Genomic DNA, 110,723 nt, shown 5'->3' with positions numbered 1-110,723 from the left:
CTGCCTGGATAAGCACCGCCTCGGCGTCGTAGATGAAGGTGTCACCCGCGTCGATCTCCACCAGGTCGTGGATGAGGAGCATCGCGACGACCCGTTCGAGATCGATGCCGGGTGGGGCGTGCTCGGCCATGACCAGGGCGAGCATGCACAACTGCCAGGAGTGCTCTGCGTCGTTCTCGCGGCGCGAACCGTCCAGAAGGGTGTTCCTCCGGATCACGCGCTTGAGCTTGTCAATCTCCTGCACGAATGCGACTTGGAGGTGGAGACGGTCCAGCAAAGGCACGGTAGTCACCTGAGCAAGCCTAGTGGTGATCAACTCCTTGACAAGGCTGGACCCGGTCGTGGGCGAAACCTTCCCGAGCGACGGCTCACGCCACCGGGTGATGGCGCGAGCCGTACTCGGGTCATGTCGCGCACGCGCCGGGGGCACGTGCCGCGGCCGTCAGGAGATGCCGAGCCCCTGGGCCACGCCCTGGCCGAGATCCTTGTGGATGTTGGTCCAGTAGTCGGCGACCCGGTGCTTCATCTCGGTCGTGACCTCCGGCGCGGAGGCGTGGCCGACGATGTTGCTCACCAGGTTGGCCCGGTCGGTGTCGGAGAGCACGTTCTCCCACAGGGCACGCGGCTGGACGTAGTCGTCGTCCTCGGCGTGCTTGGTGTAGGCGCTCCGCAGGATCTCGCCGGAGATGTGGTAGCCCTCCCCCTCGTAGAGCGAGGGGTCGGCCGCCGGGCCGCCCACGCTGTTCGGGGCGTAGACGGGGTCCGTGGAGTTCTTGTACCTCATCGCGCCGTCTTTGTTGTAGCTGTGGACGGGCACCTTCGGCGCGTTGACCGGAAGTTGCAGGTAGTTCGGGCCGATGCGGTAGCGGTGGGTGTCCGGGTAGGAGAACAGCCGCCCCTGGAGCATCTTGTCTGGAGACGGACCGATACCCGGCACCAGGTTGGCCGGCTCGAAACCGGCCTGCTCGACCTCGGCGAAGTAGTTCTCCGGGTTCCGGTTGAGCACGAACCGGCCGATCGTGATCTCCGGGTAGTCACTGTGCGGCCACACCTTGGTGAGGTCGAACGGGTTGAACCGGTAATCCGCCGCCGCCTCGAACGGCATGATCTGCACGTTGACCCGCCACGCCGGGTGGTCGCCGCGCTCGATGGCGGTGTGCAGGTCGCGGATGTGGAAGTCCGCGTCCTCGGCCGTCATCGCCTTGGCCTCGCCGGCGGTGAAGTTCTCGATGCCCTGCTCGGTCTTGAAGTGATACTTCACCCAGTACTTCTCTCCGGCCGCGTTGTACCAGAGGAAGGTGTGGGAGCCGAAGCCGTGCATATTGCGCCAGGTCTTCGGGGTGCCCCGGTCCGTCATCAGGAAGGTCACCTGGTGGGCAGACTCGGGGGACAGGGTCCAGAAGTCCCACTGCATGTTGTTGTCACGCGTGTGGGTGTCCGCCCTGCGCTTCTGCGAGTGGATGAAGTCGGAGAACTTCGAGGGATCGCGGATGAAGAAGATCGGCGTGTTGTTCCCGACGATGTCGTAGTTGCCGGCGTCGGTATAGAACTTGATGGCGAACCCGCGCGGGTCACGCGCAGTGTCGGCGCTGCCCAGCTCACCGGCCACCGTCGAGAAACGCAGGAAAAGCTCGGTCTCCTTGCCCTTGGTGAACAACGACGCCTTGGTGAACTGACTGACGTCCTCGGTGATCTGCAAGATGCCGTAGGCCCCACCGCCCTTGGCGTGCACGACACGTTCAGGGACACGTTCACGGTTGAACTGCGCCATTTTCTGGATCACATAGTGGTCCTGCATAAGCAGGGGGCCGTTGGGCCCGACGGACAACGAGAACTCATCACTCGGCGCGGGGATCCCCGAGTCCGTGGTGGTGATCGGCCTTTCGGTCATTGCGCGGTCCTCCAGATTCTCCGTTGAAAAGGAGTACGGCTTACGCCGACACGACTCCGTTAGTTCCCCTTGGTCTGGCATCTCGGACAGATGCCCCAAAAGGTGATGTCAGCCTCGTCTACCAGGTAGCCGCTGGTGTCGGTGGGATCGAGGCAGGGCGCCTGCCCCTTCACACAGTCCACATCGGTCACCGAGCCGCACGTCCGGCAGACGAGGTGGTGGTGGTTGTCGCCCACCCGCGCCTCGTAGCGTGCCGGGCTGCCCATCGGCTCGATCTTCCGGAGAAGACCGGCCTCGTGCAGCGCGCGCAGCGCGTCGTAGACGGCCTGCAGGGACACCTGGCCCACGTGCTCCCGCGTCCGGCGGTGGATGGAGTCCACGTCGAGGTGGCCCCCCTCCCGCACCGTTCGCAGTATCGCCAACCGCGCGGCGGTCACCCGTAGGCCCACTTGTCGCAAAACGTCGGCATCCCCCATGTATGCCACAGTATGTCGTTTTATTGAATGACTCAAGTAAAGGAACTATCCAAGTTGGACCCGGTCGGATCTCCCCTGGGCGAGTTGTCCCATCCGTGCCGCGGAGAGATGGCATGCTCAGTGCACGATGAACAGATTTCCCCATATAGACGCAGTGGCCCGAGATAGCACCATGGCCGCCCCACGCCGACGGCGCGCGCCACGAGCCGGCCGGCTCGCGGGCGTCGCCGCACTGACGGCGAGCGCACTGCTGGCCGCGGCCTGCTCGGCCGCCGAATCCGCCGGGGTGGCCAAGGAGCCCTCGACCTCGGCCAAGGCCAAGGCCAACACCAGTGCCCCGCAACCCGGTCATGCGACCGAGAACAAGCTTGAGCGCAAGCCGTACACCATCGCCTTCGGCGGAGACGTGCACTTCGAAGGGCTGCTCCGCCCGAGACTCAACAACCCGAAGACCGCTCTCGGCCCGATCGCCCCGGTCCTGCGCAAGGCGGATCTCGCGATGGTCAACCTGGAGACCGCGGTCACCACCGGCGGCACGCCCGCGCCCGGCAAGCAATATGTCTTCCGCGCGCCGCCGTCGTCCCTGACGGCGCTCCGGGCGGCCGGAGTGGACGTGGCCTCGCTCGCCAACAACCACGGCATGGACTTCATGGAGAGCGGCCTCAAGGACTCGCTCGCCAACGCCAGGCGCGCGAAGTTCCCGCTGATCGGAGTGGGCAACAACGCCGACCAGGCATATCGCCCCTTCCGCAGAACGGTCAACGGCAACCGGGTGGCCGTGATCGCGGCGACGCAGGTGCTCGACACGGAGTTCATCCAGGCGTGGACCGCCACCGACAGCAAGGGCGGGCTGGCCTCGGCGAAGAACGAGCAGCGGTTGCTTCAGGAGGTTCGTGCGGCCCGCCGCAACTCCGACACCGTCATCGTCTTCCTGCACTGGGGGGCCGAACTCGCCGCCTGCCCCACCGACGTGCAGCGGAGCCTGGCGAGAAAGCTCATCACCGCCGGCGCCGACGTGATCGTCGGTGGGCACGCGCACATCTTGCTCGGTAGCGGATATATGAGCGGACGCTATGTGAACTATGGCTTGGGGAACTTTGTCTTCTACAACTGGGGGCCACAGACCGGAAAGACCGGTGTGCTCACGTTGACGATCAATGGCAGAAAGGTGATTAAGGACCAGTGGACGCCTGCCACCATCCAGGGTGGAGTGCCGGTCCCGCTTCGGGGTCCGGCCCAGCGGCAGGCGGTGAACTCGTGGAAGAACCTGCGCACGTGTGCCGGACTTAACGCCACTCCGGGGGATGAATCGACCAGGTAGTCAGCTCGCGCACAGATAACCTCCCTAGATCATTATTCTCTTGGGAGGTCGTCCTTCCGCATCCGGCAGGCCCCTGGCATAGGCACGGCGCGGTGCCTGACCAGGTCAGACGGCGCGTTATCCGAGGCGGGGGCGGCCGAGAACGGAAAAGGTCCGCCTGAGGTATTGCTGGGTAAGAACTGACTCGGAACGCTCCAAGAGGGCAAGATATATGGAGTGTCCACCCTGCCTTGTGAGGATCGAGAGGGACAGGAGACCGCCCCCCTCCGTCGTCGTCCCACCCAGCGCCGCAGCGCGCGGCGAGTTGAGCGCATGCTCGACGCCTGTGCCGAATTGCTCGACGAAATCGGCTATGAAGCGCTGTCCACGACCCGGATCGCTGATCGCGCGGGCGTCGCGATCGGCTCGGTCTATCAGTTCTTCCCGGATAAGAAGGCCATCGCGGAGGCGCTGACCAGGCGCAACGTGGAGTTCTTCGTCACCCGGGTGGGCCGTCGCTTCGTGAGCGAGGACTATCTCAGTTGGTGGGCAGCGATCGACGCCATCATCGATGAATATGTCGACATGCATAGGAGCGTGCCAGGATTCCGCTCCCTCCATTTCAGCGACGTCGTCGACCTCAACCTCATCGATTCGACCTCCGACAACAACACGGTGATCGCGGGCCGGCTGCGCGGATTGTTGCTGAAGGAGTTCGGGCTCGCCGACAGCGAGGAACTCGATCTCGCCGTCCTCGTGGCCGTCGAGGCCGGTGACGCGGTGCTCAAGCTGGCGTTCCGCCGGGATCCCATGGGAGCGCCTGAGATCGTGGATGAGGCCAAGAAACTCGTGCGGGGCTACCTGAGGCAGGAGCTTGGCCCCAGCGCCTCCTAGAGGGGCTCACTCGCCGTCTGGGGCCAGGTCTTCCATGTCGGACTCGGGGGAGAGGTACGGCAGAGCCCCGCCGGGCCTGTGGGGCCGCGTCACGTGGTCTTCTGCGGATTCGGCGCGCCGTGCCGTACCCTCCGGCCGGCCGGACCCCGGGAACGGCCAGTTCCCGAGATCGGGATCGAGCTCGGGCAGGCGGGAGAGCTTCTCATCCTGTTTGCCGGGGAAGTGGTGCGGTGGGGCCTGACTGATCAGCAGGCTTTCCGTGAGTTCCCGCGTCACCTGGACGGGGGATCGTTTCCGCTCGGGGCGCGCCGGGCAGCGGGTCACGGGGATCGGGCCGGCCGCGGTGTTGCGCAGCTCTTTGTCTCTTTCGGAAAGCCGGCCGCGCCAGGCTTTGCGATCGGCGGCCAGCCGGGTCTCCAGGGTGCGGAGATCCCGCTCGGCACGCTCCACGACCTCAAGCCGTCCCGACAGATAACCGGCCGCTCCGGGGATCACTGCAGCGAGGATCAGAGCGCACATCACCGTGAAGGTCATCTGCTTGGACAGCCCCATCGCAGCCCCTTCCTCGGCGTCGTCACCCACCGGTCTTTGTCGGTTATGCCCGTTGACCAGGAAGGACACGCAAAGAGTAGGGAATCATATACGTAACGTTGCCGAACCTGTGTGATGGCCGCTGCGCGTATTGTCCCGGCAAAAAGGTCCGTCGCTAGGTACGCTCGCGGTGTGGCGCATGTGACACGTGAGCACCTTGATCGGCTGCTGGAACAGGCTCTGCTGGCTGACGACCACGCTTCTCTCGCGAGGAAACTCGACGATCTCGCGCAGTCGTACGACTCCGGCGAGGTCTCCAGAGCCGCGATCCTCATGCTCGCGGCCGAGGAATGGCGTCAAGCCGGGCAGGCCGTCCGGGCTCTGACCAGTTTTCAAAGTGCGATCGAAGACGGAGGCGAAGTGGCCGTCGATCCCCGAGCGGGCATCGCGGACACCTTGTTCGAACTCGACCGGGCAGACGAGGCCAGAGAGCTCATCGAGGTGATCCGCTGCGACGACGGTGTGAACACCGCGACCGTGCTGACCGTCGCCGAAACCCTCGTCGCGTATGGCGATCTGCCCGCGGCGCACGAATGGGCCACCAGAGGTGCCCTCTCCGGCCAGAAAGGCACGGGGGAGCACTCCGCCCTGTTGCGCACCCGCTATCGCATCCGCGTCGACCTCGGGCTTCCTGAGGACGAACTCGACGAACTCATCTCCTGAACGGCACGTCCCCCGGGACCGGGTCTCCTCGACAGGTCAGAGGAACATAGGAATGGGCCACGATCCTTGGATCGTGACCCATGTCATCGCACCTGGCGAGGTGTGGGCCCCGCCGTACCTCGGGTGGGGTCGAGTCGCCTCCGGCCGGGCATGGGCTCCGCCGTACTCGGGGTGGGGGCGGCCGGTTCGAGTCGCCTCCGGCCGGGCATGGGCTCCGCCGTACCCTCCCCGCAGTCGGCCTCCAGTCGGTGGAAGCGGACCTGACGGGTGGGGAGCGCGTTGTACGGCAGAGCCCTCGTGTCCTCGTGACCGGCGTGGCGCGGCGGCGTGACGATGTGCCCGCTGCCGTCGCCTGCGGTGGAGAGTCTCGCCCGCGAGACGAGACGTTCTGCCCGCCTTTCCTTATCCCAGCTTGTCCTTGAGTGAGGCGCCCGCGCCGCCCAGGGTGTCGGTGAGGGCGGCCCTGGCCGAGGCGGGGTCCGGGACCGCGTCCGGAGCCGGGATCGAGGCCGGAGCGGGCACTGAGAGCGGTGCGGGGACCGGGTGGGCCGCCGCGGGGGGAACCGCGACCGGATTCGAAAGCCCTGGGATGTCACCGGTCGTGAGCGCGAGCCCCGGCGCGTGTGCTTCACCGGGGCGGGGCAGCCACGCGGCCGGTGCGTCGGGAACGGCGGGCAGTCCGGGATAGTCGGGGACACCGGCTATCAGGGTGGGGTCGACGGCTCCTGTGCGGTCCATGTCTCCCGGCATGGACAGGGGCACCGGGGCGGGAGCCGGGCGGTCCGCGAGGATCGGCGCGGGCAGGGCGGGGAGGGCGGACAGCACGGACGCGCCCCAGGCCTCCTCCGGAGCCGCGGCGGCCAGGGGCACGGTGCGGGCGGCGCTCGGGATCGACGCCGCCTCGGGCAGGCCGTACAACCCCAGTGCCGACGCCACCCCCTCGATCGCCACCCACGGGGCCTGGCCCGCCGGGTTGAGCACTGTCGACACGCCCCGGGTCTCGCCGCAGACCGAGACGGCGGCGCCTGCCGAACCGAGTGTGCCCGTCGAACCGAGCGCGCCGACCGGGCTGAAGAGGTGCATGGGGTCGACCACTGTGCAAAGTGTGTCCGCTCCCGCCGGGCCGGGGCCCAGCCATTGGGCCGTGGTGAGCACGGCGGTGGCGGCGAGGATTGCTCGGACTTTCCGTGATGCGTTGAACATGCGCGTCCCCCTGATGGTGTTCGGTTGTCCGACGGACGCGAACGTAGCCACGGGAGAGACACCGGGCGGCGGGTTAGCCCAATGCCGAGGCCGGGATAACCCAATGGTGGGCAAGCCCTTACCTGCCTCGCTGGAGTGTTGGGTGGCCGTTGGCAGACACCGTAGACGGGCATCGCATCGATTTGATCTTGACCTCCGGGGCGATCGCCCGTGATCGGCCGGAATCTGCCCCCCGGCCCCCGCTGGCGGACGTGCGTCTCCGACCTGCGACATATCCGGGCCGCAGGGGACGTCGAAAGTCGCATTCCCCAACCGATCTTTCAGCCGAGGTCGAGCCGCGCCCGTTTCAGGAGCATGGACGCCATGTCAGCAACACCTCTGCGCGGCGTCTTGGCCACGGGCGTCGCCCTGCTCGCGTTCGCCGCGCCCGCCGCCGCCGTTCCCACCCCCGCGCCGTCCGCCTCCCCGCCGGCCTCCACCCCACGCCCCGCCCCCACCGACCCGGGAGTGACCCCCGTGCTGCCCCAGCCGACGGGCCCCCGCGCGGTGGGCACGACGACGCTGCATCTGGTGGACGACTCCCGCCCCGACCCCTGGGCGCCCGAGGAGAAGGCGCGGGAACTCATGGTCTCGCTGTGGTATCCCACGAAGGCCACGAGTGGCCCGCGGGCGACCTATATGACCACCGAGGAGGCGGAGATGATGCTGCAAGGGCAGAAACTCTTCCAGCTCTCCCCGGCGGCGGTCGGCAGGACCAGGACCCACGCGGTCGCCGACGCCCCACCGGCCGGCCGTAAACGATCGCTGCCTCTGGTCGTCCTGTCCCCGGGCTTCACGATGCCGCGCACCTCACTGACGAGCCTGGCGGAGGAACTCGCGAGTCGTGGCTACCTTGTGGCGGGAATCGACCACAAATACGAGTCATACGGTGCGAAGTTTCCGGGCGGACTGGCCACCTGCCTCGCCTGCGCGGAGCAGGAGCAGGACGCGCACAAGGCCGGTGACAAGATCACCAGGGGCCGGCAGGCCGACGTATCCTTCGTGCTCGACCGGCTGACCGGGCCGAACCCCGCCTGGAAACACAGCGCGCTGATCGACCGCACCAAGATCGCCATGGGGGGCCACTCCGTCGGCGGCAACAGCTCCGCGTGGACCATGGTCAAGGATTCGCGGGTGCGCGCCGGAGTCAACCTCGACGGGTGGTTCTTCGTGCCGCTGCCCGAGTCCGGCCTCTCCCGGCCGTTCATGGTGATCGGCGACGACCAGTTCAGCAAGCCGGGCGCCGGCAATGCGTCATGGGACCGCGACTTCACGCGTATGACCGGGTGGAAACGCTGGCTGACCCTGGCCGGCGGGCACCACGCGTCCTACACCGACTTTCCGCTCATCCTCAAACAGCTCGACTTCGACCTCGGGGTGCCGGTCTCCGGTGCCCGTTCGATGGAGATCACCCGCGCTTATGTCGGCGCCTTCTACGACCTGCACCTGCGCAAGCGACCCCAGCCGCTGCTCAACGGCCCCTCCAAGCGCTATCCCGAGGTGAAGTTCCACACCCGCTGACGCACCGGCGACGCGGCGCCCCGGCCGCCCACGCGGGTACGGCGAAGCCTTTCGGGGGCTTCGCCGTACTTCCCGTGGCCTTGAGGACCGAAGGCTCAGACCTTGCCCACCGACAGCGTGTCGCCGGCCTCGTCAAGCTCGACCAGCACCTCGTCGCCGTCGTGCACGGCGCCGGACAGCACCTCCCTGGCCAGTTTGTCGCCGATTGCCGACTGCACCAGACGGCGCAGCGGGCGGGCGCCGTACAACGGGTCGTAGCCCGTCAGAGCGAGCCAGTCGCGGGCCGCCGGTGTGACGGTCAGGGTCAGCCTGCGGTCGGCGAGGCGGGCCGCGAGGGAGGCGATCTGGAGGTCGACGATGCGGGTCAGCTCCTCGGAGCCGAGGGCGTCGAACAGGATCACGTCGTCGAGCCGGTTGAGGAACTCCGGCTTGAACGACTTGCGCACGGCCTCCATCACGGCGGTGCGTTTGGCGCCGTTTTCCATCAAGGGGTCGACGAGGTATTGCGACCCGATGTTGGAGGTGAGGATCAGGATGACGTTCCTGAAGTCGACGGTGCGTCCCTGCCCGTCGGTCAGACGGCCGTCGTCGAGCACCTGCAGCAGGATGTCGAAGACCTCGTGGTGGGCCTTCTCGACCTCGTCGAGCAGCACGACCGTGTAGGGCCGGCGCCGCACGGCCTCAGTGAGCTGGCCGCCCTCCTCGTAGCCGACATAGCCGGGAGGGGCACCGACGAGCCGCGCCACGGAGTGCTTCTCGGAATATTCGCTCATGTCGATGCGGGTCATCGCCCGCTCGTCGTCGAACAGGAACTCCGCGAGGGCCTTGGCCAGCTCGGTCTTGCCGACGCCGGTCGGGCCGAGGAAGAGGAAGGAGCCGGTCGGGCGGTCGGGGTCGGAGATGCCCGCGCGGGCGCGGCGCACCGCGTCGGACACCGCGCGCACCGCCGCGGCCTGCCCGATCAGCCGGCTGCCGATCTCGTCCTCCATGCGCAGCAGCTTGGCCGTCTCGCCTTCGAGCAGGCGGCCGGTAGGCACGCCGGTCCACGACGAGACGACTTCGGCGATGTCGTCGGGGCCGACCTCCTCCTTGACCATCGGCTTGGAGTCGGTCCCCTCGGCCGCCGCCGAGGCGTCGGCGAGCTCCTTCTCCAGGCGCGGCACATCGGCGTACATAATGCGGGAGGCGGCTTCGAAGTCGCCGTCGCGCTGGGCGCGCTCGGCCGCCGACCGGACCTCGTCGAGCTGCTTCTTCAGCTCGCCGACCCGGTTGAGCCCGGCCTTCTCCCGCTCCCACCTGCCGACGAGCGCGTTGAGCTCCTCCTGGCGGTCGGCGAGATCCTTGCGGATCTTCGACAGGCGCTGGCGGGCCGCCTCGTCGGTCTCCTTGGCGAGCGCGAGCTCCTCCATGCGCATGCGGTCGACAGAACGCTGCAGCTCGTCGATCTCCACCGGCCGTGAGTCGATCTCCATGCGCAGCCGCGAGGCCGCCTCGTCGACCAGGTCGATGGCCTTGTCCGGCAGGAACCTCGCGGTGATGTAGCGGTCGGACAGGGCGGCGGCGGCCACGAGCGCGCCGTCGGCGATCTGCACCTGGTGGTGGCCCTCGTAACGCCCCTTCAGCCCGCGCAGGATCGCGATCGTGTCCTCCACGCTCGGCTCACCGACGTAGACCTGCTGGAAGCGGCGCTCAAGCGCGGGGTCCTTCTCGATGCGCTCGCGGTATTCGTCGAGCGTCGTCGCGCCGATCATGCGCAGCTCGCCCCGGGCCAGCATGGGCTTCAGCATGTTGCCGGCGTCCATCGCGCCCTCGGCCGCGCCCGCGCCGACCATCGTGTGCAGCTCGTCGATGAACGTGACGATCTGGCCGTCGCTCTGCTTGATCTCGTTGAGGACGGCCTTCAGCCGCTCCTCGAACTCACCGCGGAACTTCGCACCCGCCACCATCGCGCTCAGGTCGAGGGCGACCAGGCGCTTGTTGCGCAGGCTCTCCGGCACGTCGCCCGCGACGATGCGCTGGGCGAGGCCCTCCACGACCGCGGTCTTGCCCACGCCGGGCTCGCCGATGAGCACCGGGTTGTTCTTCGTGCGGCGCGACAACACCTGCACGACGCGGCGGATCTCCGAGTCACGGCCGATCACCGGGTCGAGCCTGCCGGACCTCGCCCGCTCGGTGAGGTCGACGCCGTATTTCTCCAGTGCCTGATAAGTGGACTCAGGCGTCGCGCTCGTGACCCGCGCGTGGCCCCTGACCTTCTCAAACGCGTCGAGCAGCGCGTTCGGCGTCGCGCCCTGCCCCTTGAGCAGGTCGGCCACGGGGCCGCCGTCGGTCGCGAGCCCCACCAGCAGGTGCTCGGTCGAGACGTATTCGTCCTCCAGCTGCTTGGCGCGCTGCGCCGCCGTGTTGAGCACCGTGAGCAGCTGCCGCGAACTCGCCGGCGCGCTGACCGTCGCCCCCGACGCCTTGGGCAGCGCCGCGAGCGCCTCCTCGGCCTTGGAACGCAGCACCTTCCAGTCGGCGCCCACGGCTTCGAGCAGCGGAACGGCGGTGCCCTCGCTCTGCGCCAGCAGCGCGGCGAACAGATGGAAGGGCGAGACTTCGGGATTGCCCTCGGCTGCCGCCCTCCGGATCGCTGAGGAGAGCGCCTCCTGGCTCTTCTGGGTGAGCTTGTAGTCCATGCGTGATCCGCCTCGTTAGTTCATAACCCCGTGGTGATTGCGCGCCGTGCCACGCACGACCACACCTGAGTACGGCAGAGCCCGGCGGGCCGGTCGCCCCGGAGCCGGTGACGTGGTGGAACGTGGAGGGCGCCGCGAGATGCCGGCCGGACGCGTCAGGGGGGGAGCTCGTAGCGGATCAACGCGCGAATGGTCGCCATCTCAGCCCTCAGCCTCATGACCTCGTCGTGGAGGCGGAGGTTTTCACTCTCCAATTGGAGAATGCGTTTGATGCCCGCGAGGTTGATGCCCTCCTCCTGGGAGAGGCGCTGAACCTCGCGGAGCAACACGATGTCGCGAGTCGAGTAGAGACGCCCCCGGCCTGCCGTGCGACCTGGACTGACAAGCCCCATCCGGTCGTATTGCCGCAATGTCTGCGGGTGCAGCCCGGAAAGCTGGGCGGCCACCGAGATGACATAGACCGGTGTGTCGTCGGACAGATTGAAATAGTTGGCGTCCATCGGCTCACTCGCTTCTGGCCTGCTGGATCAAATCGGCACGAAGGTCGGGCCCGTTGACAGTGTCGCGGAACTCCTCGAGCACCGCGCGTGCCTTGTCGTTGAGCTCCTGCGGCACCGCGACCTCGACGGTGACGAGCAGGTCGCCCTTGGTGCCGTCCTTGCGGGTGGCGCCGCGGCCCCGCACCCGGAAGGTGCGGCCGTTGGGCGTGCCCTCGGGGATGCGCAGGGTCACCGGCATCGACTTGAGCGTGGGCACCTTGATCTCAGCGCCCAGCGCGGCTTCGGTGAACGTCACCGGGACGGTCAGGGTGAGGTTGTCGCCGGTGCGGCCGAAGACTGTGTGCGGTTTGACGTGAACCTGGACGTAAAGGTCGCCCGCCGGGCCGCCGTTCTCCCCCGGGGCGCCCTTGGCCTTGAGCCGGATGCGCTGCCCGTCGGCGACGCCGGCCGGGATGCGGGCCTGGATCGAGCGGGTGCTCTTGCCCCGGCCGCTGCCCTCGCACACCGGGCAGGGGTCGTCGACGAGCAGACCCCGGCCCCGGCAGTCGCGGCACGGCTCGGAGAAGGCGAAGGTGCCGAGGTTGCGGCTGGCCTGGCCGCTGCCCTCGCAGGTCGGGCAGACTCTAGGCGTCGTCCCGGCCTTGGCGCCGGTGCCGGTGCACGCCGCACACGCCGACGAGCTGGTCAGCCTGAGCGAGACGGTGGTGCCTTCCGCAGCCTCGGTGAACGAGAGGGACACCTCCGACTCGATGTCCTGGCCGCGGCGGGGCCGGCTGGTGGTGGTCGTGCGACCACCACCGCCCCGGTTGAACAATCCGCCGAAGATGTCGCCGATGCGCTCACCGGCTCCACCGGACCCGCCCGGCGCGCTGCCGCCGAACAGGTCGCCGAAGTCGAACGGGAATCCGCTGCCGCCTGGACGGCCCGCCCCGCTGCCCGCATAGCCGCCGAGCCCGGATCCGAACAGCGTGCGCGCCTCGTCGTATTCCTTGCGGCGCTTGGCGTCGGACAGGACGTCGTAGGCCTCCGAGACCTCTTTGAACTTCTTCTCGGTCTCGGTGCTGCCCTGATTGGCGTCAGGGTGGTATTTCCTGGCCAGCTTGCGGTAGGCCTTCTTGATCTCGTCCGCCGTGGCGGTCTTCGAGACACCAAGGACCGCGTAGTAGTCCTTCTCCAGGTAGTCCTTGGTGCTCATCTACGCGTCATCCTTCGCTTGTGGTGGGGGCCGTGTCAGTTGTCGTCGGAGAGGATGTCGCCGCCGGCGAGGCCGGCGCTCTGTGCCGAGTCATCGGGCTCGGCCACCGCCACCCTGGCCGGGCGCAGCACCCGGTCGCCGATGCGATAGCCAGGCTGGAGGATCTCCACGCAGGTCGGCTCGGTGACGTCGCTCGAGTAGCTGTGCATCAGCGCCTCGTGCACCATCGGGTCGAACGGGTCGCCCTTCGCGCCGAACGGCTCGAGCCCGAGCTTGGTCAGCGTGCCCTCCAGCGACTCGCCGACCTTGGCGAAGCCCCCGGTCAGCTCACCGTGGTCGCGCGCCCGGCCGATGTCGTCGAGCACCGGCAGCAGCTCGGTCAGCGCTCCCGCCACGGCCTGCTCACGCACTGCGACCCGATCGCGCTCCACCCTCTTGCGATAGTTGGAGTATTCGGCCTGCAGGCGCTGCAGGTCACCCGTGCGCTCGGCGAGCTGGGCGACCAGGTCGGCGTCGGCCCCCGACGCCGCCTCGGCGGGACCTGCGGACGGGGGGGCCGCGGGCGGCGCCGGCGTGTCCGCCGGTTTGCCCGAGGCGTCCCGAACCTGCCCGGTCTTCGGGTCGATCTTCCGATTGTCGCGGATCACCGGCTCCTCCTCGGGCCCGTTCTCACGCGTGTTCACGAGCGTGCTCCCCTCGCCGCGAAGGTCACTTGTCCTTCTTGGGCTCGTCGTCCACGATCTCGGCGTCGACGACGTCGTTGTCGGCGCCGCCGGCCGCCTGGTCACGGTCATCCGCCGAGGCGCTCTGGGCACCGTCGCCCGAGGCGGACTGCTGGGCGTAGATGGCCGAACCCATCTTCTGGCTGACGGTCGCGAGCGTCTCGGCCGCCGTGCGGATCGCCGGGACGTCGGTGCCCTCAAGGGCCTTCCTCAGATCGGCGAGGGCGGACTCGACCTCGGCCTTGACGTCGGACGGCACCTTCTCATCGTTTTCCCGGAGGAACTTGTCCGTCTGGTAGGCCAGCGCGTCCGCGTTGTTGCGGACCTCGGCCTCCTCGCGGCGTGACTTGTCCTCCTCGGCGTATTTCTCCGCCTCGCGCATCATGCGCTCGATGTCGTCCTTCTGCAGGGCGGAGCCGCCGGTGATCGTCATCGACTGCTCCTTGCCGGTGCCGAGGTCCTTGGCGGAGACGTTGACGATGCCGTTGGTGTCGATGTCGAAGGTGACCTCGATCTGCGGGATGCCGCGCGGCGCCGGCGCGATGCCGGTCAGCTCGAAGGTGGCGAGCTTCTTGTTGGCCGCGGCGATCTCACGCTCGCCCTGGTAGACCTGGATCTGCACCGACGGCTGGTTGTCCTCGGCCGTGGTGAAGACCTCGGAGCGCTTGGTCGGGATAGTGGTGTTGCGCTCGATGATCTTGGTGAAGATGCCGCCCTTGGTCTCGATGCCGAGGGACAGCGGGGTGACGTCGAGCAGCAGGACGTCCTTGACCTCGCCCTTGAGCACACCGGCCTGGAGCGCGGCGCCGATGGCCACGACCTCGTCCGGGTTGACGGTCTTGTTGGGCTCCTTGCCGCCGGTCAGCTCCTTGACGAGCTCGGTCACGGCGGGCATGCGGGTCGAGCCGCCGACGAGCACCACGTGCGCGATGTCCGCGACCTTGATGCCGGCGTCCTTGATCACCTGGTGGAAGGGGCCCTTGCAGCGGTCGAGCAGGTCCTGGGTGAGGCGCTGGAACTCGGCCCGGGTGAGCTTCTCGTCCAGGTGCAGCGGGCCCTCGGCCGATGCCGTGATGTAGGGCAGGTTGATGGAGGTCTCCGACTGGCTGGAGAGCTCGATCTTGGCCTTCTCCGAGGCCTCGCGCAGACGCTGGAGCGCCATCTTGTCCTTGGACAGGTCGACGCCGTGCGCGTTCTTGAACCGCTTGACCAGCTCGTCGACCACGCGCTGGTCCCAGTCGTCGCCGCCGAGGTGGTTGTCACCGCTGGTGGCCTTCACCTCGACGAAGCCGTGGCCGTCCTCGTCGGAGCCGACGTCGAGCAGCGAGACGTCGAAGGTGCCGCCGCCGAGGTCGAAGACCAGGACGGTCTCGTCCTTCTCCTTGTCCAGCCCGTAGGCGAGGGCGGCGGAGGTCGGCTCGTTGATGATGCGGAGCACGTTGAGGCCCGCGATCTGGCCGGCTTCCTTGGTGGCCTGACGCTGAGCGTCGTTGAAGTAGGCCGGAACGGTGATCACCGCGTCGGTGATCTTCTCACCGAGATAGGACTCGGCGTCCTGCTTCAGCTTCTGCAGGACGAACGAGCTGATCTGCTGGGGTGTGAACTTCTTGCCGTCGATCTCGACGGACCAGTTGGTGCCCATCTCCCGTTTGACCGAGCGGATCGTCCGGTCGACGTTGGTGACGGCCTGCCGCTTGGCGACCTCGCCCACGAGGACTTCGCCGTTCTTCGCGAAGGCGACCACGGACGGCGTGGTCCGGGAGCCCTGCGCGTTGGCGATGACGGTGGGCTCACCGCCCTCAAGGATAGAGACGACGGAGTTGGTCGTCCCCAGGTCGATTCCTACCGCACGTGCCATGAGTACGTCCTTGTAGTCAAAGTTGAGTCGGTCCGACTCAATGTTGGGGGAGCGCCTGACGTTTGTCAAACGACTTGAGTCTATAGGGCTCAACCTTCTGACGCGGGGCTTCATTCCCCTATGGATCACGGTCAAGCCCCTATGGATCACTGTCGAGCCGCCTCACCGGGCCGGGAGCGAACCCCCGGCCGTCTTACGGCCCCCAGATGTCTTACGGCGAAGGCCCGCTTTCCGTTCCCGGCCCCGCTCTCGCGATCACACACTTTTTTGGGGTGGCGTCCCGTGAGACACATCTCACGGCGCGGGGCGGGGATGCGCACCTCGGGGGGAAACCCTCGCGACCTGGTTCCCACGGTGTGGTCCGTACGGCGCAGCCCTCCCGGTGTCGCCGGCACAGTGTGGCCCCGCAGGCCGGCAGCCGGGCGGGGCTCGTCTCGCCGCGCGGCCGGGCGCCGCGCGCCCTGGTGCTCACCGGGCACGTAGCGCACTTCCGCGCATCTGATGGAGGCGGCCGCATCTCATGGAAAAGGCCGGTACGGCAGTGCCGTACCGGCCTTTCCCGGCCGCGCGGCCTGCGAGGGGGCCGCGCGGGCCGCCGGTCCGGCCGCCCGGGCCGGTGACCGGTGCGGACGGATCGCGGGGCCGCGGACGCGCCGCGGGCTCGGACGGTCCGAAGATCTCGACGGACCGCGAGATAAAAGCCGTCCGAAGATCTCGACGGACCGCGAGTGAAAGCTGTCCAAAGATCTCGACGGACCGCGGGCTCAGACCTGTCCGGGGTTCTCGGCGAACCGCCGGGTTCAGGTCTGTCTGAAGCTCTCTGCGGACGGCGGGCTCAGGCGCGTCCGAAGATCTCGTTGAAGCGGCCGAGCATCATGTCGGCTCCCTTGTACTGCGAGGCGGTCTCCGCCCCGACGACGCCGGCGCCGGGCATCTGCCCCGCGCCGCCGTTCGGGCCGAGGGGGAGGAGGATGAAGCCGCTGCTCGGCTCATATTCGGTCACGGCGGCCTCGCCGGCGATGAGCGCGCGGATGTTCTCGGCGATCACCTCGCCGTGGCGCATGGCCGAGCCCGCCCGCTTGGCCTCGGGCACGGTGGTGATGTCCCCGAGGGCGAACACCGAGTCGTGCCCGGCGACCTGCAGGGTGCCGCCCACCTGGATCCTGCCGTCCGCCTGCCTCGCGGACGACAGCGTGCCCGTGAGGTAGTCGGTGATCGGGAAGACGCCGTGGCAGCGGAACCAGATGTCCCCGTCGAAGGACTCTCCCGCCTCGGTGGTGACAGTGAAACCCCCGCGCACCCCGTCGAGCGACGGCGGCTCGGCGGCCGGGCTGCCGAGCGCCAGGCGCACGCCGAGGGCGTCGAGCTGGGACCGGATCTCGTCGCGCAACTCCCGGTCGTAGTCCGCGAGGATCTCGGCGGCGGGATCGATGAGCACGACCTGCTTGTCCGGCCACTCCGCCTTGATCTCCCCGGCGAACTCCAGCCCGACCGGTCCTGCGCCGAATAGCACCACCCGCTCGGCCGGCGCGAGCTGGTGGTACGCGGCGCGGTATCTGTCCTGGGCGGCGGCGGTGTCGTCGAGGTTGCTCTTCGCCGGGAACGGATAGCGGGAGCCGGTGGCCAGCACGATGTAGTCGGCGGCCACGGTCTCACCCGAGGCGAGCGTCACCTTCTCGGCGTCCACGCCGACAGCCCTGTCGCGCACGACCCGGCCGCGCGCGAGCAGGTTGTCGTAGGGATAGAAGATCTGCGGCATCCACTCGGGCCGCACGACCGCGCGCAGGGAACCGACGTTGTGGACGAAGGCGTCCCTGGGCTCGATAAGGATGACGTCGGCGACGTCGTCGAGGGCTTTGGCCGCGGCGGCTCCGCCGTACCCTCCTCCGATGATCGCAACGGTTGCGCTCATGGGTGTGTCCTCCTTGTGCGTGTCGCCTGGTGCCAGGCGTCACGTCTCAAGGTAGTTGACGTTTCAACTAACTGCCCAACGGGCCCCTCACCTCTTGAGACGGGCCCCGTCGACGATCTTGCGCTTGCCGATCGGGTGCTTGAGCTTCACCGTGGTCGTTTTCTGTATCGCCAGCTCAATGCACATGACCGAGGCGGCGTTCTTGGCCACGCCCTCATGCAGTGTCACGACGAGCCGCTTGGCGGTGCGCTTCACCGTGACCCGGTCGAGCACATGGCACGGCTCCACCCCCGACCACCACACGAGCTTGATCGCCTTGCCCTTGTACTTGCCCTTGGAGACGGGCTTGGCGCTGATCCACTGCACCGGGCGCGGGTTCAGGGCGTCGCCGGTGGGCTTGGTGGGCTGCGGCCCCTTGGGCCTGGGGGAGGCGGCGGGTCGGTCGTGTACGGCGGAAGCCCCGGAGTGTGAGGTGGGGGCCCCGGAGTGTACGGCGGAGGCCCTGGAGGCCGAGGCGGCGCCCAGCGCGGGCGCGGCCGCCGCCGTGCTCATGATCAGTGTGAGGCATCCGGTGACTGCTAGTCCCATTCGCATATCTATGCTCACGGATCTCGCGGCGAGGTGGTTCACGGGCGTGGTGCGGAGGTGGTCGTGCGGGGTGAGGTGGGCGGGCGCCGGTAGGCTGCGGGGTGGCTTCAGGCCACGGATCCACGCTTCCACCACCGCCAATCACATCGACTCCGCGAGGTGCGCCACATGATCGCGATTCTGGGCACGGGCAAGATGGGCGAGGCCCTCATGTCGGGGTTGCTGCGCGCGGGGTTCAAACCGGGGCAGATCATGGTGACGGCCCGCAGACCTGAGCGGGCTGCGGCGCTGCGTGAGAGTTACGGCGTGCAGGTGGTGTCCAATGTGGAGGCCGCCAAGTCCGCTGAAACGATCATCCTGACGGTCAAGCCGCAGGACATGGCGGGTCTGCTAGCGGAGATCGGCCCCTATGTGCCGGCCGGCCGCCTGGTGATCTCGGCTGCGGCCGGCATCACGACCGCCTTTGTGGAGTCCCGGCTCGGTGACGACGTGCCGGTGGTGCGCGTGATGTCCAACACGCCGGTGCTCGTGGACGAGGCGATGAGCGTGATCTCGGCGGGCGCGCACGCGGGGGAGGAGCACCTCCGCCACACCGAGGAGCTGCTCAACCCGGTGGGCAAGGTCCTGCGCATCCCCGAGTCGCAGCAGGACGCCGCTACCGCGCTGTCCGGCAGCGGCCCGGCCTACTTCTTCTACCTGGTCGAGGCCATGGTCGACGCGGGCATCCTGCTCGGCATGCCGCGCGCCGCGGCGCTCGACATGGTAACCCAGTCGATCGTGGGCGCGGCGATCATGCTGCGCGACTCGGGCGAGCACCCCGTCATCCTCCGCGAGGCCGTCACCTCGCCGGGCGGCACGACCATCGCCGCGATCGCCGAGCTGGAACGCCACAGCGTGCGCGCCGCCTTCCTCGCGGCCATCGAGGCCGCCCGCAACCGCGGCCGCGAACTCGCCTCCGGCTGACCTCGGCGCCGGTCCGCCTCCAGCCGGCGCTCGGCCGGCTCGGCTGCACCTCCGGTCGGCGGCTGGTCGGCTCCGCTCGGCGCCGACCGTGCTTCGCCGGTTGGCGGTCGGCGTTCGCCGCCGGCCGATGCTTCGCCGGCCAGGGTTCCCCGTCGCCGGCGGTCCGCCGACCTCGGTTCGTCTCTGGTTGGCGGTCGGCTGATTCGACCTCACCTCTGCCCGGCGCTCGGCCGGGTTCGCCGCCGGTCGGCCGGGTCGGCAGGGCGACTGGGGCTTCGGTACGGCGGTGCGCACCTATCGCGGCGACTACGGGCCCATCGGCCAGTTCGGCTGGGACGGCGGAGCCGGCACCTCGACGGTGTCACCCTCGGTTGGGGGCGGCCGAGTCGGGTTCGCCCCCGGTTGGCGGTCGGTTGGCGTCGGTTCTCCTTCGGCCTGTTCTCGCAGGTCCAGGTGTGTCCGTCTTCCTTCGAAGGGCTCTTGGCGGTCGCAGATGTGGCGGCAAAAGCATTAGGAAACCTTCTATTCAGAAGGCATCATTTCATCGGCGAATCTGGTGAAATGAGGTCGAAACGTGGCAGACGGGCCCTCGTTATGGTCCAGGGATTTCAGTCTCTTCTTCGTCGCCCGAACCATCTCCATGCTGGGCTACGGCATGTTGCCGGTGGCCACCGCCCTCGGTGTGCAGCGCGACTACGGACCGACCGGGGTGGGGCTCGCGCTCGCGGCCGGGATGGCGCCCATGGTGGCGCTCATTCTGTTCGGCGGGGTGTTCGGCGACCGGTTCACGCCACGTCGAATGATGGTGGGAGCCGACGTCGTGCGCACGTTGTCTCAGGGGGCTCTCGCCGTACTCTTCCTGACCGGCAGGCCCGCCCTATGGGAGATCGCGGCGCTCGCGGCGGTCAGCGGGGCGGCCACGGCGATGTATCTCCCCGGTGTGGCGAGCACCGTGCCGCGAGTGGCGCGTGACGTGCAGCGGGGCAACGCCGCGTTGCGGGTGTCCGAGTCGATGATGCAGCTCGTCGGTCCCGGCCTAGCGGGGGTGCTGGTGGCGGTCGCCGGGGTCGGGGTGGTTTTCGCGGTGGAGGCCGCGGGGTTCGCGCTCAGCGCGTTGTGCCTGGTCCTGATGCGGGTGAGGTTCGACCGCGAGGCGGTCGAGAAGACGTCGGTCCTCCGCGATCTGCGAGAGGGGTGGACCGAGTTCAGGTCTCGAACCTGGATGTGGAGCGTGATCCTGGTCTGGGTGGTTTTCGCCATCACGTTGTTCGGGCCGACGATTCCGCTGGTGACCTCCTTGGTTACCGCCGCCCACGGCGAGCCGGCGGTCGGCCTGGTGATGTCGTCCATGGGCGCCGGCACGATCGTCGGCGGGCTCATCGCGATGAGGGTGCGACCGGCGCGGCCCCTGCGTGCGGGGGCGACCGCGATGTTCGCGTTCGCGCTTCAACCGCTGACGCTCGCGCTCGGGGCTCCGCTGCCCGTCATCATGGCGGGGTTCGTGATGGCAGGAGTGGGGTGGGCGTTCTGGTCGGTGATGTGGGCGACGAGTGTGCAGACGCATGTCGAGCCCGCGGTGCTCAACCGTGTCAGCGCCTACGAGCTGGGCGGCTCCATGGTCGCGATGCCCTTCGGGCAGATGATCGCCGGACCGGCGGCGGGCCTGATCGGGGCCGAGACGGTGATGGCGGTCTCGGCGGGGGTCGCGGTCGCAGGCATGTCGACGCTGCTCATCGTGCCCGCCGTGCGGCGGCTGGAGCGCAGAGACCGCCGGGTGGAGGCGCTGTCCTCAGTTTCCCCTCAGCCATCGACTTAGCCTTCGGGGTGTCGGTGGCGGTGGGGGTGTTCTTCGGTCTGGCTCCTGCGCGAAGGGCGGGCCGGTTGGATCCGGTCGCCGCCCTCCGCGCGGAGTGAGCCGAGGCCCTTGAACGGGCCCGGCTCCCGCCCCCGCGAGCACACGCTGCGGCCGGTGCCGCGGGAGTCCGTCCCCGCCGGGGCCATGCCCCCGGCGGGCGTTCGTGTGGTGCGCGCCCTCCAAGGGCCGCGCGGGGTCGGTCAGGCGTCGCGGCGCTTGAGGAGCACCGCGCCGATCACCATGGCGGCCGCCGCCCACAGGGCGTAGACGCCGAAGCCTTGCCACGGGCCGAGCAGTCCCGCCTGTTCGCCGACGGAGGCGACCCGCTGGCCCGCGTTGGTGGTGAAGAACTTCACGATGAACTCGCCGATGGCGCCGGGCAGCATGTTCCCCATCATCGGGACGACCATCATGAGCGCCACGATCAAGACGATGGCGCCGGGCGTATGCCGGATGAACGTGCCGATGCCAAGCCCGAACAGCCCGCTCATGGTCAGGTAGAGCGCGGTGCCGAGCAGTGCGCGCAGCACCCCGGGATCGCCGGGCGAGGCCGCCGCGTTCTCCGTGCCGAGGAACGCCTGTCCGAGGAAGAAGGCCGCGAACGTGGAGAACAGCGCCACGAGCAGAGCCACGAGGGTGAACACCAGCACCTTGGAGGCCAGCAGCTTCAGCCGCTGCGGCACCGCGGTGAGGGAGGTCCTCATCATTCCGGTGCGATATTCCGAGGTGATCACCATGGCGCCGAGCGACGCGAAGATCAGCGCGGCGAAGGGGACCCCGGACAGGCTCGCCGCGACCGGTTCCATCTCGGCCGGCTCGTTCATCGCGACGAGGGCCGCGGGGATGCCGGCCCCGAATCCGATCATGGCGAGGACGCCGACGCCGAACGTCCACATCGTGGAGCGGACCGAGCGCAGCTTGGTCCACTCCGAACGCATCACGTCGATCATGCCGGCACCGTCTCTCCCGCGTATTCCACGCTGTCCTTGGTCAACTCCATGTACGCCGCCTCCAGCGTCGGCTCGACCACGGTCAGCTCGTGGAGTGCGATGCCGGCCCCCGCGGCGACATCGCCGATCTTCGAGGCTGGTAGGCCGATCACCCGCATGTGGTCGCCGTGCGCGGACAACTCGGCCCCGGTGAGGAGCGGCGCGAGCTGCGCCATCCGCGGTGAGCGCACCCGCACGTAGCTCTGCGAGCTGCGGGCGATGAAGTCCTGCACGCCGGTGTCGGCGATGAGCCTGCCCTTGCCGATGACGATGAGGTGGTCGGCGGTCTGCGCCATCTCGCTCATGAGGTGGCTCGACACGAACACCGTGCGGCCCTCGGCGGCGAGACCGCGCATGAGGGTGCGGATCCAGCGGATGCCCTCGGGGTCGAGGCCGTTCACCGGCTCGTCGAACATGAGGATCTCCGGGTCGCCCAGCAGAGCCGCCGCGATGCCGAGGCGCTGCCCCATGCCGAGCGAGAACCCGCCGACGCGGCGCTTGGCCACGGCGGTCAGGCCGACGGTCTCCATGACCTCCTCGACCCGGGCACGCCCGATGCCGTTGCTCTGCGCCAGGCACAACAGGTGGTTGCGGGCGGTCCTGCCGCCGTGCACCGCCTTGGCGTCGAGGAGCGCGCCGATGGTGCGCAGTGGGTGCCGCAGTTCGGAGTACGGCTTGCCGCCGACGCGGACACTGCCCCCGCTGGGCCGGTCCAGGCCCAGCATCATCCGCATGGTGGTGGACTTGCCCGCGCCGTTGGGCCCGAGGAAGCCGGTCACCCGGCCGGGCTCGATCGTGAAGGACAGGTCGTCCACCGCGAGTGTCGTGCCATACCGTTTGGTGAGGTTGATGGCCTGAATGGTGGTCATGACTCAAGCGTGTCAGCGGCTTGACGCGTGCCCCTCCGCCTCGGGAACCGTTTCCCCGCACTCCCTGAGTACTGTGACCCGGCGGTCCTAGTACTCCGTTCCTAATCCGGGAGTCACCACGCCCGTCTCATAGGCGATGATCACGGCCTGTGCGCGGTCCCTTACCCCGAGTTTGGCGAACATCTTCGTCACGTGGTTCTTGACCGTCGACGGCGACACCTGGAGCCCGGCGGCGATCTCCGCGTTGGACCTCCCCCTCGCGATGAGGGTGAGGATCTCGTGCTCGCGTTCGGTGAGCGCCGCGAGCGCGGGCGGCGCCTTTCCCGGCTTCGTGCGCGGGGCACGCACGAACGTGCCGATCAGCCGCGTGAGTAGCCGTGCGGCGACCGCCGACTCGCCCCGCCGCACCACGCGCACGGCCTCGACCAGTTCCTCGGGGGAGATGTCCTTCGGCAGGAAGCCCGAGGCCCCGGCCCGCAGCGCGTCCACCACGTGCTCGTCGAGGTCGAAGGTGCTGAGCACGAGCACCTTGGTGTCCGGGAGCTCGGCGACGATCCGCCGCGTCGCCTCGACGCCGTCGAGCACCGGCATATGCAGGTCCATGAGCACCACGTCCGGGCGTGTGCGCCGGGCGAGCTCCAGCCCGGCCTCGCCGTCGGCGGCCTCCCCGACCGCCGTCATGTCCGGCTGGGCGTCGACGATCATGCGGTATCCCGATCGTACGAGCGCGTGGTCGTCGACGAGCAGAATCGTGATCACGCTTCGCCATTCTGCAACACGGGCAGCGGGATCCGTGCCCGCACCCGGAACCCCCCGTCCGGGCGCGGCCCGGTCTGGAGTTCGCCGCCGCAGAGGGCGACGCGCTCGGCCATGCCGGACAGTCCGTACCCTCCGCCGCCCTCGGAGACGCCGATCCCGTCGTCGAGGACCTCGACCTCGACAGTGCCGTCCCCGTAGGCGAGCCGCACGCTGGCCCGCGCCCCGCCGCTGTGCTTGCGCGTGTTGGTCAGAGCCTCCTGCACGATGCGGTAGACCGCGTGGTCCACCGCGGTGGGGAGAGGCACGGACTCTCCCTCCAAGGTCAGTTCCGCTGGGAGCCCGGCCTGTCTGACCTGCTCGATGAGGGCGGGCAGTCCGGCCGTGCCGGCCGAGGTGGGGGTGTCGCCCTCGGCGTCGGACTGGTCGGATCCGTCGGCGCGCAGGACGTTCAGCAACTGCCGCATCTCGTTCAGCGCCTCGCGGGCGGTGCGTTCGGCGGTGGCCAGCGCCTCCTGGGCGTCGTCCGGGCGGGTGGTCATGATCGAGCGGCCCGCGCCGACCATCACGCTGATCACGCTGATGTGGTGGGCCACCACGTCGTGGAGTTCGCGGGCGATGCGGCGGCGCTCGGCGCGGACGGCGTTGTCGGCGGCCTCCTTGGCGGAGCGCCGCCGCAGCTCCACGCGCACGCGGACGAGCTGCCCGATAAGGGCGAACAGCACAGGCCCGATGACGTAGGTCGCATCGAAGAGCAGGCGGCCGGTTTTGATGTAGGTCGCGAGGGCGTAGAAGCTCAGGTAGAGCGCGCTGATGGCGGCGCATGTGATCCAGGAGGGCGTGGATCTCGCGTATCTGCCGAGGCTGTAGGTCGCGACCGACGGGCCGAAGCCGTACAACTGGACGTCGGGCCTGCCGCTGAACGCACGCAGCATGTCCAGGATCGCGATGATCCACATGACCTGTGTCGGGTGCGTGCGCCGTTTCAGCAGCGCGAGGGAGCCGAGGGTCGAGAGCAGGACGGCGGCGATCGCCGGGACGGGGCCTGCGCCGCTGAAGAGGGAAACGCTTGAGGGGCCGACCAGAGTAAAGACGGCCAGCACGTCCACCAGCCAGGCGACCACGGCCAGAAACACATCGACAGCGCGGGCCCGGCCGGTATCCCACGCCGGCCGGAAGCCCTGCAAGCGCATAGTCAGACATTATGCGGTGTGTCATGTAAAGGTGGACGTTCAAGGACTATCGGCGACTCGGTGGGCGGCTCTTTGCGTGGCGCAGGCCATGATCCGCAGGCTCTAGCCGTACGGTAACGTCGGCTGCCTTCACGCGTGAGGAGTGATGATGAGCCGGTCTGTGCGGGTCGTCTGGGATGACAAGCTCACCTCCTACGATTTCGGGCCGGGGCACCCACTGGCCCCGGTCCGGGTCGAGTTGACCATGGCGCTCGCCCGTGAGCTCGGGGTGCTCGACCGGGTCGAGCTGTCCGGGTGTGTCCCCGCGTCCGACGACGAGCTGGCGCTAGTGCACACGCGGGACTACATCGAGGCGGTCAAGCGGGTGTCGGCGACCGGCGAGCCCGACATGAGCGTCGGCCTCGGCCCTGGCGACACGCCTGCCTTCGCGGGGGTGCACGAGGCGTCGGCGCTCATCACCGGGGCGACGCTGGCGGCGGCCCGCGCCGTGTGGTCCGGCGAGGCCGAGCACGCGGTCAACGTCGCCGGCGGCCTCCACCACGCGATGGCCGGTTATGCGAGCGGCTTCTGCGTCTACAACGACCCCGGAGTGGCGATCGCCTGGCTGCTCGCCCAGGGCGCGCGGCGGGTGGCCTACGTCGACGTGGACGTGCACCACGGCGACGGGGTGCAGTCGATGTTCGCGCACGACCCCCGCGTGCTCACCATCAGCCTGCACGAGACGCCGAGGGTGCTCTTCCCTGGCACCGGCTTCCCCGAGGAGACCGGCGCCGACGGCACCGCCGTCAACGTCGCCCTGCCCGTCGGATGCGGCGACGCGGGGTGGCTGCGGGCCTTCCACGCGGTCGTGCCGCCGCTGCTGCGGGAGTTCGCCCCCGAGGTGCTGGTCACCCAGCACGGCTGCGACAGCCACGCCCTGGACCCGCTAGCCCACCTGATGCTGAGTGTGGACGGGCAGCGTAGGGCATATGCCGCGTTGCATGACCTGGCCCACGAGACCGCGGGCGGGCGCTGGCTCGTCACCGGAGGCGGCGGCTACGAGCTGGTCCGGGTGGTGCCGAGGGCGTGGACCCACCTGATCGCGGAGGTCGCCGGGCACCCGATCGACCCGGAGACGCCGACCCCGCCGGGATGGCGGGAGTTCGCCGCCGAGCGGACGGGAGAGGTGCCCCCGTTGACCATGTCCGACGGGCGAAGCCCGGAATTCCGTGATTTTCGGGAAGGTTACGATCCAGCAGACGACGTCGACCGGGCTATCGTGGCGACCCGGAAGGCGGTTTTTCCGCAACACGGACTTGACCCTCTCGATTGAGGGCCTGCCGGAGGTGACCTTGCCGAGCCGGGACGAACTACGCGACCACCTGATCCAGACACGGATAGCCGGAGAGGTGGCGACCAGCCGGGAGAACAACCTCGATCATTATGCGTCGCTGGCCAACCGCGAGCCTTACCTGATGCTCGGCCTCACGCTGTCGCAGGACTGGGCCTTTCCCGAGATCCTCGCCCTGATGGCCAAGGCGGCCGGGGTCGTGGCCGACCCCGAGCACCGCTTCGGACAGGACACGATCGACCCCGAGCGCACCATCGACGCCCTGGACATGATGGCGGGAGTGGTGGCGGGGGCTCTCGCCGTACCCGGGGCGCGTGTGCTGGTGGCCACCGGGCATCCGACGGGGCTGCTGACCGTGCACCTGGCGCTGGCGAGGCTCGCGGTCGAGCTGGGGGCGACACTGATCACGCCGGCGGAGGGCTGGAAGTACACGAACCACTACTTCGGGCGCACCCGGACGATCCGCTACCTCGACAGCGTGGCCATGGTGTCCGACAAGGGGGCCTTCACCCACTCGCACGACGCCGACCCCATGCGCGAGATGCTCGCCGAGCTGGGGGACGCGCCGCCTGACCTGGTGATCGCCGACCACGGGTGGGCGGGGGCGGCCGGGGAGGCGGGGGTTCTCACGGTGGGGTTCGCCGACAGCAACGACCCCGCGCTCTTCGTCGGGGAGGCGGAGGGCAAGCTGGCCGCGGTGGTGCCACTCGACGACAATGTGCTCCCGCGTCACTACGCACCGTTGACGGAATATCTCGTCACGCGAGTCACGCACGCCCTAGGAGCATGATTCGGCCCACCTTATACCTGCATTTCGCGCCTGCGTTCCCCGTCACTCGCCTACCGTTTGCAAACTTTTTGTGGATCCTGGGCGACTCTGATGGTGAGGGGGTTGGTTCGTTCCAACCCTGGGCCTAGATCACGTTCAGGTCACTGACCAGCTATTTCTATGGGTTCGTGGACGCTGGGGGTGGCCGGGCGGGGAAGTCAGGGGTTTGCTCACTCCCGGTCCGGACTTACGCTGACAGCAGTAGACGTGCGTGAGCAATGGCACCAGTGGGGATAACCCGGATACACGTGCGGAAGAGGCGTCCGATGGGTGCAGTCGAAAGACCTCTCAGTGAGGTGCAGTTCTTGACAGTGGCCGAAGTGGCCACCGTTATGCGGGTCTCCAAGATGACCGTGTACCGGCTCGTGCATTCGGGCGAGCTGCCGGCCATTCGCGTCGGCAGGTCGTTCCGCGTGCCGGAGAAGGCCGTGCACGACTATCTGCGAGACGCCTACATAGCGGCTGGATGAAGCCACGGTCCAGGCGGGCCGGACAGGTCGCCGAGGGGCCGGCGCTTCATGTGACGTAGCGGCGTGCGACGGTGCGCCGTGAGTGACTGATGCGCGGGGGTGTCCCCCAGGGACCGATCTACCGTGGATCGCCGGTAGTCTGTTGTGCCGGTGTGTGTTCGCGCACCGGTTTCGGCATCTACCGCTACCTGGGGGTCCCGTGGGCTCTGTTATCAAGAAGCGCCGCAAGCGCATGGCCAAGAAGAAGCACCGCAAGCTGCTGAAGAAGACACGCATCCAGCGGCGCAACAAGAAGTAGCAACGCGGACCTGCGAGGCGCCGATGACCCAAACTGTGCTTGTCACCGGGGTCTCACGCCACATCGGCGCCCGAGTGGCGAGCGTTCTCGCGTCCGACCCGGATGTCGCCAGCGTCATCGGAGTGGACACCTTGCCGCCCTGGGGTGAGGGCAGGTCGTATGACCCTTCGGGTCGTGCGCAGTTCGTCCGGGTCGACCTGCGCAGTTCCGACATCGCCGATGTGATGTCGGCTGCGGACATCGACACTGTTGTGCACTTGAGCCTGGTAAGCGCCCCCTCGCGTGGCGCCGGCCGGGTGTCCATGAAAGAGCACAACGTCATCGGCACCATGCAGTTGCTCGCCGCGTGCCAGAGGTCGGCGACCGTCCGCCGTGTCGTCGTCCGCTCCACCACGGCGGTCTACGGCTCCTCCGCTCACGCCCCCGCCGTGTTCACCGAAGACCTCGAACCCGCGGACACGCCCAGCCACGGCTACGGCAAGGACGCGACCGAGGTCGAGGGATATGTCCGGGGTTTCGCCCGGCGCCGTCCCGACATCACGGTGTCGCTGCTCCGGTTCGCCAACATGATGGGCCCGGGTGTCGAGTCGCCGCTCACGCGCTTCTTCACCCAGCCTGTCCTGCCGACCGTGCTCGGGTTCGACCCGCGCCTGCAGTTCGTCCACGAGGACGACGCGGTCGAGGTGCTGCGCCGCATGGCGATGGAGGACCACCCGGGCACGTTCAACGTGGCAGGCGACGGCGTGCTGCTGATGTCCCAGTGCGTCCGCCGCACCGGGCAGCCTTCCGTGCCGCTGCCCTCACCCGCGTTCCGCCTCCTCGGTGAGGCCGCACGCCGGGCCGGGCTCGTGGAGTTCTCCCCCGAGCAGCTCAGCCTGCTCAGCCACGGCCGGGCGGTCGACACCGGCAAGCTGGCGGCCGAGCTGGGCTGGAAACCGAAGTTTACGACCGCCGCGGCCTTCGACGACTTTCTCCGTGCCCGAGGCCTCCCGGGCGGACTCCCGCTCGCCGTGGTCGACGCGCTGTCCGAACTGGTGCGTCACCGGGCAGACCCACGAGGGTGATCCGATGCACCACTCAGCACACGACAACGCAGACGACGCCGAGGGGGCGAAGGTCATCCCGCTCGACGCGGCCCGGGCGTGGCGCGCCTCAGGCGTGGACGAGGAGCCCGCCGCCGACGGCGACTGCCTGTCGCGCCTGCTGTCCTTCCTGCGCAGGAGGGTCACCGGCGACTACGAAGTGGACGAGTTCGGCTTCGACCACGAGCTGACCGACACGGTCTTGCTCGAACTGGTCCGCCCGGTCTACCGGCACTGGTTCCGGGTGGACACCGTCGGGGTCGGCAACGTGCCCGACGAGGGAGGGGCGCTCGTCGTCGCCAACCACTCCGGCACTCTGCCCATCGACGCCCTGATGATGCAGGTCGCCATGCACGACGAGGTCGGGCGGCGCATCCGCCTGCTCGGCGCCGACCTGGTCTATCAGCTGCCCGTCCTCAGCCACCTGGCCCGCAAGACCGGCCACACCCTCGCCTGCCCCGAGGACGCCGACCGGCTGCTGCGCAAGGGCGAGGTCGTGGGGGTGTTCCCCGAGGGGTTCAAAGGCGTCGGCAAACGCTTCTCCGAGCGTTATCGGCTGCAGCGGTTCGGGCGGGGCGGGTTCGTGGCGTCGGCCATCCGCGCCGGCGTTCCCATCGTGCCGTGCGCGATCGTCGGGGCGGAGGAGATCTACCCCAAGCTCGGCGAGGTGCCGCTGCTGTCCCGCATGCTCGGCGTGCCCTACGTGCCGATCACCCCGCTGTTCCCGTGGTTCGGGCCGCTCGGGCTTGTGCCGCTGCCGTCCAAGTGGATGATCGAGTTCGGCGAGCCCATCCGCACCGACGAATACGGTCCGGCGGCGGCGGATGACCCGATGGTGGTCTTCAACACCACCGACCACGTGCGCGACGTCATCCAGCAGATCCTCAACGAGCTGCGCCTCCGGCGCGGGCACGCTTTTCCGCCGTTCTTCTAGAGCGTCCGGCCTTTTCGGGCTCCCGCCCTGGTCCTTAATGTTCGCTGCTTCCCGGGGGTTCCGCCCTCCCGGGCTTCGGCCCTTGCCCTGCTCCCGCTCTTCCCCCCGAGCGCCCGTTTGCCGGGGTCCTGTAGGGCCGTGAGCCGTTGCGGTGAGCGGCGGCATCGGTGCGGTGAGCGGTTGGGGGCCCTGTTGGTTCAGGGCCGCCTCAGCGCCCGTCCAGTGCCGGGCTAGTGGCGGGAGCGGTAGTGGCGGCGGAGGGCGGCTGCCGCGGCGACGGCACCGGCGATCGCGCCCACGCCCGCCGCGATCGGGAGGCCGATCATCGTGGCCTTGCGCCCGGTGCGGAAGTCCCGCACCTGCCAGCCGTTCCTCCGCGCGTGTTCGCGCAACTCCGAGTCCGGGTTGATCGCATAGGCGTTGCCCACCATCGACAACATCGGCAGGTCGTTCGCCGAGTCGCTGTAGGCCGTGCAGCGGCTGAGATCAAGCCCCTCGCGGCGGGCCAGCGCTCGTACGGCCTCCGCCTTGGCCGGGCCGTGGAGCAGGTCGCCCACGAGCCGTCCTGTGTAGACGCCGTCCTTGGTCTCCGACACCGTGCCGAGTGCCCCGGTGAGGCCGAGCCGCTGCGCGATCACCCGGGCGAGCTCGACCGGGGTGGCGGTCACGAGCCACACCCGCTGCCCGGCGTCCAGGTGGCTCTGGGCGAGTGCCCGCGTGCCGGCCCAGATGCGGTCGGCCATCGCCTCGTCGTAGATATCCTCGCCGAGCCGCACGACCTCGCTCACCTCGGTGCCCGCGACGAACGCCAGAGCGGTCTCCCGGGCCTCGGCGATGTGCTCGGGGTTCTCGCTGCCGCCGAGGCGGAACAGCGCCTGACCGAGGGCGAACTTGAACAGATCACGCGTGGTGAACAACCCGCGGGCCGCAAGGCCCCGGGCGAAGTGGTATATCGACGCGCCCCGCATCATCGTGTTGTCGACGTCGAAGAAGGCCGCCCCCGTCACGTCGGGCTCGGCCGTGGGCACGGTGACGACCGCGGCGGCGGCAGCCACCTCACCGGCCAATTCAGCTTCTGCCTCATGGCGCCGTCGCAGTAGCCGTCTCATAGCTGACGAGCTTAACTGTCGCGGCGAACAAATCCGCAGGAGCCGTATTAACGGCACGTTGAAAGGACCTTGAGATCGAGGCTCATGCCGTACGGCATTGCGATGAAATGCGTGGTGTGTGGTTGCTTGGGCGTTGTGAGGTTGAGCCGGGAGTGTCCGGAACCGGTTGTGCGAGGTCAGCCGGGCGAGGTGAGCCCGTCGATCAAATTCAGATAGCCGTTGGCCTGGCGCTGGGTCTCGGCATCCATCTGGGGCAACATCGGCTCGACCATGTTGCGCTGCTCCTTGGCGAACCTTTGGAGCTCGGTGTGTGGCCGCGCCCCGGGGTGCTTGACCCGGCTGAGGGTGGCGATCGCCAGGCGCGTGGTGTCCTCCATGTCCTTGAGGGTGGTCCCCACGAGCTCCTCCCGTTCGGGGGAGCCGAGCAGGGTCGCGACCTCCTCCGCGCGGGTGCGCGCTGAGGAGAGTTCGCGCTCGCCGCGCTGTACGTCGCTGGTGCTCAGGTTGACGAGGGTGTTCTCGGCCGCCCGTTTGACCGGATAGAGGACGTCCCCCGGCACCGAGCAGTACGTGGCGAATCCGGTCACCACCACCGCGCCGGTCAGCGCGATGGTGACGGCTTGAGGTAGCAGGCGGAATCTTCGTCTTCGAGAAGGCGCGGGCGCGGGATCGTCGGCCTCCTCGGTGCTCTTGTCCGCCTGAAGCGCATCCAGCTCCTCCCTGAGCCGGGCACGGAACTCAGGGCTGGGGCCTCCGCCCAGCCGTTTGTTCATCCCGGCCATGTGTTTCAGTAGGTGTGCCTGCGATCTCCGCGAAGCATTGGGCAGCCGCCGCCCGGGCCGCAACCTACGCATGAACGCTCCCTGCCGCCCCCGCACGATGATCCATCGGTGTTACTTGCCTAACGACGGGCCCGCCTGCAAGGTTACGCGGTAGGTGAACATTCAACGAAGTTCGGTCGAGAGAGCTCTCGCCAGTGCGCGGACCGCGCGGAACTGCAGCGCTTTGATCGCGCCGTTCTTCTTGCCCATGATGATTGCGGTCTCGGCCAGCGACATGCCGTGCAGGAAACGGAGGACCACACACTCCTGTTGTTCGGGGTTGAGATCGCGTACGGCGCGCAGCACTTTTTCGTATGTGATGGCGGTCACAACAGCGTTCTCTGGGATGTGCGGACCGTCGAGAGGCGTGTCGAGCACTTCTGCGGTGGACACCTCAAGACGGTAGCGGCCGGACTTGAAATGGTCCGTCACGAGATTGCGCGCGATGGTCACCAACCAGGCCGCGAAATCACGGCCCTGCCAGGTGAAATCCGTGATTCGCCGTAGCGCGCGGAGGAAGGTCTCGCTGGTCAGGTCTTCTGCTAAGGCGTGTGAGCCTACACGGAAGTAGATGTAGCGGTAGACCAGATCGAGATAGCGGTCATAGAGCGTGCCAAAAGCTTCAGCATCGCCGGTCTTGGCTCTCAGCACCAGCGTTTTCAGATCATCGCTCTTGGACGGTGCGAACTCCTCATGCACGGTGTAGTTGTTGTGGGGGGACTCTCGGCGCGCGGCGGAGTCCCGGTGCGCGCCATTGTGCACGGCGTCCTTGTGCACGGCGAGGTCGCTCGCCGTGGCGGGCTGCGCCACCCCTGCGGCGGCTGAAGGGAGTAGCCCGGCGAACGGCCATGTATCAGGCATCCGGTATCCCTGGGGAGAATGGGGGTGCGGCGTGCTCGAACACTCTAGAAATCAATTCGTAATTCCACAATCCACTTCGCAGTCTCTGGTTGTACGTATTCGGTGACTTCCGGGTGGAGCGATGCACTCACGTGCACTCCCGTGAGGGGACGGATCGGTGCGTCATCCACCACACCGGCTACCCGCACGGGGGCGATGTCCGGCAGCATTGGAGTCACCATGGAAGTCGTCGTCGCTGTCATCGCGTTCGCCGGAGCACTCCTCGCGGCCATCGCCACCGGAGCACTCATCGGCCGTCTGCGCGACGGCGCCAGCGGCTGGTTGATCGGCTGGAGCGTCGCCACCGCGTCCGTCTGCATGGCCCTCGGCGTGGTCGCCGCCGGGCATCTGATGGGTTTCGGGCCTGCCTTTTTCCGCATCCACCAGCTCGCGGGCTCGTTCCTCGCGCCGGTCTTTCTCGCGGCCGGGCTCGTGCAACTGCTGACCAAGAAGGTCCCGGTCAAGTTCGCGACCTGGTTGCTGAGCATCGCCTTCACGGTCCTGGCCGTCGGCGTGCTCATGTTCGACCCGCTGAACGCCCCGGACAAGTTCGGCGCGGCGCTGCCCGACGCCGACGCGCAGTGGAAGTGGCCCCCGGCCTACCTCCTGCTCGCGACACACATCACCGTCGCGCTGGTCCTCATCGGGATCCTCGTGATGGCCGTGATGCGCGGGCGGAGCGGCGACGACTACGACGCCGACAACATGCACGCCGCCGCCGTGCTCGTCCCCACCGGCCTCGCGCTCCTCGCCTCGGTCAGGTTCGCGCTGCCGGGACCGTTCGCGGTCATCCTGCTCGCCGCCACGGCGGCCGCGGTCTGGTATTCCGTGCTACGCCCCCTCGCGCCATACGAGGACGACGACGAAGAGGACGCTGAGATCGACTCCGACCGGTGGAAACGCTCCTCCCGCTCAGACGAGGGCCCCTCCCGCGCGGGTGAGGATGCTCCCCGCGCCGGCGCGCGGCCCGGCCCCGACCACGAACAGGCGCCCCGCGGCTCCCGCTCCCGTCAGGTCGGCCCCGCCACCAAGTCGGGCCTCGGCGACCTCGTCGCCGAATACCGCGCGGGCGAGTCCGAGCCGGGCCACGCCGCCCGCATGCACGCCGGTCCGGGACAGGACGACCCGTTCGCCGACTACTTCCGCGACGGCCCCAGCCGGTCGTCGCACTCCGGCGACTCCGGGGAGTACGGCAGGGGCCGGCCTCCCGGCCCTGGAAGACCCGGGGACCAGGGCTTCGGCGAACCCGGCTACGGGGACCAGAGTTTCGCCGAGCAAGGGCACGGCGGCCGGGGACGCGGTGGGCAGGGGCCCGGCGGGTATGGATCGGGTGCTCAGGGACCCGGTGGGTATGGATCGGGCGGACATGGGTCCGGTGCGCAGGGGCCCGGCGGTCAAGGTTTCGACGATCGCGGGCAGGGCGGCTACGGCAGGCACGGCGGGTCGCTCGACGATCCGTTCGGCGGGCCCGCGACCGGCCAGATCATGCCGGAGGACATCGAGGCGTACGGCCTGGCCGCGGGTGACAAGGGTTTCCGCCCGGACTACGGCTCCTCGCCCGGGGTCCCCGTCTACGGCAGCCCGACGCCCGACTATGACGGCAAGCACTCCTCCGGTGCGCACGCCCGGCCCCCCCAAGGTGGCCTCGACGACCCTGATATGCCCATGACCGGCATGTTCTCCGGCATCGACGTGGCGAACTACGGCAATCAGCCGGGCGGGCCCGCAGGCGCCGAGCTCGCCTCGCCCGACATGCCTATGACCGGCACGTTCTCCAGCCTCGACGTGGCGAACTACGGCAACCAGCCCGGTGGGCCCGCAGGCGTCGAGCCGGCGTCACCGGATATGCCCATGACCGGCATGTTCTCCAGCGTGGACGTCGCCAACTACGGCAACCAGCCGGGCACCCACGGCACTTATCCCGGCACTCACCCCGGCCACGCGGCTCCCGGCCATGGCGCGGGCCGCAGCGCTCCCACCGGTCACACCTCTCCCGGTGGCCACGGCACTTACGCCGCTCACGGTGCTCACAGCGGTCCCGGCACCGCCGACAGCGCCCGCTTCGGCCAGGGCGGCGGAGCCGCGCAGCCGGCGGGCGGCGGCTCGGGCCGCCCCGCGCCCGGCATCTTCGGCCTGCTGACGGTGTTCACCCTCATGGACGGCTCGGGCGACGCCTTCGACCGGCTCGCCGACGACACGGTGGAAGCCGTGTGCCGCAGCGAACCGGACACCTTGATCTTCGCCTGCCACAGCGTCAAGTCGGCTCCGCTTCAGCGCATCGTCTACGAGATCTACCGGGACGAGATCGCCTACCAGGACCACCAGCGCCAGCCACACGTCGAACGCTTCGTGACCGAGCGCCAGACACTGGTCCTCGCCACCAACGTCATCGAGATCAACGTCAACGCGGCCAAGGTCGTATCCCTGCCCACGGCGTACCAGCTCTAGCCGGCCCCGCCGAGGGCTCGGCGAGCGCAGGTAGATCGCTGCCCGAACTCGGGGTCGGCGCCATCGCCGAGGGGGCGACCTTGTCCTCGGCAACACGCTGGTGCGCAGACCGGGCCTCCTCGAGGAGATCCTGGCCAAGGTGACGTCCTCGGAGTGCAAGGGACCGCCCGGCAGGCCCCGGCCTACCGCGGCGGGCGCCCGCCGCCCGACCTGCCGGGGCGGGACTTCGTGGTGGTGGACGACGACCTGGCAACGTTCGAGGGCGTCGGCCTCGGAGCCGGCCCCGGCCCGGCGAGGGCGTTGGCTGACGCCCGGCTTGCGCCGTGCCGGGTTGCGCCGTGCCGGGTTGCGCCGTGCCGGGTTGGGCCGTGCCGGGTTGGGCCGTACACGCTTGTCGGCGCCGGGTGATTGGGGGTGCGGGTCGGGCCGCTGTGATCAGACTTGAGTGATCGTGTGTGCCACCCTGGCCGGGGCGTGGGGGTGGCCCTGCCGGCCGTGGGGCCGGTAGGGGGTGGGACCGGGGTGGTCTCCGGCGGGTCTCAGGCGTAGATTTCGAAGGGCGGGATCGGCCGTGCCGGCCCGCCGGTTCAGGCAGGCCGGTTCGAACAGGGGCCGGTCCGGCGGTTCAGGTGAGGGCGGCGCGGAGGCGGGCCTCGTTCACCCGCCAGAAGTCGTGCTGGACACCGTCGATGAGGGTGACGGGGATCATCTCCCAGTATTTCTCGTTGAGCTCGGGAGACTGGGTGATGTCCTGCTCCTCCCATGGCACGCCGAGGTCGCCGGCGACCCGCTCGATGATGGCGCGTGCCTCGTCGCAGAGGTGACAGCCGGGCTTGCCGAGGAGGGTGATGCGATGGTGAGCGTGGGCCATGTCGTTCACCGTAGCCGAGGTCCCCGGCCGGTCCGCCGGCCGGCTGAAAGTCTTTCACCTTTTCCGCAGGGCCTGGCCGGACGGGGTTTCCGCAGGTCGGAAGGCCGGCTGTGCGCGGGCTTGGCGGGAGCGCGGGATCAGGGAAGAGGGGCCGACTGTGTACAGCGACTTTGTGCGTCGGTTCACAAAGGGATTAACCTGGGGGAGCAGTGTTCTCACCTCGATGATTCCGTAATCCGTCGCATCCGTGCCAGCGGCAGGGCCGCGCCGGACGACCTGTCCCCCTGGAGCTCCGGCACGTGACCCGCCGACTGTCCCAAGCTCGCGAACGTGGCATCCCCGAGGCGACCGTCGCCCGGCTGCCGCTCTATCTGCGGGCGCTCAACGGGATGGCGGAGCGCGGGGTGTCGACGGTGAGCTCGGAGGATCTGGCTGTGGCGGCGGGGGTGAATTCGGCGAAGCTACGCAAGGACCTGTCCCACCTCGGGTCATACGGCACCCGCGGTGTCGGCTACGACGTCGAATACCTGATCTACCAGATCTCGCGCGAGCTCGGCCTGACCCAGGACTGGGCGGTCGCGATCATCGGCGTCGGCAACCTGGGCCGCGCCCTCGCCAACTACGGGGGATTCGTGTCGCGCGGGTTCAGGGTCGCCGCGCTCTTCGACGCCGACCCCGAGGTGGTGGGCGACCACATCGCGGGATTGAATGTGGAGCACATCGACGAACTGGAGGCCGTGATCCGGCGACGGGACGTGTCGATCGTGGTGATCGCGACTCCCGCCGCGGCGGCCCAGCAGGTCTGCGACCGAGTGATATCAGCGGGCGTCACGAGCATTTTGAACTTCGCCCCGGTCGTCTTGTCCGTGTCGGACGACGTTGATGTCCGTAAAGTTGATCTATCAATTGAACTGCAGATCCTCGCGTTTCACGAGCAGCGCAAAGCGGATCGTATGAGTGGGGGGCCGGTAATGGCCGAGGAGTGGCCCAAGTCGGTGGATCTTTCGATCTCTCCGGATGTCCTGGGCTCGCTGGGTTCGGTGCCGTCGGTTAGACCGACGGATGACGGGGAGGCGCGATGAGTGTCCTCGCCCTAGGCGTCAGCCACCGCACGGCGCCCGTCACGCTGCTCGAGAAGCTGTCGGTGTCGGGTGACGCCCTGGTCAAACTGCTGCACGATGCACACCAAGACACCTCCGTGGCCGAGGTCATGGTCATCTCGACCTGCAACCGCGTCGAGGTCTTCGCCGACGTGGACCGGTTCCACGGCGCGCTCAACGCGCTGACCCAGCTCCTCAGCGACCACTCCGGGGTGCCCGTCGAAGGGCTGACCCCGCACATGTACGTCCACTACGAGGACCGGGCCGTCGAGCACCTGTTCTCCGTCGCGTGCGGCCTCGACTCGATGGTGCTCGGCGAGGGGCAGATCCTCGGGCAGGTACGCCAGGCGCTCAAGCTCGCACAGGAATACGGCACGCTCGGCCCGACACTCAACGAGCTCGCACAGCAGGCGCTCCGGGTCGGCAAGCGGGCCCACACCGAGACCGGCATCGACCGCGCCGGCGCGTCGCTGGTCGGGGTCGGGCTCCTGCTGGCCGAGCGCGTGTTCGGCGAGGTGGCGGGCAAAAGCGCCCTGGTGGTCGGCGCGGGCTCGATGAGTGCCCTAACCGCGGCGACGCTGGTCCGTGAGGGCGTCACCGACATCGTGGTCGCCAACCGCACCTTCGAGCGCGGCCTGCGGCTCGCCGAGACGGTCGGCGGGCGCGCGGTGCGGCTGGACCAGGTGGCGGCCGAGCTGACCGAGGCCGATCTCGTGGTGTCGTGCACGGGAGCGGGCAACCTGGTGATCACCCCCGACATGATCGAGGCCCGCGACAGGCCGCTGGTCCTGCTCGACCTCGCGCTTCCCCACGACGTCGACCCTGCTGTGCGCGCCCTCGGCGGCGTCACGCTCATCGATCTTGAGACCATGCAGGAGTCCGGGCTCGGGGCGGGAGGCGGCGGACGCGACGAGGCGCTCGAAGCGGCCAAGCGCATCGTCTGCGCCGAGGTCGAGGCATATTTGGAAGGCGAGCGCGCGGCCCGGGTGACCCCGACCGTCGTGGCGCTGCGCAGCAAGGCGGCCGAGGTGGTGGCCGCCGAGCTCGGCAGGCTGGTCTCGCGGGTTCCCGAGATCGACGGCCGGGTGCGCGACGAGGTGACCCAGACCGTGCGCCGTGTGGTGGACAAGCTCCTGCACGAGCCCACTGTGCGTGTCAAACGGCTCGCCGCCTCCTCAGCAGGCGATCATTATGCGGAGGCCCTGCGTGAGCTGTTCGATCTGGATCCGAAGGTGCCCGAGGCCGTGAGACGGCCGGAGACGATCGACACGGAGGTGGACCGGTGACCGCTGCCCTGCGCCTCGGCACGCGACGCAGCCTGATGGCGACGACGCAGTCGCAGATGGTGGCCGACTGGCTCACCGCCGCGACGGGCCGGGCGGTGGAGCTCGTCGGTGTCACGACCTTCGGCGACGTGACCAAGGCCCACCTCGCCCAGCTCGGCGGCACGGGCGTCTTCGTGAGCGCGCTGCGCGACAAGCTGGTCGAAGGCGAGATCGACTTCGCGGTGCACTCGCTGAAGGACCTGCCGACCGCCCCCGACGAGCGGCTCACGCTCGCCGCGATCCCGGCCAGGCACGACCACCGCGACGCGCTCGTCGGCCCCTTGAAGCTCGCCGATCTCTGCTCCGGCGCGGTTGTCGGCACCGGCTCGCCGCGCCGCGTGGCCCAGCTCAAGATGCTGCGCCCCGACCTGACCTACGTCCCGATCCGCGGCAACGCCGACACACGCATCGCTAAGGTGCATTCCGGTGAGCTGGACGCGGTGGTGCTGGCCGCCGCCGGGCTCTTCAGGATCGGCCGCGACGACGAGATCGCCCAGACTTTCGAGGTCGAGGAGATGCTGCCGGCCCCCGGCCAGGGCGCCCTCGCCGTCGAGTGTCTCGCGGGCAGGACCGATCTGATCGAGCTGCTCGGCGTGCTCGACGACCCCAAGACCAGGGCGGCGGTGACGGCCGAGCGGGCCGTGCTCGCCGCTCTCGAAGCGGGGTGTGCCGCACCCGTGGGTGCGTTCGCCGTCGATGACGGGCACACTCTCAACCTGACCGCAACCGTCGTCGACGTCGACGGCAGACGCGCGGTCCGCAAGTCCACCGCCGGGACCTCTGCTTCGGCCATGGAGCTCGGGCGTGATCTCGCGTCCGCCATGATCGCGGAAGGGGCCGACACGTTGATGGGGGAGCAGTCCCATTGAGCTCCGCAAGTCCAACCTCTGAGCACCAGACCGGATTCGTCGCCTTTGTGGGCGCCGGGCCCGGTGACGAGCACCTGCTGACCCTGCGGGGTGCCGACCTGCTGGCGCGGGCCGACATCGTCGTCCTCGACCGTGAGACATACGGCGCCCAGCTGCGCCACTGCCGGGAAGGCGTCGAGATCGCCGAAGGGGAGCTCCCGTCGGCCGCCGTGCACGCGGCGAAGGACGGCAAGATCGTCGTCAGGCTGTGCGCGGGCGATCCGATGTTCTTCTCGTCGATCACCGAGGAGGTCGCGGCCTGTGTGAAAGCGGAGGTGGACTTCGAGATCGTGCCCGGTGTGCCGCCCGCCACTGCCGTGCTGACCTATGCCGGCATCCCCCCGGCGACCGCAGTCCCCGAGTTCAGGATCGTCGACGCGGCGCAGGAGCAGGACTGGTCGTCGCACGCCCACTGCCCCGGCACGCTGGTGATCTACAACGGTGTGGCGGAGGCGGTGCCGATCGCCAAGGCGCTGATCGCGGGCGGCCGGGCCGACACCACCCCGGTCGCGGTGAGCTGCGGCGGCACCACGACCGAGCAATACACGGTGGTGTCCTCGCTCGGACGGCTGCAGGCCGACCTCAAGCACGCCGGCATGACCGAGCCCGCCGTGATCGTGGTGGGCGACGCCGTCGGCATGCGGGAGCGCATGTCGTGGTTCGAGACCAAGCCGCTGTTCGGGTGGCGGGTGCTCGTGCCGCGCACCAAGGAGCAGTCCGCGGCGTTGTCGGAGCAGCTCAGCTCCTATGGCGCGGTGCCCGAGGAGGTGCCGACCATCTCGGTCGAGCCGCCCCGCACCCCGCAGCAGATGGACCGCGCGATCAAGGGGCTCGTCACCGGCCGCTACGAGTGGGTGGCCTTCACGAGCGCCAACGCGGTGAAGGCGGTCAGAGAGAAGTTCGAGGAATACGGCTTGGACGCCCGCGCGTTCGCCGGGCTCAAGGTGGCCTCCGTCGGGGACGCCACCTCGCGAGCCCTGATCGACTTCGGCGTCAAGCCCGACCTCGTGCCCACGGGTGAGCAGTCCTCCGAGGGCCTGCTCGCCGAGTGGCCACCGTACGACTCGATGCTCGACCCGATCAACCGGGTGCTGCTGCCCCGCGCGGACATCGCGACCGAGACCCTCGTGGCCGGGCTCACCGAGCTCGGCTGGGAGTGCGACGACGTCACGGCCTACCGCACGGTGCGGGCGGCGCCGCCGCCGGCGCCGATCCGGGAGGCGATCAAGGGCGGCGGGTTCGACGCGGTGCTGTTCACCTCGTCGAGCACGGTCCGCAACCTCGTGGGCATCGCCGGCAAGCCCCACCACGTCACCGTGATCGCGGTCATCGGGCCGCAGACCGCCAAGACGGCGGAGGAGTTCGGGCTGCGGGTCGACGTGATGGCCGACAAACCGTCCGCCGCCGCGCTCGCCGCCGCGCTGGCGGAGTTCGGTGCCAAGGGGCGTCAGGCGGCGCTTGAGGCGGGGGAGGTCCCGCGCAAGCCTTCGCAGATGCGCAGGGGGGCACGTCGGCGCATGCGCTGACCATGGAAGAAGGGCCGATTAGGAATAAGTCCTCCCGCAGATTGCGCCCTTTTACCCCTAGTTTCCACATACCGGTGAGACACTGCCCGTAGGCGGGACGAGAGTGGCTTACCCACCCGAGACAGGGGGATCCACCCATGAGCGCGGAGTTTCCCGTCGCCCGGCCGCGACGGTTGCGCAGAAGCGCGGCGATGCGCCGTCTGACGGCGGGCACCCGTCTGCACCCCGCCGATCTGGTGCTGCCGGTCTTCGTCAAAGAGGGCATCGACGAGCCCGCGCCGGTCGCCTCCATGCCGGGTGTCGTGCAGCACAGCCGTGACTCGCTCCGCAAGGCCGCCCGCGAGGCGGCCGAGGCGGGGGTGGGCGGCATGATCCTGTTCGGTGTGCCGCTGGTCAAGGACGCCGTCGGCTCAGCCGCCGACGACCCCGGCGGCATCGTGCAGCGTGCGATCGCCGACGTCGTGGCCGAGGTGGGGGACGCGCTCGTAGTGATGAGCGACACCTGCCTGGACGAGTTCACCGATCACGGGCACTGCGGCATCCTCACCGAGGACGGCGAGGTCGACAACGACGCGACCCTCGCGCGCTACGCCTCCGCCGCGATCGCCCAGGCCCGCGCGGGCTCCCAGGTCATCGCGCCAAGCGGCATGATGGACGGCCAGGTGGCCGCCATCCGCGCGGGGCTCGACGGGGCCGGGTTCGCCCACATCCCGATCCTGGCCTACTCCGTGAAATACGCCTCGGCCTTCTACGGGCCCTTCCGCGACGCGGCAGAGTGCGCACCGCAGTTCGGCGACCGCAGCTCCTACCAGCAGGACCCCGCGGGGCCGCTCGGCGAGGCGCTACGCGAGGTGCGCCTCGACCTCGCCGAGGGCGCCGACGCCGTGATGGTCAAGCCGGCGCTGGCCTATCTCGACATCCTCCGCCAGGTTCGCGACACCGTGGACGTGCCGGTGGCGGCCTATCAGGTCAGCGGGGAATACGCGATGGTCGAGGCTGCTGCGGCCAATGGGTGGATCGACCGCAACCGAGCGATCATGGAGTCACTTGTGGCGATTCGCCGGGCCGGAGCGGATCTGATCCTCACCTATTGGGCAACCGAGGTGGCACGCAGGCTCTGAACTGGGGGGTTTGCGTCTGCCTGATGGGGCTCGTGCGTTAGAGTGCGAGAACGAAGTGCTGGTGTGTCCCAGGTGGCGAAGTCCAGTGCTGCTTGTCGTGCAGCGTCCTGATTTGTGGGGAATGTCCCACTCGGGGTTGGGGGCTGAAGTCACGGGAGGCGGGGCCGCCCGATGTGCGCCCGGCATGGCCGGGGTCTGCTCACAGACGACGGAGGACACAATGGTGGGGGTACCGCTCGCTCGGCGTGGCAAGCGGCGCACGCGGCCGACCAAAATGATCGTTAACGTGCTCCAATATGCCTCGTTTGGCTGGGCCGCCTCCCCTGGGGCCCATCCGCTCGCCCGAGGAGCCCGAGCCTGCTCGTGCGACCGCGTCGGCTGTCCCGAGCCCGGCGGCCATCCTCTGTCCCCCGCCTGGCGCATCCAGGCCACCACCGACACCTCGCTGCTCACCCGCTGGTGGCAGCACGACCCCGAAGCCAACATCGTCCTTCCCACCGGCCGGGTGTTCGACGTCTTCGACGTCCCGCACGCCGCCGGAATGGCAGCCCTCCAGCGGATGGACGCCAAGGGGCAAACCACGGGCCCGGTCGCCGAGCAAGGCGATCGGGTCCTTTTCTTCGTCGCCACCCGAGGAGCCCCCGAAGACGACGACGAGTGGTGGTCCTGCGACCTCGACTGCGACCCCGCCACCATCGACGAGACCCCGGGCCTCCGCTGGCACTGCCGCGACAGCTACGTCCTCGCCCCGCCGTCCACGCTCCCCTCCGGCGGCACCGTCACCTGGCTCCGTCCCCCTTCCGGTCTCCCGCTGCCCGACCCCCTCGTCCTCCTCGCCGAACTCGCCGACGGCGACTGACGACAGCGTCGGGCCTCCGGGGCGCCGCCTCGTGGATGTCCTCGCCCGGTGGGCGTCAGGGCAGGGGCGGGCTCTGCCGTACCGGAAGGTCCGCGAACCCCCGGACTCAGCGGTCGGGCAGGCCGGAGCGGTGGGCCAGCACGGCCAGGGCCGTGCGGTCGCGGGCGTCGAGTTTGGTGAGCAGGCGGCTGATGTAGGTGCGCGCCGTGGCCGGGCTGATGAAGAGGGCCTCTGCGATCTCCTCGTTGCTCTCGCCCAGGGAGACGCGGTGGAGCACGGCGAGCTCACGGGGCGTGAGAGTGGCCAGACGGGGGTCGGGCGGCTCGGGGCGGGGAGCGCGGGCGAGGTTCATGACGCGCCGGGTGATGGAGGGCGTGAGGTAGTTGTCGCCCGCGGCGACAGTGTGGACGGCGCGGCGGAGGTCGTCGGCGGGGATGTCCTTGAGGATGTAACCCGCCGCGCCGATGCGCACGGCCTCGGCGATGTCCTCGTCGTCGTCGAAGGTGGTCAGGATGAGGACCCGGGTGTGCCTCAGGTTTTCGTCCCCGGTGATGAGGGCTGTGGCCTCCAGGCCGCTCATGTCGGGCATGCGGATGTCCATGAGCACCACGTCGGGTTTCAACTCGCGGGTGAGTGACAGTCCGGTACGGCCGGAGCCCGCCTCACCGGCGATCGTGATCCCGGGGTCGTTGCCGAGGAGGGCACGCAGTCCGGCGCGGACGAGTTCCTGGTCTTCGACGAGCACGACGCGGATCATGGGCGGGTCTCCACGGGGAGGCGGGCGTGGACGGTGAACCCGGTCGGTTCGCGGCGGGTGGTGAGGGTGCCGCCGAGGGCGCGGGCACGTTCGGTCATTCCCGTGATGCCCTGGCCCGTGGGGGTGGCAGGGGGTCTCGCCCTGCCGTTGTCGGCGACGGTGAGCGTGAGGGTGCCGTCGGCGATCGTGGTCTCGATGTGCACTTGAGAGGCGCCTGAGTGCCGGACGACGTTGGTGACGGCTTCCTGCGCGATGCGGTAGGCGGCGGCGTCGACCATGGAGGGAAGGCCGGCCACCGCGGGGTCGATGCGGCTGACGACGTCGATGCCGGCTGAGCGTGCGGTGGCGAGCAGGGCGTCGACGTCACGCAGGGAGACCACGCGGCTCGCGCGTTCGCCGGGGGAGCGGAGGAGCGCGACGGTGGTGCGGAGTTCGCGCATGGTGGCGGATGTGGCCTCCTTTATCCGGACAAGGGCGGACACGGCGTCGCGATCGTCGCGGCCGATCGCCTCACGGGCGACGTCGGAGTGCAGGGAGATCACCGACAGCGTGTGCCCGATGGAGTCGTGAAGGTCGCGGGCGATGGACAGCCGCTCCTCGTGGACGCGGTGCTCCATCTCCTCGGCGTGCCGCATCGCGGTCAGCGCGGCGAGGTCGCGCTGGTGGGCACGCTGGGAGCGTCTCGCACGCAGGCTGTCGCCGAGCGCGACGGCCGCCACCATGAGCACGACGTGGGGGACGAGGTCGTAGCCCACCACGAACGCGGTGTCCTGCCCTTCGAGGAGCCGGAACACCAGGGAGACCGCGACGACCGTGACGGCGGTGAGGACGGAGGCGGCGAGGCGGCCGGCCTCGGCGGCGGAGAACAACGCGGCGGCGACCGGGACGGCGACGCCGATCGCCGGATATCCGGCCGCGTAGTAGGCGAACAGGCCGAGCGCCGTGACGACCAGCACGGCACGCGGGTGCCGCCGCCGCGCGAGCATGAGCGCGCCGAGCCCCGCCGCCCACAGGTAGGCCACGAGGTCCGCACGCTGGGACCCGCCGTGATTCGCCGAGATCACGGCGGTGAGCACCAGGGCGACGGTGACGCCGAGCACGACGTCGGCGACCCAGGCGGGCAGGTTCTTCACCGCTTCAGACTATGGACGTGAGGCAGGCGGGGCTTCCGCCATGACACGTAGTCCGCTGTCGCTTTTCGACGTATGGAGATCGAGCGTCGCTACGGATGTGCAATCGCAGACGGATTTCTACGGTTAAACCGTGAACACGAAGGACAAATCGCGTCTTGGCCTGCCCTTTCTCTGGATCGTCGGGCTGGCGCTGCTCGCCGTTCCCCGGGCGATCCTCCACGATCTTCATCTCATCGAGGGGGAGACGTTCGTCAACTTCCTGCTCGTCGTCGTGCCCCTCGCGGTGTGGATCGCCGTGGCGGTACGGGCACGCGTGCCGAGTCCCTTCCTCACGCTCCTGGTCGTCGGCGCGCTCTACGGCGTCCTCCTCGCCGGCGTGCATCAGGTGTTGTGGGAGACCGGCATGGACGGCGCCTCCCCGTCGCTCGGCGGCAACCTGGCCGGCCGGCTCTCGCCCGCCTCCGAGGGGCTGCTCCTACGGTCGTTCGCCGTCGTCAGCAGCCTGTTCACCGGCGTGCTTGCCGGCGCGATCACCGGCCTCATCGCCTGGGGCGGTCAGCGTGCGCTCGGCATGCGGGCCAGGTAGGACGACCTGCCACCGGCTCATTGCGGCGGGAGCCGGAGCAATAGGCTGGGCCCCGTGAGTCGTATCGAGATCTCCGAGTCCCTGTTCGAGCGTGCGCGCGCGGTGGTGCCGGGAGGTGTGAACTCGCCGGTTCGTGCGTTCGGCGCGGTCGGGGGCACGCCTCGGTTCATGGCCTCAGGGGAGGGGGCCTACATCGTGGACGCCGACGGCAACCGCTACGTCGACCTGGTCTGCTCGTGGGGTCCGATGATCCTCGGGCATCGCCACCCCGACGTGGTGGCGGCGCTCACCGAGGCGGTGGCGCGCGGCACCTCGTTCGGTACGGCGACGCCCGGAGAGGTGGAGCTGGCCGAGGAGATCGTGTCCCGGGTGGCGCCCGTGGAGAAGGTCCGGCTGGTGAGCTCGGGCACCGAGGCGACCATGTCGGCGGTACGGCTGGCGCGGGGGTTCACCGGGCGAAGCAAGGTGGTGAAGTTCGCCGGCTGCTACCACGGCCACGTGGACGCGCTGCTGGCGTCGGCCGGGTCGGGTGTGGTGACGTTCGGGCTGCCGGACACGCCGGGGGTCACCGGTGCGTCGGCGGCGGACACGGTGGTCTTGCCGTACAACTCGGTGGAGGCGGTCGAGGCGGCCTTCGCCGAGCTCGGGGCGGAGATCGCCTGCGTGATCACCGAGGCGTGCCCGGCGAACATGGGGGTGGTGCCGCCGCTGCCGGGATTCAACCGGCGGCTGCGGGAGTTGTGCACCGAGCACGGCGCACTGCTGATCATCGACGAGGTGCTGACGGGATTCCGGGTGTCACCCTCGGGGTGGTATGGCCTTGATCCGGTGGCAGCCGACCTGATGACCTTCGGCAAGGTCATGGGCGGCGGCCTGCCCGCCGCGGCCTTCGGCGGGCGCGCCGACGTGATGGCGGCCCTGGCCCCCGAGGGGCCGGTCTATCAGGCGGGCACGTTGTCGGGCAATCCGCTGGCCTGCGCCGCCGGGCTCGCCACGCTGCGGGCCGCAGGCGATGAGGTCTACGACAGGGTCGACGCCTCCGCGCTGCTGGTGAGCAGGATCGCGTCCGACGCGCTGACGGCGGCGGGGGTTCCCCACAGTCTGCAGCGCGCCGGCAACCTTTTCTCGATCTTCTTCGCCGAGGGGGCGGTGACCGACTTCGCCGGGGCTCAGCGGCAGGACACCGGTGCCTATCGCGCCTTCTTCCACGCGATGCTCAACGAGGGTGTCTATCTGCCGCCTTCGGCGTATGAAGCGTGGTTCCTCTCGGCGGCTCACGGCGATGAGGCGCTCACCCGGATCGCCGAGGCGCTTCCGATCGCGGCCAAGGCCGCGGCTTCGGCGTCTTAGCGCGTTTAGCGCGTTTAGCGCTCGGGGGCCGGCTCGGCGGCGGGGACGGCGTGGCGGCGGTTCTCGCGCGCCTGCTTGGCCTGCCGGGCGAGGGTCTCCAGATAGGAGCGGGTCTTCGGGGTCTCGGGCTCGGTGTTCGCTCGCGTTCTCATGTACCAATCATCGGATGTTTAACCGTTGAGCACAATCGAGATTTTCTTAGGAGCATCGTTTAGACTTGCTTATGTGTTGGACCTGAATCGCCTGAAGGCACTCCACGCAGTCTCGGTCTACGGTTCGGTCGGCGCCGCCGCCGAAGCGCTCATGGTGACGCCCTCGGCGATCTCCCAGCAGCTCGCCAAACTGGAGCGTGAGACCGGCGCCCCGCTTTTGGAGCGCAACGGGCGCGGCGTGAAGCTCACCGACGCCGCGGGCGTGCTGGCCGATCACGCCGAGCGCATCCTGGCACTGGTCGAGACGGCGGAGGCCGACTTCGAGGCGCTGCGCGGCACGGTGGTCGGCAAACTCGTCATGTCGGCGTTCCCCACGGCGGCCCGCGGCCTCGTGCCCGGCGCGCTCAAGGAGCTCGCCGATCGCCACCCCGACCTCAACGTGATCTTCCATGAGCGTGAGCCGGAGCGCCAGATCCGCGAGGTGGCCCGCGGCGAACTCGACCTCGTCGTGGTGCAGGACTGGCTCACCAGACCCATGGCCATTCCCGAGGGCCTGTCCCGGGCCGTGCTCATCGACGACGTCGTCGACGTGATCATCCCCGCCGATCACCCTCTGGCCGGCAAACCCGAGATCTCACTGGCCGAGCTGAAGGACGAGCGGTGGATCAGCTCCACGCCGGGCACGGTGTGCCACGACTGGCTGCTGTTCACCCTGCGCAGCGCCGAGCTGGAACCCGTGATCACATGCATGGCCGACGAATACCCGACGCAGCTCGCCCTGGTCTCGGCCCGGCAGGGGTGTGCGCTCATCCCGCGGCTCGGGCGCGACTTCGTGCCCGAGGGGGTGAGCGTGGTGCCGATCACGGCGAGTCCGACGCGGCGCCTCTACGCCCTGTGGCGCACCGAGAGCGCCCGGCGGCCGGCGATCAGAGCCGCCGTCGCCGCCCTGCGCGGCGTGGCCGCGAAGGTCGGCTGATTGTTGAGAGGACGGAGCCGGACACCCCGGGGGGAGTGCCTGTGAGGACAGCTCGACATATGGCGCCACGGGCGATACGGCGGGAGCCCGGCCGGCCGGTGCTCGGCCGGTCAAGGTGGCTTTCGCCGTACGCGAACCCGGCCGGGACCGGTCCCGGCGCGATGCGCAGGGCACGCCGCGGGACCTGCGCGGCCGGGTGGTCAGCGGTCACAGGGTGGGCCGATTTCAGCGGCTACCTACGGGTAGGCTGGCGACACCATGGCTGATACCACTGTCGTTCACCTGTTGCGCCACGGCGAGGTCGAGAATCCCGCCAACGTGCTCTACGGCAGGCTGCCCGGATACCACCTGTCGGAAACCGGCCGCCGGATGGCCGAGACGGTGGCGAAGGCGATGGCCGCGCGTGACATCGTCGAGGTGCGCAGTTCGCCGTTGGAACGCGCGATCGAGACGGCCACTCCGCTGGCGGAGGGGTTCGGGCTCGACGTCGTGCTCGACGACAGGCTGCTTGAGGCGGGCAACGTCTTCGAAGGGCACCCGATGGGTGAGGGAAGGGGGGTCTTTCGCAACGTGCGCAACTATCGCCACCTGTGGAACCCCTTTCGACCCTCCTGGGGCGAGCGTTATCTCGACGTCGTCGACCGCATGAAGGCGGCGATCGACGCCGCGCGGGGCGCGGCGCGGGGGCATGAGGCGATCCTGGTCTCCCACCAGTTGCCCATCTGGATCATCAGGGCCGCGGCGGAGGGCCGGCGGCTCTGGCACGATCCGCGTCAGCGGCAGTGCGGCCTCGCCAGCATGACGAGCCTCACCTTCGAGGGCGACCGGCTGATCAGCGTGGGTTACAGCGAGCCGGCCGGCTCGCTGGTGCGCCGCCCCAGTGTTCCGGGCGCCTGACCGCGCGGATAGAGTGACAGCTCTACCGGTTGTAGTACAAGGAGATCCTCTCCCGTGTCAGGCTCGTCGCCAGTGATGGGCGGGTGCCCGGAGTCTCTCGGCACCGTCCGTCCCCCGGATCGAAACCCCGTTCTCGTGCGCGGCGCGGCCGAACGCGGCCTCTCGCGGCCGCAGGCACGCGGGGTGGCCGGATGACGGGGCGCGCGGCGCGGGCGCTCGGCGTGGCGGTGGCCGCCGCGCTCGTCCTCACCGCCTGTGCCCCCGGAGCCGATTCCGGGCCGCAGGCCGGTGACACGAGGTTCGTGCCCGGCGACGGCAAGATGAGTGTGTTCCCCGCGGCCGAGCGCAAGCCCGCACCCGAGGTCACCGGGCCGACGCTGGACGACGGCACGGTGTCGCTGGCGGCGCTCAAGGGCAAGGTCGTGGTGTTGAACTTCTGGGCCTCCTGGTGCGCGCCCTGCCGCGCGGAGGCCCCCACGCTCAAGGACGTCGCGGGCCGCACGAAGGCCGCCGGGGTCGAGTTCGTCGGGGTCGCCTTCAAGGACGACAAGACGCGGGCGAAGGCCTTCGAGCGCAGCTACAAGATCGACTATCCGAGCCTCTTCGACCAGCCGGGCAAGATCGCGCTGGCATTCCAGGGCGTCATGCCGCCCGCCGCGATCCCCACCACTCTCATCATCGACCGCCAGGGCCGGGTGGCGGCCCGTGCTCTCGGCGCGGTCAAGTACAACGATCTGCTCGGCGCGGTCAACGGCGTCAGCGGGGAGAAGTGATCGCCGACCTCGCCGGGACGATCGCCGGCGGTTCGCTTCTCATCGCGATGCCCATCGCGGTGGCGGCGGGGCTCGTGTCCTTCGCCTCTCCCTGCGTGTTGCCGCTTGTGCCGGGATACCTGTCCTACGTGACGGGCATGAGCGACGACCCCCGTAAGAGCCGGCTGCTTCTCGGCAGCGTGCTGTTCGTCCTCGGATTCGCGGTGGTGTTCGTCTCCGCGGGCGCGGTCGTCGGCGGTCTCGGCAGCGCTCTGCTCACCAACGCCGACATCATCAAGCGCGTGATCGGCGGGCTGACGATCGTGATGGGGCTGGCCTTCCTCGGCCTCGTCCCCGGGCTCCAGCGGGACGTGCGGGTGCACCGCAGGCCCGCGGCGGGGCTCGCGGGGGCGCCGCTGCTCGGGGTGGTGTTCGGGCTCGGCTGGACCCCCTGCATCGGCCCGACGCTCGGCGTGGTGCTCAGCTTGGGGCTGACCGAGGGCAGCGCGGGCCGCGGAGCGGTCCTGGCGTTCGCCTACGCGCTCGGGCTCGGCCTGCCGTTCGTCCTGGCCGGGCTCGCCTACCGGCGGGCCCTCGGCGCGTTCAAGGCCCTCCGCCGCCACTCGCGGCTGATCACCCGCGTCGGCGGCGCCATGCTCGTCCTGGTCGGCCTCCTGCTCGTCACCGGACTGTGGGACCAGCTCATCGCGTCGATGCAGGGCTGGATCGGCGGATTCGAGCCGGTGCTCTGATGGCGGAGACGACGACCGACAGGAAACCCGGGATGACCGTGAAGCCGCCCGGGGGCGGCGGGCTTGGCGCCACCGGCTGGCTGCGCTGGGGATGGCGCACGCTCACCTCGATGCGCACGGCGCTCGTGCTGCTGTTCCTGTTCGCCATCGGCTCCATCCCCGGCTCGCTGATCCCGCAGCGCGGCGTCGCCGACGACATGGTCGCCAAGCACTTTAGGGACAATCCCGAGCTGTCAACGTGGCTCGACAGGCTCTGGCTCTACGACGTCTTCCAGGCGCCGTGGTTCGCGGCGATCTATCTGCTGCTCTTCCTGTCGCTCGTCGGCTGTGTCATCCCCCGCACCGGCGTGCACCTCAAGGAGCTGCGCCGCAAGCCGCCCGCCGCACCGCGCAACCTCGGCAGACTGCCGCACCACGCCTCCTTCACCGCCGCCACCTCGGTCGAGGAGGTGGCCTCGCGGCTGCGCAAGCGCAGGTTCCGGGTGGCGACCGGGCCGGGCTGGGTGGCGGGTGAGAAGGGTTTTCTGCGGGAGAGCGGCAACCTGCTCTTCCACATCTCGCTGCTCGGACTGCTGTTCGCCGTCGGCGCCGGATCGTTGTACGGCTACCGCGGCAATGTCCTGCTCGTCGAAGGCGACGGCTTCTCCAACACCGTCGCGGCCTACGACCGCTACCTCCCCGGTGTTCAGGTGTCGGCCGAGTCGCTCAGCCCCTTCTCGTTCACGTTGAAGGAGTTCCAGGCGACCTACATCGTCGAGGGCAGGCAGCGGGGGCAGGCGCTCGACTTCGAGGCGGATCTGCGGGTCACCGACGAGCCGGGCGGCCCGGAGCGCGACTTCAAGCTCAAGGTCAACGAGCCGCTGGACAGCGGCGGCACGATGACCTACCTCCTGGGCAACGGATACGCTCCGTCGTTCACCGTCACCGACGGCAAGGGCCAGGTCGCCTTCGACGGCCCGGTGCCCTGCCTCACGGCCGACAAGGCCACCTTCGCCTCCGAGTGCGTGATCAAGGTGCCGGACGCCGAGCCGGAGGACCTCGGCTTCCTCATCAGGTTCCTGCCGACCTCGGTGAAGATGAAGGACGGCACCTACGCCTCGGCCTTCCCCGCCCAGATCAACCCCGAGGTCGAGGTCTGGGCCTTCTCCGGCGATCTCGGGATGGACAACGGCACGCCGCAGTCGGTCTACGAGCTCAACTCCGACAAGCTCAAGCCGCTGCTCATGCAGGGCAAGCCGGTCGTGGGGCACGGCGTGGCACCCAAGTCGGTCGACGCCGCACCCAAGGCCCCCGCCGGGGAGCAGGCCGCGCCGCTGCAGGTGGGCCAGTCGCTGGACCTGCCGGGCGGAGCGGGCAAAATCACGTTCACCGGTGTGAAGGAGTGGGTCACCCTCCAGACCACCTACGACCCGGGCCGGCTGCCGGCGCTGATCGCGTCGGTCCTCGCCGTGGCCGGGCTCGTGCTCTCGTTGTCGATCCGCCGTCGCCGTGTGTGGGTGCGGCTGACGGAGGCGAAGGAGGGCGACGCTACCGTGGTCGAGGTGGGCGGACTGACGCGCACCGAAGGGGGCGACGCCGCATTCGCCGGCGAGTTCGACGACATCGTCCGGGCACTCGGTGCCCGACCCGCTGAAAACGCAGGAGACACAGATGCCCACGAGTGAGGTCGATTTCGGGCTCGCAGCGCTGAGTGACCAGTTGATTCTGGGCGCGGTGCTGCTTTACGTGCTGGCGATGATCGGCTACGCCCTTGAGCTGGCGTTCGCCACCCGCCGCGTCAACCAGGCCAAGCAGGGCAAACGCCGGGTGCTGGTCGGGGCGGGCGGCGCCGAGGACGAGAGCGTGGCGGCCGAGGCCGCGGGCGGCGAGGCCAAGCACGGATGGGCGCTGCGCGCCGGCACGGCGGGGCTTGTCGTCGGCTGGCTCGGCTGGGCGGCCAACCTGGCCGCCATCCTGACCCGGGGACTCGCGGTGGACCGCTGGCCCTGGGGCAACATGTACGAGTTCGTGGTGGCCATGTGCTTCGCGGCCGTCACGGCGTTCCTGATCATGCAGATCCGCTTCCCGGTGCGTTTCCTCGGGGCCTTCGTCTTCGTCGCGGCGATGCTCGGGCTGGGCTTCGCCGTACGCTATCTGCATGTTCAGGCCGGGCCTGTGGTGCCCGCGCTCGACACCTATTGGGTGGCGATCCACGTGTCGGCCGCCATTTTGGCCAGCGGGCTCTTCATCCTGGCCGGTGTCGCCGGGGTGCTCTTCCTGATCAGGAAGGACGGGCTTTCGCGGCTGCCCACGCGGGCGGAGCTTGAGCGGGTCGCGCACCGCGCGATCCTGGTGGCCTTCCCGGTGTGGACCTTCGCGATCATCGCGGGAGCGCTCTGGGCGGACAGGGCGTGGGGCCGCTACTGGGGCTGGGACCCCAAGGAGGTCTGGTCGTTCATCACGTGGATCGGTTACGCGGCCTACCTGCACGCCTGGACGACTGCCGGGTGGAAGGGGAAGAAGGCGACGATTGTGCAGCTCGTGGCCTTCGCAGCGCTCATGTTCAACCTGTTCGGCGTCAACATCTTCATCGGCGGCCTGCACTCCTACGCCGACGTCGGTTAGCGGAGGCCGGCCCCTCGGTCCGTGCGGAGGACCGGGGGCCGATCGTCTGGGAGCCCGGCTCCTCTCGCTCAGGCGGAGAGCCGGGCTTCGCCGTACGTCGGGCGTCTTCCGGCGTCGCAGGTCAGCCGCGGTCGTCGTCGCCGCGCATGCGGCGGTCGAGGTCCTTCAGGAAGTCGGGATCGTCGTCGGGACCCTTCGGCGCCTCCGGCCTCTTTTCGCGAGGGAGCGGCCTGGGCAGGACCTTTGGGCCGAGGGGGCGGCCGAGGAGAAGCCAGAACACACTGCCGACGGCGGGTAGCAGCACGACGACGAGGACCCACAGGATTTTGGGCAGCGACCGGACCTGGTCGTCGGGGGTGGTGATGACGTCGAAGAGGCAGTAGAGCCAGAAGGTGAGCAACGCCAGACCGATGAGCACGCTAGGCATGCCCGAACTGTAAGCCATCCCCCGGCCGATCGCGCTTTCGGCTCAGCCGCATTCATATGTCGTGAACCTCAACAAGAATCACATGACGCGAGAAGATCGACGTCGTACGGTGGAACACGGTGCACTCCCGAACCTCCGCGCCCCCGCGCGGAAACCATGAGCGAGAGAGGTGCCATGGCGCAATCCGGCGACAAGGGGCGCCATCGGCGGGGCAGCCGATGGTGGCAGCGCGTCACTTATGTTTCGCCGCACCGTCGGGGAAACGAGAGTAAACCCGACCGGTCCGCCGATCGTCCCGCGGATCGTCCCGCCGACCGCCTCACCGACCGGCCTTTCGATCGCCCGGTCGAGCGTCCCCACCCCGCTCCCTCCGTGGTCGACCGGCCGCAATACACCTGGCGGGACTTCGAGCTCTTCGACGAGAGGCCGAGGGCGCGGGCCCACGCGCCCGACAGCCCGGACGTCGGCGACGGCCTGCGCCACTGCGGTGTCCTTGAGCGCATCCTCCACCGGCAGTGGGATGCCAGGAACGGTCCGCCGTCGGCCGACGCCGTGCGGGCGGTCGACAGCCTGGCCCGGCTGCCCGACCGCTTGAAGGCCAAGCTGGCCGCCGGGCTGGAGGGCATCTACGTCGGTCCAGGCGGGGTGCCCGATCTGGACGACATGGGCTATCTGCGAGGCGCGCCGCTGCCGTCGGGCCGGGCGACCTGGGACATCTGCGCCGGGGCGTACGGCGACCGCAAGATCGTCGTGGGTGACAGGCCTTCGCCGACACCCGACGTGATGATGCACGAGGTCGGTCACGCACTGGACGACGTGGACTCGCCGCCGGGCGCGTGGGTGTCGGACTCCCCGGAGTTCGTCGCCCTGTATCGGCAGTGCGAGCCGCTGTTCATGTCCGCCTTCCACCGGCAGCCGGGCGGGCTCGGGCGCAAGGAGTTCTTCGCCGACGCCTTCGCCGCGATCGCCTCGCGGCAGCGTCCCGCCCTGGTCGACATGCTCGGCGGGGACACCAGGATGGCGCTCACCGTCATGTTGTTCTTCAACCGGCGCTACGGAATCTAGGTGGTTTTCATGTACGTCATCCGGTTAACGGACGGGACGCTGCGTGTGCCGCAGAGCCTGACCGCCCCGGACGGGCGTGTGATCGGCAACGCGTTCATCGAGTTGACGCCGGACGATCCCGACTACGAGCGCTGGCTTCCCGAGTCGCTCAGCGAGGCGGAGTTCGCCGAGACGCGCACGCGCTGGCAGGAGCAGAACGACGATCTTGAGCGGGAGTTCCTCGCGTTCAAGGCCGAGCAAGAGGAGACGTGAACCACGAGGCGGTCTTGACCTGCTGTCTTGATCTGCGGGTGATATGCGCCTGACAGGAGACTTCACTGTGACAGGAGAGTTCTCCGCGACGGAGGGAGCGTGTGCTCACAGATGATTTCGCTGCGACACCCGGCGGTTCCGGTTCGGGGCCGGGCGCGTTTACCGGTGGAGCGGGGTTTTTCCGGGGGAGAAGTCCAGGGTGACCCTGCGGTTTCGGGGTAGTTCCGCAGGATCACCGAGGCGACGAACTCGTCGTCAGACTCGCGGGGATTCGCCAGTCGGCCGGTCGGCCGTCAGGACGTCCTCGCCACGAAGAAGGGCGTGCACTTCCGATTCACGGAAGCGCCGGTGCCCTCCGGGGGTGCGGATGCTGCTGATGCGGCCTGCCGCGGCCCAGCGTGTCACCGTCTTTGGGTCAACCCGGAAGAGGGCGGCAACCTCTCCCGGGGTCAGCAGACGCTCGCTGCTACTCTCCACCAATCTCTCCCCCTCGCATCCCGCTTCCTGCCAGCGGGCGGACAGGTACTCCAGTGTGCCGAGCGAAGCCTGATATATCCGTGATTTTGAGCAAAGATCACGGGTTGTTATCGGCTGAACGCCCGATTGTTATATGATAGAGCCTCTTTGAGAGTCTCATGGGTGTTTCTTTACAAAAGGGCGCTCTTGGGCAGACTAGCAGCGGTCGTACCTGGTGCGAAGGAGTCGGCGCTGAGGGTGTGTCGTAACCTCAAGCTTGTGCATCCAGTTCTCGTATACACCGCGTCCCGCATCGCTCTGTTCGTCGTCGCTCTCGGAGTGTTGTATCTGTTGGGCCTTCGCGACCCGATGTTTCTTGTCGTGGCGGCCTTCGCGGTCAGTGGCCTCGCGAGCTATGTCTTGCTCTCCAAGCAGCGTGATGCCGTGAGTGCGCGCATCGGAAAGAAGAGCGCATCCCTCGGCAAGAGTGGCGATTGAGGGACTACGGCAACGGAAACATGCCGACTCGGGCATGGTACTCGTGACCGAGACGAGTTGTATCACTACCGACGAGTAGACCCTGACCGTGCGGGAGGAAAGCTTTGACGCCAATCCCGCGTTCGCGTCCGGGGTTCCATCTCAGCGCGTTGCCGCTGCGCGGATGTATGGCGCCAATGCCCTCGCGTTCCACTGCGCCGGGGCCCGCCGTATCTCTTCCGTAAGGGTTGTCCAGCCAGCGGAGATGTCCCCCGACATAGACGGCGGCACCGGTCACGGCAACGGAATAGAGCGAGTCGCCGCCGGTGTGGTTCATCCACGTCGGCCGGATGCGATCGCCCGTGGCGAACGTCTCGAATCTCGTCGTAGAGTCGCAGGCTTTGCGGGGTCCGCCGGCGCCACCTGTGGTGACGATCACGAAATATTTCCCGTCCGGTGAGAAGTCCACTCCGCGTACATACGAGGGGAAGACCGACTTGCACGCGACGGCAAACGTCGCCGTGCGCCAGTCGGCCACCTTTGCTCTGGCGCCGGTGATGTCGATCAGGCCGACCTGGGGGCGAGATCGATCGTCAAGAGTGGTGAATGCGCCGCCGATCAGTAGACGGTGGTCACTGAGCGCCATTCCGTAGATTCTTACTCTGCCGCCGAGAGGGCCTCCCGGTGTGACGGTGAACGCCGGATCCACCGCGCCGGTCGTCGCGTCCACTCTGGCGAGTGCGGTGCGGAGAGAACGGCCCACTTGGGTGAAGTCGCCGCCCACATAGAGATGGGAGCCGCGCCGGGCCAGGGTGGTGACGTCGCCGCCGAGAACGCGCGGGGCGAAGCGGGGGTCGGTGCCGCCGTCGGCCAGGCGGAATCTCGCGAGCCCGTCGGCCGGCCGGAATCCGGCGGCGGTGAAGGAGCCTCCGGCGTACACCGTGCCGCCGGGGCCGGCCGCGAGCGCGTGCACCGGGCCGTTGAGCTGCGGGGCGAAGCCCTCGATGATCCGGCCTGTGTGGAGGTCGAAGGCGAACAGGTGGGAGCGGGCGAGTTCCGGCGAGCCGCGGCCGGCCTCGCGCACCGAGGTGAAGGACCCGCCGACCACCACGGTGCGGCCGACGAGGGCGAGGGCGTTGACGATGCCGTCGAGCACGTGAGGCGTGTGGTTCACGGGGTCGTCCGACACGACTGTGGCCTGGCCGGTCGTCCCGGCCGCCGCCGCGGGAGCAGTCGGCAGAAGCGTGGCGGCGACCAGCACTGTCAAGAAACGGGCAATCATTTGCCAAGTCCTAGCAGACTGTCTGTGCTTGCGTGATTACTTTCCGTTGACGTGCCCGGCCGTCGCGGACCTCCGTACGGTGGGCCCTAGGCTTGTCGCCATGACGCGCGCATCGCTGGAGAAGCAGCCCCACGAAGTCGCCGCGATGTTCGATCGCACGGCCCGCCGCTACGACCTGGTCAACGACCTGCTCTCACTCGGGCAGGACCGGGTGTGGCGCAAGGTCACCGCCGAGGTCGTCGACGCGGGGCCGGGCGAGCTCGTGCTCGACCTCGCCGCGGGCACCGGCACGTCCAGCCTGACGTTCACCGAGCTCGGGGCGCGGGCGATCGCGTGTGACTTCTCCCTCGGCATGCTGCGCACGGGGGCCGAGCGCCTGGGCGCCCAGGGCGAGGTCAACTTCATCGCCGGCGACGGCCTGCGCCTGCCCTTCGCCGACGACAGCTTCGACGTCGTCACCATCTCCTTCGGCCTGCGCAACATGCACGACACCGTGGCGGCCCTGCGTGAGATGCACCGCGTGGCCAGGCCCGGCGGCAGGCTCGTCGTGGCCGAGTTCTCCCGCCCGACGATCAAGTCCTTCGACGTCGTTTACACGCAATATCTGATGCGCATGTTCCCGGCGGTCGCGCGCCTCGCGAGCTCCAACCCCGACTCCTACGCCTACCTCGCCGAGTCGATCAGGACCTGGCCCGACCAGGCCGCGCTGGCCCGTCTGGTGATCGAGGCGGGGTGGCACAAAGTCGCCTGGCGTAACTTGAGTCTCGGCATTGTCGCTCTTCACCGGGGGGTTAAGCCGCTCTCGGCCCGATAGAGCTACCCATCTGACATCCCGCGTTGGAAAAGCGTTAGACTGCGGAACCGACAAGTTTGTGAAGAGGTTCACAAAAGTACGAAGGCCCCATATCTCGTGGCCGTCGACGTGTAGGACAGGAACTGGTCCCGTGACCGACCCAGCTTCCCCACCAATCACCGCGCAGCGGAGACCCGCAGACGCGGATGCCGACGTCATCGTCGTCGGCGCCGGTCCAGCCGGCTCTGCCACCGCCTTCTACCTCGCGCAGGCGGGGCTCGACGTTCTGCTGCTGGAAAAAAGCACGTTCCCGAGGGAGAAGGTCTGCGGCGACGGGCTGACGCCGCGCGCGGTCAAGCAGCTCATCGACATGGGCATCGACATCGACGCCCCGGGCTGGGTGCGCAACAAGGGTCTGCGCGTGATCGGCGGCGGTCAGCGGTTCGAGCTGGACTGGCCCGAGCTGTCGAGCTTCCCCGACTTCGGTCTGGTGCGCACCCGCAAGGACTTCGACGAGATCTTCGCCGCGAACGCCGTGCGCGCCGGGGTGCGCATGGAGCAGGGCGTCAACGTCACAGGACCGATCCTTTCCGACCGCAGCGGTCACATCGTGGGCGTGACCGCGAAGCGGAACGGCGAGGAGATCGCCTACAGGTCCCGGCTGGTGGTCGCCGCCGACGGCAACTCGACCCGGCTGTCACTCGCGATGGGGCTGCACAAGCGCGAGGACCGTCCGGTCGCGGTGGCCGTCCGCACCTATTTCACCAGTCCGCGCCACGACGACGACTATCTTGAGTTGTGGCTGGAGCTGTGGGACGAAGAGCGACTGCTGCCCGGCTACGGCTGGGTGTTCGGGGTCGGCGACGGCACTAGCAACGTCGGGCTCGGCCTGCTCAACACCTCGGCGGCGTTCGACAAGGTCGACTATCGTGACCTGCTACGCAGGTGGGTCAAGAACATGCCGGCCGAGTGGGGCTTCGCCGAGGAGAACATGACCGCCCCGATCCGGGGGGCGGCCCTGCCGATGGCCTTCAACCGGCAACCGCACTACACGCGCGGGCTCGTCCTGGTGGGCGACTCGGGCGGAATGATCAACCCGTTCAACGGCGAGGGCATCGCCTACGCCATGGAAACCGGCAAGATCGCGGCCGAGTCCGTGGCTAAGGCGCTCTCGCTCGGCACACCCGCGAAGCGGGAGCGCGCTCTGAGGGCATATCCTCAGGTGCTCAAGGATGCTTACGGGGGTTACTTCACCCTTGGCAGGCTGTTCGTGGAGGCGATCGGCAGGCCGGGTGTGATGAACTTCGCGACGCGCCACGCGCTGCCGCACCCCGGGCTGATGAGGTTCACCATGAAGCTGCTCGCGAACCTCACCGACCGGAGGGGCGACGCGTCGGACCGCATCATCAACGCTCTCTCGAAGGTCGCCCCCTCGGCATGACCTCCGTGAACACCCCGCAGGACAAGGAAGGACCGGCTACGGCCCTCCCTAGACTTGCTCGTCACATCAACGTTCTGAACTGCGCGCCGGCGCGCGTGGAGATGGGAGAGGACGCGTAGCGATGGAGCTTTATGTGCCCATCCTGGTGCTCGCCGTTCTCGCGGGCGGGTTTGCGATCTTCTCGGTGTCGATCGCACCCTTCACCGGCCCCAAGCGCTGGAACCGCGCGAAGCTCGACGCCTACGAATGCGGGATCGACCCCACTCCCCAACCGGTGGGCGGCGGGCGGTTCCCGCTGAAGTACATGATCACGGCGATGCTGTTCATCGTGTTCGACATCGAGATCATCTTCCTCTACCCGTGGGCCGTCGCGTTCGACAAGCTCGGGCTCTTCGGGCTGGTGGAAATGGTGCTGTTCATCGTCACCGTCCTCGTCGCCTACGCCTATGTGTGGCGTCGCAAGGGCCTGGACTGGGACTGAGAGGCGAAGAGAGATGGGTCTCGAAGAGAAACTCCCAAGTGGGTTCATCCTCACCACTGTCGAGCAGGTCGCCGGATGGGCGCGTAAGAGCTCCGTCTGGCCGGCGACCTTCGGCCTCGCGTGCTGCGCGATCGAACTCATGGCCACCGGCGGCCCCAAGCACGACCTCGCGCGCTTCGGCATGGAGCGCGCATCGGCGTCCCCCCGCCAGGCCGACCTGATGATCGTGGCCGGCCGTGTGTCGCAGAAGATGGCACCGGTGCTGCGCCAGATCTACGACCAGATGGCCGAGCCCAGGTGGGTCATCGCGATGGGCGTCTGCGCGTCCAGTGGCGGCATGTTCAACAACTACGCCATCGTGCAGGGCGTCGACCACATCGTGCCCGTCGACGTCTACCTTCCGGGCTGCCCGCCGCGGCCGGAGATGCTGATCGACTCGATCGTCAAGCTGCACGACAAGATCCAGAACGTCAAGTTCGGCGCGCACCGCGCCAAGCAGATCGAGGAGCTCGAGCTGCAGGCGCGCAGGGCGCTGCCGCTGATCGACCAGGGGGCGGCCAAGTGAGCACGCAGGACAACCTCCCCGAGGTCCCGCGCGAGCCCGAGGTCCTGCGCGAGCCGGTCGTCCGCACCGGCATGTTCGGCGCCTCGGACACCGGCGACACCTCCGGTTACGGCGGCCTCGTCGTACGGCGTGCGCCCCGGCCGGTCACGCCCCGGCCCTACGGCGGTTACTTCGACGACATCGCCGACGGGCTCGAGCGTGTCTTCGGCGAGGAATACGCCGACGCGATCGAGCGGGTCGTGATCGTGGGCGACGAGATGACGATCCACGTGAAGCGTGAGCGGCTGGTCGAGGTGGCCAAGCACCTGCGCGACGACCCGGCGCTCCGCTTCGAGCTGTCGCTCGGCGTCTCCGGTGTGCACTACCCCGAGGACGCCGGCGCCGAGCTGCACTCGGTGATCCACCTGTGCTCGATCACCCACAACCGCCGCGTGCGGGTCGAGGTGAGCTGCCCCGACGCAGACCCGCACATCCCCTCGACGGTCGGCGTCTACCCGACGCACGACTACCACGAGCGGGAGGCCTACGACTTCTTCGGCATCGTCTACGACGGTCACCCCGCGCTGACCCGCATCGAGATGCCGGACGACTGGGAGGGGCACCCCCAGCGCAAGGACTACCCGCTCGGCGGCATCCCGGTCGAATACCGCGGCGCCGAGATTCCCTCGCCCGACCAGAGGAGGTCTTACGCGTGAGCGCGACATACGACGAGACCACCGAGGGCACGGTCTACACGGTCTCCGGCCAGGATTGGAACGAGCTCATCGAGGAGCTCGCCGGGGCCACCGACCAGCGCCTGGTCATCAACATGGGCCCGCAGCACCCCTCCACGCACGGCGTGCTCCGCCTGGTGCTGACGCTCGACGGCGAGACGGTCACCGAGGCCCGCACGGTGATCGGCTACCTCCACACCGGCATCGAGAAGAACATGGAGTTCCGGACGTGGACCCAGGGGGTCACGTTCGTCACTCGCATGGACTACCTCTCGCCGATCTTCAACGAGACGGCCTACTGCATGGCCGTGGAGAAGCTGCTCGGGATCACCGACCGCATCCCCGAGCGCGCCCAGGCCATCCGCGTGCTGATGATGGAGCTCAACCGCATCTCCTCGCACCTGATGGCGATCGGCACCTTCGGCATGGAGCTTGGCGCGACCACTCCGTTCCTGTTCGGCAACCGCGAGCGTGAGCTGATCCTCGACCTGTTCGAGTACATCACCGGCCTGCGCATGAACATGGCCTACGTGCGTCCGGGCGGCGTGAGCGTCGACCTCCCCGCCGGGGCCGTCGACAAGATCGGCGAGTTCCTCAAGATCATGCCACAGCGCATCAAGGAGATGCGCAAGCTGCTCGACGCCAACCCGGTCTACCTGGCGCGCACCAAGGACATCGCCTACCTCGACCTCACCGGCTGCATGGCCCTCGGGATCACCGGGCCGATGCTGCGCGCCGCCGGGCTCCCCTGGGACCTGCGCAAGTCGCAGCCCTACTGCGGCTACGAGACCTACGACTTCGACGTGCCGACCGCCACCTCCTGTGACGTCTACGGCCGCTACCTCGTGCGCGTGGCCGAGATGGAGGAGTCGCTCAAGATCGTGCAGCAGGCCCTCGACCGGCTGGCCGGAGCGGGGCTCAAGGGCAAGCCCGTCATGATCGAGGACAAGAAGATCGGCTGGCCCGCGCAGCTCGCGCTCGGCCCCGACGGCCTCGGCAACTCGCCCGACCACATCGCGCACATCATGAGCAGCTCCATGGAAGCCCTCATCCACCACTTCAAGCTGGTGACCGAGGGGTTCCGCGTGCCCGCGGGTCAGGCCTACGTCGGGATCGAGTCGCCCCGCGGCGAACTCGGCGCCCACGTGGTCAGCGACGGCGGCACCCGCCCCTACCGGGTGCACTTCCGCGACCCGTCCTTCACGAACCTGCAGGCCGTGCCGGCGACCTGCGAAGGCGGCATGATCGCCGACGTCATCTCGGCGGTCGCCTCGATCGATCCGGTCATGGGAGGTGTCGACAGGTGAGCGTCAACCCGAAGCGTGACGAGAGCAGCGTGGCGGCCGGCTACGCGCCGGACGTCCGCGAGCGCCTCGAACGCGACGCCAAGGAGATCATCGGCCGCTACCCCAAGACGCGGTCGGCCCTGCTGCCCCTGCTCCACCTGGTGCAGTCCGAGGACGGCTACGTCACCGACAGGGGGCAGGAGTTCTGCGCGGAGATGCTCGGGCTCTCCAAGGCCGAGGTGGTCGGCGTCTCGACCTTCTACACCATGTACAAGCGCAGGCCCATGGGCGAATACCACGTCGGCGTGTGCATCAACACGCTCTGCGCGGTCATGGGCGGCGACCAGATCTGGGACGAGCTGTCGGAGCACGTCGGCGTCGGCCACGACGAGACCACCTCCGACGGCCGCATCTCGCTTGAGCGCCTCGAATGCAACGCGGCCTGCGACTTCGCCCCCGTGATGATGGTCAACTGGGAGTTCTTCGACGACCAGACCCCCGCCTCCGCCAAGCAGCTCGTGGACGACCTGCGCGACGGCAAGGAAGTGCACCCGACCAGGGGCCCGAAGAAGCTCTGCACCTTCAAGGAGGCGTCGCGCATCCTGTCCGGCCTGCCCGACGGCCTGGCCGGCGACGGCCCCGCCGCCGCGGGAGCCTCGCTTGAGGGGCTCCGCATCGCCAAGGCCAGGGGTTGGACCGCGCCCGCGAAGGGGGAAACCCAGTGACCACGCTCACGCCGGTTCTCACCGAGAACTGGGACCGGCCCGACGCCTTCACCCTCGGCGGCTACGGCGAATACACCGCCGCGCGCAAGGCCCTGGCGATGGACCCCGACGCCATCATCCAGGCGGTCAAGGACTCCGGCCTGCGCGGCCGGGGCGGCGCCGGCTTCCCGACCGGGCTCAAGTGGGGCTTCATCCCGCAGGGCGACGGCAAGCCGCACTACCTCGTGGTCAACGCCGACGAGTCCGAGCCGGGCACCTGCAAAGACATCCCGCTCATGATGGCCAACCCGCACTCGCTCGTCGAGGGCATCATCATCACGTCGTTCGCCATCAGGGCCAACCAGGCGTTCATCTACGTGCGCGGTGAGGTGCTCCACGTCATCCGCCGGCTGCACGCCGCGGTGCGCGAGGCCTACGAGGCGGGCTATCTCGGCACGGACATCTTCGGCACGGGCTTCGACCTCGACCTCGTCGTGCACAGCGGCGCCGGGGCCTACATCTGCGGCGAGGAGACGGCTCTGCTCGACTCGCTCGAGGGCTATCGTGGCCAACCCCGCCTCAAGCCCCCCTTCCCTGCAGTCGCAGGACTTTACGCGTGCCCAACTGTTATCAACAACGTCGAATCGATCGCCAGTGTTCCTTCGATCATCGACAATGGCGCCGACTGGTTCGCCGGCATGGGCACGGAGAAGTCCAAGGGTTACGGCATCTTCTCGTTGTCCGGCCACGTGAAGCGGCCGGGGCAGTTCGAGGCCCCCCTCGGCATCACCCTGCGTGAGCTGCTCGACATGTCGGGCGGCATGCGCGACGGGCACCGGCTGAAGTTCTGGACGCCGGGCGGCTCCTCGACGCCCATCTTCACCGACGAGCACCTAGACGTTCCCCTCGACTTCGAGTCGGTCGGGGCGAAGGGCTCCATGCTCGGCACCCGGGCACTCCAGATCTTCGACGAGACGACCTGCGTGGTCCGCGCCGTCCTGCGCTGGACGGAGTTCTACGCGCACGAGTCGTGCGGCAAGTGCACCCCCTGCCGTGAGGGGACGTACTGGCTCAAGCAGGTGCTCAAGCGTCTGGAGAAGGGGCAGGGCACCGAGGAGGACCTGACCACGATCACCGACATCGCCGACAACATCCTGGGCCGCTCCTTCTGCGCCCTGGGCGACGGCGCGACGAGCCCCATCCACTCGTCGGTGAAGTACTTCCGCGATGAATACCTCAAACACTTCGAGATCGGCGGCTGCCCGTTCGATCCCGCGGCTTCCACTCTGTGGGGTGACGCATGACCGTACAGACGACCTCGGCGGGCCCGGTCGAGCAGCCCGTCGACCTGGTGACCGTCACCATCGACGGCTTCCAGGTCTCGGTGCCCAAGGGCACCCTGCTCATCAGGGCCGCCGAGCTGCTGGGCATCCAGATCCCGCGCTTCTGCGACCACCCCCTGCTCGACCCGGTCGGGGCGTGCCGCCAGTGCCTCGTCACGATCGAGGGCATGCCCAAGCCGGCCGCCTCCTGCACCATCACGTGCACCGAGGGCATGGTGGTGCAGACCCAGCTCACCTCCCCGGTGGCCGACAAGGCTCAGCGCGGCGTCATGGAGCTCCTGCTCATGAACCACCCGCTGGACTGCCCGGTCTGCGACAAGGGCGGCGAGTGCCCCCTGCAGAACCAGGCCATGTCCAACGGCCAGGGTGAGAGCCGCTTCGAGGAGAACAAGCGCACGTTCGAGAAGCCCATCGCGCTCTCCAGCCAGGTGCTGCTCGACCGTGAGCGCTGCATCCAGTGCGCCCGATGCATCCGCTTCTCCGATGAGATCGCCGGCGACCCGTTCATCGAGTTCTTCGAGCGCGGCGCCAAGGAGCAGGTCGGCGCGGCTCAAGGGGAGCCGTTCGAGTCCTACTTCTCCGGCAACACCATCCAGATCTGCCCGGTCGGCGCGCTCACCGGCGCCTCCTACCGCTTCCGGGCCCGCCCCTTCGACCTGGTCTCCACGCCGAGCGCCTGTGAGCATTGCGCGGGTGGCTGCGCCCTGCGCACCGACCACAGGCGCGGCAAGGTCACCCGCCGCCTCGCCGGCGACGACCCCCAGGTCAACGAGGAGTGGAACTGCGACAAGGGCCGCTGGGCGTTCACCTACGCCACGCAGCCCGACCGCCTCAAGAGCCCCCTCGTGCGCGACGAGGACGGCAGGCTGGTGCCCGCCTCCTGGCCCGAGGCCCTCGCCGTCGCCGCCGCCGGGCTCGCCAAGGCACGCGGCCGCACCGGCGTGCTGGTCGGCGGCCGGGCGACGGTCGAGGAGGCATACGCCTACTCGAAGTTCGCCCGCGTGGCCCTCGCCACCAACGACATCGACTTCCGGGCGCGGCCCCACTCGGCCGAGGAGGCCGAGTTCATCGCCCACGCCGTCGCGGGCAAGGGCATCGAGGTCTCCTACTCGGCGCTTGAGAAGGCTCCCGCCGTACTCCTCGTGGGTTTTGAGGCCGAAGAGGAGTCGGCCGCGGTCTTCCTGCGCCTGCGCAAGGCGTGGCGGAAGCGCGGTCTCGCCGTCTACTCCATCGCCCCCTACGCCACCAAGGGCCTGGACAAGATGGGCGGCACGCTTCTGCGCACCCGCCCCGGCGCCGAGGCCGAGGCCATCGGCGAGCTGATCTCCGGCTCCGGCGCGGCGGCCGAGGCCCTGCGCAAGCAGGGCGCGATCGTCCTCGCCGGCGAGCGCCTCGCCACCGTCCCCGGCGCGTTGTCCGCCGTGCTGCGGCTCACCGCCACCACCGGGGCCCAGCTCGCCTGGGTGCCCCGCCGGGCGGGTGAGCGCGGCGCGATCGAGGCCGGCGCACTGCCGAACCTTCTGCCGATCGGGCGCCCGGTCAACGACGCGGACGCCAGGGCCGAGGTGGCCAAGGCGTGGAACGTCGGCTCGCTGCCCGCGACGCCGGGCCGCGACACCTCAGGCATCCTCGCCGCCGCGCTCCGCGCGGAGCTCGACGCCCTCGTCGTGGCGGGTGTCGACCCCTACGACCTGCCCGACCCGCAGGCCGCGCTGACGGCGCTGGAGAACACCCCGTTCGTGGTGAGCCTGGAGCAGCGCGCCAGCGCCGTCACCGACCGGGCCGACGTGGTCCTGCCGGTGGCCGTGGTCGCCGAGAAGGCCGGCACGTTCGTCAACTGGGAGGGGCGCGGCCGCACCTTCGAGGTCGCCCTCGACGCCCCCGGCGTGATGAGCGACCTGCGGGTGATCGCCGCCATCGCGGACTACATGGACGTGCACCTCGGGCTGCCCGACCCGGCGTCGGCCCGCCGCGAGCTGGCCTCGCTCGGCGTGTGGCGCGGGTCGCGCCCCGGCGCGCCGAGCGTCTCAGGCGGCTCCGCGGTCGCGCCGCTGGCCGGCCAGGCGACGCTGGCCACCTGGCACCTCATGCTCGACGACGGCCGCCTCCAGGACGGCGAGCCCTACCTCGCGGGCACCGCACGCGCCGCCGAGGCGCTGCTGTCGGAGAGCACCGCGGCAGAGGCCGGTGTCGTGGACGGCGACACGCTGAACGTGTCGACGAAGTCTGGCACCATCAGCCTGCCGGTCCGCGTCGCCGACCTGCCCGACCGGGTGGTGTGGGTGCCGTCCAACTCCGCAGGCCGCTCGGTCACCCGCGACCTGCGCGCGGTGGCCGGTGACGTCGTCACCATCGGCCGCCCCTCCGCCGGCCAGGCGGCGGGCGGCGACGAGAACGAGGAGCGGTGAGTCCGATGAAGACCTTCCTGGCGCTCGCCGAGGGCCCGGACTACCCGACCCTCGCCGACTTCGGCAAGGATCCGATCTGGATCACGATCATCAAGGCCGTCGCGATCTTCGTGATGCTGATGCTCGGGGTGCTGTTCGCCGTGTGGTTCGAGCGCAAGCTCATCTCGCGCATGCAGCACCGCTACGGCCCCAACCGCGCGGGCAAGTTCGGCCTTTTGCAGACGCTGGCCGACGGTCTGAAGATGGGCCTTAAAGAGGACATCTCGCCCAACACCGTCGATAAGGTGATCTACTTCCTGGCCCCGGTGGTCATCGCGGTGCCGGCCTTCCTGGCCTTCTCGATCGTGCCGTTCGGGCCCATGGTCTCGATGTTCGGCGTGGAGACCCCGCTCCAGCTCACCGACCTGCCGGTCGCCGTGCTGCTGGTGCTGGCGCTGGCCTCGATCGGCGTCTACGGCATCGTCCTCGCCGGCTGGGCCTCCCGCTCGCCCTACGCCATGCTCGGCGGTCTGCGATCGGCGGCCCAGGTGGTCTCCTACGAGATCGCGATGGCGCTCTCGTTCGTGGCCGTCTTCCTGGTCGCGGGCACGCTGTCGACCTCGGGCATCGTCGAGGCGCAGTCGCGCACCGGCACGCTCACGCTGTTCGGGCTGGACATCCCGACGCCCTCGTGGTTCGTGATCCAGCTCATCCCGTCCTTCCTGATCTACGTGATCTGCATGCTGGGCGAGACCAACCGCGTGCCGTTCGACCTGCCGGAGGGCGAGGGCGAGCTGGTCGGTGGCTTCCACACCGAATACTCCTCGTCGCTGAAGTTCGCGCTGTTCATGCTGGCCGAATACGTGAACGTGTTCACGGTCTCCGCGCTGGCGATCACGCTGTTCTTCGGCGGCTGGCACGCGCCGTGGCCGATCTCGCTCTGGGACGGGGCCAACACCGGCTGGTGGCCGTTGCTCTGGTTCCTGCTCAAGATGGTGCTCGTCTTCTCCTTCTTCGTCTGGGTGCGGGCCTCGCTGCCGCGTGTGCGTTACGACCAGCTCATGGCCTTCGGCTGGAAGGTGCTGATCCCCCTCAACCTCGGGTGGATCCTGCTCTTCGCCACCTTCCGCGCCGTGCGCCTTGACGAGGCCAACCGAACCCTGATTCTGACCATGCTGGGTTTCGTGGTGCTGGCATGCTTCCTGATCTACCTGCGCTTCGACATCGTGGCGCAGCGCCGCAAGCGGGCGCAGGAGACAGAGGTCGCGCAGGAATACGAGGAGCTGAGGAGCTCCCCCGAAGCCGGTGGCTTCCCTGTGCCGCCGCTCGACCTGCCGCACTACCACGGGGTGCAGCGCAAGGAGGTTCCCAGTGGGACTCACTGATTGGCTGAACCCCGTCAAGGGCTTCGGCGTCACCTTTCACCACATGTTCAAGAAGCCGGTCACGGTGCAGTACCCCGAGGAGAAGCTCCCCACCGCGCCGCGCTTCCACGGGCGCCACCAGCTCAACCGGTGGCCCGACGGGCTGGAGAAGTGCGTCGGCTGCGAGCTGTGCGCCTGGGCCTGTCCCGCCGACGCGATCTACGTCGAGGGCGCGGACAACACCGAGGAGGAGCGGTTCTCTCCCGGTGAGCGCTACGGCCGCACCTACCAGATCAACTATCTGCGGTGCATCCTCTGCGGTCTGTGCATCGAGGCGTGCCCGACCCGCGCGCTGACCATGACAAATGAGTATGAGCTCGCCGACTACGGGCGAGAGCAGCTCATTTACACCAAGGAGATGCTCCTCGCCCCGCTCAGCCCCGGCATGGAGGAACCTCCGCACGCCATGCGCCTCGGGGAGACCGAAGAGGACTACTACCGGCTTGGACGAGAGCATGGGTGAGACGATCACATTCTGGGTGCTCGCGGTCGTGTCCGTGAGCGCCGCGCTGGGCCTCGTGTTCAGCCGGAAGGCGGTCTACTCCGCGCTCATGCTGGGCGCGGTGATGCTCTCGCTCGCCGTGCTCTATGCCGTGCAGGACGCGCCCTTCCTGGCGGCGGTGCAGATCATCGTCTACACCGGCGCCGTCATGATGCTCTTCCTGTTCGTGCTCATGCTGGTGGGCGTCGACTCCTCAGACTCCCTGGTCGAGACCATCAAGGGGCAGCGGTTCTGGGCGATGATCGCCGGGTTCGGCTTCGCCGCGCTGGTCGCCCTGGCGGTCGGCAACATCGCGTTGTCGCCCTCGGCCGGCCTCACCGAGGCCACCGCCCAGGCCGGCGGCAACGTGCCCGCCATCGCCGAGCTGATCTTCACGCGCCACGTGTTCGCCTTCGAGGTGGCCTCGGCGCTGCTGATCACCGCCGCGCTGGCCGCCATGGTGCTGGCCCACCGGGAGCGCACCCGTCCCAAGCCCACCCAGAAGGTGCTGGCCCGAGCCCGCTTCCTCGGCGACCACCCGTCGCCTCTGCCCGGCCCCGGCACCTACGCGCGCAACAACGCCGTCGACATGCCGGCGCTGCTGCCCGACGGCTCGGTGTCCGAGCTGTCGGTCAACCGGGTCATCGCGCGGCACGACGTCGAGGAAGACCGCCTTCCCGAGGACCCCAAACTGGCCGAGGCCATCCGGCAAGCGGTCGAGGAGGAGAGCAAGTGACCACGCACTACCTGGTCCTCTCCGTGCTGCTGTTCACCATCGGCGCGGTCGGCGTGCTGATACGACGCAATGCGATCGTGGCCTTCATGTGCGTCGAGCTGATGCTCAACGCCTGCAATCTCGCCCTTGTCACCTTCGCCCGTCAGCACGGCAACCTCGACGGCCAGATCATCGCGTTCTTCGTGATGGTCGTGGCCGCGGCTGAGGTCGTGGTCGGCCTGGCCATCATCGTGACGATCTTCCGAACCCGCAGGTCGGCGTCTATCGACGACGCGAACCTGCTGAAGTACTGAGGGGTGGCCAGTGGAAACCGCTGAGATCATCCAGAACACCGGTGGTGTCATCGGCGTCTCCTGGTTGATGATCGCGCTGCCCCTGCTCGGTGCCGTCGTGCTCCTCCTGGGCGGTCGCCGTACCAACGGGTGGGGACACCTGCTCGGTGTGGCGATGTCCGTGGCGTCGTTCGTGGTGGCCGTCGTGGCCTTCATCGAGATCCTCGGCCTCGCCGAGGATCAGCGCCGCCAGGCCGTGCCGCTCTACGACTTCATCCCGGGCCTCGCCAAGATGGGGCTGCTGATCGACCCGCTGTCGATCTGCTTCGCGCTGCTGATCACGGGTGTCGGATCTCTTATCCACATCTATTCGATCGGCTACATGTCCCACGACCCGGACAGGAGGCGTTTCTTCGCCTACCTGAACCTGTTCGTCGCGGCCATGCTGCTGCTGGTGCTCGCCGACAACTACGTCGGCCTCTACATCGGCTGGGAAGGCGTCGGTCTGGCGTCCTACCTGCTGATCGGCTTCTGGCAGCACAAGCCGTCGGCCGCCACCGCGGCCAAGAAGGCGTTCATCGTCAACCGGGTCGGCGACTTCGGCCTCGCGATCGGCATCTTCACCATCTGGACCACGTTCGGCTCGGTCGCCTACGGCCCGGTCTTCGAGGTCGCGGGCCAGGCCGACCAGGGTGTGCTCACCGCCATCGGCCTGCTGCTGCTCCTCGGCGCGTGCGGCAAGTCGGCGCAGCTCCCGCTCCAGTCGTGGCTGCTCGACGCGATGGAGGGCCCGACCCCGGTCTCGGCCCTCATCCACGCCGCCACCATGGTCACCGCCGGCGTCTACCTCGTGGTGCGCTCCGGCGCGATCTACTTCCACGCCGAGACCGCGCAGTTCGTCGTCACCATCGTCGGCGTCGCCACGCTGCTCGCCGGTGCGATCATCGGTTGCGCCAAGGACGACATCAAGAAGGCCCTGGCCGGCTCCACGATGTCGCAGATCGGCTACATGATGCTGGCGGCGGGCCTCGGCCCGGTCGGCTACGCCTTCGCCATCGCCCACCTCATCACCCACGGCTTCTTCAAGGCCAACATGTTCCTCGGCGCCGGATCGGTCATGCACGCCATGAACGACGAGGTCGACATGAGGAAATACGGTGGCCTGTGGCCGGTGATGAAGGTCACCGCGGTCACGTTCCTCACCGGTTATCTCGCGATCATCGGCTTCCCGCTGCTCTCCGGCTACTTCACCAAGGACGGCATCATCGAGGCCACGATGCACGTGAACCCGGTGCTCGGCTGGCTCGCCGTGGCCGGCGCCGGCATCACGGGCTTCTACATGTCGCGCGTGATGTTCATGACCTTCTTCGGCAAGCGCCGCTGGGCCGAGGACGCCCACCCGCACGAGTCGCCCGCCGTCATGACGATCCCGCTGATCATCCTGTCCGTCGGCTCGGTCTTCCTCGGTGCGTTCCTCATCCTGAGCAACCGCCTGACGCTGTTCCTGGCCCCCGCGGTGGGCCGCCCGAAGGATCTGCTCGAGTTCCACTGGAACAGCACCCCGGGTCTCGTCACCCTCGCCCTCGTCGCCGCCGGCGTGGCCCTGGCCTGGGTCAAATACGGCAGGGCCGAGGTGCCCCAGGTCGCCCCGCGCGGCTCGTTCCTCACCACGTTCGCCCGCCGTGACCTCTACGGCGACGCGCTCAACGAGTCGCTCTTCATGCGCCCCGGCCAGTGGCTCACCCGCATCGCGGTCTTCTTCGACAACCGCGGCGTGGACGGCCTGGTCAACGGCCTCGCGGCCGGCATCGGCGGCACATCGGGACGGTTGCGCCGCCTGCAGAACGGCTTCGTCCGCTCGTATGCGATGTCCATCCTCTTCGGTGCCGCAGTGGTTGTCGGTGCCCTGCTCTACGTTGGGACCATGTGATGCCCTGGCTTTCGATCCTGATAGCCGTGCCCGTCCTGGGCGCGGTGGGGGTGGCCCTCCTCCCCAAGGGCGCCGACAAGCTGGCCAAGCAGGTCACGCTGGCGGTCTCACTGATCGTGCTCGCACTCACGATCGTGATGGCCGTGCAGTTCTCGCCGGGCAGCTCAGACAGGTTCCAGTTCGTCGAGACCTACCCGTGGATCCCGAGCTTCGGGGTCAACTTCGGTGTCGGCGTCGACGGCATCGCGCTGGTGCTCATCGCCCTCTCGGCCATCCTGGTGCCGATCGTCGTCCTCGCCTCCTGGCACGACGCCGACGCGCCCAACGCCAAGCGGTCGGTCAAGGCGTACTTCTCGCTGCTGCTCCTCCTCGAAGCCATGATGGTCGGCGTCTTCGCCGCCACCGACGTGTTCCTGTTCTACGTCTTCTTCGAGGCCATGCTCATCCCGATGTACTTCATGATCGGGTCGTACGGCGGAGCCCAGCGGTCCTACGCCGCGGTCAAGTTCCTGCTCTACTCGCTGTTCGGCGGCCTGCTGATGCTGGTGGCCGTGATCGCGCTCTACGTGATCGCGGACAAGGGCACGTTCATGTTCCCCGAGCTGATCGGGGCCATCTCCGACCCGAACACGCAGAAGTGGCTGTTCCTCGGCTTCTTCATCGCCTTCGCCATCAAGGCTCCGCTCTGGCCGTTCCACACCTGGCTGCCCGACGCGGCGGCCCAGGCCCCGGCCGGCGCGGCGGTCCTGCTGGTGGGTGTGCTGGACAAGGTCGGCACCTACGGCATGCTCCGCTTCTGCCTGGAGCTGTTCCCGGACGCCGCCAAGTTCTTCACCCCGCTCGTGCTCGTGTTGTCGGTCGTCGGCATCGTCTACGGCGCCATCGTGGCCATCGGCCAGACCGACATGAAGCGCCTCATCGCCTACACCTCGATCTCGCACTTCGGCTTCATCGCCATGGGTGTGTTCGCGATGACGGCCAACTCCGCCGCGGGCGCGACGCTCTACATGGTCAACCACGGCTTCTCGACCGGCGCGCTGTTCCTGATCGCCGGATTCCTGATCTACCGCCGTGGTTCGCACCACATTCAGGACTACGGAGGGGTGCAGAAGGTCGCGCCGATCCTGGCGGGCACCTTCCTGGTCGCGGGCCTGTCCGGCCTGTCCCTGCCGGGCCTTTCGACCTTCGTCAGCGAGTTCATGGTGCTGATCGGCACCTACGAGCGCTATGTGGTCCCCGCCATCATCGCCACCTCGGGCGTGGTCCTGGCCGCCATTTACATCCTGTGGATGTACCAGCGGGTGGCCAACGGCCCCACGGCCGAAACGGTGCAGGGCATGCCCGACCTCGACAGGCGTGAGAAGTGGGTCATCGTCCCGCTGCTCGCGCTGATCGTCGCGCTCGGCTTCTTCCCCAAGCCGATCCTCGACGTGATCAACCCCGCGGTGGACAAGACGCTGGCCAACGTCTCGGTGACCGAGCACAAGCCTGCCGTCCCCGCCGTCGCCGAGCCGAAGGGAGCCGGTGAGTGAACGAGATCGCCGCGCCGACCATCGAATACGGGCAGCTCGCTCCGATGCTGCTCGTCTTCGGGGCGGCCATCCTTGGAGTTCTCGTCGAGGCGTTCGCCCCGCGCTACATGCGTAAGGCCATCCATGTTCCGTTGACGCTGCTCGCGCTGGTCGGCTCGTTCGCGCTGGTGCTTGTGCAGGTGTTCGTCAACGGCGTGCCGACCGCCCCCTCCGCCATGGGGGCGGTGGCGGTGGACGGGCCCACGCTGTTCCTGTGGGCCGTCATCGCGGTGCTGGCCTTCGTCAGCGTGCTCCTGATCAACGACGAGGACAACTTCGTCGCGCAGGCCTCCGCCGTCCCCGGAAGCATCGAGGAGGAGGACGCCGAGGTCGCGGGGATGTCCCAGACCGAGGTCTACCCGCTCGTGCTGTTCGCCGTGGGCGGCATGCTGCTCTTCGCCGCCTCGAACGACCTGCTGATCATGTTCGTGGCCCTTGAGGTCATGTCACTGCCGCTCTACCTCCTGTGCGGGCTGGCCCGCCGCCGGCGTCTCCTGTCCCAGGAGGCCGCGGTCAAGTACTTCCTGCTTGGGGCGTTCTCGTCGGCGTTCTTCCTGTTCGGCATGGCGTTCGTGTACGGCTACGCCGGGTCGGTCGACCTGTCCGCCATTCACCAGGCGCTGCCCAACGTCGGTGGCCAGGACACCCTGCTGGTCGTCGGCACGGCGCTTCTCGGTGTGGGTCTGCTGTTCAAGATCGGTGCTGCGCCGTTCCAGGCGTGGAAGCCGGATGTTTACCAGGGTGCGCCTACACCCATCACCGCCCTGATGGCCTCGGGCACCCTTGTTGCGGCCTTTGGGGCCGTTCTGCGGGTCTTCTGGGTGGCTCTGGGGGGCTTCGAGTGGGATTGGCGCCCTGTCATGTGGGGTGTGGCGATTCTCACGATGGTTGTGGGTGCGATCCTCGCCATCACGCAGACCGACATCAAGCGCATGCTGGCCTACTCGTCCATCGCGCACGCGGGTTTCCTGCTCACGGGCGTGATCGCGACCGGCGGGCCGGAGCAGAACCAGAACGCCCTGTCCGGGCTGCTGTTCTACCTCCTCGCATACGGCATCACCACGGTCGGCGCGTTCGCCATCGTCACGATGGTGCGCGACGCGGGTGGCGAGGCCGGGCACCTGTCCCGCTGGGCCGGCCTCGGCAAGCGGTCGCCGATGCTCGCCGGGATCTTCGCGTTCTTCCTGCTAGCCTTCGCCGGCATCCCGCTGACCAGCGGATTCTTCGGAAAGTACGCCGTGTTCTCGGCCGCCGTGGCGGGCGGGGTGCTGCCCCTGGTGATCGTCGGTGTCGTGACCTCGGCCATCGCCGCGTTCTTCTACGTGCGGGTCATCGTGCTGATGTTCTTCAGCGACCCGGCGGCGGACGGCCCGAGTGTCGCGGCCCCTACTATCGGCACCGCTACGGTGGTCGCCGTCGCGGCAGCGGCTACCGTAGTCCTTGGGGTGTTCCCAGAGCCCATGCTCGATCTGGCCAATAAGGCCGCAGCTACGTTGTTTGTTCGATAGGAGTTCCCTTGGCCGCGCCACCGGTTGTTGACCTGCCCTTCGTCGACGAACGGTTGGCGCGAGATGTGGCCACCGGGTTGGCCGCAGCGGAAAAACTCCTCAGGACATCGGTGGAGTGTGAGGACGCCTTCGTCACGGAGGCGTCCAAACACCTCATCGAAGCCGGCGGCAAACGTTTCCGGGCCATGCTCGTGTTGCTCGCCGCGCAGTTCGGCTCCGGCCCCGCCCCAGGCGTGGTGCCCGGAGCCGTTGTCATGGAGCTCACCCACGTCGCCACGCTCTACCACGACGACGTCATGGACGAGGCTCGCGTGCGCCGCGGCTCACCCACCGCCAACGCCCGGTGGGACAACACGGTGGCGATCCTCACCGGTGACTACCTGTTCGCCCAGGCGTCCGAGATCCTCGCCGACCTCGGCCCTGAGATGATCCGCATCCAGGCCCAGACCTTCTCCCGCCTGGTGCGCGGCCAGATCCGCGAGACCATCGGCCCCCGCGACGGCGAGGATCCCGTCAAGCACTACATCGAGGTGCTGGCCGACAAGACCGGCTCCCTCATCGCCACCTCAGGCCGCTTCGGCGCCATGCTGGCCGGGGCGGACAACGAGATCGTCGACCGGCTCACCCGCGTCTGCGAGGCCATCGGCGTCTCCTGGCAACTCGGCGACGATCTCATCGATGTCGCCGCCACCTCCGCGGAGTCCGGCAAACTCCCCGGCACAGACCTTAGAGAGGGCATCCGCACCCTCCCCGTGCTCCACGTGCTCGCCTCCACCGACCCCGCCGACGCCCGCCTGCGTGAGCTCCTCGCCGGCCCCGTCGCCGAGGTCGACATCGACGAGGCACTCACCCTGCTGCGCGCCCACCCCGCGATGGCGCTCGCCCGCGCCGAACTCCTCGCCTGGACCGACAGGGCCCGTCACGACATCGCCGCCCTGCCCGACATCCCGGCCAGAGCGGCGTTCATGGCCCTCTGCGACTACGTGCTAGAACGCTCCGGCTGAACCTGCGGCGGCGCCACGGTCTCCATGGCCAGCGCCGCACGGCGCGCCAGGCGGGCGGTGCGCAGACTGTCCCAGCTGAACACCGCCAGCCCCGCCCACACAATCGCGAACCCGATCCAGCGGCTCGCCGGCATGACCTCCTTGATGATCAGCACGCCGCAGAGGAACTGGAGCGTCGGCGCGATGTACTGCAGGAGCCCGATCACAGTGAGCGGCACCCTGATGGCCGCCGCCGTGAAGCACAACAGCGGCACCGCGGTCACGACCCCGGCCGCCGCCAGCAGCGCCGCGTGCAGCGGGCCGTTGTGGCCGAACGTGGCTGTGCCGTTCTGCTCCAGCATGATCAGGTAGGCGAGCGCGGGGGCCAGCAGCAGCAGCGTCTCCATGGTGAGACTCTCGGCGGCCCCCACATTGGCGGTCTTCTTCACCAGCCCGTAGACCGCGAAACTGAACGCCAGCACCAGCGCGATCCACGGCGGCCTGCCGTAGTCCACCGCCAGCACCAGGACGGCCACCGCCCCAAGGGCCACCGCCACCCACTGCCACCGCCGCAGCCGCTCACGCAGCACCATCACGCCGAAGAGCACGCTGACGAGGGGGTTGATGAAATAGCCGAGAGCCGCCTCGACGACGCGGCCGGTGTTGACGGCGTAGATATAGAGGCCCCAGTTGACGGAGATGACCACGGCGGCCACCACCAGGAGGGCGAGAATGCGGGGTTGGCGCATGATCTGCCGGAACCACGACCAGTGCCGGCGAATCGCGAGGATCGCCACGACTGCCACCAGGGACCATGCCATGCGGTGGGCGAGGATCTCGACGGGTGCTGAAGGCTTGACGAGCGGCCAGTAGAGGGGGAACAAGCCCCACATGGTGTAGGCGGCGATGCCGTATAGGACACCCTTGCGAGACTCAGGCATGTACCCCATTTTTACTGCTTACAGCATTTAACACAAATAAGTATCACTTGTCGGACAGTTAAGCACTGCTAACGGGAATCACGGCCGACCTACACTGGTTGAGGTCGATGGGCATGTTGAGTGAGCACTGCTTGGTTAAGTGGGCACTGCTTGAGTGGGCACTGCGCCGATTCGGAGGGTGAGATCATGGGTTGGCTGTTCGGCAACAAGACCACGATGGTCACACGAGAAGACGCCCTCCCCGGGCGCCCCACCCCCATCCCCGTGCCCCCACGCCACGCCGTCCTCGACGCCCCGCTCGCTCCGCCGTACCCCGCCGGGGTGGAGATCGCGGACTTCGGGCTGGGCTGTTTCTGGGGCGCGGAACGCAAGTTCTGGCAAACCCCCGGCGTGGTGACCACCGCCGTGGGTTATCAGGGCGGCTACACGGAGAACCCGACCTACGAAGAGACCTGCTCGGGCCGCACCGGCCACACCGAGGTCGTCCGCGTAGTGTTCGACCCCGCCAAGGTGAGCTACGAGGAGCTCCTCAAGGTCTTCTGGGAGGCCCACGACCCCACCCAGGGCATGCGCCAGGGCAACGACATCGGCACGCAATACCGCTCGGCGATCTACACCCACAGCCCCGAGCAGGAGAAGGCCGCCTTGGCCTCCCGCGACGCCTACCAGACCGTCCTCACCGCGAACGGCTACCCTGCCATCACCACGGAGATCGCCCCCGCCCCGGAGTTCTACTTCGCCGAGGACTATCACCAGCAATATCTTTTTAAGAACCCTGGTGGCTACTGCGGCATCGGGGGCACGGGTGTCTCCTGCCCGGTTGGCCTGACGTCCGGCGAGGCATGAAGAGCGCAGGGCCGCTCTGCTAATTGATCAAGAGCTTGCTCTCTGAGGCGGGCATGTGTCTTCTACACTCGGTGATATGAGCGTGATGCGCGAGGAACTCCATCACTTGGTGGATCGGCTGCCGGAGGAGAAGGTCGCCCCTCTGCTTCGCCTTGTCCGGGATCAACTCGGTGAGCCGCAACCAGTTCGTGACTTGCCGTTCATCGGCATGCTGGATGTGGAGCCGGATTTCGCGGAACGTGCCGAGGAGATCCTCCGTTCGGAGGACAATCACTCTTTGTGATCGTCCTAGACTCAGGTCCGTTGGTAGCCGCGATCAACAGCCGCGACAACCATCACAAGGCGTGTGCGAGCCTTCTGCCTAGTCATCCCGGCCCCTTGCTCGTCCCGCCTACGGTGATCACCGAGGTGTGCCAGCTCGCCGAAAGCAGGCAGGGCAGCAAGGCCGAGGCGGCCTTTCTGCAGTCCTTCGGGTCGGGTTTGACGCTGGTCGAGCTCACGGCAGAGGACTTGACTCGCATGAGTTCCTTGGTCGAGACGTACGCGAGTCTGCCTCATGGGGCGGTCGATGCTTCGGTGATCGCGATCGCTGAGCGATTGGACATCGCAGAGGTTGCCACGCTTGATCGCCGTCACTTCACTGTGGTCCGGCCCGCACACATGGGTTCGCTCGTTCTCCTCCCAGAGGAGCTGTGAATTGCTGCCTGGAGCGAACCGCTACCACCAGTACAAAACCCCGGCGGCTATTGCGGCATCGGGGGCACGGTGTCTCATGCGGTCACCGAGGCCGCGCAGCGAGGGGTGGCCCGTCTGGTGGCTGATGCGGAGCAGGGGGCGGATCTGGTGGTGACCCGTCGGCATCAGCCGGTTGCGGCGGTCGTGAGCATACGGCGCCTCAACGAGTTGGAAGAGGCCGCGGCCGATTTGCGGGATCTGGCGCTGGTTCTTGCGCGGGCGGCGACCGACAGCGGGCGACGGACGTCGATCGACGATGTCCTTTCCGCCTTCGGGCATACCCGTGAGTCGCTGGCCGCACTTTCGGATGACGACGAGTAGCGGCGTCCGACGTCGTATTCACCGTTCCGGCCGTTGATGATCTCCGCAGGATCGGTCCGGATGCAGTGCCCAAGGACTAGAAGCCCCAGTTGCCGTTCGGTGCGGGGTACTGCGAGATCGGCGGCTCGGGCGTCTTGTGCCCGACGGGCCTGGCGCCTACCGACTTCGCGGACATCGGCGTGCGGCTCACGCTCAGCTCCTGGGTGTGAGCTGTCCTGTTATCCGGCCCCGGTTCGAGGAGCGGTAGGGGGGTGCCGTTTTATGGGTGCTTCCAGAACGATGGCGTGGGCGCCTTCGGCGTCGATGAGGTGTTCTTCCACGGTGGGGCCGGTGATGGCCAGGTGGTGGCGGTGTAGCCAGTCGAACAGCTCCTGTCCGGCGCGGACCACGTCTGTGGAAGGCGGAATGACGGCTCGCACGACGGCACGGGCGGGCAGGGTGAGCTGCTCGCCGGCGCGGTCGGTGGTCACCGCCGCCGTGAACCCGCCGGTCGGCTGTCCGCGCAGCCAGGTCAGCAGGGTCGCCGGCGGTGCCGGGCACACGGCGGCGAGCTCGGACGGATGGTCGAGATGCAGCCGGCGTACGCGTAGGCGGCGCGGTCTCATGGCGGCCTGCTGCGGCAGGATCGACATCGGCGTGGCGAGGTGGTCCTCGGCATGAGCCGCGGTGGCGGCTAAAGCGGCGATGTCACGCTGGATGCCCGTCACGATCTCGGATAAGGCTTGTCGCAGCTGCGCCTCGGGAGCGTCCAGCAGATCGGCGATCTGGCGCAGCGGCAGGCCGAGACGTTGCAGGCCACGGATGCGTTCCAGCCGTGACAGCTCGGCCACGCCGTACCAGCGATAGCCGGTGCCCCGGTCCACTGCGGCGGGAGCCAGCAGTCCGATCTTGTCGTAATGGCGCAGGGTACGTTCGGACACGCCGACCATGTGCGCCAGTTGACCGATCCGCCACACCTTGGCTCCTCTCCGCGGCATGTTGACTTTGCCCCTGCGGCAAGGTTCTACCGTCACCGTCCATGACCGATTCGTACCCTCGGACCCGGCTTACCGGTGTCCTGCTGCTGACCTCGTTAGTGGCCATGATTGTCGCTGTGGCCATCGTGGTGCCATCGGGGTTGACCCTGAATTCGGCCGATCCTGCCGCCGCGCTGGCCGCGGTGGCTGAGCGGTCCGGACTGCATCTGACCGAGCTGGCATTGGACGTGCTGGGCTGGCTGGCACTGACCGCGGCCGGGCTCCTGATGTCTGCTCGCTCTGCCGAGGCACCCAAACCGCACCTGGAGAGGCTGGCCGGCGGGCTGCTGGCCGCCGCCGGGCTCGCGGGCCTGCTTCACGACGCCGGGAACCTGGCACTGACTCAGCTGGCCGCCGACCCCGCCGCCCCGGCGGCCACCACCGTGGCCTTGGCGGTGATGCTCACCGCCAAGTGGGGGGTCAACCTGGCCGGGCTGCTGTGGGTCGCAGCCACAGCCGCGGCAGCGGTCGCCATCCCGATGTCCAGCAGGCTCCGCATCGCCGGTGCGGTCGCCGCGATCTCAGGTTTGGCCGCGGTCGCCCTTCCGTGGACGACCGGGACCGCTGGGCCGACGGCGGCGCTGGAACAGCTCGGATACGCCCTCCATCTGCCGATCATGATCTGGTACGGGGTGCTGGGGTGGCGCTACCTGTCCGAGAAGCCGCAGGAGGCACTGCGCTAGCAGGTTTTCGTCTCGGGGGAGCAGTGCTTGACTTCGGGGTAGCGGGCCGACGGCTTGTCCAGCAGCGGTCGAGGCTTCTTGCGCAGGTGCAGGTCGAAGAAGGCCGCGACGTACCTGCGGGTGATGTCCGTGGTGCGGCTGCCGGCTATCTCGGCGCCGAGGTCGAGGCCGCGCTGGCCCCCTTGGCTCCGCCGTACCCTGCGGGCATAGAGAGCGCGGACTTGGGCCGGGGTGTTTCTGGGGGCCGAACCTTGCGGCCCGCCGCCCCTGGGGGCGGCGGTGGCTGGGGACGGTGCTCGCGGTAGGGCCGGCCGCAGGCCAGGAGTCAGCGGAACCGGTCTGCGTTCTCGATCGCCCAGTCGTCGTAGGTGCGCAGTGAGCGGCCGATGATCTCCTGTACGGAAGGCCGTTGATCGAGCGTCCATTGGGTGAGTTCGGCCAGTTGCGCGCCGTACTCCTCAAGGGCGTACAGCGTCACGTCGATGCCGCTGTCGGGCCAGCCACGACGGCGCCAGTTCGTGCGGCTGTCGGCGGGTGTCAGCTCGACGGCGTCGATGTCGCGGCCGATGGCCTTGGCAATGCTCCGCACGCGAGAAAGGGTGCTGAGCGGCAGGCCGACCGCCTCAAGGATGCCGCCGACGTACTCGTCGTCGCGCAGTGCCGACACTGCGACGGCAGCCAGGTCGTCTTCGTGGATGAACGGATAGTGGCCTTCGTCCAGGAATGCCTCCCGGACGACCAGTTCGCGTCGGATGGTGTCCGGCCAGTCCGATCCCGTGGCGGGATAGCTGCCTTCGAGCATGGACCCCATCACAGCCGATGGGCGGATGTGAGTCCACTCCATCCCTGAACGCTCGACGGCTCTTTCGATGGCCAGCCAGAACCACGTCTCCGGCGGATAGGACTCCTCGTATTCCGGCCCGTGCGAGGACAGCACCACGATACGCCGGACACCGGCGGCCAGCGCGAGCGCGAGCGCATCCTGAACCGTCGAGGGCTGGGCGCCGGCGAGAAAGACACCGTCAACGCCGTTGAAGACCTCGGCGCACTCCTCCGGCCGGGTGATGGAGCCCTCGACAAGTTCGACCGCATCAGGCCAGTCGGCCAACTGGTCGGACTCGGCGATCACGCGCACGCGATCGCCGACGGCGAGCAACTGCTGTGCCAGGCTCCGTCCGACGATCCCAGTCGGGCTGCTGCCGGCGTCCTTCCGCGCGCTGACCACGGTCAGCAGCCGCAGTTTTCCGGATTCCGGCGCACTCTTGATCTGCTTGATTTCACGCATGGCAAGACTCTCCTACTGTCAATGGAGATCTTGCGCCTTCCCCCACAGCTGGAGCACGTGCTTCAGCTTGGGCCCTCAAGACCATCGGGAGAAGGTTGCGGATCTGAGGTCGCCAACACTAACAGCAACCCAGCCTCACCCGGAGCGCACCACGGGATCGATCTCTGGCTCAGCGTGCAGACTCTCCACCAGCGTATCCATGAGTGCCGGCACACTGGCGGCATCAGGCCCCTTTGCCCGAGTCGTCGTAAAACTCCTCGTCGTCATCGTCGTACTCCGGGGGGAGGCCGTTGAACTCGATGCTCACCGGATAGGACGGCTGCCCGTCGTAGGAGTCGCGGTAGCGGACGGTCGCGGGTAGGGCGTGGATGACCTCCATCCCCAGGTCGCCGGCCTCTCTCGGTGGGGGTTGGTCGAGGACTGAAATGTGGCGCTCGCGGTGGGTGGGTATGCCGTTGGGGCCGGAGTCGTACACGCTGAGGCGTAGTCTTTCGGCCTGGGGGCCGAACTGTTTCACCTCCACGACGAACGACGTGAAGAACGGCCTGTCCGCACCGCGGGTCACCGCCAGTCTGGCCAATTCGGATACGGCGATCTCGGCGTAGTCGGCCAGGGGGTGGCCGTATGTCATGAATCGCACGAATGCTCGCGCCTGCCGTACCTGGTCCGCACGGCATGGGAACAGCCGCCGCCAGACCAGGCCGCCGGGCAGTAGGCGCACGACCGCCTGTTGCAACCGGGGGTCGTGCTCACCCGTTGGCGGGACGAACAGCCGGCCGCGGTTGTCCCGGAAGACCGGGTCTTGCACCTTGGATACGTCGCCTCCGCGCCTCTCCGGCGCTGCCGTGAATCCCATCAGGCGCCCGCCCAGTCGGGGATGGAGAGTTCGAACCACACACCGGTGCCGTGCTCGTCGAGGTAGTTGTGGGTCCTCGTGGACGAATGGGTTCTACGTCGACCGGTCGGCGGACAGACCGTAATGCTCGACCAGCTTGAGCACCTTCTGGCCATGACCGAACGGCCAAACATCCATATCCAGATCGTCCCCTACGACGCACCATGCACAGTGGGACTGTTGTCGGCCTTCACCATTGCCGAACTGCCTGAAGCAGCCACCACCGTTTCGGTGGATTCGGCGACCAAGACCGAGGTGTCGGCGGACCCTGAACTCGTGTCACTGATCTGGACGCGGTATGACAAACTGCGCTCAGAGGCTCACCGCCCCAGCGAGTCGCTCAGGATAATCAAGGAGACCAGGCAGCGATGGACCCAAGAGAGTTGACCACGGTGGACGTAGACCTCACGGCGGCTCAGTGGACGAAGAGTTCGTACAGCGGGGACAACGGCGGTCAGTGCGTTGAAGTCGCCCGCAACATTCCAGGGATTGTCGCTGTGCGTGACAGTAAAAACCCCGATGGACCGGCACTCGTCTTCTCGCCTGACGAATGGAAGGCATTCCTGGGGGGAGCCAAAGGCGGCGAGTTCGATCTGAGCTAGAGCCCGTAGCGTGGACGCAAGTGTTTCTTGCCCTGATCCTCTGGCCGTGCCGGAGGTTTTCCCCTGGGGGCGGCACCTGTCTCCGGACGAGCTGCGCGCCTTCACCTTGGAACTTGTTGCAGCGGCCGAGTCGGACCTCGATGCCACTACTCAGGAGGTCACACGGCCGGGGGCGAGGCTGACCCTGCGCGCTGTGCCGAGCACGCAAGCCTGCGAGCGGCGACTTCGGGCCAGTGCAGGTCTCGGCGTGAGCCCGAAGCGTGGAGAACCTCGGAGGCTACTGCGGCATGACAGCACGACACGCCATGGGACATCCGGGTAGGGCTCTTGTAGGCCAGGCTCATATTGAGTCGGCGCAGTGATCTTCGGCTGGAAAGATTCCCCTCCCCGGACGCCGAAGGAAATCGAGATGAGAAGGATCGCCGCCGGTCTTGTCGTAAGTCTCCTCCCGCTCACACTGCTGTCCATCCCTGCCGACGCGCCCGATCCGGTCAAGACGCTTCGCGCCCAGGTTGTGCCGGGTAGGGGCGTCACCATCTCCGTGGTCACCCGCGTGACGGCTGACGGGGAGCACTTCGCCACCTTACGGACCACGCGAGTAGCCGGGTTCCGTAAGGGAGGGCTGGTGGAGACAGAGGACAGCAATACGTCCGACTCCCCGGTTCGCTCCGAAATGCTGGACGAAGACGTTCTTAACCCGACGCGGCTTATCAAAGCCAAAGGCGCGTACTACTCCTCGGGCGGTGAGACGGCCCGCAAGCTGCCCAAGGGAAAGAAGTGGCTGCGCAGTCCATGGCCCGAGAACAGTCCCATGGACGTCACACTCGACCTCCTGGAACCTCGTACGCTGCAAGTGCTGCTTGCCACCGCCTCCTCCATCAGCCCGCGCGCGGCCAAGGGCACCATCTATACCTCTCAGATCCCTGGTCAGCCTTTAGGTGGGGAGTTTGAACGTGGGGAGAAGGTCCGCTGGGCGCTCTGGTTCGATGCCCGGGCCAGAGTCACCCGCCTGACCACGGCGGCCTCTCAGCAGACGAATGACGACTATGAGCTGGGACTCGCCTCCGACATGCGCTTCACCGGCTGGGGCGCCAAGGTAACCATCAAGCCCCCGCCCAAGGACCTGGTCGTCAACGCCGAGGACCTTCCCGAGACCTACGACTAGTTCAGGGAGCATCGCAGTTCCCCGGAAGGAATCCGGGCTTAGGACCGCACGGTGAAGCTGAGGACGCGGACGTGCTGGTCGGGCTGCAAATGATCATCTCAACCGGCCGGCACGCGGCGAACAGCACACTCTTCGGATCGCCGTGGTGGTCGAAGTCTGACCGGATCTTCATGTGAAGCCACATCGGGCAGGCAGGCTGACCGCTATAGCGATCTCTTGGACCTGGCTTCAGGGACTCATGTGGAGCCTCTGTGGGCAAGCCGGATCACGACTTGCGTTTATTTCGCTTGTTGCGGATACTGCGAAGAGGAGGTGTTGTGATGGCAGACGTGCAGGCCAAGCGAGTCCAGCCGGGGATGATCGATGCCGAGGTGGCCGGTCGCGCCGTGCGTCGGATCAAGGACTACCTCATGCGGTATCCCAATCAGGCCACCATCCAGGTCGCCGGCGAGCATGGCGGCGAAGATCCTTTGATCTTGCCCCGCGAAGCCGCGAGTCTCCTTGCTTTCATCCTCGCTCAGGCGGCTGAAGGCCGAGGAGTTACGGTTATACCGTCGCATGCCGAGCTGACGACTCAGCAGGCAGCGGATATGTTAAACGTCTCACGCCCCTATCTGATCAAGCTGCTGGAAGCTGGAGAGATCCCCTTCCGGTTGATCGGCAAGCATCGGCGAGTCACATACGAGGACCTTCAGGAGTACAAGCGTCGTGATGACGCGAAAAGGCGTACGGTTGCCGATGAACTTGCTGATCTGGGTCAGGAGCTGGGCATTTAGGTATGGGCTTTGTTGTGGTTTACGACGCAAACGTGCTTTATGGCAACACGCTTCGTGACCTGCTCATCCGTCTGGCCATGACAGGACGAATCCAGGCGAAGTGGACCAACGCTATCCTGGACGAGATGCAACGCAATGTTGTTGCCAACCGTCCTGACATTCCGGAGGAGAGGCTGGGCAAGCTGCGTTCCCTTATGAATTCAGCCGTCCGGGATTGCCTGGTCGAGGGACATGAGCCTCTGATTGAAGGCTTGAAACTTCCTGATCCGGGTGACCGGCACGTGCTCGCTGCGGCCATCAAGGTGAGAGCTCAAATCATCGTCTCATCCAACCTCAAGGACTTTCCCTCAGAACACCTCTCGCCATGGGACATCGAGGTGATGTCACCCGATGACTTCGTACTTGAGCAGATTGCCTTGGATGGACGTATTGTCTGGGCCTGCGTGCAGCAGATCGCGGACTCCCGGACCAACCCGCCAGAGACAGTGGATGACGTTCTTGATGCTTTGGAGAGAGCAGGCCTCGTGGAGTCGGTCGCTGCTCTACGAGCCGGCTGAATTGATCGATGCCATCAAGTCGCCGCCCGAGGGGCTGGTCATCGAGGCCAAGGGCCTTCCGTAGGCTGACGACTAGCTCGGGGAACCGCCAGTGACGATCGAAGCTGCCCGAATGGCAGTTAGCCCCATGAGCCATGAAGGCAGCTGTGCTAATCGGCCTGCAAGCAATCATCTCATCCGGCTGTCATGGGGTGAGTGGCACTCTCGTCAAACCTTCGGGCCCACACATCGCTTCTCACCGTCGTGTGCGGCGTGGCCACGATGCCGGTGGTGTGGTGAGCGCTCAGGGCGTGCGGGTCAGCGTCCGCATTTCGCTTCTCGAATTATGACGGTGTCCGACTTTTCCGCTTTCGTGTCTCCGGCGACCAGTGTGTCTCTCACTTGGGAGCCTGGCGTCAGCCTGCCGATGCGGCATACCTCGGGGGGATCCTCTTCCTGTCGGTAAAAGGGGTACATGGGGCATTGGTGGAATGAGATCATGCGGTGCCCCGAGACGAGGAGATGTACGGATGTCCAAGCTCACCGCGATGACCGCCATCAATCAGGCGTTGCAGAACACCCGTCTGCACACCGCCAAAATTTGGAATCCGTTCACCTCGATCGCGGAGGGGCCTACAGCCAATTTCAGCGCCCCTCCGGGCACCGATCACAAGGTGCCGCAGCTCATCGCGGACGCCAAGACGTTCGCGAACGCCACCCGCGGCGAGAAGATCAACTTCGCCGGCGCAGCCAAGAACCACGGTCTGCTCGACAAGGAGCTGGAGTGGAACGCTCTAACCAGCCCCATCTTCGAGCAACTCCGCGCACGTCTGAAGACCGGCTACCTCAAGCGTGGCGCCGAGTCGCTGGGGGAGTTCACCAGCAGTGTCTGCACGGGGTTCGCCTGTGCGGTCCTCGGTCATCTCGCTCTCCACAACGACCTTCTCGACCAGGGCTCGGTCGTGGAGCTGGTCAACTACGACGGTCTCCAGGGGGGCCATGCCTTCGTCGTGGTCAACCGGGCGGGGACGGCCAATGACGTCGATTCATGGGGCCCGCAGTGCTACACGATCGACCCCTGGTATGCCCGGCACCGGACCACCGCTCCCGGTTCGAACCCGGTCAAGGATATGACCCCGGGTAGTGCCTTCTCCGATCCGCAGTTCAACACGTTTCTGAAGGACGCCGACTCTCGCTCCGTCCAGGTCACCTTCACTCATGCGGATCTGATCCAGGCGTTCAGCTGATCGTCTCCGTCGATCTGGTGCGGCGGCGAATGAGTCAGACGCGTGCCATGGCCTGATGATTTGGGCGATCCGCCGTCGGTCTTTTCGTCGTTACCGATGATCTGCCGACCGTGAACCCGTTCGGACGGCTCCTACGCGTCGCCGTACCTCGGCTTCAACAGGGACGACATGACGAAGGTCGGCCACGTCATGACGTGGCCGACCTCCGTTGGCGTGGCTACTTGTTGACGTGCTTGTACAAGTAGACGGCCGACTTCTTGAGCTGGGCGGACGTGCCGTTGGCGGTCCGGTACCGCTCGGCGATGCCGATGGCCTTCTTCAGCGTGGTGCTGCCGTTGACCTTGCTGGAGCCGTTGTGGACGCCGTGGGCGTAGTTGAGCCAGGCGGCCAGCAGTTCACGGTCGAGCAGGGCCTTGGCGCTCTTGCTCTTGGTGCCGAGGACCTTGTAGGCCTTGCCGAGGGAGCCGGCGTCGGTCACCTCGGGGAAGACCTTGCTGCCGTTCTGTGCGAGCGTCAGATAGCAGACGAGGGTCTTGTCGCTCAGTTTGCCCTTACCGCGGAGCATCTCGGTCGCCCACTGCTTGGCGTTCAGCGGCTTGGTGCCGTTGCCCCGCTTGCACGTGTCTGGGACCGGGATCGGGTCGGTCACAATGCCGGGGTCGGTGGGCTCCTGGCTCTTCGTCGGGGTCGGGGTCGGCGAGGGGGCCGCTGTGGCGGTCGCGGTGGCCGTCGGGGTCGCGGTCGGGGTGGGGGACGCGGTCGGCATAGGCGGGAGAGCGGCGACGAGGTCGATCCGCGGGGTGGTCACGGGCTTCTCGGAGCTGCGGTACTCGATCTTCTTGCCGGTGGTCTGCAGCTTCTCGACCAGCTTCTCCGTGGGCGTGCTCGGGTACGCCTGCCGGAGCAGCGCCAGGGCGCCCGCGACGTGGGGGGCGGCCATGGAGGTGCCGCTAATGGGGCCGTAGGTGTTGCCGGTCAGGGCGGAGTTGATGGCCACGCCGGGCGCGAAGAGGTCGAGCAGGTGGCCGCGGTTGCCGAAGGCGGCCGGGGTGTCGTGGTCGTCGGTCGCGCCGACTGTGACCGCGGCTTCAATGCAGCCGGGGTTGACAACGCCGTCCTCGTGGCTGTTGTTGCCCGACGAGATGACCGTGCTCACGCCGAACTGCGTGAGCCAGACGATCTCCGGCTCAAGAGCCGCCCCGGTGCAGTGGACGGTGTACTTCGGGCCGCCGCCAAGGCTCATGTTGGCCGCGATGACGTTCAGACCCGCGTGGACCTCGTCGACATATTGCAGCGCGCGCTTCTGGTCGGAGATGAAGCTGAGGAAGCAGGGGGAGGCGACACCCTGCTGCGCGCAGACGGGGCCGTTGAACCGGCTGAACACCTGGATCGGCAGGATGCCCGCTTCCGGCGCGACGCCGTTGGCTGGAGCGTTCCCGGTCTTCTTCCCGGCGGCGATGCCCGCCACGTGGGTGCCGTGGTAGCACTTGCTCTCGCCGCCCACCATGCACTGCGCGGTTTCGGCGTCGGCCGCGCCGGGGCCGGTCTGGGCCTGCTCGCCGTTCGGGCACAGCGAGACGGCCTGCCATTCCGGGTCGTTGGTGGAGAAGCAGGCCTCACCCTTGATTCGTCCGGCGAAGAAGGGGTGGTCCCGGTCGATCCCCGTGTCGATGATCGCGATCGTGGAGCCCTTGCCGGTCCAGCCGGCCTTGTTGGCCCTGTCCGAACCGATCAGCTTGGTGCTGGCGTCGAGCGTCGGCTTGCTCAGTTCGTCCTTGTAGATGGCCTTCACACGGTCATCGGTCTTGAGTTCGGCGAGGGTCGCCTTGTCGACGGTGGCGACGATGAACCCGTCGGAGCCGGCCTGGCTGATGACGCTGGTCGCGCGTGAGGCGGATTCAGCGGACTTGGCCACGCCTGCAAGGCTCTGGCCGCGCTCGATCTCGATGATCGCGCGTACCTTCTCGCCCTTCTGCACTTCGGCTACGAGGTTCTTGGCCACAGTGGGGTCATCGGTGGTCGCTTGAGCTGGTGACCCGACGGCGAGTGCGGCCGTCCCGGCGATGGCGAGCACGCAGATGCTCGCCAGTAGAGACCGTAGTCTCACTGGTCCTCCGAGGGGAGCAAACCGTCCTGAGCTGGACGGTCTGAGGAAAGGGGAACTTTCGGGGGCGGAAGGGGGCTGAACTGCGGAAAAGCTCAGCTACTCGCCGTCGCCATCGCCGAAGTCCTGAAAAATCCTCATGTGCGGTAAATGTGAAGATCAAGACTAACGAATGATCCCCAAGGACAACGCATCTGAAGTCGTACCGTTACCCGACTTTTCGGATATGCCACGCCCTGACCTGGTTGGCAGGGGGCAAGGGGCTAAGGGGCCAAGACGGCGTGACCTCAGCTGCCCGTTACCGCCGGGTCACCGTACCCAGACCCCATGAAGGCGGTACGGCAAAGCCCGCGTGACGTGGCCCCGCGCCGGGTCACCGTACCCAGACCGGTCGGGAGTCACCGCGCACCGATGTGTCGGTGGACAGGGGATGGATCCCCGTGGCAATCACCGAAATCCAACCCGCCCGATTTCACAGGTGCGAGGCCAGGGCCGCCCGAGGGGACCTCACCCTCAGGCGGTGGGTAGCCAGAGCCAAGCCCCGCCCCGCGCCGGGGCTACCGGGCGTGAGGCCGGGGCCGCGCCTGAGGGGACCTCACCTCAGGCGGCGGTACATAGGGCTGAGCCCAACCCCATCGGGGTCAGTCGTCGATCGCCTGGTAGAGGGTGGTCCAGAAGTCGTGGATCACCCGTGCCGAATCCGGGGTGGTCATCCCAACCTGGGTGAGCACCATTCCGACGAGCTGGTTCTCCGGGTCGGCGTAGGTCGAGGTGCCGGCTCCGCCGTCCCAGCCGAACTGGCCGATGGGCGCGTAGTCGCCGCGGTAGGCGCGCACCGCCATCCCGAAGCCCCAGCCGCCGTGCTGCCCTTGGCCGTACGACACGTGGACGAATCTGCCGGCCAGGGTGATGCGGGCGGCTGTCTCCTCGGGCGTCATGCGGTTGGTGGTCATCAGCTCCACGGCGGGCCGGGAGAGGATCCGTTCGCCCCGGTGCATCCCGTGATTCAGCAGCATCCGGAAGTAGGCGTGGTAGTCGTCGACGGTGGAGTTCAGTCCACCGCCGCCGCCCTGGAACGCCGGGGGCCTGCTGTGGCGTCCCGTCCTGGGGTCGTCCCCCAGGATGAACTCGCCGGTCTGCGGGTCGGGGGCGTAGAGGGGCGGCAGCCGGTCGATCTGGCCTTCGGGCACGTGGAAACCGGTGTCCTTCATGCCCAGCGGGTCGAAGATGCGTTCGCGCAGGAACGCCTCGAACGACTGGCCCGTGACCCTGGCGACGAGCACGCCGAGTAGGTCGCTGCTGATGTGGTACTGCCAATGCTCTCCGGGGTGGTGCATCAGCGGAAGCGTGCCGAGACGGCGCATCCACTCGTCCGGCTCGGGCATCGGTTCGGGAAGATTGGGCGTGAGCCCCTGCTCGAAAACCGCGTTCATGATTGGAGTGCCGAGCGCCGTCATATCCATGCCTAGCCCGAACTTGGAGGTCAGCAGGTCCCGTACGATGATCGGCCGTCGCGCCGGCTCGGTGTCGTCCAGTGGGCCGTCGACCCGCTTCAGCACCCGCCGGTCGGCCAGTTCGGGCAGCCACGGCTCCACCGGATCGTCCAGCCGCAGTCGGCACTCGTCCAGCAGGACCATCGCGGCCGCGATCGAGACCGGCTTGGACGTGGAGGCCATCCGGAAGATCGTGTCCCGGCGCATCGGCGCGCCCCCGTCGTGTCGCATCGTCCCGATCGCTTCGACGTGTGTCTGACCGCCCCGGCCGATCAGAGCGACAAGCCCGGGAATCTTCCCGGACTCGACATGCCGTGTCAGCACCTCACGCACTCTGCGCAGCCCTCTTGCGGAGAAGCCGCTGTCGCCGGTTCCCATTATGAATCTCCTTACCTACGGTGTTTGATCTTGTGAGGCTCTGCTCGCGGGCTTCCATGAGCGGGAGGGGGTCGGTTCGCAGCCCCGATCGAGGCCGCAAGTGCCGGGCCGTTCGTGGCATGCGCCATCGCCAAACGCTCTTACGTCGGGCTGTTGCCGCCGGCAATGATGGTGGCGACCGCGGTCATCAGGGTCGGGCGCAGGCGTTGCCCGCCGCCCTCGGTGACGCCCCTGCAACGCGGCGGGAAGCAGCCGGCGGGGCATGTGCAGACCGCCGGTCGGCCCTGGGCACGATGAGTAGTAGGTCGACATCCTTGCCGACGGTCGCCACGCTGGGGTTCGGGGAGGCGCCGCGACCACCCCTCAAGCGGAGTCGAGGGGGTCGACTGGCCATGCCGGGACCGCTCCGGGTGGCTGAGGCTTCGGCTGGCCATGCCGGGGCAGGTCCGGGTGGCTGCGGGGATGGCAGCGATGACGGTCTGCCGGGCCTCTGCCGGATCCTGCTTCTTGAGCAGGGGGATGGCTGCCGTCAGGGCGGCGGCACGTGGCCGGCGAAGCCCGGCGATCGAATCTCCGGCGGGCTCACGCGGCCACTCGTCCGAGTGGCCCATGGGCTACCGGCTAGGCTTCAGGTTGGCAGTTCAACCGTGCTCTGCTGTAGCGGGCGCGGCCTCGGGAGGGTGTTGCAGCACCCTCTCGGGGGCCCGTCCGACCGGACGGCGCCTACTCGCAGAAGACACGTATCTTCGCATCGGGCTGATCGACCTCCACGGTCACCTCGTCGAGGTGCTCCACCAGCGCCTCAAGATGCTCGGGCTTCAGCTGCGTCAGGTCGAACGGCACGCCCGACTTGCTCAGCTCGGCGTTCGCCTGGCCCAGCGCCTGCGGCGGGATCAGCGCCGCCAGCTGCACACCTGCCCGCAGCAGCTGCAGCGGCACCCGCACGTCGATCCGCCCCGGCTCGCCCTCCTCAACGGTGTGCACCATGATCCGCAGATACTTCGGCCGGGTGCCGGGACCCGCCGCAGCCGGCGTCCGCTCCTGCTCCAGCGCGGCGAGGAGCCGCTCGGCCTCCTCCGCGGTGATCTTGCCCTCGGCCAGCATGCCGAGGACGTCCTTGCGCTGTTCGTTCATTCCACCCTCTCCTATCGGATTGCCACGAGCACGCCCGTGCGGCCGTACTCCATGTCGAACCGGGTGCCGGGCAACGCGGACACCACGCCCCCCGCGGCGCCCAGCGCCCGCACCACACTGATGCGGTAGACCATGCAGGCCACAACCCCCGCCAGAGCGGCCAGGACCAGCAGCGGTAAGAGCACGAGCACCGGGACCCAGACGCGGATGGTACGGCGGCCCGCGCGTTTGACCCGGACGGTCACCAGCCAGGGCATCATGTGCGGCCCTCCAGTTCGGCCAGTGCCTGCTGCGCGGTGATCTCGCCGCGGCGCAGCCGGTCGACGACGTCGGCGCTTGAGGGCGCCGGGTCGGTCTCGACGAAGTCGAGTGCCTGCGCGATCCGCTTCAGCCGGGCTTTGATCGTCGGGTAGCTCACCCCGAAGACGCGCTCCATCTCCTTGATGGAGCCGTGGCTCCGCACGAACGCCGTCACGAAGATCTGGTCCTCGACGCTGAGCTGAGCCAGTTGCGGGAGCTCGAACTCGCCCTCGATCGCGACGCCGCCTTCCAGCCGCACTCGCTCGACGAGGAACGGCCGGCCCTGGGTGAGGTTCGTGAGTTCCTGCCAGTCCATCGCCTGCTCTGCCATGTCTAAAGTTATACCCGATACATCCTTAATTTTCAAGAAGTTGATCTTAATTTTCTTGAACCTTCCGGTGTGCACCGCGCCCTCGTCCGCGTCATCGCCCTACTGCCCGGTCGTCTGATCGGTGGCGCAGGGAAGCCCTTCCGGCTCGGTGCACGACTTGCCGCACCGCCGCCGCGCCCGTCCTGCGAACCGCGCTGTCTCCGCATGGCGGTAGGACATGAAACCCGCCGCCATCGGTGCTGAACTGCGGAAACACCGGTCCTAAAGAATCTTGAAAAAGTTCCGGCCGATCTGTCGAAACAGCGTGATCCCATTCGAAGCGTAGTCAAAGGGCCGAGACGACCCCAGCCCCGGACTCACGAGGAGAAGGCCATGACCCCGCAGACGACGAAGACGACCTGTGACCCACGGATAAGCGTGACCAGGTCACTGCTCGGTTACGGAGTCATCGCCGGACCGCTGTACATCGCGGTGTCCCTCGCCCAAGCGCTGACCCGGGAGGGTTTCGACCTCTCCCGCCACGCCTGGAGCCTGCTCGCCAACGGCGACCTCGGCTGGATCCAGATCGCCAACTTCCTGGCCGCCGCGCTGACGACCCTCGCCTGCGCGGCGGGCCTGCGCCGGGCCCTCACCCCGGGACGCGGCACGACATGGGCACCCCGGCTCGTCGGTGTGTACGGCGTGAGCCTGGTCGGCGCGGGTGTCTTCCGAGCCGACCCGGCGATGGGCTTTCCTGCGGGTACACCTGAGGGCCCAGGAGCGGTCAGTTGGCATGGGATGCTCCACTTCGGCGTCGTAGGGTTTCTCTGCCTGATCGCGGCCTGCTTCGTCGTCGCCCACAGGTTCGCGGCGGCGGGCCGTACGGGATGGGCTGTCTACTCCCGGCTCGCCGGAGGGCTGTTCCTGGCGGGCTTCGTCGCCGTCGCGATCGGTGCCGGCGCGGCCTGGGGCACTCTCCTCTTCGTCGCCGGAGTCGTGATCGCCTGGACCTGGCTCTCCGCCCTGTCGCTCCACCTCTTTCAGCACGTCGCCCCCGAGACCCGCTAGACCTGCCCGACCACGCCATTCCACGACCGCAACCCAGGAGAAGCACCATGCGTTACGTCGTCCTTCTTAAGGTCGCCAACCAGCCCGCCACCCCGCCGCCGACCGAGTTGATGGAGGCCATCGCCGCATTGGGGGAGGAGGCCACCAAGGCCGGTGCCATGCTCGACAACGCCGGGTTGGCCGCGAGTGCCGAGGGTGCGCGGGTCGCGCTCACGGGAGGGAAGCTGAGCGTCACGGACGGCCCGTTCGCCGAGGCCAAGGAGCTGATCAGCTACGCCCTCTATCAGGTCAGGTCGAAGGAGGAGGCGGTCGAGTGGACCTCCCGCTTCCTGAAGATCCACCGAGACCACTGGGAGGGCTGGGAGGGCGAGGCCGACATTCTCCGTGTCTTCGGTCCTGAGGATTTCGCTTCGGCGTGACCAGTCCATGATCCGCGGCTCCGCCGTACCAACCCCCCGGGCGGGCCGCGGAAAGTGCTTGGATCGGTGAACATGACGGTTGGCGATCCTCATCGTGTGGTCGAGGCGGTGTGGCGGATCGAGTCCGCCCGGGTGATCTCCGGACTTGCCCGGATGGTGCACGATGTCGGCCTCGCAGAGGAACTCGCGCAGGATGCGCTGGTCATCGCGCTGGAGCAATGGCCCAAATCGGGTGTGCCCGACAACCCCGGCGCATGGCTCATGCTCACCGCCAAGCATCGAGCGGTCGACCTGCTGCGTCGCAGGACCCGATACGAGCCCTCGGCCCATACGGCTTGCAAGCCGCCATCGCCGCCTGCCACGCCCGCGCGTTGTCCGCCGAGAACACGGACTGGGCCCGGATGGCCGCACTTTACCGGGTGCTCGCCCACGTCGCCCCTTCTCCCGTCGTGGAGTTGAACCGCGCGGTCGCGGTGGGCATGGCGTACGGCCCCGCGAAGGGCCTGGAGATCGTGGACAAGCTTGTCACCGAGCCCGCACTCACGACATATCCGCAGCTGCCTGCCGTACGAGGCGATCTACTCGCGAAACTGGGCCGTCTCACCGAAGCCCGCGAGGCATTCGAACACGCCGCCACCCTCACCCGCAACGACCAAGAACGAGCCCTCTTCCTCACCCGCGCAACCACCCTCCACGAAACGAAAAGCTGATCGCCTCCAGGAAGGGGTACGGCAAAGCCCGCATCAGCGCGGTGCCCGCCCCGGGTCGAGATGATCAAACGATCCAGGCAACTTTGCCGGGCTGTTTTTTGCACAGTTTCCTATACAGTTGACATATGACTGTCCTGCATGACGCCACCGAGCTGAGCGTTACCGAGGCGGCCCAGCGCGGTGTGGCCCGTCTGGTGGCCGACGCGGAGCAAGGGGCCGACCTGGTGGTGACTCGGCGCCATCAACCCGTGGCTGCGGTGGTGAGCATCCGGCGGCTCAACGAGTTGGAGGAGGCCGCCGCCGATCTGCGAGATCTGGCGCTGGTGCTCGCGCGGGCCGTCACCGACACGGGGGAGCGGTTCGCACTCGATGACGTGCTCTCTGCTTTTGGGCATACCCGTGAGTCGCTGGCCGCGATTCCGGATGACGAATAGTCGTGTCCGAAGTCGTCTTCACGGCGCCGGCGATTGACGATCTGCGACGAATCGGCCCTGACGCGGCCCCCAAGGTGCTCAAAAAGGTCATGCTCCTGCTGGACAACCCCGAGGCCGGCTATCCACTCGGTGGAGAGCTGACGGGCTTTCGAAAGCTTGTGGTCGGCCGCAACACCTGGCGGGTCGTCTATCGCATCACCAAGGACAAATCCATCGAGATCTGCGAAGTATGGGCCGTTGGTGAGCGGGCAGATGCGGAAATGTATGCAGAGGCCACGTCCCGAGTTCGTGCCGCGAGCACCGATCGGCCGGAGGTTGTCCGGCTCGGCCAGGTCATCGAGCGTCTGGGCGCCCTGGCCGATCACATTCTGATCGACGAACCGCCTCCCAGAGAGCCGGTGCCGGACTGGCTCGCAGACCGGTTGATCTACACGGCCGGCATGTCCCGTGAGGACGTAGCGGCTCTTGATCTCCAGGAGGCGGTCGATCTGTGGGCTGAGTTTCGGTCGAAGCCACATTAGGTTCGACCACAGATAGTGGGGAAACTACCACTGGTAACACTTGGTCCATGCATCAGTAGTCGACTATTCGGTGTCCTTAGGGTGTCGAGGCGCGGCATAGATCAACCAGACGGTACGGATGGTGTCATCGATGACATAGCGCACACGCCCGCCACTCGTGACCTCGAATTCCCACTGCTCCAAATCCTTGCCATTGTGACGATGAATCGCGAGGTCGCCGCGTAGGCGATGCTGACGGTCGTGACTGGAGCGCGAACGGGGATCGACCCGCAGCACCTCGAAGCACCGGCGCGTATTGGCCAGGGCATGACGGCACAGCTCTTCCCAGCCTCTGACCGCATCGCTGGTAGCGAACCGAATGTCCCTTTCGTCATCCGGTGGCGGCACCGTAACTCGGTCTCCACGCTTCGGGCTCATGCGGAAACGTGTACCGGCCCGAAGTCACCGCTCGTGGGCTTGCGAGCCTCGGCGTAGTGCGAAGGGTCGGCCTTGATTCTGCGCCGCAGGGCTACCGGAGAGGGTGCCGAGCCGCCGGGCCCGATCGAGGCCGTGCAGGGCGAGGTCGACTCGGGTGTCGGCCTCATATCCGCCTCGGGCTTCGTATTGCGCGATCAGCTTGGCATGCGCATCCAGGTCGGTCAGGTCGCTCTCGGCCGCCCTATCCGTCTCTCCAGGTCGCGGATGTCGGCCGGCGCCTTGTCGACGGCGTCCGCCACGGTGGCGGTGCCGGGCAGTTCGAGAGTCTGGGCCAGATAATCGAGGCCGCCGGGCACGACCACGTTCACCTCGCCGTTGTCCGGTGTCACGACCCCGGCCAGGAGCTTGAGCAACGTGGATTTTCCGGAGCCGTTGTCACCCACCACGCCGATCTTCTCGTCCGGCTTGACGGTGAAGGAGACCCGGTTAAGTACGACACGGTCGTCATAGCGCTTGAATACGTCGTTTAGGGCTATTTGTGCGGTGTGCAAGAGCACGTCCCTAGTCTCGTCGGGATGATCCGTACGGCACGCACACGGCAGCGCGAAAAGGGCGCGAAAAGGGGAGGTGTGCGTGGTCGACGCGGCGGAGCGACGGCTCTACGCGGCGTCCCGCACGAGAATCACAGGGGAACCATGTCGGCGAACACATCCGGCGGCTGCCGAGGGATCAACCCTATTTGTACGGATGACCCCGGCAGCAGGGGGAAACGTCCAGGCCGACCCAAGCGGGGCCGGCCTGGACGTCGCGTGATCAGACCAGGTCGAACCGGTCGAGCATCATCACCTTGTCCCATGCCGCGACGAAGTCGTTCACGAACTTCTCCTTCGCGTCATCGCTCGCGTAGACCTCCGCGAGGGCGCGCAGCTCGGAGTTCGCCCCGAAGACCAGGTCGACGCGGCTGCCGGTCCACTTGACCTCGCCCGTGGCGGTGTCGCGGCCCTCGAAGGTGCTTGCGTCGTCGGACGTCGGCTTCCACGCCGTGCCCATGTCGAGCAGGTTGACGAAGAAGTCGTTGGTCAGCCGCCCAGGGGTCTCCGTGAGCACGCCGAGCGACGACCCCTGGTGGTTCGCGCCGAGGACGCGGAGGCCGCCGACGAGGACCGTCATCTCGGGCGCGCTCAGGTTGAGCAGGTTCGCCCGGTCGATCAGCAGGAATTCCGCCGGGAGCCGGTTGCCCTTCCCGATGTAGTTGCGGAACCCGTCGGCGACGGGCTCAAGCGCCTCGAACGACTCCACGTCGGTCTGCTCAAGCGAGGCGTCCACACGGCCCGCCGCGAAGGGAACCGTGACGTCGAAGCCGGCCTCCTTGGCGGCCTGCTCGACCCCCGCAGCGCCGGCGATCACGATCAGGTCGGCGAGCGAGACCTGCTTGCCACCGGTCTGGGCGGAGTTGAAGGCCTCCTGGATCCCCGTGAGGGTACGGAGCACGACCGCGAGCGCGTCCGGGTCGTTGACCTCCCATCCGCTCTGCGGCTGGAGACGGACACGCGCGCCGTTGGCGCCGCCGCGCTTGTCGCTGCCGCGGAAGGACGCGGCGGACGCCCACGCGGTGGAGACGAGCTGGGACACCGACAGGCCCGAGGCGAGGACCTGGCTCTTCAGGGAGGCGACGTCCCCGGCGTCGACGAGCTCGTGCGTCACCGCGGGCAGCGGGTCCTGCCACAGCAGCGTCTCGGCGGGGACCTCCGCGCCGAGGTAGCGCGTGATCGGGCCCATGTCACGGTGAGTCAGCTTGAACCACGCGCGAGCGAAGGCGTCCGCGAACTCGTCGGGGTTCTCAAGGAAGCGCCGCGAGATCTGCTCGTAGATCGGGTCGATGCGCAGCGCCAGGTCGGACGTGAGCATCGTCGGGGCGTGGCGCTTCGCCGGGTCGAAGGCGTCGGGGACGGTGTCCGCCCCGGCGCCCTCCTTCGGCCGCCACTGGTTGGCGCCCGCGGGGCTCTTGAACAGCTCCCACTCGTAGCCGAAGAGGATCTCGAAGAAGCTGTTGTCCCACGTCACCGGGGTGTCGGTCCAGATGCCCTCAAGGCCGCTGGTGATCGTGTCGCCACCCTTGCCCGTGCCGTACGAGCTCTTCCAGCCGAGGCCCTGGTCCTCGATCGACGCGGCCTCGGGGACGACGCCGACGTGGTCGGCGGCGGCCGCACCGTGGGTCTTGCCGAAGGTGTGGCCACCCGCGATCAGGGCGACGGTCTCCTCGTCGTTCATCGCCATCCGGCGGAACGTCTCACGGATGTCGCGGGCCGAGGCCAGCGGGTCCGGGTTGCCGTTCGGACCTTCCGGGTTGACGTAGATGAGGCCCATCTGGACCGCGGCGAGGGGGTTCTCCAGTTCGCGGTCGCCCGTGTAGCGCTCGTCGCCGAGCCAGGTGGACTCAGGGCCCCAGTAGACGTCCTCGTCGGGCTCCCAGACGTCCGCACGGCCGCCGGCGAAGCCGAAGGTCTTGAAGCCCATCGACTCCAGAGCGACGTTGCCTGCCAGGATCATGAGGTCGGCCCAGGAGAGTCTCTTGCCGTACTTCTTCTTGACCGGCCACAGGAGGCGGCGGGCCTTGTCGAGGTTCGCGTTGTCCGGCCAGCTGTTGAGCGGGGCGAAACGCTGCTGCCCGGCCCCTGCGCCGCCGCGGCCGTCGCTGATCCGGTAGGTGCCCGCGCTGTGCCACGCCATCCGGATCATGAACGGGCCGTAGTGGCCGAAGTCGGCCGGCCACCAGTCCTGCGAGGTCGTCAGCACCTCCGCGAGGTCCTTCTTCACCTCGGCGAGGTCGAGGCTCTTGAACGCCTCGGCGTAGTCGAACTCCTCACCAAAAGGGTTCGCCACGGCAGGGTTCTTGGCGAGGATCTTCAGGTTCAGCCGCTCCGGCCACCACTGGCGGTTTCCACCACCCTGAGTGGGGTGAGGGGCGCGCCCGTGAGCGACCGGGCAGCCACCTCCACCCTCCGTCTTCGCGTCTACGACGATTGCCTCTTGGTTCTCAGTCATGGGGATCCTTTCGGACTAAGCGGCCCACGGTGCTCACGACTTGCGGTGCTCACGACGTGCGGGCGGTGGTACAAGTGGGGCACAGGCCCCAATAAATGACCTCGGCCTCGTCGACAGCGAAGCCGTGGTCGTCCGAGGCGGTCAGGCAGGGAGCCTCCCCGACGGCACAGTCGACGTCGACGACGGCGCCGCACGACCGGCACACGAGATGGTGATGGTTGTCCCCGACGCGTCCCTCGTAGAGGGCCGGGCTGCCGGGCGGTTCGATGCGCCGCACGAGTCTCGCTGCGGTGAGCGCGTTGAGGGCCTCATAGACGGCTTGAAGGGATATATGGCCTACGCGATCACGCACCCCTGAGGCGATCGCCTCGACGGTGAGGTGGTCACCGTTCCGGACGGTCTCGAGCAGTGCGACGCGGGCGGCTGTCACCCGGAGGCCTGCGCCGCGTAGCTCCTCGACGGTGGTCGGGGTCTGGGATGCGGTCATGGCGCCAAAGCTACCCCCATACACCTGAATCGTACAAAATAATGAATCATCCAAGTATGGAGTGAGTTTTGGTGCGTGTTGTCCACACGGTGCCCTTGGGGTGAGGCCGCCGTCGTGCGGCTTCAGAGGCGGCGAACCACATCGCCGCGGTGGTGCCGCCGCCGTGGAACAGGATCAGCGGCGGACTCAAGGGTGCGCGGAAGCGGACCTCCTCGGGAAGTCCGCTTCGGCGTGCGGAATCACCAGGCGAGGCCGTGATGCAGGAGGTTCACCACCAGGGCCGCGACGGCCAGCGAGAAGAACACAGCCCAGGAGCCGAAATCGTAGTCGCGGGCCCGCAGGTGGGCGCCGAAGGCGACGATGAAATAGAGCACAAGCCCGGCCGCCGCGAGCGTGCCCAGCACCGGCACAACCAATCCGGCCAGCAATCCCAGAGCGCCCGCCCCCAGCAACAAGCCGAGAGGAAGCGTCCAGGAGCGCGGGATGCGCATCTTTTCCGCCTGAGCGATGGGATGTTTGTGCCCGGTGAGGTTGGCGATGGAGGCCATTCCGTTGACGGCCGAGGCGAGAACGGTGACCACGAGGTAGGCCGCGAACACGAGTATCTCCTTCGTCCCTGAGAACCGATTCGCCTCACGGACGAGAAAGCGGCCTCACACGTGACAGGCATCCCATGTGATGCAGGTCACAGTGCAACACCGGCCAGCTTCTCCGGATTGCTGACCACATGCACCTCCTCAATAGCCCCATCCAGCAGATGTACGGTGGCCGCCAGCACCGGCGTGTGCCCCGAGTAGACGACCATCCCCGGGCCGCCGTTGACCTGGCACACCTCGGCGCGTGAACCGTCGGGCCAGCGCCTGGACAGAACGACGATCGCACGGGCGACGCGATCGCGACCACGGATCAGCTTGCGCGGCGCAGCGGTGAAACCGCCGCCGTCGCTCACCATCGTGACGTCCGGCGCGAGCACCTCCATCAGCGCCTTCAGATCGCCGCCGGCGGAGGCGGCCAGGAACCGCTCGGCGGCCTGCCGCCTGGTCGCCTGATCGGTGTCGTAGCGCCGGCGCCGCGCCTCCACCGCCTTTCTGGCACGATGCGCGATCTGACGCACCGCTGTGTCGTTGCGTCCGACGACCCGCGCGATCTCCGCGTGGCTGTAGCCGAAGGCCTCGTTCAGCACGAAAACCGCACGCTCCATCGGGGAGAGCGTCTCAAGCACAAGCAACATCGCGGTCGACACCGAATCGGCCGTCACCGCGTCCTCGGCGACATCCGGGCTGGTGAGCAACGGCTCAGGCAACCACGGCCCGACATAGGACTCCCGCCGCACACGAGCACTGCGCAGCCGGTCGATCGCCAAACGGGTCACCACCCGCACCAGATAACCCTCGGCGTCCACAACGGTGTCCACATCCACGCGGCTCCAGCGCAGCCAGGTGTCCTGCACCACGTCCTCAGCCTCGGCGACACTCCCGAGCACCCGGTAGGCCACCGCGTGAAGCAGGCCGCGATGCTCGGCGAACCTCCGCTCAGCCGCAGAAGGGGACACCGCTCCCTCGCCACCGCCCACCACGGTCTCTCCCCTCCCGGAAACGCCAACGGTAGTGTTTGCGCGGCAGCCCCGGTAATCAACTCAGCGCCTCGGTATGACCCATAGTGCTTGGAGTGCCGATGCCCGTGGCGAAGCACGTCGCTCTCTCGGCGGCGCCGGCGTCTTGTGTCCGGTCGACATGACGCCCGCCGGGAACGGGCCGCCTTCACCGAGGTCTCGATCCTGTGGGCGGAGCACTGGAGCGCGACCTTCCCCGATGATCTGCGCGCAGTCGAGATCCACGGCGAGCCGGTGGTGTGGCTCGACTCCCTCCTCGCGGGCCCCTGACCGCTTATGTGGGGAGCCGCCGAGGGGTGCTCGACCCGGACAGCTCAGCATCGTCAGGAGGTGCGCCCGTGACCTGTCGGCACTTCTTCCGCGTCTCCACAGCGGGACGGGCAGGGATTATGTGAGGCGCCTGTGCCGGATCGCCGACTTGATTCGTTGAGGATATCGCCGCGGGACAACGGGTGTGGTGCGCGTCCGTGTAATCGCGGAGCGCGAGAGGGCAACGGCGATTTGTGGTGGCGGGGGAGTTTCTGGCGCTCTGCCCTTAGTCGAAGGTGATCATTAACAGTTCGGCGAGTCTTTGGCGGTAAACGCTGTGGGGTCTTCCCGGCACCCATGGGATCGGGCAGTGGCGCGCGGCGCACTGCCCGGATCGCTAATGGTGGGAAAGGATGTCGTTAGCGATAGTAACGGTAGTGGTACTTCGCGCTGGCGGTGATGTAGCGGTTGAAGTTGGCTTCGCCGTTCCTGTACTTCTGCCAGGCGCGGACGAGCTTAGAGCTGATGACGTAGCAGTTGCTGGTGCGGGAGTAGCCGCGCTTGATGGGGCCGATGTAGATCCGGCCGGTCCCCACGATCTTGCCGTTGACTCTGAGGGTGCACTTCCCACCCACCCAGTCGATGTTGTAACGGCTTCTGTTTCTGACCGTTACTTTCACCGTGCAGGTGGACTGGCACTTTCCGAAACGGAGGGTGAGTTTGACGGGAGCAGCGGCGGCCGTGCTTGTGGCGGTGGCCGCTGCCGGAGTGGCGATGAGGAGTGTGGTGCCGAAAACAAGTGCGCATGCTAAAGCGAATAGACGCCGCATTGGATCCCCCCGGGGTTAATACAGACTTCAGTGGTGAATGGTGGCACAGCCACCGACGAGCACAGTATGGCCTATTAGGCAGAGTTTGCAGTCTCAGTTAAGCGGCGGTGGCGCTCTCAGGGCGAGGAGGCCGCAGGTCGGCAGGGGTGCGGCGGGATTTGCGGATGGAGGGCTGTGCGGGACAATCGTGCAGGTCTGTGAGCTAGGAAGGATGGCGGCATGCGAGTTTTCGAGGATCTTACGGCGTTCACGGCGGCCAAGGGAGAGCACCTGGGCTACAGCGAGTGGCACCAGGTGACCCAGGAGCAGGTGAACCTGTTCGCGGACGCGACGGGGGATCACCAGTGGATCCACGTCGATGCGGAGCGCGCGGCCGAGGGGCCCTTCGGGCAGACGATCGCGCACGGGTTCCTGACGTTGTCGCTCCTTCCGGTCCTGATGCTGGAGATCTTCGAGGTCAAGGGCATCAAGATGGCGGTCAACGCGGGGCTCAACCGGGCGCGGTTCCCGAAGCCGGTGCCGGTGGGGGCGAAGGTGCGGGCGGGGGCGGAGCTCGTCGAGGTGCGCGGCACCCCGGCCGGCACGCTGACGACGCTGAGGATGAGCGTGCTGCCGGAGGGGGAGAAGCGGGGGGCGTGCATCGCGGACATGTTGCTGCTGCTGGTCCCCGAGGACGCGCAGTAGAAGGGGCACGACGGCTGCGCACGGCTAGGCCGTGAGGTAAAGATTGATCTAACCTCGGGGTGTGGACAGCGCCAGTCAGGGAGCGGCCGATCTGCTTATGGGGCTCGGTCGGGCCGCCGTGCGGTTCGGCGAGATGGGGCAGGTCGTTTACCAGGCTCACGCGCCGTTTGTGCGGTGGGAGCCATACACCCGGCTGGCGGTGTCGGCGGTGGCCGTCGGCATGATGTTCACGTTGCCGGACGGGGGCGGGCTGGACTTCGAGGTCACGGTGGTGGCCGGGGAGACGGGGTTCCGCGTCGAGGGCGGGGTGACACTGGATGGCGAGAGCCTCGTGCGCTTACCGGCGGTGGAAACGGCCCATGTGCAAGAGTGCCTGGCCGCACTCGGCACCCATGTGGACAAGGTGACCGAGCCGGCGGGGCAGTTGGTTGGGGAGCGGTTGGAGGCACTGCAGGAGGTCGACTGACCGGCGGTCGCCCGATCCAGGAGATGAGGATGCCGGGGCTCAGATCCAGGAGTCGAAGAACATGCGGCTGTGCCACTCGGAGTAGGGAATGGTCTCCGCCGCCAGCACCGGATAGAGCCACCAGAAGTTGACCAGGGCCAGCAGCGCCACAGCGCCGATGACGGCGGCCGCCCAGGGGCGACGCGGGGACACGGGGTCCTTCCTCCCGAGGAGGAGGCCCGCCATGAGAGTCAGAGCGATGATCATAAAGGGCACCATCGGGACCGCATAGAACAGATACATGGTCCGCTGCTCCGCGATCGCATAGTAGACCCACGGAAGCCAGCCGGCGGAGTAAGCCAGGACGGTGGCCCCGGCGCGCCAGTCGCGAGATGAGAAATACCAGGCGACCGTGGCGACCAGCGCGATGATCGCGGTATACCAGATCACCGGAGTGCCGGTTTGAAGCACGGCCTGCGCGCATTGGTCGTCGCCGCATTTCTGCAGCGGCGGATAATGAAAGGCCACCGGCCTGATGAGCAGCGGCCACGTCCACGGCTGAGAGCTGTAGTCGTGGCCGTCGGTCAGATCGGTGTGGAAATTCAAAATAGCCGCGTGATAGCTCCACAGCGAACGCAGCGAGTCGAAGACGAAATACGGTGGCCCGGCGCTGAGAGCCTGGTCCCAGTTTCTCCCGTAGCCCCGCTCGGAGAGGAACCAGCCGATCCAGGACAGGACATAGGTCACCACAGGCACCACTCCGAGGGCGAAGGAAGCCCCCGGGAAAATGCGCGACAGCACGGCTTTGTACGGCGTGGCCAGACCCGCGGCCCGATTGGCGCCCGCGTCCCAGAGCAGCGACATGAGGGCGAAGGCGGCGAGGAAAAAGGCGGCGTTCCATTTCACCGCGCAGGCCGCGCCGAGGCAGAGGCCGGCGGCGACGCGCCACCGGCGCATCGTGGGGGCGGGCCCAAGTTTGTCTTGGCCGCCCGCGCTCCGCCAGTCGGCCAGCCGCCGGCGGTATCGGTCCCGGTCGACGACCAGGCAGGCGAACCCCGCGAGCACCCAGAACATGAGGAAGACGTCCAGCAGTGCGGCCCGGCTGGCCACGAAGTGCAGGGCCTCGACGGAGAGCAGGAGCCCGGCCAGGCAGCCGAGCATGGTGGAGCGGGTCATGCGCCGTACGGTGCGGGCGAGGATGAGAATGGACAGCGTGCCGACCAGGGCGGCGGCGAACCGCCAGCCGAAGGGCGTCATGCCGAAGATCGCCTCGCCTGCCGCGATCATCCATTTGCCGAGCGGCGGGTGGGCGATGAAGAGCACGCAGTTCGACAGGTCCTCGGGTGGACACTGCGTGAAGATGTCGGTGTTTCCGGCGATCAGCCGGTCGTTGGCGATGGGGTCTTTATCGGTGTCGAGAGTTTTCTGTTCGACGCCGAACTGTGTGAAGGCGTAGGCGTCCTTCGCGTAAAAGGTCTCGTCGAACATGACGGAATGCGGGTCGCCCAGCCGGACGAAGCGTAGATATCCCCCGAAAATGGTAACGATCAGGGGCCCGAACCATCCCCATAATGCGCCGCCCCCCATTTCCGGAACAAGCCGGGCGTGAAGTTCGGTGCGAGGTCGAGGTGCTGGGTTTTCCGTGCCGCGGAGGAAGCGGAACGGCAGTCCTCTCGTAGCCATCAGATCATGCTAGTGGCCACTCGCCGTGGTTTGCGCGCATTGATCTAAATGCGTTATTTCACGCCATGTGACCGGGAGGGGCCTGGCCTACGAAGCTGACGAGGCCCCACCCTTTCGCCCCACCATGTCAGTCTCGGCGTACTGGGGAAGCCGTACACCGAGGGGTGGAACGTCTCACAAGGCCTTAAGTCCGCGGAGCACTTCACGCAGCAGACGCTCCTGGGGGAGCTGCGCGACGGTGGCCGGGGGCCTGATGGAGATCAGGCCCCGTTCGCGCAGATCGCCTAGGAGGACCTGCACCACACGGAGCGGGAAGCCGGATTCGGAGGCCACTTCGGCGATGGAGGACGGCACGGAGCAGGCCCCGAGCACCCGCAGGTGCTCGGGGGCGAGCCCGTTGACCCAGCTCACATTGCCCGCGGGAGTGCGGGTGACAATCGAGATCAGGTCGAGTCCGGTCCCGGTGGGGCGGGTCCGCCCCCGCGTCATCGTGTAGGGACGGATGATGGGGCCGGCGTCGTGGTCCATCCAGCGTTCGTTCACGGGCCCTCCTCCTTTTCGGCCCGCCGCCATCCGTTCTTGAACGAGGTCAGCAGGGTGTGTGACGGACCGTCGCCGTTCTCAGCCGAATTCTCCTTGGGCGGTGTGCCGCCCTCTCCCCCGGCGTCCGGCACCACGAGGGGGGCGAACATGCTCGGCTGGGCGCTGAGATGCCGGGGCTGCCCGCCGTTCCCGCTGCTCTGGCGGCCTGAGCCGTTCCGTGCGCGAGGCCGGCCTTTGCCGGGGGTCTTCCGCACCCGCTTCGGCAGCTCGTTCTCGCCCTTCTCGGTGGACTGCGACTGCGGCGAGGGGGATTCCTCCGGCTGCGTCACGAGCTGGGCGGGGAGGAGCACGATCGCCGTGGTTCCACCGTACGGCGAAGGCCTGAAGGAGACGTGGATGCCGTGGCGCTGGGCGAGCTTGCCCACCACGAACAGACCGAGCCGGTCGCTGTCGGCGAGGTTGAACTCGGGAGGTTCCGCGAGACGCGCGTTGAAGACGTCGAACTCGGCCGAGGTCATGCCGAGACCCCGGTCCTCGATCTCAAGCACGTAGCCGCGTGCGACGGACTCACCCCGCACCTGCACCTGCGTGTGCGGCGGGGAGAAGATCGCGGCGTTCTCCACCAGTTCGGCGATCAGGTGGACCACGTCGGTGACCACGGAGCCCACGAGAGCCGGCCCGGTCGGCACGTTGACGGCGACCCTGAGGTAGTCCTCGACCTCCTCGACCGCGGCGCGCACGACGTCGAAGAGCATGACGGGGTTGCGCCATCCGCGGCCCGGCACCGACCCCGAGAGGATGATCAGGCTCTCGGCGTGGCGGCGCATACGCGTGGTCAGGTGGTCGATGGCGAAGAGTTCGTCCAGTGTCTCCGGTTCGACCTCCTTGCTCTCCATCACCTCAAGCATGGAGAGCTGGCGGTGCAGCAGCGACTGGCTGCGGCGGGCGAGGTTGAGGAAGACCTTGTTGACGCCTTTGCGCATCTCCGCCTGGCCGACCGCCGCGTCGACCGCGGTGTGCTGCACGGAGGCGAACGCCTCCGCGAGGCTCGCGATCTCCTCGGTCGAGCCGGGTTTGATATCCGGTGCCTCCGCCGCGACGTCAACGTCCTCGCCGCCGCGCAGGCGGGCGACGATGTTCGGCAGCCTGCGCTCGGCGAGGTCGAGCGCCGCCGACTGCAACCCGCTCAGCTCGCCGATCAGCCTGCGGCCGAAGCGGACCGACAGGAATATGGAGGTGGCGACGGCGATGAGGCCGAGGCCGCCGGCGACGGCGATCTGCAACAGGATGGCGGTGGCGAGCGGTGTGGAACGGTCGGTGATGACCTGGCTGCTCTCTCCGCTGATCCGGTCGAAGGTGTCGGCGAGGTTCTTGGTGGTCGAGTCCCAGGTGAGGGCCTCGGGCGGCAGTGGTTCACCCGGTTCCACGCTGCTGACGACGGCCTTCTCAATGGCGGCGAACTGCTGGTAGTCGCGGGTGTTCTGCACCCTGACATAAGGTACGCGCAGTTCGTCGTCGAGCTGTCGGAAGCCCATGGTGTACAGGAGGGCGCGGTTTGTCACCATGTCCCGGAAGGCGGCGTGCTCTTCAGGTGTCATGGTGCCCACGGCCACCGCGCCCGACAGAAGCGCGGCCTGCTGGCTCAGGACCTCGCGGCTGAGCCCGATGAGGTTGGCGGCCCTCGTCTGGTCGACGAGGTCGATGTCAGGTGAGATCCGCATGTGATCGTAGACCTGGAAGGCCGCGTTGATGACCGCGTTGTAACCGTTCAGGGTCTGCATGCGGGTGTAGTTGTCGGTGTCCACCCGCGCCCTGATGTCGGCCAGACGGTCGGTCTGCTCCATCAGTTCGTCGAGTCGCTCTTGCATTTCGAGGGGGAGGTCGGCCCGGCCTGCCTCGGTCATGGCCTTCCGCTCAAGGTCGTGCAGAGCGATCATCGTGGTGTTGCGTTGGGCGTCCAGCGCGGTGCGGGGCGCGGACTTCGCGCTGAGGAAGACCAGCGAGTCCATGCGTTCGTGCTGGAGTGATGAGGTCAGGGCGCGCACGGGCACGATGACGTCGTCGTAAACGGTCTTGATCCGTAGCAGTTCCTGACCGCTCCGGATGGTGATCGTTGCCGCGAACCCCCAGATCGCCACCAAGGAGACGATCGGTATGAGGAGAAGTGCGGCGATTTTCACCCGGATGGGGCGTCTGCGACGGCCCATGGCCACCTCGCATTCCGGGTATGACGGATATCTGGCGAAACAGTAGCAACCTATGTGACCGGCCACTAGAGGGGTATCCAAAGCGATGACATTTCATAGTGGGTCGGTCGCTTCGGGTGGGGCCTGGGTGGTTCAGGGTTGACCTGATTCCATGACCCGGCTTTTGGGGCCGGTGTCGTGCGGGAGCGTGTCCAGAACGGGGTTCATACACGCCTATCGTGGTATTTGTCGGGGATTCGAGTCAGTGAGCGAGTAGCCGACCGTCACGATCCCCCTACTCGCCCCGCGGTTCCACAACCTCGGCGTCCACCGGGATGACGGCCAAGGGGGCGATGATCCGACCATTGGACGATCCGATCGTTCTGCTACGTTAAGTAATCATAATCCTGCGTTAAGCCATGCTTTGGGTTGAGGCGAGTCAGTGCCGCGATTGTCGTAGTTCGCGATCCTCATGAAACGCCCCCCAATCCGCCCAGAGACGTCTCTTCGTGATGTGTTGGGGCGAGCTTTCCGAAAAGATCTCGTATCCCATTTTGTATCCAACGTGGGGACAGTTGGGGAATGGAACCCAGTAGACCTTGAACGCGTCTTGATGTGTAGAGAGTCTTCTTCGCCCCGTACGACGAGTCGCCGGCCGAACACATTTGGTGAGTGACCCGCCGCTCCGGAGTCGACGTCGCGAGACCCGTCGCTCGCGAGGCCGCAGAAGAACTCCCGGCAAACCACACGAGGGAGGCTCGGATGACATCCGTTCCGGAACTGGTCGAGGCGGAGCTAGAACGTGCCGCCGAAGCGGCCAGGGTGCGGGGGGCCGAGTTGGAGGCCGCCGCTGCCGTCCAACTTGTGAGGTATTCGCCGTCCACTGTGACGGCTGAGGTGGACGACGGCGCCGCTCACGTCGAGTTCGCCATGGTGGACGGGGCACTCACGTGCTTCTGCACCTGCCGGGCCGGCAGGGCCGGTGAGTTCTGTGCCCATTGCGTGGCCACGGCGCTCGCCGCGCGCCGCTGCGTCAACCGCAACGGCCAGTCCAAACCGTAAAACCCGCACACCACATCTCAGGGACGTCCGGAGCCGCCGGCGCACGACGACAGCGCCGTCGGCTCCGCCGTGTTCCGGACCCGGGAACGCCGCATAGGCGACTCCACCGCATCCAGGGCGGGCGAGCGTCACAGCAGACCCGGGCCGGAGGGCGCCCGTGTCGGCTTGTCCAGGCATGCGCGTTGCCGCGGCGGACCCGGGCCGGAGAGTGCCGCGCCGGGGGGAGACGGGGGCGACCTTGTGCCGACGACTGGACGAATCTTGTCTAGTTGTCAGACAATCCCTCCTGTGACGCGCAACGGCCCCCTATTAGTGATCGCCGCCGCCATGCTCTGGGGCACGGCGGGTACGGTCGGTACCCTCGCCCTCCAAGCCGGAGTGGAGGCCGAGCCGCGCTCCCTGGCGGCGGTGCGGCTGTTGATCGGCGGCGGCCTGCTCGCCGCCCTGGCGGGCGCCGCAGTATGGCGGGTGGCGCGTCGCCATCCGGTCGCGATCGCCACCTCGGCCGCCGCCGTCGCGGCCTACCAGCTCTGCTACTTCGCCGCCGTCGCCAAGACCGGCGTGGCCGTCGCCACGGTGGTCGCGATCGGCAGCGGCCCGGTCTTCACCGGTGTGCTCTCCTACGCCGTCGACCGCGTCCGCCCCACCGGGCGCTGGGCTGTCGCGACGGTCGCCGCCGTCGCCGGCAGTGCCGTACTCATCCTCAGCGGGGACACCGGATCGGGGAACGACGTCGTCGGCGGGGTCTCGCTGGCGCTGCTCGGCGGACTTGTCTACGCGTTCTACGCAGTCACCGCGGCCCGGGTGATCGCCCGCGAAGGGGACTCGAACGCGGTGATGGGGGCGATGTTCGGCGGCGCGGCGGTGTTCATGTCGCCCGTCCTGCTGTGGACCGGCAGCTCGTGGCTCCTGGACACCGCCGGGCTGACCGTCGCGCTCTATCTCGGCCTCGCCACCACCGCACTCGCCTACTTCATGTACGGCAAGGGCCTGCGCTCGACGCCGGTCGCCTCCGCGGCCACGCTGGCGCTCGCCGAGCCGGCTGTGGCCGCGGTGCTGGGCTTCGCCGTACTCGGCGAGAGGCTGACCGCGGCGTCGGCCGCCGCGCTGGTCCTGCTGGGGGTCGCTTTGGTCGTGGTGGCGCTGCCCGAGCGGGCAGAATCTACCGTGTGACCCTTCCCCTGCGTGCCGTCTCCGCCGTCGCGGCTCTCGCCGACGCACTGCGCGCCCGTGTGCTGTCCGGCGACATCGCCCCCGGCACCTCACTGCCCGAGCAGGAGCTCGCCGCGGCATACGGCGTGGCGCGGCCGACCGTGCGTGAGGCGCTGGCCGTGCTGGTGCACGAGGGGTTGCTGCGGCGCGAGCGCAACCGGAGCGCCTATGTCCCGGAGGTCACCGCGGCGGACCTGGCGGACTTGATGTTCGTGCGAGCGGCGCTGGAGGACCTGATGGCGACGGCGTTGTGCGGCACGCGGGTCGAGGCGGCCGAGCGGGCGCTTGCGCATATGGCGGCGCTGCCGGCCGACGCGCCGTGGTCGGAGATCGTGGCGGGGCACATGGAGTTCCACCGGGCCTTGATCGAGGCGGTGGGGAGTCCGCGCCTGGAACGGCTCTACGCGGTGCTCGCCGCCGAGACCATGCTGGGGATGGTGCGCATGCGTGGGCTCTATGGGGATCGGGAGGTGCTGGTGGCCGAGCACCGGGCGTTGCTGGAGGCCATCGTCCGAGGTCCGATTGAGGCCACGAGAGCCGCTGTAGCCTCTCATCTCGACCATACGTGGGGCGACGTTTAAGCGCGTCTCTTGCACCGACAGGCCAGAAGTCGTCACAATCGCGCCCATGCACGGCGATCCAGTGCCGGACACCTATGTATACGTAACCGAGGAAGGCGTGACCCGTCACTACGCGGACGGCAGCGTGGAGGCGCTCGCGTGGGAGGACGTGGTCGAAGTCCGGGTCGGGGGTGATTTTGAGGTCGATGTGCACTACATCCTTCTCGACCGCGATGGTCAGGGATGTGTGGTGCCTCGCTCCGCCACCGACGCCTCTTTTCTGACCAGGCTCCGCTATCTACCGGATTTCGATCTCGACAGGCTCGCGGTGGCGGTCGAGCGGGTGGGGGAGGAGGAGCAGGACCTCGACGTCGATGTCGTGGTCTGGCGCAGCCCCGACCCTCCCACACCTCTGCCCGATCTTGAATATGACTGAGGGAGACGACCCATCCCCGTGAGGCGCATCCGCGTGCGGATGTTCACCTCACGGGACCGCGTGTGCGCCGGATCAGTCGTCGGTGTTGAAGTATTGGTCCATGCCGCTCAGGGCGTAGCCCCGCCAGCCCTCTTCGGTGAGGGTGTAGGGCATGTTGGGGCGGTCGAAGTAGAGCACCGCGCGGATCTTGGGCAGTCGCTTGAGGTCTGCCGCCATGTTCTTGAAGTACG

At 68.0% G+C, this 110,723-nt stretch carries 115 protein-coding genes and 2 pseudogenes (2 of these 117 cut by a window edge); 71 read left to right on the top strand and 46 right to left on the bottom strand.

Annotation, left to right across the window (positions count from 1 at the left end):
* The 3 genes from Ssi02_RS18880 to Ssi02_RS18870 form a co-directional block, all read right to left on the bottom strand.
* Positions 1–292, bottom strand: partial view of an HD domain-containing protein gene (locus Ssi02_RS18880; RefSeq protein WP_204027173.1) — the 5' end (the start) only. It extends 314 nt beyond the left edge of the window; 292 of the gene's 606 nt are visible here — the first part of the coding sequence; its start codon is at positions 290–292; the stop codon falls past the left edge of the window.
* Between the two features lie 150 nt (positions 293–442).
* Positions 443–1,891 carry a catalase gene (locus tag Ssi02_RS18875; RefSeq protein ID WP_204027171.1) on the bottom strand — a complete coding sequence of 483 codons (1,449 nt, stop codon included), beginning with the start codon at positions 1,889–1,891 and terminating at the stop codon, positions 443–445.
* Positions 1,892–1,950: 59 nt separating this feature from the next.
* Complete coding sequence (locus Ssi02_RS18870; protein WP_204027169.1) at positions 1,951–2,367, bottom strand: Fur family transcriptional regulator; 417 nt, start codon at positions 2,365–2,367, stop codon at positions 1,951–1,953.
* Between the two features lie 172 nt (positions 2,368–2,539).
* Between Ssi02_RS18870 and Ssi02_RS18865 the strand changes: the two genes are divergently transcribed.
* Positions 2,540–3,688: a CapA family protein gene (locus Ssi02_RS18865; RefSeq protein WP_204027168.1), complete on the top strand. Its 1,149-nt coding sequence runs from the start codon at positions 2,540–2,542 to the stop codon at positions 3,686–3,688.
* Positions 3,689–3,904: 216 nt separating this feature from the next.
* Complete coding sequence (locus tag Ssi02_RS18860) at positions 3,905–4,561, top strand: TetR/AcrR family transcriptional regulator (protein WP_239129036.1); 657 nt, start codon at positions 3,905–3,907, stop codon at positions 4,559–4,561.
* Positions 4,562–4,567: 6 nt separating this feature from the next.
* Here Ssi02_RS18860 and Ssi02_RS18855 read toward each other — a convergent pair whose 3' ends face one another.
* Entirely contained in the window at positions 4,568–5,113 is a 546-nt protein-coding gene (locus Ssi02_RS18855; RefSeq protein WP_204027166.1) for a hypothetical protein, read from the bottom strand.
* Between the two features lie 180 nt (positions 5,114–5,293).
* Between Ssi02_RS18855 and Ssi02_RS18850 the strand changes: the two genes are divergently transcribed.
* The gene (locus Ssi02_RS18850) at positions 5,294–5,815 is read left to right on the top strand and encodes a hypothetical protein (RefSeq protein WP_239129029.1); all 522 of its coding nucleotides are present in this window, start codon (positions 5,294–5,296) and stop codon (positions 5,813–5,815) included.
* Between the two features lie 402 nt (positions 5,816–6,217).
* Here Ssi02_RS18850 and Ssi02_RS18845 read toward each other — a convergent pair whose 3' ends face one another.
* Positions 6,218–7,018, bottom strand: a complete 801-nt coding sequence (locus tag Ssi02_RS18845; protein WP_204027162.1) for a hypothetical protein — start codon at positions 7,016–7,018, stop codon at positions 6,218–6,220.
* A gap of 363 nt (positions 7,019–7,381) precedes the next feature.
* Between Ssi02_RS18845 and Ssi02_RS18840 the strand changes: the two genes are divergently transcribed.
* Complete coding sequence (locus Ssi02_RS18840) at positions 7,382–8,578, top strand: alpha/beta hydrolase family protein (RefSeq protein WP_204027160.1); 1,197 nt, start codon at positions 7,382–7,384, stop codon at positions 8,576–8,578.
* 95 nt (positions 8,579–8,673) lie between these two features.
* On the opposite strand, the gene clpB is transcribed toward Ssi02_RS18840, so the two are convergent.
* The 7 genes from clpB to Ssi02_RS18805 form a co-directional block, all read right to left on the bottom strand.
* Positions 8,674–11,256, bottom strand: a complete 2,583-nt coding sequence (gene clpB, locus Ssi02_RS18835; protein WP_204027158.1) for an ATP-dependent chaperone ClpB — start codon at positions 11,254–11,256, stop codon at positions 8,674–8,676.
* Between the two features lie 155 nt (positions 11,257–11,411).
* Entirely contained in the window at positions 11,412–11,756 is a 345-nt protein-coding gene (locus tag Ssi02_RS18830; RefSeq protein WP_204027156.1) for a heat shock protein transcriptional repressor HspR, read from the bottom strand.
* 4 nt (positions 11,757–11,760) lie between these two features.
* The gene (gene dnaJ, locus Ssi02_RS18825) at positions 11,761–12,951 is read right to left on the bottom strand and encodes a molecular chaperone DnaJ (protein WP_204027155.1); all 1,191 of its coding nucleotides are present in this window, start codon (positions 12,949–12,951) and stop codon (positions 11,761–11,763) included.
* A 35-nt stretch (positions 12,952–12,986) separates the two neighbouring features.
* Positions 12,987–13,634 (bottom strand): nucleotide exchange factor GrpE, encoded by a 648-nt coding sequence (grpE, locus tag Ssi02_RS18820; protein ID WP_239129027.1) that lies wholly within the window; start codon positions 13,632–13,634, stop codon positions 12,987–12,989.
* A 25-nt stretch (positions 13,635–13,659) separates the two neighbouring features.
* The gene (gene dnaK / locus Ssi02_RS18815) at positions 13,660–15,531 is read right to left on the bottom strand and encodes a molecular chaperone DnaK (RefSeq protein ID WP_204027151.1); all 1,872 of its coding nucleotides are present in this window, start codon (positions 15,529–15,531) and stop codon (positions 13,660–13,662) included.
* Positions 15,532–16,366: 835 nt separating this feature from the next.
* Positions 16,367–17,443 (bottom strand): NAD(P)/FAD-dependent oxidoreductase, encoded by a 1,077-nt coding sequence (locus tag Ssi02_RS18810; protein ID WP_204027148.1) that lies wholly within the window; start codon positions 17,441–17,443, stop codon positions 16,367–16,369.
* A gap of 87 nt (positions 17,444–17,530) precedes the next feature.
* Positions 17,531–18,031: a hypothetical protein gene (locus tag Ssi02_RS18805; RefSeq protein WP_204027146.1), complete on the bottom strand. Its 501-nt coding sequence runs from the start codon at positions 18,029–18,031 to the stop codon at positions 17,531–17,533.
* Positions 18,032–18,199: 168 nt separating this feature from the next.
* Between Ssi02_RS18805 and proC the strand changes: the two genes are divergently transcribed.
* Entirely contained in the window at positions 18,200–18,994 is a 795-nt protein-coding gene (gene proC, locus Ssi02_RS18800) for a pyrroline-5-carboxylate reductase (protein ID WP_204027144.1), read from the top strand.
* Between the two features lie 574 nt (positions 18,995–19,568).
* Positions 19,569–20,810 carry an MFS transporter gene (locus Ssi02_RS18795; protein WP_239129026.1) on the top strand — a complete coding sequence of 414 codons (1,242 nt, stop codon included), beginning with the start codon at positions 19,569–19,571 and terminating at the stop codon, positions 20,808–20,810.
* Between the two features lie 239 nt (positions 20,811–21,049).
* Here Ssi02_RS18795 and Ssi02_RS18790 read toward each other — a convergent pair whose 3' ends face one another.
* The 4 genes from Ssi02_RS18790 to Ssi02_RS18775 form a co-directional block, all read right to left on the bottom strand.
* On the bottom strand, positions 21,050–21,799 hold the full coding sequence (locus Ssi02_RS18790) for a DUF2705 family protein (RefSeq protein WP_204027142.1): 750 nt from the start codon (positions 21,797–21,799) through the stop codon (positions 21,050–21,052).
* Positions 21,796–22,707: an ABC transporter ATP-binding protein gene (locus tag Ssi02_RS18785; protein ID WP_204027140.1), complete on the bottom strand. Its 912-nt coding sequence runs from the start codon at positions 22,705–22,707 to the stop codon at positions 21,796–21,798. The genes Ssi02_RS18790 and Ssi02_RS18785 overlap by 4 nt, the downstream gene beginning before the upstream one ends.
* 87 nt (positions 22,708–22,794) lie before the next feature.
* Positions 22,795–23,466 carry a response regulator gene (locus Ssi02_RS18780; RefSeq protein ID WP_204027138.1) on the bottom strand — a complete coding sequence of 224 codons (672 nt, stop codon included), beginning with the start codon at positions 23,464–23,466 and terminating at the stop codon, positions 22,795–22,797.
* Positions 23,463–24,656: a sensor histidine kinase gene (locus Ssi02_RS18775; protein ID WP_204027136.1), complete on the bottom strand. Its 1,194-nt coding sequence runs from the start codon at positions 24,654–24,656 to the stop codon at positions 23,463–23,465. Before Ssi02_RS18775 ends, Ssi02_RS18780 begins: the two co-directional genes overlap by 4 nt.
* A 148-nt stretch (positions 24,657–24,804) precedes the next feature.
* Between Ssi02_RS18775 and Ssi02_RS18770 the strand changes: the two genes are divergently transcribed.
* The 6 genes from Ssi02_RS18770 (at position 24,805) to Ssi02_RS18745 (ending at position 29,599) form a co-directional block, all read left to right on the top strand.
* Complete coding sequence (locus Ssi02_RS18770) at positions 24,805–25,968, top strand: acetoin utilization protein AcuC (protein ID WP_204027134.1); 1,164 nt, start codon at positions 24,805–24,807, stop codon at positions 25,966–25,968.
* 13 nt (positions 25,969–25,981) lie between these two features.
* A complete protein-coding gene (locus Ssi02_RS18765; RefSeq protein ID WP_204027237.1) occupies positions 25,982–26,776 on the top strand; it encodes a phosphatase in 795 nt (264 codons plus the stop codon).
* Between the two features lie 305 nt (positions 26,777–27,081).
* On the top strand, positions 27,082–27,285 hold the full coding sequence (locus Ssi02_RS18760) for a helix-turn-helix domain-containing protein (RefSeq protein WP_093168960.1): 204 nt from the start codon (positions 27,082–27,084) through the stop codon (positions 27,283–27,285).
* A gap of 199 nt (positions 27,286–27,484) precedes the next feature.
* Positions 27,485–27,583: a 30S ribosomal protein bS22 gene (locus Ssi02_RS18755; RefSeq protein WP_018654693.1), complete on the top strand. Its 99-nt coding sequence runs from the start codon at positions 27,485–27,487 to the stop codon at positions 27,581–27,583.
* A gap of 23 nt (positions 27,584–27,606) precedes the next feature.
* Positions 27,607–28,647 carry an NAD-dependent epimerase/dehydratase family protein gene (locus tag Ssi02_RS18750; RefSeq protein ID WP_204027132.1) on the top strand — a complete coding sequence of 347 codons (1,041 nt, stop codon included), beginning with the start codon at positions 27,607–27,609 and terminating at the stop codon, positions 28,645–28,647.
* A 4-nt stretch (positions 28,648–28,651) separates the two neighbouring features.
* Positions 28,652–29,599, top strand: a complete 948-nt coding sequence (locus tag Ssi02_RS18745; RefSeq protein WP_204027130.1) for a lysophospholipid acyltransferase family protein — start codon at positions 28,652–28,654, stop codon at positions 29,597–29,599.
* 230 nt (positions 29,600–29,829) lie between these two features.
* Here Ssi02_RS18745 and Ssi02_RS18740 read toward each other — a convergent pair whose 3' ends face one another.
* From Ssi02_RS18740 to Ssi02_RS18730, 3 genes are all read right to left on the bottom strand, one after another.
* On the bottom strand, positions 29,830–30,708 hold the full coding sequence (locus Ssi02_RS18740; RefSeq protein ID WP_204027128.1) for an HAD family hydrolase: 879 nt from the start codon (positions 30,706–30,708) through the stop codon (positions 29,830–29,832).
* Positions 30,709–30,884: 176 nt separating this feature from the next.
* Entirely contained in the window at positions 30,885–31,562 is a 678-nt protein-coding gene (locus tag Ssi02_RS18735; RefSeq protein ID WP_204027126.1) for a DUF5667 domain-containing protein, read from the bottom strand.
* A 90-nt stretch (positions 31,563–31,652) separates the two neighbouring features.
* Positions 31,653–32,390, bottom strand: coding sequence for a sigma-70 family RNA polymerase sigma factor (locus Ssi02_RS18730; protein WP_204027124.1), 738 nt, complete (start codon positions 32,388–32,390; stop codon positions 31,653–31,655).
* A 219-nt stretch (positions 32,391–32,609) separates the two neighbouring features.
* Here Ssi02_RS18730 and Ssi02_RS18725 point away from each other — a divergent pair, with 219 nt between their 5' ends.
* Positions 32,610–34,877, top strand: coding sequence for an antibiotic biosynthesis monooxygenase (locus Ssi02_RS18725; RefSeq protein ID WP_204027122.1), 2,268 nt, complete (start codon positions 32,610–32,612; stop codon positions 34,875–34,877).
* A gap of 625 nt (positions 34,878–35,502) precedes the next feature.
* Here the strand turns inward: Ssi02_RS18725 and Ssi02_RS18720 are convergent.
* Positions 35,503–35,748: a glutaredoxin family protein gene (locus Ssi02_RS18720; RefSeq protein ID WP_204027120.1), complete on the bottom strand. Its 246-nt coding sequence runs from the start codon at positions 35,746–35,748 to the stop codon at positions 35,503–35,505.
* 299 nt (positions 35,749–36,047) lie between these two features.
* On the opposite strand from Ssi02_RS18720, the gene Ssi02_RS18715 reads away from it, so the two are divergent.
* The 6 genes from Ssi02_RS18715 (at position 36,048) to Ssi02_RS18690 (ending at position 42,587) form a co-directional block, all read left to right on the top strand.
* Entirely contained in the window at positions 36,048–36,830 is a 783-nt protein-coding gene (locus Ssi02_RS18715) for a redox-sensing transcriptional repressor Rex (protein WP_239129025.1), read from the top strand.
* Entirely contained in the window at positions 36,827–38,134 is a 1,308-nt protein-coding gene (locus Ssi02_RS18710) for a glutamyl-tRNA reductase (RefSeq protein ID WP_204027118.1), read from the top strand. The genes Ssi02_RS18715 and Ssi02_RS18710 overlap by 4 nt, the downstream gene beginning before the upstream one ends.
* A complete protein-coding gene (gene hemC, locus Ssi02_RS18705; protein WP_204027116.1) occupies positions 38,131–39,042 on the top strand; it encodes a hydroxymethylbilane synthase in 912 nt (303 codons plus the stop codon). Before Ssi02_RS18710 ends, hemC begins: the two co-directional genes overlap by 4 nt.
* Positions 39,039–40,607, top strand: a complete 1,569-nt coding sequence (locus Ssi02_RS18700; RefSeq protein WP_204027115.1) for a bifunctional uroporphyrinogen-III C-methyltransferase/uroporphyrinogen-III synthase — start codon at positions 39,039–39,041, stop codon at positions 40,605–40,607. The genes hemC and Ssi02_RS18700 overlap by 4 nt, the downstream gene beginning before the upstream one ends.
* Positions 40,608–40,744: 137 nt before the next feature.
* Positions 40,745–41,728 carry a porphobilinogen synthase gene (hemB, locus tag Ssi02_RS18695; RefSeq protein WP_204027114.1) on the top strand — a complete coding sequence of 328 codons (984 nt, stop codon included), beginning with the start codon at positions 40,745–40,747 and terminating at the stop codon, positions 41,726–41,728.
* Positions 41,729–41,948: 220 nt separating this feature from the next.
* The gene (locus Ssi02_RS18690; RefSeq protein ID WP_204027113.1) at positions 41,949–42,587 is read left to right on the top strand and encodes a bifunctional DNA primase/polymerase; all 639 of its coding nucleotides are present in this window, start codon (positions 41,949–41,951) and stop codon (positions 42,585–42,587) included.
* A 106-nt stretch (positions 42,588–42,693) separates the two neighbouring features.
* Here Ssi02_RS18690 and Ssi02_RS18685 read toward each other — a convergent pair whose 3' ends face one another.
* Both Ssi02_RS18685 and Ssi02_RS18680 read right to left on the bottom strand, forming a co-directional pair.
* Positions 42,694–43,344 carry a response regulator gene (locus Ssi02_RS18685; protein WP_204027112.1) on the bottom strand — a complete coding sequence of 217 codons (651 nt, stop codon included), beginning with the start codon at positions 43,342–43,344 and terminating at the stop codon, positions 42,694–42,696.
* Complete coding sequence (locus Ssi02_RS18680; RefSeq protein WP_204027111.1) at positions 43,341–44,477, bottom strand: sensor histidine kinase; 1,137 nt, start codon at positions 44,475–44,477, stop codon at positions 43,341–43,343. Before Ssi02_RS18680 ends, Ssi02_RS18685 begins: the two co-directional genes overlap by 4 nt.
* Before the next feature lie 130 nt (positions 44,478–44,607).
* On the opposite strand from Ssi02_RS18680, the gene Ssi02_RS18675 reads away from it, so the two are divergent.
* Entirely contained in the window at positions 44,608–45,063 is a 456-nt protein-coding gene (locus Ssi02_RS18675) for a hypothetical protein (protein ID WP_204027110.1), read from the top strand.
* A 54-nt stretch (positions 45,064–45,117) separates the two neighbouring features.
* The gene (gene hemL / locus Ssi02_RS18670) at positions 45,118–46,413 is read left to right on the top strand and encodes a glutamate-1-semialdehyde 2,1-aminomutase (protein WP_204027108.1); all 1,296 of its coding nucleotides are present in this window, start codon (positions 45,118–45,120) and stop codon (positions 46,411–46,413) included.
* 14 nt (positions 46,414–46,427) lie between these two features.
* On the opposite strand, the gene Ssi02_RS18665 is transcribed toward hemL, so the two are convergent.
* The gene (locus Ssi02_RS18665; protein WP_204027106.1) at positions 46,428–46,565 is read right to left on the bottom strand and encodes a hypothetical protein; all 138 of its coding nucleotides are present in this window, start codon (positions 46,563–46,565) and stop codon (positions 46,428–46,430) included.
* Between the two features lie 73 nt (positions 46,566–46,638).
* On the opposite strand from Ssi02_RS18665, the gene Ssi02_RS18660 reads away from it, so the two are divergent.
* From Ssi02_RS18660 to ccsB, 6 genes are all read left to right on the top strand, one after another.
* Entirely contained in the window at positions 46,639–47,541 is a 903-nt protein-coding gene (locus Ssi02_RS18660; RefSeq protein WP_204027104.1) for a LysR family transcriptional regulator, read from the top strand.
* Between the two features lie 258 nt (positions 47,542–47,799).
* Positions 47,800–48,438: a histidine phosphatase family protein gene (locus Ssi02_RS18655; RefSeq protein ID WP_204027102.1), complete on the top strand. Its 639-nt coding sequence runs from the start codon at positions 47,800–47,802 to the stop codon at positions 48,436–48,438.
* Between the two features lie 191 nt (positions 48,439–48,629).
* On the top strand, positions 48,630–49,211 hold the full coding sequence (locus Ssi02_RS18650) for a TlpA family protein disulfide reductase (protein ID WP_204027099.1): 582 nt from the start codon (positions 48,630–48,632) through the stop codon (positions 49,209–49,211).
* Between the two features lie 47 nt (positions 49,212–49,258).
* Positions 49,259–49,942 carry a cytochrome c biogenesis CcdA family protein gene (locus tag Ssi02_RS18645; protein ID WP_204027235.1) on the top strand — a complete coding sequence of 228 codons (684 nt, stop codon included), beginning with the start codon at positions 49,259–49,261 and terminating at the stop codon, positions 49,940–49,942.
* A complete protein-coding gene (gene resB / locus Ssi02_RS18640; protein ID WP_239129024.1) occupies positions 49,942–51,606 on the top strand; it encodes a cytochrome c biogenesis protein ResB in 1,665 nt (554 codons plus the stop codon). Before Ssi02_RS18645 ends, resB begins: the two co-directional genes overlap by 1 nt.
* Positions 51,593–52,546: a c-type cytochrome biogenesis protein CcsB gene (ccsB, locus tag Ssi02_RS18635; RefSeq protein WP_204027097.1), complete on the top strand. Its 954-nt coding sequence runs from the start codon at positions 51,593–51,595 to the stop codon at positions 52,544–52,546. The genes resB and ccsB overlap by 14 nt, the downstream gene beginning before the upstream one ends.
* Before the next feature lie 121 nt (positions 52,547–52,667).
* On the opposite strand, the gene Ssi02_RS18630 is transcribed toward ccsB, so the two are convergent.
* On the bottom strand, positions 52,668–52,973 hold the full coding sequence (locus tag Ssi02_RS18630; RefSeq protein WP_239129023.1) for a PLDc N-terminal domain-containing protein: 306 nt from the start codon (positions 52,971–52,973) through the stop codon (positions 52,668–52,670).
* Positions 52,974–53,147: 174 nt separating this feature from the next.
* Between Ssi02_RS18630 and Ssi02_RS18625 the strand changes: the two genes are divergently transcribed.
* A complete protein-coding gene (locus Ssi02_RS18625) occupies positions 53,148–54,038 on the top strand; it encodes a hypothetical protein (protein WP_204027094.1) in 891 nt (296 codons plus the stop codon).
* A gap of 9 nt (positions 54,039–54,047) precedes the next feature.
* The gene (locus tag Ssi02_RS18620) at positions 54,048–54,290 is read left to right on the top strand and encodes a hypothetical protein (RefSeq protein ID WP_204027092.1); all 243 of its coding nucleotides are present in this window, start codon (positions 54,048–54,050) and stop codon (positions 54,288–54,290) included.
* A 255-nt stretch (positions 54,291–54,545) separates the two neighbouring features.
* Here the strand turns inward: Ssi02_RS18620 and Ssi02_RS18615 are convergent, their stop codons facing one another.
* Positions 54,546–54,767, bottom strand: a complete 222-nt coding sequence (locus Ssi02_RS18615) for a BldC family transcriptional regulator (RefSeq protein ID WP_181616591.1) — start codon at positions 54,765–54,767, stop codon at positions 54,546–54,548.
* Positions 54,768–54,914: 147 nt separating this feature from the next.
* On the opposite strand from Ssi02_RS18615, the gene Ssi02_RS18610 reads away from it, so the two are divergent.
* A complete protein-coding gene (locus Ssi02_RS18610; RefSeq protein WP_239129022.1) occupies positions 54,915–55,244 on the top strand; it encodes a DUF4229 domain-containing protein in 330 nt (109 codons plus the stop codon).
* Positions 55,245–55,248: 4 nt separating this feature from the next.
* Here Ssi02_RS18610 and Ssi02_RS18605 read toward each other — a convergent pair whose 3' ends face one another.
* On the bottom strand, positions 55,249–56,505 hold the full coding sequence (locus Ssi02_RS18605; RefSeq protein WP_204027090.1) for a hypothetical protein: 1,257 nt from the start codon (positions 56,503–56,505) through the stop codon (positions 55,249–55,251).
* A 100-nt stretch (positions 56,506–56,605) separates the two neighbouring features.
* Here Ssi02_RS18605 and Ssi02_RS18600 point away from each other — a divergent pair, with 100 nt between their 5' ends.
* From Ssi02_RS18600 to Ssi02_RS18520, 17 genes are all read left to right on the top strand, one after another.
* The gene (locus Ssi02_RS18600) at positions 56,606–57,319 is read left to right on the top strand and encodes a demethylmenaquinone methyltransferase (RefSeq protein ID WP_204027088.1); all 714 of its coding nucleotides are present in this window, start codon (positions 56,606–56,608) and stop codon (positions 57,317–57,319) included.
* 130 nt (positions 57,320–57,449) lie between these two features.
* On the top strand, positions 57,450–58,739 hold the full coding sequence (locus Ssi02_RS18595; protein WP_239129021.1) for a geranylgeranyl reductase family protein: 1,290 nt from the start codon (positions 57,450–57,452) through the stop codon (positions 58,737–58,739).
* Between the two features lie 121 nt (positions 58,740–58,860).
* Positions 58,861–59,220, top strand: coding sequence for an NADH-quinone oxidoreductase subunit A (locus tag Ssi02_RS18590; protein ID WP_204027086.1), 360 nt, complete (start codon positions 58,861–58,863; stop codon positions 59,218–59,220).
* A 13-nt stretch (positions 59,221–59,233) separates the two neighbouring features.
* Positions 59,234–59,785 (top strand): NuoB/complex I 20 kDa subunit family protein, encoded by a 552-nt coding sequence (locus Ssi02_RS18585; protein ID WP_204027084.1) that lies wholly within the window; start codon positions 59,234–59,236, stop codon positions 59,783–59,785.
* Entirely contained in the window at positions 59,782–60,480 is a 699-nt protein-coding gene (locus Ssi02_RS18580; RefSeq protein WP_204027082.1) for an NADH-quinone oxidoreductase subunit C, read from the top strand. The genes Ssi02_RS18585 and Ssi02_RS18580 overlap by 4 nt, the downstream gene beginning before the upstream one ends.
* Entirely contained in the window at positions 60,477–61,805 is a 1,329-nt protein-coding gene (locus tag Ssi02_RS18575) for an NADH-quinone oxidoreductase subunit D (protein WP_204027080.1), read from the top strand. The genes Ssi02_RS18580 and Ssi02_RS18575 overlap by 4 nt, the downstream gene beginning before the upstream one ends.
* Positions 61,802–62,509 carry an NADH-quinone oxidoreductase subunit NuoE gene (gene nuoE / locus Ssi02_RS18570; RefSeq protein WP_204027078.1) on the top strand — a complete coding sequence of 236 codons (708 nt, stop codon included), beginning with the start codon at positions 61,802–61,804 and terminating at the stop codon, positions 62,507–62,509. Before Ssi02_RS18575 ends, nuoE begins: the two co-directional genes overlap by 4 nt.
* Complete coding sequence (gene nuoF / locus Ssi02_RS18565) at positions 62,506–63,792, top strand: NADH-quinone oxidoreductase subunit NuoF (protein WP_204027076.1); 1,287 nt, start codon at positions 62,506–62,508, stop codon at positions 63,790–63,792. The genes nuoE and nuoF overlap by 4 nt, the downstream gene beginning before the upstream one ends.
* Positions 63,789–66,239, top strand: a complete 2,451-nt coding sequence (locus tag Ssi02_RS18560; protein WP_204027074.1) for an NADH-quinone oxidoreductase subunit G — start codon at positions 63,789–63,791, stop codon at positions 66,237–66,239. The genes nuoF and Ssi02_RS18560 overlap by 4 nt, the downstream gene beginning before the upstream one ends.
* 5 nt (positions 66,240–66,244) lie before the next feature.
* The gene (gene nuoH, locus Ssi02_RS18555) at positions 66,245–67,603 is read left to right on the top strand and encodes an NADH-quinone oxidoreductase subunit NuoH (protein WP_204027072.1); all 1,359 of its coding nucleotides are present in this window, start codon (positions 66,245–66,247) and stop codon (positions 67,601–67,603) included.
* The gene (gene nuoI, locus Ssi02_RS18550) at positions 67,590–68,105 is read left to right on the top strand and encodes an NADH-quinone oxidoreductase subunit NuoI (RefSeq protein ID WP_204027070.1); all 516 of its coding nucleotides are present in this window, start codon (positions 67,590–67,592) and stop codon (positions 68,103–68,105) included. The genes nuoH and nuoI overlap by 14 nt, the downstream gene beginning before the upstream one ends.
* Positions 68,098–68,859, top strand: coding sequence for an NADH-quinone oxidoreductase subunit J (locus Ssi02_RS18545; protein ID WP_204027069.1), 762 nt, complete (start codon positions 68,098–68,100; stop codon positions 68,857–68,859). The genes nuoI and Ssi02_RS18545 overlap by 8 nt, the downstream gene beginning before the upstream one ends.
* Positions 68,856–69,152, top strand: a complete 297-nt coding sequence (gene nuoK / locus Ssi02_RS18540) for an NADH-quinone oxidoreductase subunit NuoK (RefSeq protein WP_204027068.1) — start codon at positions 68,856–68,858, stop codon at positions 69,150–69,152. Before Ssi02_RS18545 ends, nuoK begins: the two co-directional genes overlap by 4 nt.
* Positions 69,153–69,219: 67 nt before the next feature.
* The gene (gene nuoL / locus Ssi02_RS18535; RefSeq protein WP_204027227.1) at positions 69,220–71,061 is read left to right on the top strand and encodes an NADH-quinone oxidoreductase subunit L; all 1,842 of its coding nucleotides are present in this window, start codon (positions 69,220–69,222) and stop codon (positions 71,059–71,061) included.
* Positions 71,061–72,593 carry an NADH-quinone oxidoreductase subunit M gene (locus Ssi02_RS18530; protein WP_204027067.1) on the top strand — a complete coding sequence of 511 codons (1,533 nt, stop codon included), beginning with the start codon at positions 71,061–71,063 and terminating at the stop codon, positions 72,591–72,593. The genes nuoL and Ssi02_RS18530 overlap by 1 nt, the downstream gene beginning before the upstream one ends.
* A gap of 44 nt (positions 72,594–72,637) precedes the next feature.
* Positions 72,638–74,140, top strand: a complete 1,503-nt coding sequence (gene nuoN, locus Ssi02_RS18525) for an NADH-quinone oxidoreductase subunit NuoN (RefSeq protein ID WP_373870169.1) — start codon at positions 72,638–72,640, stop codon at positions 74,138–74,140.
* An 8-nt stretch (positions 74,141–74,148) separates the two neighbouring features.
* The gene (locus Ssi02_RS18520; protein WP_204027065.1) at positions 74,149–75,144 is read left to right on the top strand and encodes a polyprenyl synthetase family protein; all 996 of its coding nucleotides are present in this window, start codon (positions 74,149–74,151) and stop codon (positions 75,142–75,144) included.
* Here the strand turns inward: Ssi02_RS18520 and rarD are convergent.
* On the bottom strand, positions 75,120–76,064 hold the full coding sequence (rarD, locus tag Ssi02_RS18515) for an EamA family transporter RarD (RefSeq protein ID WP_204027064.1): 945 nt from the start codon (positions 76,062–76,064) through the stop codon (positions 75,120–75,122). The genes Ssi02_RS18520 and rarD overlap by 25 nt on opposite strands.
* Before the next feature lie 186 nt (positions 76,065–76,250).
* Between rarD and msrA the strand changes: the two genes are divergently transcribed.
* From msrA to Ssi02_RS18495, 4 genes are all read left to right on the top strand, one after another.
* On the top strand, positions 76,251–76,910 hold the full coding sequence (gene msrA, locus Ssi02_RS18510) for a peptide-methionine (S)-S-oxide reductase MsrA (protein ID WP_204027062.1): 660 nt from the start codon (positions 76,251–76,253) through the stop codon (positions 76,908–76,910).
* A gap of 55 nt (positions 76,911–76,965) precedes the next feature.
* The gene (locus Ssi02_RS18505; protein ID WP_204027060.1) at positions 76,966–77,193 is read left to right on the top strand and encodes a hypothetical protein; all 228 of its coding nucleotides are present in this window, start codon (positions 76,966–76,968) and stop codon (positions 77,191–77,193) included.
* Positions 77,190–77,606, top strand: coding sequence for a type II toxin-antitoxin system VapC family toxin (locus Ssi02_RS18500; RefSeq protein ID WP_204027058.1), 417 nt, complete (start codon positions 77,190–77,192; stop codon positions 77,604–77,606). The genes Ssi02_RS18505 and Ssi02_RS18500 overlap by 4 nt, the downstream gene beginning before the upstream one ends.
* A gap of 69 nt (positions 77,607–77,675) precedes the next feature.
* Entirely contained in the window at positions 77,676–77,966 is a 291-nt protein-coding gene (locus Ssi02_RS18495; protein WP_239129020.1) for a type II toxin-antitoxin system prevent-host-death family antitoxin, read from the top strand.
* A 218-nt stretch (positions 77,967–78,184) separates the two neighbouring features.
* Here the strand turns inward: Ssi02_RS18495 and Ssi02_RS18490 are convergent, their stop codons facing one another.
* A complete protein-coding gene (locus Ssi02_RS18490; RefSeq protein WP_204027056.1) occupies positions 78,185–78,922 on the bottom strand; it encodes a MerR family transcriptional regulator in 738 nt (245 codons plus the stop codon).
* A 62-nt stretch (positions 78,923–78,984) separates the two neighbouring features.
* Here Ssi02_RS18490 and Ssi02_RS18485 point away from each other — a divergent pair, with 62 nt between their 5' ends.
* Positions 78,985–79,665 (top strand): hypothetical protein, encoded by a 681-nt coding sequence (locus tag Ssi02_RS18485; protein ID WP_204027054.1) that lies wholly within the window; start codon positions 78,985–78,987, stop codon positions 79,663–79,665.
* A 325-nt stretch (positions 79,666–79,990) separates the two neighbouring features.
* Here the strand turns inward: Ssi02_RS18485 and Ssi02_RS18480 are convergent, their stop codons facing one another.
* Positions 79,991–80,950, bottom strand: coding sequence for an SDR family oxidoreductase (locus Ssi02_RS18480; protein WP_204027052.1), 960 nt, complete (start codon positions 80,948–80,950; stop codon positions 79,991–79,993).
* Positions 80,951–81,173: 223 nt separating this feature from the next.
* Positions 81,174–81,806 carry an ATP-binding protein gene (locus tag Ssi02_RS18475; protein WP_204027050.1) on the bottom strand — a complete coding sequence of 211 codons (633 nt, stop codon included), beginning with the start codon at positions 81,804–81,806 and terminating at the stop codon, positions 81,174–81,176.
* 78 nt (positions 81,807–81,884) lie between these two features.
* On the opposite strand from Ssi02_RS18475, the gene Ssi02_RS18470 reads away from it, so the two are divergent.
* The 6 genes from Ssi02_RS18470 to Ssi02_RS18445 all read left to right on the top strand — a co-directional run bounded on the left by Ssi02_RS18470 (position 81,885) and on the right by Ssi02_RS18445 (position 86,171).
* Complete coding sequence (locus Ssi02_RS18470; protein ID WP_204027048.1) at positions 81,885–82,232, top strand: DUF5753 domain-containing protein; 348 nt, start codon at positions 81,885–81,887, stop codon at positions 82,230–82,232.
* A complete protein-coding gene (locus tag Ssi02_RS18465) occupies positions 82,214–82,447 on the top strand; it encodes a DUF397 domain-containing protein (protein ID WP_204027046.1) in 234 nt (77 codons plus the stop codon). Before Ssi02_RS18470 ends, Ssi02_RS18465 begins: the two co-directional genes overlap by 19 nt.
* 409 nt (positions 82,448–82,856) lie before the next feature.
* Positions 82,857–83,612, top strand: a complete 756-nt coding sequence (locus tag Ssi02_RS18460) for a hypothetical protein (protein ID WP_204027044.1) — start codon at positions 82,857–82,859, stop codon at positions 83,610–83,612.
* A gap of 251 nt (positions 83,613–83,863) precedes the next feature.
* On the top strand, positions 83,864–84,388 hold the full coding sequence (locus Ssi02_RS18455) for a helix-turn-helix domain-containing protein (protein WP_239129019.1): 525 nt from the start codon (positions 83,864–83,866) through the stop codon (positions 84,386–84,388).
* A 2-nt stretch (positions 84,389–84,390) separates the two neighbouring features.
* Positions 84,391–84,945, top strand: coding sequence for a PIN domain-containing protein (locus Ssi02_RS18450; protein WP_204027042.1), 555 nt, complete (start codon positions 84,391–84,393; stop codon positions 84,943–84,945).
* A 509-nt stretch (positions 84,946–85,454) separates the two neighbouring features.
* Positions 85,455–86,171: a hypothetical protein gene (locus Ssi02_RS18445; RefSeq protein ID WP_204027040.1), complete on the top strand. Its 717-nt coding sequence runs from the start codon at positions 85,455–85,457 to the stop codon at positions 86,169–86,171.
* Between the two features lie 217 nt (positions 86,172–86,388).
* Here the strand turns inward: Ssi02_RS18445 and Ssi02_RS18440 are convergent, their stop codons facing one another.
* The 5 genes from Ssi02_RS18440 to Ssi02_RS18420 all read right to left on the bottom strand — a co-directional run bounded on the left by Ssi02_RS18440 (position 86,389) and on the right by Ssi02_RS18420 (position 91,896).
* Positions 86,389–88,278 carry a S8 family peptidase gene (locus Ssi02_RS18440; RefSeq protein WP_204027038.1) on the bottom strand — a complete coding sequence of 630 codons (1,890 nt, stop codon included), beginning with the start codon at positions 88,276–88,278 and terminating at the stop codon, positions 86,389–86,391.
* 638 nt (positions 88,279–88,916) lie between these two features.
* Complete coding sequence (locus Ssi02_RS18435) at positions 88,917–90,146, bottom strand: serine hydrolase domain-containing protein (protein WP_204027036.1); 1,230 nt, start codon at positions 90,144–90,146, stop codon at positions 88,917–88,919.
* A gap of 723 nt (positions 90,147–90,869) precedes the next feature.
* A complete protein-coding gene (locus tag Ssi02_RS18430; RefSeq protein WP_204027035.1) occupies positions 90,870–91,280 on the bottom strand; it encodes an SHOCT-like domain-containing protein in 411 nt (136 codons plus the stop codon).
* Positions 91,281–91,291: 11 nt separating this feature from the next.
* Positions 91,292–91,540, bottom strand: coding sequence for a hypothetical protein (locus Ssi02_RS18425; protein ID WP_204027034.1), 249 nt, complete (start codon positions 91,538–91,540; stop codon positions 91,292–91,294).
* The gene (locus Ssi02_RS18420; protein WP_204027033.1) at positions 91,537–91,896 is read right to left on the bottom strand and encodes a DUF2089 domain-containing protein; all 360 of its coding nucleotides are present in this window, start codon (positions 91,894–91,896) and stop codon (positions 91,537–91,539) included. The genes Ssi02_RS18425 and Ssi02_RS18420 overlap by 4 nt, the downstream gene beginning before the upstream one ends.
* Before the next feature lie 387 nt (positions 91,897–92,283).
* On the opposite strand from Ssi02_RS18420, the gene Ssi02_RS18415 reads away from it, so the two are divergent.
* From Ssi02_RS18415 to Ssi02_RS18395, 6 genes and pseudogenes are all read left to right on the top strand, one after another.
* Complete coding sequence (locus Ssi02_RS18415) at positions 92,284–92,958, top strand: DUF998 domain-containing protein (protein WP_204027032.1); 675 nt, start codon at positions 92,284–92,286, stop codon at positions 92,956–92,958.
* 47 nt (positions 92,959–93,005) lie between these two features.
* On the top strand, positions 93,006–93,377 hold the full coding sequence (locus Ssi02_RS18410; protein ID WP_204027031.1) for a YciI family protein: 372 nt from the start codon (positions 93,006–93,008) through the stop codon (positions 93,375–93,377).
* A 72-nt stretch (positions 93,378–93,449) separates the two neighbouring features.
* A pseudogene (locus Ssi02_RS40105) lies at positions 93,450–93,629 on the top strand (RNA polymerase subunit sigma-24); the annotation flags it as partial.
* An 83-nt stretch (positions 93,630–93,712) separates the two neighbouring features.
* A complete protein-coding gene (locus tag Ssi02_RS40100) occupies positions 93,713–94,087 on the top strand; it encodes an RNA polymerase sigma factor (protein ID WP_275410709.1) in 375 nt (124 codons plus the stop codon).
* A gap of 125 nt (positions 94,088–94,212) precedes the next feature.
* A complete protein-coding gene (locus Ssi02_RS18400) occupies positions 94,213–94,521 on the top strand; it encodes a type II toxin-antitoxin system prevent-host-death family antitoxin (protein WP_204027030.1) in 309 nt (102 codons plus the stop codon).
* Positions 94,522–94,523: 2 nt separating this feature from the next.
* Positions 94,524–95,042 carry a type II toxin-antitoxin system RelE family toxin gene (locus Ssi02_RS18395; protein ID WP_204027029.1) on the top strand — a complete coding sequence of 173 codons (519 nt, stop codon included), beginning with the start codon at positions 94,524–94,526 and terminating at the stop codon, positions 95,040–95,042.
* Between the two features lie 63 nt (positions 95,043–95,105).
* Here the strand turns inward: Ssi02_RS18395 and Ssi02_RS18390 are convergent, their stop codons facing one another.
* The 6 genes and pseudogenes from Ssi02_RS18390 to Ssi02_RS18365 all read right to left on the bottom strand — a co-directional run bounded on the left by Ssi02_RS18390 (position 95,106) and on the right by Ssi02_RS18365 (position 100,543).
* Positions 95,106–95,459 (bottom strand): hypothetical protein, encoded by a 354-nt coding sequence (locus Ssi02_RS18390; protein WP_204027028.1) that lies wholly within the window; start codon positions 95,457–95,459, stop codon positions 95,106–95,108.
* Positions 95,460–95,552: 93 nt separating this feature from the next.
* Positions 95,553–96,010: pseudogene (locus tag Ssi02_RS39340) on the bottom strand (ATP-binding cassette domain-containing protein); the annotation flags it as partial.
* Between the two features lie 262 nt (positions 96,011–96,272).
* Entirely contained in the window at positions 96,273–98,504 is a 2,232-nt protein-coding gene (katG, locus tag Ssi02_RS18380) for a catalase/peroxidase HPI (protein WP_204027026.1), read from the bottom strand.
* Positions 98,505–98,553: 49 nt separating this feature from the next.
* Positions 98,554–98,991: a Fur family transcriptional regulator gene (locus tag Ssi02_RS18375; RefSeq protein ID WP_204027025.1), complete on the bottom strand. Its 438-nt coding sequence runs from the start codon at positions 98,989–98,991 to the stop codon at positions 98,554–98,556.
* Between the two features lie 239 nt (positions 98,992–99,230).
* Positions 99,231–99,590: a DoxX family protein gene (locus tag Ssi02_RS18370; protein WP_204027024.1), complete on the bottom strand. Its 360-nt coding sequence runs from the start codon at positions 99,588–99,590 to the stop codon at positions 99,231–99,233.
* Between the two features lie 86 nt (positions 99,591–99,676).
* The gene (locus Ssi02_RS18365) at positions 99,677–100,543 is read right to left on the bottom strand and encodes an RNA polymerase sigma-70 factor (RefSeq protein WP_204027022.1); all 867 of its coding nucleotides are present in this window, start codon (positions 100,541–100,543) and stop codon (positions 99,677–99,679) included.
* 168 nt (positions 100,544–100,711) lie between these two features.
* Between Ssi02_RS18365 and Ssi02_RS18360 the strand changes: the two genes are divergently transcribed.
* Positions 100,712–100,873, top strand: a complete 162-nt coding sequence (locus Ssi02_RS18360; RefSeq protein WP_204027021.1) for a hypothetical protein — start codon at positions 100,712–100,714, stop codon at positions 100,871–100,873.
* A gap of 398 nt (positions 100,874–101,271) precedes the next feature.
* Here Ssi02_RS18360 and Ssi02_RS18355 read toward each other — a convergent pair whose 3' ends face one another.
* Positions 101,272–101,682 carry a hypothetical protein gene (locus Ssi02_RS18355; protein ID WP_204027020.1) on the bottom strand — a complete coding sequence of 137 codons (411 nt, stop codon included), beginning with the start codon at positions 101,680–101,682 and terminating at the stop codon, positions 101,272–101,274.
* A gap of 219 nt (positions 101,683–101,901) precedes the next feature.
* Here Ssi02_RS18355 and Ssi02_RS18350 point away from each other — a divergent pair, with 219 nt between their 5' ends.
* Both Ssi02_RS18350 and Ssi02_RS18345 read left to right on the top strand, forming a co-directional pair.
* Complete coding sequence (locus Ssi02_RS18350; protein WP_204027019.1) at positions 101,902–102,366, top strand: MaoC family dehydratase; 465 nt, start codon at positions 101,902–101,904, stop codon at positions 102,364–102,366.
* A 61-nt stretch (positions 102,367–102,427) separates the two neighbouring features.
* Positions 102,428–102,832 (top strand): hypothetical protein, encoded by a 405-nt coding sequence (locus tag Ssi02_RS18345; protein ID WP_204027018.1) that lies wholly within the window; start codon positions 102,428–102,430, stop codon positions 102,830–102,832.
* Positions 102,833–102,871: 39 nt separating this feature from the next.
* On the opposite strand, the gene Ssi02_RS18340 is transcribed toward Ssi02_RS18345, so the two are convergent.
* From Ssi02_RS18340 to Ssi02_RS18330, 3 genes are all read right to left on the bottom strand, one after another.
* A complete protein-coding gene (locus tag Ssi02_RS18340; RefSeq protein ID WP_204027221.1) occupies positions 102,872–104,398 on the bottom strand; it encodes a dolichyl-phosphate-mannose--protein mannosyltransferase in 1,527 nt (508 codons plus the stop codon).
* A 270-nt stretch (positions 104,399–104,668) separates the two neighbouring features.
* Positions 104,669–105,037, bottom strand: a complete 369-nt coding sequence (locus Ssi02_RS18335) for a DUF742 domain-containing protein (RefSeq protein ID WP_239129017.1) — start codon at positions 105,035–105,037, stop codon at positions 104,669–104,671.
* Positions 105,034–107,244: a sensor histidine kinase gene (locus Ssi02_RS18330; protein ID WP_204027016.1), complete on the bottom strand. Its 2,211-nt coding sequence runs from the start codon at positions 107,242–107,244 to the stop codon at positions 105,034–105,036. Before Ssi02_RS18330 ends, Ssi02_RS18335 begins: the two co-directional genes overlap by 4 nt.
* A 741-nt stretch (positions 107,245–107,985) precedes the next feature.
* Between Ssi02_RS18330 and Ssi02_RS18325 the strand changes: the two genes are divergently transcribed.
* The 4 genes from Ssi02_RS18325 (at position 107,986) to Ssi02_RS18310 (ending at position 110,493) form a co-directional block, all read left to right on the top strand.
* A complete protein-coding gene (locus tag Ssi02_RS18325; RefSeq protein WP_204027015.1) occupies positions 107,986–108,285 on the top strand; it encodes a hypothetical protein in 300 nt (99 codons plus the stop codon).
* A 288-nt stretch (positions 108,286–108,573) separates the two neighbouring features.
* Positions 108,574–109,458, top strand: coding sequence for a DMT family transporter (locus Ssi02_RS18320; protein WP_239129016.1), 885 nt, complete (start codon positions 108,574–108,576; stop codon positions 109,456–109,458).
* Entirely contained in the window at positions 109,455–110,078 is a 624-nt protein-coding gene (locus Ssi02_RS18315) for a GntR family transcriptional regulator (RefSeq protein ID WP_204027014.1), read from the top strand. The genes Ssi02_RS18320 and Ssi02_RS18315 overlap by 4 nt, the downstream gene beginning before the upstream one ends.
* Before the next feature lie 97 nt (positions 110,079–110,175).
* Entirely contained in the window at positions 110,176–110,493 is a 318-nt protein-coding gene (locus Ssi02_RS18310) for a hypothetical protein (protein ID WP_239129015.1), read from the top strand.
* Positions 110,494–110,565: 72 nt separating this feature from the next.
* Here the strand turns inward: Ssi02_RS18310 and Ssi02_RS18305 are convergent, their stop codons facing one another.
* Positions 110,566–110,723 carry the 3' end of a CBM96 family carbohydrate-binding protein gene (locus Ssi02_RS18305; protein ID WP_204027010.1) on the bottom strand. It continues 1,531 nt past the right edge of the window, so the window shows 158 of its 1,689 coding nt (coding positions 1,532–1,689); its start codon lies beyond the right edge, outside the window; its stop codon occupies positions 110,566–110,568.

This window comes from Sinosporangium siamense (genome assembly GCF_016863435.1).
Lineage (GTDB): Bacteria > Actinomycetota > Actinomycetes > Streptosporangiales > Streptosporangiaceae > Sinosporangium > Sinosporangium siamense.
Note: the sequence above shows the minus strand (reverse complement) of the source record. Positions and strands in the feature narration are given on the sequence as shown.

Excerpts from the sequence above, each read along its gene's own strand:
- Ssi02_RS18875 (WP_204027171.1), bottom strand. The coding sequence starts at position 1,891 with ATGACCGAAAGGCCGATCACCACCACGGACTCGGGGATCCCCGCGCCG.
- Ssi02_RS18870 (WP_204027169.1), bottom strand. The coding sequence starts at position 2,367 with ATGGGGGATGCCGACGTTTTGCGACAAGTGGGCCTACGGGTGACCGCC.
- Ssi02_RS18865 (WP_204027168.1), top strand. The coding sequence starts at position 2,540 with ATGGCCGCCCCACGCCGACGGCGCGCGCCACGAGCCGGCCGGCTCGCG.
- Ssi02_RS18855 (WP_204027166.1), bottom strand. The coding sequence starts at position 5,113 with ATGGGGCTGTCCAAGCAGATGACCTTCACGGTGATGTGCGCTCTGATC.
- Ssi02_RS18845 (WP_204027162.1), bottom strand. The coding sequence starts at position 7,018 with ATGTTCAACGCATCACGGAAAGTCCGAGCAATCCTCGCCGCCACCGCC.
- Ssi02_RS18840 (WP_204027160.1), top strand. The coding sequence starts at position 7,382 with ATGTCAGCAACACCTCTGCGCGGCGTCTTGGCCACGGGCGTCGCCCTG.
- clpB (WP_204027158.1), bottom strand. The coding sequence starts at position 11,256 with ATGGACTACAAGCTCACCCAGAAGAGCCAGGAGGCGCTCTCCTCAGCG.
- Ssi02_RS18830 (WP_204027156.1), bottom strand. The coding sequence starts at position 11,756 with ATGGACGCCAACTATTTCAATCTGTCCGACGACACACCGGTCTATGTC.
- dnaJ (WP_204027155.1), bottom strand. The coding sequence starts at position 12,951 with ATGAGCACCAAGGACTACCTGGAGAAGGACTACTACGCGGTCCTTGGT.
- dnaK (WP_204027151.1), bottom strand. The coding sequence starts at position 15,531 with ATGGCACGTGCGGTAGGAATCGACCTGGGGACGACCAACTCCGTCGTC.
- Ssi02_RS18810 (WP_204027148.1), bottom strand. The coding sequence starts at position 17,443 with ATGAGCGCAACCGTTGCGATCATCGGAGGAGGGTACGGCGGAGCCGCC.
- Ssi02_RS18805 (WP_204027146.1), bottom strand. The coding sequence starts at position 18,031 with ATGGGACTAGCAGTCACCGGATGCCTCACACTGATCATGAGCACGGCG.
- proC (WP_204027144.1), top strand. The coding sequence starts at position 18,200 with ATGATCGCGATTCTGGGCACGGGCAAGATGGGCGAGGCCCTCATGTCG.
- Ssi02_RS18790 (WP_204027142.1), bottom strand. The coding sequence starts at position 21,799 with ATGATCGACGTGATGCGTTCGGAGTGGACCAAGCTGCGCTCGGTCCGC.
- Ssi02_RS18785 (WP_204027140.1), bottom strand. The coding sequence starts at position 22,707 with ATGACCACCATTCAGGCCATCAACCTCACCAAACGGTATGGCACGACA.
- Ssi02_RS18775 (WP_204027136.1), bottom strand. The coding sequence starts at position 24,656 with ATGCGCTTGCAGGGCTTCCGGCCGGCGTGGGATACCGGCCGGGCCCGC.
- Ssi02_RS18770 (WP_204027134.1), top strand. The coding sequence starts at position 24,805 with ATGAGCCGGTCTGTGCGGGTCGTCTGGGATGACAAGCTCACCTCCTAC.
- Ssi02_RS18760 (WP_093168960.1), top strand. The coding sequence starts at position 27,082 with ATGGGTGCAGTCGAAAGACCTCTCAGTGAGGTGCAGTTCTTGACAGTG.
- Ssi02_RS18750 (WP_204027132.1), top strand. The coding sequence starts at position 27,607 with ATGACCCAAACTGTGCTTGTCACCGGGGTCTCACGCCACATCGGCGCC.
- Ssi02_RS18745 (WP_204027130.1), top strand. The coding sequence starts at position 28,652 with ATGCACCACTCAGCACACGACAACGCAGACGACGCCGAGGGGGCGAAG.
- Ssi02_RS18740 (WP_204027128.1), bottom strand. The coding sequence starts at position 30,708 with ATGAGACGGCTACTGCGACGGCGCCATGAGGCAGAAGCTGAATTGGCC.
- Ssi02_RS18735 (WP_204027126.1), bottom strand. The coding sequence starts at position 31,562 with ATGCGTAGGTTGCGGCCCGGGCGGCGGCTGCCCAATGCTTCGCGGAGA.
- Ssi02_RS18730 (WP_204027124.1), bottom strand. The coding sequence starts at position 32,390 with ATGCCTGATACATGGCCGTTCGCCGGGCTACTCCCTTCAGCCGCCGCA.
- Ssi02_RS18725 (WP_204027122.1), top strand. The coding sequence starts at position 32,610 with ATGGAAGTCGTCGTCGCTGTCATCGCGTTCGCCGGAGCACTCCTCGCG.
- Ssi02_RS18720 (WP_204027120.1), bottom strand. The coding sequence starts at position 35,748 with ATGGCCCACGCTCACCATCGCATCACCCTCCTCGGCAAGCCCGGCTGT.
- Ssi02_RS18710 (WP_204027118.1), top strand. The coding sequence starts at position 36,827 with ATGAGTGTCCTCGCCCTAGGCGTCAGCCACCGCACGGCGCCCGTCACG.
- hemB (WP_204027114.1), top strand. The coding sequence starts at position 40,745 with ATGAGCGCGGAGTTTCCCGTCGCCCGGCCGCGACGGTTGCGCAGAAGC.
- Ssi02_RS18690 (WP_204027113.1), top strand. The coding sequence starts at position 41,949 with ATGGTGGGGGTACCGCTCGCTCGGCGTGGCAAGCGGCGCACGCGGCCG.
- Ssi02_RS18685 (WP_204027112.1), bottom strand. The coding sequence starts at position 43,344 with ATGATCCGCGTCGTGCTCGTCGAAGACCAGGAACTCGTCCGCGCCGGA.
- Ssi02_RS18665 (WP_204027106.1), bottom strand. The coding sequence starts at position 46,565 with ATGAGAACGCGAGCGAACACCGAGCCCGAGACCCCGAAGACCCGCTCC.
- Ssi02_RS18655 (WP_204027102.1), top strand. The coding sequence starts at position 47,800 with ATGGCTGATACCACTGTCGTTCACCTGTTGCGCCACGGCGAGGTCGAG.
- Ssi02_RS18650 (WP_204027099.1), top strand. The coding sequence starts at position 48,630 with ATGACGGGGCGCGCGGCGCGGGCGCTCGGCGTGGCGGTGGCCGCCGCG.
- Ssi02_RS18645 (WP_204027235.1), top strand. The coding sequence starts at position 49,259 with ATGCCCATCGCGGTGGCGGCGGGGCTCGTGTCCTTCGCCTCTCCCTGC.
- resB (WP_239129024.1), top strand. The coding sequence starts at position 49,942 with ATGGCGGAGACGACGACCGACAGGAAACCCGGGATGACCGTGAAGCCG.
- ccsB (WP_204027097.1), top strand. The coding sequence starts at position 51,593 with ATGCCCACGAGTGAGGTCGATTTCGGGCTCGCAGCGCTGAGTGACCAG.
- Ssi02_RS18630 (WP_239129023.1), bottom strand. The coding sequence starts at position 52,973 with ATGCCTAGCGTGCTCATCGGTCTGGCGTTGCTCACCTTCTGGCTCTAC.
- Ssi02_RS18625 (WP_204027094.1), top strand. The coding sequence starts at position 53,148 with ATGGCGCAATCCGGCGACAAGGGGCGCCATCGGCGGGGCAGCCGATGG.
- Ssi02_RS18620 (WP_204027092.1), top strand. The coding sequence starts at position 54,048 with ATGTACGTCATCCGGTTAACGGACGGGACGCTGCGTGTGCCGCAGAGC.
- Ssi02_RS18605 (WP_204027090.1), bottom strand. The coding sequence starts at position 56,505 with ATGATTGCCCGTTTCTTGACAGTGCTGGTCGCCGCCACGCTTCTGCCG.
- Ssi02_RS18600 (WP_204027088.1), top strand. The coding sequence starts at position 56,606 with ATGACGCGCGCATCGCTGGAGAAGCAGCCCCACGAAGTCGCCGCGATG.
- Ssi02_RS18590 (WP_204027086.1), top strand. The coding sequence starts at position 58,861 with ATGGAGCTTTATGTGCCCATCCTGGTGCTCGCCGTTCTCGCGGGCGGG.
- Ssi02_RS18585 (WP_204027084.1), top strand. The coding sequence starts at position 59,234 with ATGGGTCTCGAAGAGAAACTCCCAAGTGGGTTCATCCTCACCACTGTC.
- Ssi02_RS18560 (WP_204027074.1), top strand. The coding sequence starts at position 63,789 with ATGACCGTACAGACGACCTCGGCGGGCCCGGTCGAGCAGCCCGTCGAC.
- nuoH (WP_204027072.1), top strand. The coding sequence starts at position 66,245 with ATGAAGACCTTCCTGGCGCTCGCCGAGGGCCCGGACTACCCGACCCTC.
- Ssi02_RS18545 (WP_204027069.1), top strand. The coding sequence starts at position 68,098 with ATGGGTGAGACGATCACATTCTGGGTGCTCGCGGTCGTGTCCGTGAGC.
- nuoL (WP_204027227.1), top strand. The coding sequence starts at position 69,220 with ATGATCGCGCTGCCCCTGCTCGGTGCCGTCGTGCTCCTCCTGGGCGGT.
- Ssi02_RS18530 (WP_204027067.1), top strand. The coding sequence starts at position 71,061 with ATGCCCTGGCTTTCGATCCTGATAGCCGTGCCCGTCCTGGGCGCGGTG.
- nuoN (WP_373870169.1), top strand. The coding sequence starts at position 72,638 with ATGCTGCTCGTCTTCGGGGCGGCCATCCTTGGAGTTCTCGTCGAGGCG.
- rarD (WP_204027064.1), bottom strand. The coding sequence starts at position 76,064 with ATGCCTGAGTCTCGCAAGGGTGTCCTATACGGCATCGCCGCCTACACC.
- msrA (WP_204027062.1), top strand. The coding sequence starts at position 76,251 with ATGGGTTGGCTGTTCGGCAACAAGACCACGATGGTCACACGAGAAGAC.
- Ssi02_RS18485 (WP_204027054.1), top strand. The coding sequence starts at position 78,985 with ATGACCGATTCGTACCCTCGGACCCGGCTTACCGGTGTCCTGCTGCTG.
- Ssi02_RS18480 (WP_204027052.1), bottom strand. The coding sequence starts at position 80,950 with ATGCGTGAAATCAAGCAGATCAAGAGTGCGCCGGAATCCGGAAAACTG.
- Ssi02_RS18475 (WP_204027050.1), bottom strand. The coding sequence starts at position 81,806 with ATGGGATTCACGGCAGCGCCGGAGAGGCGCGGAGGCGACGTATCCAAG.
- Ssi02_RS18465 (WP_204027046.1), top strand. The coding sequence starts at position 82,214 with ATGGACCCAAGAGAGTTGACCACGGTGGACGTAGACCTCACGGCGGCT.
- Ssi02_RS18460 (WP_204027044.1), top strand. The coding sequence starts at position 82,857 with ATGAGAAGGATCGCCGCCGGTCTTGTCGTAAGTCTCCTCCCGCTCACA.
- Ssi02_RS18450 (WP_204027042.1), top strand. The coding sequence starts at position 84,391 with ATGGGCTTTGTTGTGGTTTACGACGCAAACGTGCTTTATGGCAACACG.
- Ssi02_RS18445 (WP_204027040.1), top strand. The coding sequence starts at position 85,455 with ATGTCCAAGCTCACCGCGATGACCGCCATCAATCAGGCGTTGCAGAAC.
- Ssi02_RS18435 (WP_204027036.1), bottom strand. The coding sequence starts at position 90,146 with ATGGGAACCGGCGACAGCGGCTTCTCCGCAAGAGGGCTGCGCAGAGTG.
- Ssi02_RS18430 (WP_204027035.1), bottom strand. The coding sequence starts at position 91,280 with ATGAACGAACAGCGCAAGGACGTCCTCGGCATGCTGGCCGAGGGCAAG.
- Ssi02_RS18425 (WP_204027034.1), bottom strand. The coding sequence starts at position 91,540 with ATGATGCCCTGGCTGGTGACCGTCCGGGTCAAACGCGCGGGCCGCCGT.
- Ssi02_RS18420 (WP_204027033.1), bottom strand. The coding sequence starts at position 91,896 with ATGGACTGGCAGGAACTCACGAACCTCACCCAGGGCCGGCCGTTCCTC.
- Ssi02_RS18415 (WP_204027032.1), top strand. The coding sequence starts at position 92,284 with ATGACCCCGCAGACGACGAAGACGACCTGTGACCCACGGATAAGCGTG.
- Ssi02_RS18410 (WP_204027031.1), top strand. The coding sequence starts at position 93,006 with ATGCGTTACGTCGTCCTTCTTAAGGTCGCCAACCAGCCCGCCACCCCG.
- Ssi02_RS18400 (WP_204027030.1), top strand. The coding sequence starts at position 94,213 with ATGACTGTCCTGCATGACGCCACCGAGCTGAGCGTTACCGAGGCGGCC.
- Ssi02_RS18390 (WP_204027028.1), bottom strand. The coding sequence starts at position 95,459 with ATGAGCCCGAAGCGTGGAGACCGAGTTACGGTGCCGCCACCGGATGAC.
- katG (WP_204027026.1), bottom strand. The coding sequence starts at position 98,504 with ATGACTGAGAACCAAGAGGCAATCGTCGTAGACGCGAAGACGGAGGGT.
- Ssi02_RS18375 (WP_204027025.1), bottom strand. The coding sequence starts at position 98,991 with ATGACCGCATCCCAGACCCCGACCACCGTCGAGGAGCTACGCGGCGCA.
- Ssi02_RS18355 (WP_204027020.1), bottom strand. The coding sequence starts at position 101,682 with ATGCGGCGTCTATTCGCTTTAGCATGCGCACTTGTTTTCGGCACCACA.
- Ssi02_RS18350 (WP_204027019.1), top strand. The coding sequence starts at position 101,902 with ATGCGAGTTTTCGAGGATCTTACGGCGTTCACGGCGGCCAAGGGAGAG.
- Ssi02_RS18340 (WP_204027221.1), bottom strand. The coding sequence starts at position 104,398 with ATGGGGGGCGGCGCATTATGGGGATGGTTCGGGCCCCTGATCGTTACC.
- Ssi02_RS18330 (WP_204027016.1), bottom strand. The coding sequence starts at position 107,244 with ATGGGCCGTCGCAGACGCCCCATCCGGGTGAAAATCGCCGCACTTCTC.
- Ssi02_RS18325 (WP_204027015.1), top strand. The coding sequence starts at position 107,986 with ATGACATCCGTTCCGGAACTGGTCGAGGCGGAGCTAGAACGTGCCGCC.